At 71.1% G+C, this 104,264-nt stretch carries 111 protein-coding genes, 5 pseudogenes and 1 riboswitch; of the genes and pseudogenes, 65 read left to right on the top strand and 51 right to left on the bottom strand.

Annotated features, from left to right (window positions below; genetic code table 11):
- Positions 1–703 precede the first annotated feature (703 nt).
- From QLQ12_RS34860 to QLQ12_RS34840, 5 genes are all read left to right on the top strand, one after another.
- A complete protein-coding gene (locus QLQ12_RS34860; protein ID WP_282765047.1) occupies positions 704–3,070 on the top strand; it encodes a sensor histidine kinase in 2,367 nt (788 codons plus the stop codon).
- A gap of 72 nt (positions 3,071–3,142) precedes the next feature.
- Complete coding sequence (locus tag QLQ12_RS34855; protein ID WP_282765046.1) at positions 3,143–4,426, top strand: sensor histidine kinase; 1,284 nt, start codon at positions 3,143–3,145, stop codon at positions 4,424–4,426.
- A 212-nt stretch (positions 4,427–4,638) separates the two neighbouring features.
- Entirely contained in the window at positions 4,639–5,046 is a 408-nt protein-coding gene (locus QLQ12_RS34850) for a response regulator (RefSeq protein ID WP_282765045.1), read from the top strand.
- 143 nt (positions 5,047–5,189) lie between these two features.
- A complete protein-coding gene (locus QLQ12_RS34845; RefSeq protein ID WP_282765044.1) occupies positions 5,190–5,330 on the top strand; it encodes a hypothetical protein in 141 nt (46 codons plus the stop codon).
- Between the two features lie 19 nt (positions 5,331–5,349).
- Positions 5,350–5,904, top strand: a complete 555-nt coding sequence (locus QLQ12_RS34840; RefSeq protein ID WP_282765043.1) for an AAA family ATPase — start codon at positions 5,350–5,352, stop codon at positions 5,902–5,904.
- A 110-nt stretch (positions 5,905–6,014) separates the two neighbouring features.
- Here QLQ12_RS34840 and QLQ12_RS34835 read toward each other — a convergent pair whose 3' ends face one another.
- The 4 genes from QLQ12_RS34835 to QLQ12_RS34820 all read right to left on the bottom strand — a co-directional run bounded on the left by QLQ12_RS34835 (position 6,015) and on the right by QLQ12_RS34820 (position 9,911).
- Positions 6,015–7,196: an acyltransferase family protein gene (locus QLQ12_RS34835; RefSeq protein WP_282765042.1), complete on the bottom strand. Its 1,182-nt coding sequence runs from the start codon at positions 7,194–7,196 to the stop codon at positions 6,015–6,017.
- Positions 7,197–7,478: 282 nt separating this feature from the next.
- Positions 7,479–8,738: a hypothetical protein gene (locus QLQ12_RS34830; protein ID WP_282765041.1), complete on the bottom strand. Its 1,260-nt coding sequence runs from the start codon at positions 8,736–8,738 to the stop codon at positions 7,479–7,481.
- Positions 8,739–8,744: 6 nt separating this feature from the next.
- Positions 8,745–9,245, bottom strand: coding sequence for a SigE family RNA polymerase sigma factor (locus QLQ12_RS34825; RefSeq protein WP_282765040.1), 501 nt, complete (start codon positions 9,243–9,245; stop codon positions 8,745–8,747).
- Between the two features lie 165 nt (positions 9,246–9,410).
- The gene (locus QLQ12_RS34820; protein WP_282765039.1) at positions 9,411–9,911 is read right to left on the bottom strand and encodes a hypothetical protein; all 501 of its coding nucleotides are present in this window, start codon (positions 9,909–9,911) and stop codon (positions 9,411–9,413) included.
- Positions 9,912–10,033: 122 nt separating this feature from the next.
- Here QLQ12_RS34820 and QLQ12_RS34815 point away from each other — a divergent pair, with 122 nt between their 5' ends.
- Complete coding sequence (locus QLQ12_RS34815) at positions 10,034–11,611, top strand: hypothetical protein (protein WP_282765038.1); 1,578 nt, start codon at positions 10,034–10,036, stop codon at positions 11,609–11,611.
- Positions 11,612–11,778: 167 nt separating this feature from the next.
- Here the strand turns inward: QLQ12_RS34815 and QLQ12_RS34810 are convergent, their stop codons facing one another.
- Positions 11,779–12,402 (bottom strand): transglycosylase domain-containing protein, encoded by a 624-nt coding sequence (locus QLQ12_RS34810; protein WP_282765036.1) that lies wholly within the window; start codon positions 12,400–12,402, stop codon positions 11,779–11,781.
- A 218-nt stretch (positions 12,403–12,620) separates the two neighbouring features.
- Between QLQ12_RS34810 and mraY the strand changes: the two genes are divergently transcribed.
- Complete coding sequence (gene mraY / locus QLQ12_RS34805; RefSeq protein WP_282765035.1) at positions 12,621–13,724, top strand: phospho-N-acetylmuramoyl-pentapeptide-transferase; 1,104 nt, start codon at positions 12,621–12,623, stop codon at positions 13,722–13,724.
- A gap of 106 nt (positions 13,725–13,830) precedes the next feature.
- Positions 13,831–14,298 carry a GNAT family N-acetyltransferase gene (locus tag QLQ12_RS34800; RefSeq protein WP_282765034.1) on the top strand — a complete coding sequence of 156 codons (468 nt, stop codon included), beginning with the start codon at positions 13,831–13,833 and terminating at the stop codon, positions 14,296–14,298.
- Positions 14,299–14,423: 125 nt separating this feature from the next.
- On the opposite strand, the gene QLQ12_RS34795 is transcribed toward QLQ12_RS34800, so the two are convergent.
- The 3 genes from QLQ12_RS34795 to QLQ12_RS34785 all read right to left on the bottom strand — a co-directional run bounded on the left by QLQ12_RS34795 (position 14,424) and on the right by QLQ12_RS34785 (position 17,026).
- On the bottom strand, positions 14,424–15,806 hold the full coding sequence (locus tag QLQ12_RS34795; RefSeq protein WP_407651663.1) for an FAD-dependent monooxygenase: 1,383 nt from the start codon (positions 15,804–15,806) through the stop codon (positions 14,424–14,426).
- A gap of 263 nt (positions 15,807–16,069) precedes the next feature.
- Complete coding sequence (locus QLQ12_RS34790; protein WP_282765031.1) at positions 16,070–16,315, bottom strand: hypothetical protein; 246 nt, start codon at positions 16,313–16,315, stop codon at positions 16,070–16,072.
- A 165-nt stretch (positions 16,316–16,480) separates the two neighbouring features.
- Entirely contained in the window at positions 16,481–17,026 is a 546-nt protein-coding gene (locus QLQ12_RS34785) for a hypothetical protein (RefSeq protein ID WP_282765030.1), read from the bottom strand.
- A 79-nt stretch (positions 17,027–17,105) separates the two neighbouring features.
- Here QLQ12_RS34785 and QLQ12_RS34780 point away from each other — a divergent pair, with 79 nt between their 5' ends.
- Positions 17,106–17,237, top strand: coding sequence for a hypothetical protein (locus QLQ12_RS34780; RefSeq protein ID WP_282765029.1), 132 nt, complete (start codon positions 17,106–17,108; stop codon positions 17,235–17,237).
- A gap of 213 nt (positions 17,238–17,450) precedes the next feature.
- On the opposite strand, the gene QLQ12_RS34775 is transcribed toward QLQ12_RS34780, so the two are convergent.
- The 4 genes from QLQ12_RS34775 to QLQ12_RS34760 form a co-directional block, all read right to left on the bottom strand.
- The gene (locus QLQ12_RS34775; protein WP_282765027.1) at positions 17,451–18,614 is read right to left on the bottom strand and encodes a HEAT repeat domain-containing protein; all 1,164 of its coding nucleotides are present in this window, start codon (positions 18,612–18,614) and stop codon (positions 17,451–17,453) included.
- A gap of 16 nt (positions 18,615–18,630) precedes the next feature.
- Complete coding sequence (locus tag QLQ12_RS34770) at positions 18,631–20,661, bottom strand: galactose oxidase-like domain-containing protein (protein ID WP_282765026.1); 2,031 nt, start codon at positions 20,659–20,661, stop codon at positions 18,631–18,633.
- A 358-nt stretch (positions 20,662–21,019) separates the two neighbouring features.
- The gene (locus QLQ12_RS34765; protein ID WP_282765024.1) at positions 21,020–21,655 is read right to left on the bottom strand and encodes a maleylpyruvate isomerase family mycothiol-dependent enzyme; all 636 of its coding nucleotides are present in this window, start codon (positions 21,653–21,655) and stop codon (positions 21,020–21,022) included.
- A gap of 60 nt (positions 21,656–21,715) precedes the next feature.
- Positions 21,716–22,564, bottom strand: a complete 849-nt coding sequence (locus QLQ12_RS34760) for an AraC family transcriptional regulator (protein WP_282765022.1) — start codon at positions 22,562–22,564, stop codon at positions 21,716–21,718.
- 54 nt (positions 22,565–22,618) lie between these two features.
- Between QLQ12_RS34760 and QLQ12_RS34755 the strand changes: the two genes are divergently transcribed.
- A complete protein-coding gene (locus tag QLQ12_RS34755) occupies positions 22,619–23,221 on the top strand; it encodes a class I SAM-dependent methyltransferase (protein ID WP_282765020.1) in 603 nt (200 codons plus the stop codon).
- Between the two features lie 19 nt (positions 23,222–23,240).
- Here the strand turns inward: QLQ12_RS34755 and QLQ12_RS34750 are convergent, their stop codons facing one another.
- Positions 23,241–23,882, bottom strand: a complete 642-nt coding sequence (locus QLQ12_RS34750; RefSeq protein WP_282765018.1) for a response regulator transcription factor — start codon at positions 23,880–23,882, stop codon at positions 23,241–23,243.
- A complete protein-coding gene (locus QLQ12_RS34745) occupies positions 23,870–25,183 on the bottom strand; it encodes a sensor histidine kinase (RefSeq protein WP_282765017.1) in 1,314 nt (437 codons plus the stop codon). The genes QLQ12_RS34750 and QLQ12_RS34745 overlap by 13 nt, the downstream gene beginning before the upstream one ends.
- 164 nt (positions 25,184–25,347) lie before the next feature.
- On the opposite strand from QLQ12_RS34745, the pseudogene QLQ12_RS34740 reads away from it, so the two are divergent.
- The 4 genes and pseudogenes from QLQ12_RS34740 to QLQ12_RS34725 all read left to right on the top strand — a co-directional run.
- Positions 25,348–26,328: pseudogene (locus QLQ12_RS34740) on the top strand (MMPL family transporter); the annotation flags it as partial.
- A gap of 97 nt (positions 26,329–26,425) precedes the next feature.
- Positions 26,426–27,553: an MMPL family transporter gene (locus tag QLQ12_RS34735; RefSeq protein WP_282765016.1), complete on the top strand. Its 1,128-nt coding sequence runs from the start codon at positions 26,426–26,428 to the stop codon at positions 27,551–27,553.
- 35 nt (positions 27,554–27,588) lie between these two features.
- Positions 27,589–28,803 carry an alpha/beta hydrolase family protein gene (locus QLQ12_RS34730; protein WP_282765052.1) on the top strand — a complete coding sequence of 405 codons (1,215 nt, stop codon included), beginning with the start codon at positions 27,589–27,591 and terminating at the stop codon, positions 28,801–28,803.
- An 80-nt stretch (positions 28,804–28,883) separates the two neighbouring features.
- A complete protein-coding gene (locus QLQ12_RS34725; protein ID WP_282765015.1) occupies positions 28,884–29,258 on the top strand; it encodes a hypothetical protein in 375 nt (124 codons plus the stop codon).
- On the opposite strand, the gene QLQ12_RS34720 is transcribed toward QLQ12_RS34725, so the two are convergent.
- Together QLQ12_RS34720 and QLQ12_RS34715 are read right to left on the bottom strand one after the other, a co-directional pair.
- Positions 29,194–29,685, bottom strand: a complete 492-nt coding sequence (locus QLQ12_RS34720; protein WP_282765014.1) for a suppressor of fused domain protein — start codon at positions 29,683–29,685, stop codon at positions 29,194–29,196. The genes QLQ12_RS34725 and QLQ12_RS34720 overlap by 65 nt on opposite strands.
- The gene (locus tag QLQ12_RS34715) at positions 29,682–30,851 is read right to left on the bottom strand and encodes a S8 family serine peptidase (protein WP_282765011.1); all 1,170 of its coding nucleotides are present in this window, start codon (positions 30,849–30,851) and stop codon (positions 29,682–29,684) included. The genes QLQ12_RS34720 and QLQ12_RS34715 overlap by 4 nt, the downstream gene beginning before the upstream one ends.
- A gap of 110 nt (positions 30,852–30,961) precedes the next feature.
- Positions 30,962–31,037, top strand: a riboswitch (cobalamin riboswitch).
- Positions 31,038–31,096: 59 nt separating this feature from the next.
- Between QLQ12_RS34715 and QLQ12_RS34710 the strand changes: the two genes are divergently transcribed.
- The 5 genes and pseudogenes from QLQ12_RS34710 to QLQ12_RS34690 all read left to right on the top strand — a co-directional run.
- Complete coding sequence (locus QLQ12_RS34710; protein ID WP_282765009.1) at positions 31,097–31,291, top strand: CbtB domain-containing protein; 195 nt, start codon at positions 31,097–31,099, stop codon at positions 31,289–31,291.
- Complete coding sequence (locus QLQ12_RS34705; protein ID WP_282765007.1) at positions 31,282–32,034, top strand: CbtA family protein; 753 nt, start codon at positions 31,282–31,284, stop codon at positions 32,032–32,034. Before QLQ12_RS34710 ends, QLQ12_RS34705 begins: the two co-directional genes overlap by 10 nt.
- Positions 32,031–32,591 (top strand): histidine phosphatase family protein, encoded by a 561-nt coding sequence (locus QLQ12_RS34700; protein WP_282765005.1) that lies wholly within the window; start codon positions 32,031–32,033, stop codon positions 32,589–32,591. The genes QLQ12_RS34705 and QLQ12_RS34700 overlap by 4 nt, the downstream gene beginning before the upstream one ends.
- A gap of 412 nt (positions 32,592–33,003) precedes the next feature.
- On the top strand, positions 33,004–33,567 hold the full coding sequence (locus QLQ12_RS34695; protein ID WP_282765003.1) for an SMI1/KNR4 family protein: 564 nt from the start codon (positions 33,004–33,006) through the stop codon (positions 33,565–33,567).
- Positions 33,568–33,717: 150 nt separating this feature from the next.
- A pseudogene (locus QLQ12_RS34690) lies at positions 33,718–34,059 on the top strand (Tn3 family transposase); the annotation flags it as partial.
- Positions 34,060–34,386: 327 nt separating this feature from the next.
- On the opposite strand, the gene QLQ12_RS34685 reads toward QLQ12_RS34690, so the two are convergent.
- Together QLQ12_RS34685 and QLQ12_RS34680 are read right to left on the bottom strand one after the other, a co-directional pair.
- Positions 34,387–35,103, bottom strand: coding sequence for a VOC family protein (locus tag QLQ12_RS34685; protein WP_282764999.1), 717 nt, complete (start codon positions 35,101–35,103; stop codon positions 34,387–34,389).
- Positions 35,104–35,252: 149 nt separating this feature from the next.
- Positions 35,253–36,092 (bottom strand): nitroreductase/quinone reductase family protein, encoded by an 840-nt coding sequence (locus QLQ12_RS34680; protein ID WP_282764997.1) that lies wholly within the window; start codon positions 36,090–36,092, stop codon positions 35,253–35,255.
- Positions 36,093–36,899: 807 nt separating this feature from the next.
- Between QLQ12_RS34680 and QLQ12_RS34675 the strand changes: the two genes are divergently transcribed.
- On the top strand, positions 36,900–37,295 hold the full coding sequence (locus tag QLQ12_RS34675; protein WP_282764995.1) for a hypothetical protein: 396 nt from the start codon (positions 36,900–36,902) through the stop codon (positions 37,293–37,295).
- A gap of 122 nt (positions 37,296–37,417) precedes the next feature.
- On the opposite strand, the gene QLQ12_RS34670 is transcribed toward QLQ12_RS34675, so the two are convergent.
- Complete coding sequence (locus QLQ12_RS34670; protein ID WP_282764994.1) at positions 37,418–37,885, bottom strand: MarR family winged helix-turn-helix transcriptional regulator; 468 nt, start codon at positions 37,883–37,885, stop codon at positions 37,418–37,420.
- A 111-nt stretch (positions 37,886–37,996) separates the two neighbouring features.
- Here QLQ12_RS34670 and QLQ12_RS34665 point away from each other — a divergent pair, with 111 nt between their 5' ends.
- The 6 genes from QLQ12_RS34665 (at position 37,997) to QLQ12_RS34640 (ending at position 41,604) form a co-directional block, all read left to right on the top strand.
- The gene (locus tag QLQ12_RS34665) at positions 37,997–38,551 is read left to right on the top strand and encodes a YceI family protein (RefSeq protein WP_282764993.1); all 555 of its coding nucleotides are present in this window, start codon (positions 37,997–37,999) and stop codon (positions 38,549–38,551) included.
- 86 nt (positions 38,552–38,637) lie between these two features.
- The gene (locus QLQ12_RS34660; protein ID WP_282764992.1) at positions 38,638–39,402 is read left to right on the top strand and encodes a pirin family protein; all 765 of its coding nucleotides are present in this window, start codon (positions 38,638–38,640) and stop codon (positions 39,400–39,402) included.
- A gap of 47 nt (positions 39,403–39,449) precedes the next feature.
- Positions 39,450–40,049 carry a nitroreductase family protein gene (locus tag QLQ12_RS34655; protein WP_282764990.1) on the top strand — a complete coding sequence of 200 codons (600 nt, stop codon included), beginning with the start codon at positions 39,450–39,452 and terminating at the stop codon, positions 40,047–40,049.
- A gap of 92 nt (positions 40,050–40,141) precedes the next feature.
- Complete coding sequence (locus tag QLQ12_RS34650) at positions 40,142–40,333, top strand: DUF4396 domain-containing protein (protein ID WP_282764989.1); 192 nt, start codon at positions 40,142–40,144, stop codon at positions 40,331–40,333.
- A gap of 309 nt (positions 40,334–40,642) precedes the next feature.
- The gene (locus QLQ12_RS34645) at positions 40,643–40,876 is read left to right on the top strand and encodes a hypothetical protein (protein WP_282764988.1); all 234 of its coding nucleotides are present in this window, start codon (positions 40,643–40,645) and stop codon (positions 40,874–40,876) included.
- Positions 40,877–41,205: 329 nt separating this feature from the next.
- Positions 41,206–41,604: a hypothetical protein gene (locus QLQ12_RS34640; protein WP_282764987.1), complete on the top strand. Its 399-nt coding sequence runs from the start codon at positions 41,206–41,208 to the stop codon at positions 41,602–41,604.
- Positions 41,605–41,740: 136 nt separating this feature from the next.
- Here the strand turns inward: QLQ12_RS34640 and QLQ12_RS34635 are convergent, their stop codons facing one another.
- Both QLQ12_RS34635 and QLQ12_RS34630 read right to left on the bottom strand, forming a co-directional pair.
- On the bottom strand, positions 41,741–42,193 hold the full coding sequence (locus tag QLQ12_RS34635) for a GNAT family N-acetyltransferase (RefSeq protein WP_282764986.1): 453 nt from the start codon (positions 42,191–42,193) through the stop codon (positions 41,741–41,743).
- A gap of 43 nt (positions 42,194–42,236) precedes the next feature.
- Positions 42,237–43,427 (bottom strand): serine hydrolase domain-containing protein, encoded by a 1,191-nt coding sequence (locus QLQ12_RS34630; RefSeq protein ID WP_282764985.1) that lies wholly within the window; start codon positions 43,425–43,427, stop codon positions 42,237–42,239.
- A gap of 187 nt (positions 43,428–43,614) precedes the next feature.
- Here QLQ12_RS34630 and QLQ12_RS34625 point away from each other — a divergent pair, with 187 nt between their 5' ends.
- The 3 genes from QLQ12_RS34625 (at position 43,615) to QLQ12_RS34615 (ending at position 46,591) form a co-directional block, all read left to right on the top strand.
- Positions 43,615–44,403, top strand: a complete 789-nt coding sequence (locus QLQ12_RS34625) for a hypothetical protein (protein WP_282764984.1) — start codon at positions 43,615–43,617, stop codon at positions 44,401–44,403.
- 81 nt (positions 44,404–44,484) lie between these two features.
- The gene (locus tag QLQ12_RS34620; protein ID WP_282764983.1) at positions 44,485–45,996 is read left to right on the top strand and encodes an MFS transporter; all 1,512 of its coding nucleotides are present in this window, start codon (positions 44,485–44,487) and stop codon (positions 45,994–45,996) included.
- 13 nt (positions 45,997–46,009) lie between these two features.
- Positions 46,010–46,591 (top strand): TetR/AcrR family transcriptional regulator, encoded by a 582-nt coding sequence (locus QLQ12_RS34615; RefSeq protein WP_282764982.1) that lies wholly within the window; start codon positions 46,010–46,012, stop codon positions 46,589–46,591.
- Positions 46,592–46,608: 17 nt separating this feature from the next.
- Here the strand turns inward: QLQ12_RS34615 and QLQ12_RS34610 are convergent, their stop codons facing one another.
- Positions 46,609–46,848 (bottom strand): hypothetical protein, encoded by a 240-nt coding sequence (locus tag QLQ12_RS34610; RefSeq protein ID WP_282764981.1) that lies wholly within the window; start codon positions 46,846–46,848, stop codon positions 46,609–46,611.
- A 192-nt stretch (positions 46,849–47,040) separates the two neighbouring features.
- Here QLQ12_RS34610 and QLQ12_RS34605 point away from each other — a divergent pair, with 192 nt between their 5' ends.
- The gene (locus QLQ12_RS34605) at positions 47,041–47,640 is read left to right on the top strand and encodes a helix-turn-helix domain-containing protein (RefSeq protein ID WP_282764980.1); all 600 of its coding nucleotides are present in this window, start codon (positions 47,041–47,043) and stop codon (positions 47,638–47,640) included.
- A gap of 14 nt (positions 47,641–47,654) precedes the next feature.
- Here the strand turns inward: QLQ12_RS34605 and QLQ12_RS34600 are convergent, their stop codons facing one another.
- The 3 genes from QLQ12_RS34600 to QLQ12_RS34590 are packed head-to-tail and all read right to left on the bottom strand — an operon-like array spanning position 47,655 to position 52,324.
- Entirely contained in the window at positions 47,655–50,405 is a 2,751-nt protein-coding gene (locus QLQ12_RS34600) for a tetratricopeptide repeat protein (protein ID WP_282764978.1), read from the bottom strand.
- Positions 50,406–50,454: 49 nt separating this feature from the next.
- The gene (locus QLQ12_RS34595; protein WP_282764977.1) at positions 50,455–51,450 is read right to left on the bottom strand and encodes a phosphotransferase; all 996 of its coding nucleotides are present in this window, start codon (positions 51,448–51,450) and stop codon (positions 50,455–50,457) included.
- Entirely contained in the window at positions 51,443–52,324 is an 882-nt protein-coding gene (locus QLQ12_RS34590) for an EamA family transporter (protein ID WP_282764975.1), read from the bottom strand. The genes QLQ12_RS34595 and QLQ12_RS34590 overlap by 8 nt, the downstream gene beginning before the upstream one ends.
- A 69-nt stretch (positions 52,325–52,393) precedes the next feature.
- On the opposite strand from QLQ12_RS34590, the gene QLQ12_RS34585 reads away from it, so the two are divergent.
- The 3 genes and pseudogenes from QLQ12_RS34585 to QLQ12_RS46925 all read left to right on the top strand — a co-directional run.
- A complete protein-coding gene (locus QLQ12_RS34585) occupies positions 52,394–53,269 on the top strand; it encodes a LysR family transcriptional regulator (protein ID WP_282764973.1) in 876 nt (291 codons plus the stop codon).
- A gap of 236 nt (positions 53,270–53,505) precedes the next feature.
- Positions 53,506–53,550 (top strand): annotated as a pseudogene (locus QLQ12_RS47200) (hypothetical protein); the annotation flags it as partial.
- Between the two features lie 57 nt (positions 53,551–53,607).
- Positions 53,608–53,819 (top strand): annotated as a pseudogene (locus QLQ12_RS46925) (DUF4158 domain-containing protein); the annotation flags it as partial.
- On the opposite strand, the gene QLQ12_RS34575 reads toward QLQ12_RS46925, so the two are convergent.
- Both QLQ12_RS34575 and QLQ12_RS34570 read right to left on the bottom strand, forming a co-directional pair.
- On the bottom strand, positions 53,820–54,083 hold the full coding sequence (locus QLQ12_RS34575; protein WP_282764971.1) for a hypothetical protein: 264 nt from the start codon (positions 54,081–54,083) through the stop codon (positions 53,820–53,822).
- A complete protein-coding gene (locus tag QLQ12_RS34570; protein WP_282764969.1) occupies positions 54,080–54,205 on the bottom strand; it encodes a hypothetical protein in 126 nt (41 codons plus the stop codon). The genes QLQ12_RS34575 and QLQ12_RS34570 overlap by 4 nt, the downstream gene beginning before the upstream one ends.
- Positions 54,206–54,341: 136 nt before the next feature.
- Between QLQ12_RS34570 and QLQ12_RS34565 the strand changes: the two genes are divergently transcribed.
- The gene (locus QLQ12_RS34565; RefSeq protein WP_282764968.1) at positions 54,342–54,860 is read left to right on the top strand and encodes a GNAT family N-acetyltransferase; all 519 of its coding nucleotides are present in this window, start codon (positions 54,342–54,344) and stop codon (positions 54,858–54,860) included.
- 655 nt (positions 54,861–55,515) lie between these two features.
- Here QLQ12_RS34565 and QLQ12_RS34560 read toward each other — a convergent pair.
- From QLQ12_RS34560 to QLQ12_RS34550, 3 genes are all read right to left on the bottom strand, one after another.
- Entirely contained in the window at positions 55,516–56,250 is a 735-nt protein-coding gene (locus QLQ12_RS34560; protein ID WP_282764967.1) for a class I SAM-dependent methyltransferase, read from the bottom strand.
- 104 nt (positions 56,251–56,354) lie between these two features.
- Positions 56,355–56,834 (bottom strand): hypothetical protein, encoded by a 480-nt coding sequence (locus QLQ12_RS34555; protein WP_282764966.1) that lies wholly within the window; start codon positions 56,832–56,834, stop codon positions 56,355–56,357.
- Positions 56,835–56,998: 164 nt separating this feature from the next.
- The gene (locus QLQ12_RS34550) at positions 56,999–58,207 is read right to left on the bottom strand and encodes an MFS transporter (protein WP_282764965.1); all 1,209 of its coding nucleotides are present in this window, start codon (positions 58,205–58,207) and stop codon (positions 56,999–57,001) included.
- Positions 58,208–58,274: 67 nt separating this feature from the next.
- Here QLQ12_RS34550 and QLQ12_RS34545 point away from each other — a divergent pair, with 67 nt between their 5' ends.
- The 3 genes from QLQ12_RS34545 to QLQ12_RS34535 all read left to right on the top strand — a co-directional run bounded on the left by QLQ12_RS34545 (position 58,275) and on the right by QLQ12_RS34535 (position 60,459).
- Positions 58,275–59,234, top strand: coding sequence for an ArsR/SmtB family transcription factor (locus tag QLQ12_RS34545; RefSeq protein ID WP_282764964.1), 960 nt, complete (start codon positions 58,275–58,277; stop codon positions 59,232–59,234).
- A gap of 48 nt (positions 59,235–59,282) precedes the next feature.
- Positions 59,283–59,702, top strand: coding sequence for an alpha/beta hydrolase (locus QLQ12_RS34540; RefSeq protein WP_282764963.1), 420 nt, complete (start codon positions 59,283–59,285; stop codon positions 59,700–59,702).
- A 91-nt stretch (positions 59,703–59,793) separates the two neighbouring features.
- Complete coding sequence (locus QLQ12_RS34535) at positions 59,794–60,459, top strand: DUF6882 domain-containing protein (protein WP_282764962.1); 666 nt, start codon at positions 59,794–59,796, stop codon at positions 60,457–60,459.
- 86 nt (positions 60,460–60,545) lie between these two features.
- On the opposite strand, the gene QLQ12_RS34530 is transcribed toward QLQ12_RS34535, so the two are convergent.
- Positions 60,546–61,658: an epoxide hydrolase family protein gene (locus tag QLQ12_RS34530; RefSeq protein ID WP_282765051.1), complete on the bottom strand. Its 1,113-nt coding sequence runs from the start codon at positions 61,656–61,658 to the stop codon at positions 60,546–60,548.
- A gap of 95 nt (positions 61,659–61,753) precedes the next feature.
- Here QLQ12_RS34530 and QLQ12_RS34525 point away from each other — a divergent pair, with 95 nt between their 5' ends.
- The 3 genes and pseudogenes from QLQ12_RS34525 to QLQ12_RS34515 all read left to right on the top strand — a co-directional run.
- Positions 61,754–62,368, top strand: coding sequence for a TetR/AcrR family transcriptional regulator (locus QLQ12_RS34525; protein WP_282764961.1), 615 nt, complete (start codon positions 61,754–61,756; stop codon positions 62,366–62,368).
- A 466-nt stretch (positions 62,369–62,834) separates the two neighbouring features.
- Positions 62,835–65,876 (top strand): MXAN_6230/SCO0854 family RING domain-containing protein, encoded by a 3,042-nt coding sequence (locus QLQ12_RS34520; RefSeq protein ID WP_282764960.1) that lies wholly within the window; start codon positions 62,835–62,837, stop codon positions 65,874–65,876.
- Between the two features lie 156 nt (positions 65,877–66,032).
- Positions 66,033–66,343, top strand: a pseudogene (locus tag QLQ12_RS34515) (NF041680 family putative transposase); the annotation flags it as partial.
- Between the two features lie 72 nt (positions 66,344–66,415).
- Here the strand turns inward: QLQ12_RS34515 and QLQ12_RS34510 are convergent.
- A complete protein-coding gene (locus QLQ12_RS34510; RefSeq protein ID WP_282764959.1) occupies positions 66,416–67,042 on the bottom strand; it encodes an NAD(P)-dependent oxidoreductase in 627 nt (208 codons plus the stop codon).
- Positions 67,039–67,926 (bottom strand): EamA family transporter, encoded by an 888-nt coding sequence (locus tag QLQ12_RS34505; RefSeq protein WP_282764958.1) that lies wholly within the window; start codon positions 67,924–67,926, stop codon positions 67,039–67,041. The genes QLQ12_RS34510 and QLQ12_RS34505 overlap by 4 nt, the downstream gene beginning before the upstream one ends.
- A gap of 79 nt (positions 67,927–68,005) precedes the next feature.
- Here QLQ12_RS34505 and QLQ12_RS34500 point away from each other — a divergent pair, with 79 nt between their 5' ends.
- The 5 genes from QLQ12_RS34500 (at position 68,006) to QLQ12_RS34480 (ending at position 72,863) form a co-directional block, all read left to right on the top strand.
- Positions 68,006–68,938: a LysR family transcriptional regulator gene (locus tag QLQ12_RS34500; RefSeq protein ID WP_282764957.1), complete on the top strand. Its 933-nt coding sequence runs from the start codon at positions 68,006–68,008 to the stop codon at positions 68,936–68,938.
- Positions 68,939–69,144: 206 nt separating this feature from the next.
- Positions 69,145–69,459 carry a hypothetical protein gene (locus QLQ12_RS34495; RefSeq protein ID WP_282764956.1) on the top strand — a complete coding sequence of 105 codons (315 nt, stop codon included), beginning with the start codon at positions 69,145–69,147 and terminating at the stop codon, positions 69,457–69,459.
- An 861-nt stretch (positions 69,460–70,320) separates the two neighbouring features.
- Positions 70,321–71,049: a hypothetical protein gene (locus tag QLQ12_RS34490; protein WP_282764955.1), complete on the top strand. Its 729-nt coding sequence runs from the start codon at positions 70,321–70,323 to the stop codon at positions 71,047–71,049.
- A gap of 304 nt (positions 71,050–71,353) precedes the next feature.
- Entirely contained in the window at positions 71,354–72,145 is a 792-nt protein-coding gene (locus QLQ12_RS34485) for a hypothetical protein (protein WP_282764954.1), read from the top strand.
- Between the two features lie 148 nt (positions 72,146–72,293).
- Positions 72,294–72,863 carry a hypothetical protein gene (locus QLQ12_RS34480; protein WP_282764952.1) on the top strand — a complete coding sequence of 190 codons (570 nt, stop codon included), beginning with the start codon at positions 72,294–72,296 and terminating at the stop codon, positions 72,861–72,863.
- Positions 72,864–72,934: 71 nt separating this feature from the next.
- Here QLQ12_RS34480 and QLQ12_RS34475 read toward each other — a convergent pair whose 3' ends face one another.
- Positions 72,935–73,678, bottom strand: a complete 744-nt coding sequence (locus tag QLQ12_RS34475) for an SDR family NAD(P)-dependent oxidoreductase (protein ID WP_282764950.1) — start codon at positions 73,676–73,678, stop codon at positions 72,935–72,937.
- A gap of 131 nt (positions 73,679–73,809) precedes the next feature.
- Between QLQ12_RS34475 and QLQ12_RS34470 the strand changes: the two genes are divergently transcribed.
- The 7 genes from QLQ12_RS34470 (at position 73,810) to QLQ12_RS34440 (ending at position 79,519) form a co-directional block, all read left to right on the top strand.
- Positions 73,810–74,226, top strand: coding sequence for an ASCH domain-containing protein (locus QLQ12_RS34470; RefSeq protein WP_282764948.1), 417 nt, complete (start codon positions 73,810–73,812; stop codon positions 74,224–74,226).
- A 113-nt stretch (positions 74,227–74,339) separates the two neighbouring features.
- Entirely contained in the window at positions 74,340–74,879 is a 540-nt protein-coding gene (locus QLQ12_RS34465; RefSeq protein WP_282764947.1) for a sigma-70 family RNA polymerase sigma factor, read from the top strand.
- A complete protein-coding gene (locus tag QLQ12_RS34460) occupies positions 74,860–75,924 on the top strand; it encodes a hypothetical protein (RefSeq protein WP_282764946.1) in 1,065 nt (354 codons plus the stop codon). The genes QLQ12_RS34465 and QLQ12_RS34460 overlap by 20 nt, the downstream gene beginning before the upstream one ends.
- Positions 75,921–76,817 (top strand): ABC transporter ATP-binding protein, encoded by an 897-nt coding sequence (locus tag QLQ12_RS34455; RefSeq protein WP_282764945.1) that lies wholly within the window; start codon positions 75,921–75,923, stop codon positions 76,815–76,817. Before QLQ12_RS34460 ends, QLQ12_RS34455 begins: the two co-directional genes overlap by 4 nt.
- The gene (locus tag QLQ12_RS34450; RefSeq protein ID WP_282764944.1) at positions 76,817–77,659 is read left to right on the top strand and encodes an ABC transporter permease; all 843 of its coding nucleotides are present in this window, start codon (positions 76,817–76,819) and stop codon (positions 77,657–77,659) included. The genes QLQ12_RS34455 and QLQ12_RS34450 overlap by 1 nt, the downstream gene beginning before the upstream one ends.
- A 107-nt stretch (positions 77,660–77,766) precedes the next feature.
- Positions 77,767–78,408 (top strand): transcriptional repressor LexA, encoded by a 642-nt coding sequence (gene lexA, locus QLQ12_RS34445; protein ID WP_456049093.1) that lies wholly within the window; start codon positions 77,767–77,769, stop codon positions 78,406–78,408.
- Positions 78,409–78,478: 70 nt separating this feature from the next.
- Entirely contained in the window at positions 78,479–79,519 is a 1,041-nt protein-coding gene (locus QLQ12_RS34440) for a hypothetical protein (RefSeq protein WP_282764943.1), read from the top strand.
- A gap of 42 nt (positions 79,520–79,561) precedes the next feature.
- Here QLQ12_RS34440 and QLQ12_RS34435 read toward each other — a convergent pair whose 3' ends face one another.
- From QLQ12_RS34435 to map, 4 genes are all read right to left on the bottom strand, one after another.
- Positions 79,562–80,473: a nitroreductase/quinone reductase family protein gene (locus tag QLQ12_RS34435; protein WP_282764941.1), complete on the bottom strand. Its 912-nt coding sequence runs from the start codon at positions 80,471–80,473 to the stop codon at positions 79,562–79,564.
- A 224-nt stretch (positions 80,474–80,697) separates the two neighbouring features.
- Positions 80,698–80,892 (bottom strand): hypothetical protein, encoded by a 195-nt coding sequence (locus QLQ12_RS34430; RefSeq protein ID WP_282764940.1) that lies wholly within the window; start codon positions 80,890–80,892, stop codon positions 80,698–80,700.
- A 200-nt stretch (positions 80,893–81,092) separates the two neighbouring features.
- Complete coding sequence (locus tag QLQ12_RS34425; protein WP_282764939.1) at positions 81,093–81,377, bottom strand: putative quinol monooxygenase; 285 nt, start codon at positions 81,375–81,377, stop codon at positions 81,093–81,095.
- A gap of 53 nt (positions 81,378–81,430) precedes the next feature.
- The gene (map, locus tag QLQ12_RS34420) at positions 81,431–82,201 is read right to left on the bottom strand and encodes a type I methionyl aminopeptidase (RefSeq protein WP_282764938.1); all 771 of its coding nucleotides are present in this window, start codon (positions 82,199–82,201) and stop codon (positions 81,431–81,433) included.
- A gap of 64 nt (positions 82,202–82,265) precedes the next feature.
- Between map and QLQ12_RS34415 the strand changes: the two genes are divergently transcribed.
- Positions 82,266–82,565, top strand: coding sequence for a helix-turn-helix domain-containing protein (locus tag QLQ12_RS34415; RefSeq protein WP_282764937.1), 300 nt, complete (start codon positions 82,266–82,268; stop codon positions 82,563–82,565).
- A gap of 39 nt (positions 82,566–82,604) precedes the next feature.
- On the opposite strand, the gene QLQ12_RS34410 is transcribed toward QLQ12_RS34415, so the two are convergent.
- Complete coding sequence (locus QLQ12_RS34410) at positions 82,605–83,354, bottom strand: TetR/AcrR family transcriptional regulator (protein ID WP_282764936.1); 750 nt, start codon at positions 83,352–83,354, stop codon at positions 82,605–82,607.
- Between the two features lie 78 nt (positions 83,355–83,432).
- On the opposite strand from QLQ12_RS34410, the gene QLQ12_RS34405 reads away from it, so the two are divergent.
- Positions 83,433–84,341, top strand: coding sequence for an ATP-binding cassette domain-containing protein (locus QLQ12_RS34405; protein ID WP_282764935.1), 909 nt, complete (start codon positions 83,433–83,435; stop codon positions 84,339–84,341).
- Positions 84,338–85,117, top strand: a complete 780-nt coding sequence (locus QLQ12_RS34400) for an ABC transporter permease (RefSeq protein WP_282764934.1) — start codon at positions 84,338–84,340, stop codon at positions 85,115–85,117. Before QLQ12_RS34405 ends, QLQ12_RS34400 begins: the two co-directional genes overlap by 4 nt.
- 35 nt (positions 85,118–85,152) lie before the next feature.
- Here the strand turns inward: QLQ12_RS34400 and QLQ12_RS34395 are convergent, their stop codons facing one another.
- The 4 genes from QLQ12_RS34395 to QLQ12_RS34380 all read right to left on the bottom strand — a co-directional run bounded on the left by QLQ12_RS34395 (position 85,153) and on the right by QLQ12_RS34380 (position 88,519).
- The gene (locus tag QLQ12_RS34395; RefSeq protein WP_282764933.1) at positions 85,153–86,193 is read right to left on the bottom strand and encodes a hypothetical protein; all 1,041 of its coding nucleotides are present in this window, start codon (positions 86,191–86,193) and stop codon (positions 85,153–85,155) included.
- A gap of 234 nt (positions 86,194–86,427) precedes the next feature.
- Positions 86,428–86,946, bottom strand: a complete 519-nt coding sequence (locus QLQ12_RS34390) for a GNAT family N-acetyltransferase (protein ID WP_282764932.1) — start codon at positions 86,944–86,946, stop codon at positions 86,428–86,430.
- 256 nt (positions 86,947–87,202) lie between these two features.
- The gene (locus tag QLQ12_RS34385) at positions 87,203–88,015 is read right to left on the bottom strand and encodes a hypothetical protein (RefSeq protein WP_282764931.1); all 813 of its coding nucleotides are present in this window, start codon (positions 88,013–88,015) and stop codon (positions 87,203–87,205) included.
- 36 nt (positions 88,016–88,051) lie between these two features.
- Complete coding sequence (locus tag QLQ12_RS34380; protein ID WP_282764930.1) at positions 88,052–88,519, bottom strand: GNAT family N-acetyltransferase; 468 nt, start codon at positions 88,517–88,519, stop codon at positions 88,052–88,054.
- Positions 88,520–88,620: 101 nt separating this feature from the next.
- Between QLQ12_RS34380 and QLQ12_RS34375 the strand changes: the two genes are divergently transcribed.
- A complete protein-coding gene (locus QLQ12_RS34375; RefSeq protein WP_282764929.1) occupies positions 88,621–89,304 on the top strand; it encodes a class I SAM-dependent methyltransferase in 684 nt (227 codons plus the stop codon).
- 103 nt (positions 89,305–89,407) lie between these two features.
- Here QLQ12_RS34375 and QLQ12_RS34370 read toward each other — a convergent pair whose 3' ends face one another.
- The 3 genes from QLQ12_RS34370 to QLQ12_RS34360 are packed head-to-tail and all read right to left on the bottom strand — an operon-like array spanning position 89,408 to position 93,251.
- Positions 89,408–90,661 carry an MFS transporter gene (locus tag QLQ12_RS34370; protein WP_282764928.1) on the bottom strand — a complete coding sequence of 418 codons (1,254 nt, stop codon included), beginning with the start codon at positions 90,659–90,661 and terminating at the stop codon, positions 89,408–89,410.
- Positions 90,658–91,917: an MFS transporter gene (locus QLQ12_RS34365; RefSeq protein ID WP_282764927.1), complete on the bottom strand. Its 1,260-nt coding sequence runs from the start codon at positions 91,915–91,917 to the stop codon at positions 90,658–90,660. The genes QLQ12_RS34370 and QLQ12_RS34365 overlap by 4 nt, the downstream gene beginning before the upstream one ends.
- A complete protein-coding gene (locus QLQ12_RS34360; protein ID WP_282764926.1) occupies positions 91,914–93,251 on the bottom strand; it encodes an MBL fold metallo-hydrolase in 1,338 nt (445 codons plus the stop codon). Before QLQ12_RS34360 ends, QLQ12_RS34365 begins: the two co-directional genes overlap by 4 nt.
- A 76-nt stretch (positions 93,252–93,327) precedes the next feature.
- Here QLQ12_RS34360 and QLQ12_RS34355 point away from each other — a divergent pair, with 76 nt between their 5' ends.
- The 4 genes from QLQ12_RS34355 (at position 93,328) to QLQ12_RS34340 (ending at position 95,370) form a co-directional block, all read left to right on the top strand.
- On the top strand, positions 93,328–93,984 hold the full coding sequence (locus QLQ12_RS34355; RefSeq protein ID WP_282764925.1) for an ArsR/SmtB family transcription factor: 657 nt from the start codon (positions 93,328–93,330) through the stop codon (positions 93,982–93,984).
- Positions 93,985–94,092: 108 nt separating this feature from the next.
- On the top strand, positions 94,093–94,434 hold the full coding sequence (locus QLQ12_RS34350) for an ArsR/SmtB family transcription factor (protein ID WP_282764924.1): 342 nt from the start codon (positions 94,093–94,095) through the stop codon (positions 94,432–94,434).
- Entirely contained in the window at positions 94,431–94,913 is a 483-nt protein-coding gene (locus QLQ12_RS34345; protein ID WP_282764923.1) for an SRPBCC family protein, read from the top strand. Before QLQ12_RS34350 ends, QLQ12_RS34345 begins: the two co-directional genes overlap by 4 nt.
- Positions 94,914–95,019: 106 nt before the next feature.
- Positions 95,020–95,370 carry a DoxX family protein gene (locus QLQ12_RS34340; protein ID WP_282764922.1) on the top strand — a complete coding sequence of 117 codons (351 nt, stop codon included), beginning with the start codon at positions 95,020–95,022 and terminating at the stop codon, positions 95,368–95,370.
- Between the two features lie 7 nt (positions 95,371–95,377).
- Here the strand turns inward: QLQ12_RS34340 and QLQ12_RS34335 are convergent, their stop codons facing one another.
- The 3 genes from QLQ12_RS34335 to QLQ12_RS34325 form a co-directional block, all read right to left on the bottom strand.
- Positions 95,378–95,800 carry a hypothetical protein gene (locus tag QLQ12_RS34335; RefSeq protein ID WP_282764921.1) on the bottom strand — a complete coding sequence of 141 codons (423 nt, stop codon included), beginning with the start codon at positions 95,798–95,800 and terminating at the stop codon, positions 95,378–95,380.
- Positions 95,801–96,196: 396 nt separating this feature from the next.
- Positions 96,197–96,580, bottom strand: coding sequence for a VOC family protein (locus QLQ12_RS34330; RefSeq protein WP_282764920.1), 384 nt, complete (start codon positions 96,578–96,580; stop codon positions 96,197–96,199).
- 72 nt (positions 96,581–96,652) lie between these two features.
- Positions 96,653–96,979 (bottom strand): hypothetical protein, encoded by a 327-nt coding sequence (locus QLQ12_RS34325; protein ID WP_282764919.1) that lies wholly within the window; start codon positions 96,977–96,979, stop codon positions 96,653–96,655.
- A gap of 250 nt (positions 96,980–97,229) precedes the next feature.
- On the opposite strand from QLQ12_RS34325, the gene QLQ12_RS34320 reads away from it, so the two are divergent.
- Positions 97,230–98,039, top strand: coding sequence for an NAD(P)H-binding protein (locus QLQ12_RS34320; protein ID WP_282764918.1), 810 nt, complete (start codon positions 97,230–97,232; stop codon positions 98,037–98,039).
- An 18-nt stretch (positions 98,040–98,057) separates the two neighbouring features.
- Entirely contained in the window at positions 98,058–99,263 is a 1,206-nt protein-coding gene (locus QLQ12_RS34315; RefSeq protein ID WP_282764917.1) for a molybdopterin molybdotransferase MoeA, read from the top strand.
- A 215-nt stretch (positions 99,264–99,478) separates the two neighbouring features.
- Here QLQ12_RS34315 and QLQ12_RS34310 read toward each other — a convergent pair whose 3' ends face one another.
- A complete protein-coding gene (locus tag QLQ12_RS34310; protein WP_282764915.1) occupies positions 99,479–100,129 on the bottom strand; it encodes a sensor histidine kinase in 651 nt (216 codons plus the stop codon).
- Positions 100,130–100,177: 48 nt separating this feature from the next.
- Between QLQ12_RS34310 and QLQ12_RS34305 the strand changes: the two genes are divergently transcribed.
- A complete protein-coding gene (locus QLQ12_RS34305) occupies positions 100,178–100,804 on the top strand; it encodes a response regulator (protein ID WP_282764912.1) in 627 nt (208 codons plus the stop codon).
- Between the two features lie 37 nt (positions 100,805–100,841).
- On the opposite strand, the gene QLQ12_RS34300 is transcribed toward QLQ12_RS34305, so the two are convergent.
- Complete coding sequence (locus QLQ12_RS34300) at positions 100,842–102,083, bottom strand: Nramp family divalent metal transporter (protein WP_282764911.1); 1,242 nt, start codon at positions 102,081–102,083, stop codon at positions 100,842–100,844.
- Between the two features lie 110 nt (positions 102,084–102,193).
- On the opposite strand from QLQ12_RS34300, the gene QLQ12_RS34295 reads away from it, so the two are divergent.
- Both QLQ12_RS34295 and QLQ12_RS34290 read left to right on the top strand, forming a co-directional pair.
- Entirely contained in the window at positions 102,194–103,111 is a 918-nt protein-coding gene (locus QLQ12_RS34295; protein ID WP_282764910.1) for a manganese catalase family protein, read from the top strand.
- 210 nt (positions 103,112–103,321) lie between these two features.
- On the top strand, positions 103,322–104,245 hold the full coding sequence (locus QLQ12_RS34290) for a GNAT family N-acetyltransferase (RefSeq protein ID WP_282764909.1): 924 nt from the start codon (positions 103,322–103,324) through the stop codon (positions 104,243–104,245).
- Positions 104,246–104,264 lie beyond the last annotated feature (19 nt).

Below are 104,264 nucleotides of genomic sequence, written 5' to 3'. Positions count from 1 at the left end.
CCCCAAGCACGTCGAAGGTGCCCGGGCACGACTCAAACGCATGGTCAGCCGCGGAATCCTGATCGAGAACGAACCCGGAATATTCACTCTCGCCACGAAACGGACCTAATCTTTCCTACCGCCCTCTGACACCCGATGGCGCAATCATTGACGTTTGGTGGCGTACCTACCGACATCCGGTGGCCCAAACCATGACGACCTGGTGTCGCTTAACGGCAGTCGACAACTACAACGGCTCGGCCGCTACGACCTCCATTCGGTTACAACAGAACTGACATTATGGTGTAGCGGCGTTTTGTCCGTTTTGAGCTCTGGATTGATTATTGGATTGCCATTATCGGTAATACAGTAATTCGGCGGGCGGCCCTCCGCAGCACACCCGCTCCGCAGGGGCTGTCAGTTCTCGGCTGGCCTGGCGGATTCTCAGGGCATCTGTCGGTCGATCTGGCGGAGAGCTGATGTCCAAGTACGTCGAGGTAGCCCTCTCCTGGGCGTAGTCGATGCGGGGCGCTCGTAAGCTCCTGATTCGAGCCGTGGGCACAAACGCGGTACCAACTCGACGTCCTGCGCCGGACCCGCGCCTGGTTCGACCGCCGGCCTCGCCCGGAACCACCGGCGTGTTGACCTGGTCCTCACCTGTGCGGGAGGGGCGGCCCTGAAGGACGAGGCGTCTCGCAGAAACGACCGTTCATAAGACCCGTCAGTGCTTCCCGGAGGGAGGTTCGCGGGCGTCGCCGAGCAGTTTCGGCGTCGGCCAGGTGAGGTCCTCTTTTGGCGCTCAGGCTTATGGGGGACACGCGTGCCGGCGTGGGCTTGCCAGCGTGTCGGCTCTGTGGCCGTTAAGTGGTTTTGCCGGTTTCGGACGGTGGGGTGGGTTGTCATGGCGTGCATCGATGCTGCGGTGCTGGAATCCGCGGCGCGGGTGCAAGCGGCAGTGCGGGCGCGTGGGGTGTTGCCGGTGCTGCCGTTGTCGTTGGATGCGGTGGCGCGGATGGCGGCGCGGATGCTGCGCGCGCCGATGGCGGTGGTGGCGGTGGTCGGCGCGCACGAGGAGGAGTTCCTCGGAATGTTCGGTATGCCGGCCCCGTTGGCGGCGGCCCGGCGCACCGATCGAGAGAATTCCGTGTGCGCGTATGTGGTCAGCGCGGATGCGATGCTGGCGGTCGGTGACATGCCGGCCGATGCCGACTTCGCCACGCATCCGTGGGTGAGCCGGTTCGGGGTGCGTTCGTTTGCTGGGCTGCCGCTGCGTGACGTGGGTGACCGGCCGGTCGGCGCGCTGATCGTCGCCGACATCGTGCCGCGGGTCTGGACCGACGACGGCCTGTCCACGCTGGTGGAGATCACTGACCTGTGCGGTCCGGTGCCGGCTGGCGTCGACCCGGGCACGGCGATGACCGTTCTGCGCGAGGCCCACGATGACACCACTGTCGCGCTGGTGCAGGACGGCGGAGCACCGGCCACGCTGAGCGCGATCGCCCATGCCGAGGTGCGGCAGGCGTTCATCACCGCGCTGCTGGACAGCCTGCAGGTGGGTGTGTTCGCGGTCGACGCCGCGGCCCGACCGGTGATGTTCAACCGCACGCTGCGCCGCTTCTACCGGCTGTCCGAGGAACTCGGCCCCGCTGACGCGCTGACCGCCGCCCATCTGCAATTACGCCACTGCGACGGCCGCCCGTACACCACTGACGACCTCGCCGCTGTACGAGCGCTGCGCGGGCATGGCGTGCGTGACGTCGAAGCGCTGCTGCACTCCCCTGGTATCCCGGACCGCTACCTGCTGATCAACGCCGAGCCCATCCGCAACGCCGACGGCGACTTGCTCGGCGCCGTCTCCACCATCCAGGACGTCACCACACGTCGGCGTGGCCAACGTTTCCGTGACTGCGGCGTCGCGGTGGCCCAGATCCTCAGCCGATGCGACACCGTCACACAGGCCGCACCAGCAGTATTGGAGGCGGCCGGGCAAGCCTTGGAATGGCATTATCTGGCGTTGCTGCTGGTCGACGAGGTCGCTGACGTGCTGCGCATGGTCGCCTCCTGGAGCGCCCCGGGCGTCGACCTAGACGGCCTGGTACCGCAGGTCATCGCACGCGGCGACGCTGGCCTCGGCCATGTCAGACAGATCGGGCAGCCGCTGTGGCTACGTGATCTGGGCGACCCCGCGTTCTCCGTGGCGTCCGAGACCCGGACGTTCGGCCACGCTGCCTCCGCACGGGGTCTGCATGCCGGCCTGATCGTCGCGATTCACAACGGCGACACCGTCCTGGGCGTCTTGGCCGGGTTGTGCGCCACCGCCGAGTCCGACGAATTTCTCATCACCGGGCTGCTCGATGATGTCGCCGGCCAGCTCGCCCACTTCCTCGCCGACCGCCGCGCCACCGAGTCCGACCTGCAGCTGGCCTATGCCAAGGACGACTTCCTGAGCCTGATCGGCCACGAGATGCGTACCCCGCTGACCTCCATCCTCAGCTACAGCACCCTGCTCTCCGACGAGGTCGACGATCCCGAGTTGCGGCCCATGGTGGAAGCGATCGGCCGTAACACCGCCCAGCTGCAGGCCATCATCGACCGGCTGCTGGAGCTGGCCGGCCTGGAATCCGGGCACATCACCCTGCACCTGACCGCGGTAGATCTGGTCCCCATCGTCACCGCCGCGGTCGCCGCCGTACCGCAACCCGAGACGCTGCGGATCCACACCACCCTGCCTCCGACGCTGATCGTGCACGCCGACCCGCACCGGCTGCGCCAGATCATCGACGAACTGCTGTCGAATGCCGTCAAGTACAGCCCTGCCGGCGGCGACATCCACATCAGCGCCCACGCCGGCGACGGCGTTGTCGAAGTCGTCGTCACTGACCCCGGCATCGGCATTCCCAGAGCCGACCAAGACCGGTTGTTCGCCCGTTTCCACCGCGGCAGCAACGCCCGCCACAGCAGCATCGGCGGCACCGGACTTGGCCTGGCCCTCGTGCGCACCCTCGCACAGGCGCACGGCGGCGTGGTCCTCCACGACCCCGGCCATCACCCCGGTACCAGCATCACCGTACGGCTACCCCAACACCCCTAAGCCTTCTGGTCAGGCAGGTCCCGTCGCGGCGTGCCTGGGCCACGTCGTTGCCTTCACGAAGGAGCTTCAGCGGTGCGTGTATCCGACCCCGGCGATCGGCTTACCGCGTGGGAGAGGCCGGCGACCGCTGAGCACCTGCTTGTGCTCGTGTTCGCGGTCATGATCGTCACAGGCGTCACAGCGATACTGCTTCATCCGAACGTCGCCCGGTCCTACTACATCATCGAAACCGCGGCGCTGATCGCCCGGGTCCTGGCCATAATCTGGCTGGTCGCGACACGAGGCCGGGCGCGGCATCCGTGGACCATCGCGGCCCTGCTGCTGATGGACATCCTTCTGCTCAAGGCCGTGTTCGCTACGATCCCGATCCAATTCGCCCGAGAGTCCTTCATCCTGCACTCGGTGATGCGATTGCCCTTGGTCTGCGCCGTGCTACCAGTGCGGCAGACGATGGTGGTGCTACCCGTTCTGCTGGCCGGGCCGAGTGTCATCCTCGGCTGGCAGGCCGTCACTCTCGGCTGGGACGGCATCACCATGCCGCTGATGTGGCTGGTGACGGTCACGGTGACTGGCTACTGCATCCGGCGACTGACCCGGCAGCTGAGCGTCGCGCGCACTGAGGTACTGCACCTATCAGCCCGGCTGGCCCACATGAGCCACGAGCTGCGAACCCCGCTGAACGCGATCATCGGCTTCAACGCTCTGATGGCAGCCGAATCCGAGACCGACGGCCACGTCACCGTGCCGATCGACTGGACACGACGTATCGAATCCAACAGCAAGCACCTACTCGCCATGATCAACAACGTCCTCGACCTGGCGAAAATCGAAGCCGGAAAAATGCCACTACACCGCCAACCGGTGTCCCTGCGCGACGTGTCCGCCGAAGTGAGCAGCTCACTGGCGTCGCTGGCCCGCGAGAAGGACATCGAACTCGTCACGACCGTCGCGGACCTGCACGTCGACGCTGATCCGGTGCACGTGTATCAAATCCTGACCAACCTGCTGTCTAACGCCCTCAAGTTCACGCCCGCATCCGGCCGGGTCACCGTGAGCGCCCAGCGCGCCGGCCCCCACAACGCGCTGACCGTCACCGACACCGGACCCGGTATCGACCCCGCCGACCAACGACGGATTTTTGAGGACTTCGAGCAGAGCGGCAGCAGCCACAGCTCAACCCCCGGCACCGGGCTCGGCCTCGCACTGGCGCGACGCTTGACCCAGGCCCACGGCGGACACATAGAACTCGAGTCCACCCCCGGTCAGGGAGCCGCCTTCACCGTCTTCCTGCCCACGACCGACCCCGCGGCGACCAATCCCGAAACGGCAGCATCCCAGATACCACACCACCACTGAAACGCGCACCAACCACATGATTCGCAGCAGCTTCGGAGAGCCATTCGCACCACCGCAATGCCCGGGGTCGCAGTCTGATCACCGCTTAGTCTGGGCTTGAGGCCTACAGCAGCAGTTCGGTAAGCCCCTACGAGACCGGTACACCGACCCAGTGCCGGCTACCGGACTGCCCGGCCAAGGCATTACCACGGCGTATGAGAGGGACGACGCGGATGGACGTAGCACACCGCCACCGGATCCTGATCGTCGAGGACCACGACGCCGACATGGTTCGCATGATGATCACACGTTCCCGCAACCCGATAGCAGCAGCTGCCACCGTCGTCGCCGTGAGAGACCTGGCCTCCGCACGCGCCGAGTTGACCAGCGAACCGTACGACCTGATCCTGCTGGACCTAGAACTGCCCGACGGCACGGGCCTCGACCTGGCACAAGAAATCACCAGAAGCACCAACCCGCACCGACCGATCGTTATCGCGGTCACCGCATCAGCAATCCCGGCTGAGCGCGACAGGATACTGGCCCAGGGCTGCGACGACTTCGTCAGCAAGCCATACGACCCGCATCAACTCGTCAACCTCGCTGTCAAACACCTTACTAACCGCGCAGCAACGGCATAGATCGCCTGCTCATCAGGGACGGAATTCAACCGGCACAGGATCGCCTACCCGAGATCACCCTCAGCGCCACTCCCCGTTTCGATGCCGGTCCCAACGGCCGCTACAACCTGCTGGAGGGCGTCGTCGCGGTCACTGTCGGCGCGGTGCGCTCGCTGCTGGGCAGCGACCAGGCCGACACCTCGCTGGTCGGTATCGCCGCCGTCTCCGTCCTGCTGTACGAGTACGTCGACGGCGACAGCGCAACGTCGAGCATGCCCGCGACGCCACGCGTCGCCATGTCGTGAGCACCGCTATAACGACGTAGTGAGCAGAAAACCCGTCCTCGTCGTCGTCAGCGGCCCGCCCGGCGCAGGCAAGACCACCCTGGCCCATCGACTCGCCCGAAAGATCGGCTGTCCAGCGATCTGCCGGGATGAGATCAAGGAGGGAATGGTCCACACCATTGGCGACTTCGTCGCCGCTCCCAGCGACGAACTCACCATGCGTACGTTACCGACGTTCTTCCAGGTGCTCGAGCTACTCCTGAACGCGGGCGTCACCACGGTGGCCGAAGCAGCCTTCCAGGACCGGCTCTGGCGCCCGCATCTGCAACACCTGCACGAAATCGCCGACATCCGGGTCGTCCACTGTCAGGTCCCGGCGGAAATCGCGAGGACCCGCATGCAGCGCCGCCAGGGCGAGAACAGCACACGCCGCGCACACGCCGACACGCACATCCTCACCGAGCAAACGCATGCGGCAGAACACCACGGTTTTCACCGCGTCCAGCTCGACGTCCCCGAGATCGATGTCGACACCAGCGACGAATACCGCCCCAGCCTCGACGAAATCGCTAACTTCGTCCAGGCGGGCCGATAGTCACGTGTCACGGTCCGGCGAGCAGCCGCTCAGCAAGATTCATTCGGAATCTTCCAGGCCGATTGATGCCGACCGCCGGGATGGTTATCGTCGCCGCTTGCCTGAGCTGATCACTCCGCCCGCCCGCCTGCACGCCGCCTGGCTCGAGGCGCACGCGGAATGAGGTACCGCGCGCTCAGCTCTTGGTGTCGGAGGTGAATCTCTCGGCGACACCGTTCCCAGCGGATACACGTGGCTGCCTTCAACGAGGCCACGGTGCGGTGCTGCTGGAACGGTCCTTCGAAGATGGCCGCGAAGCACCAGGCTGTCACTACGGTCGCTGGCACCGCGAGTATCAGTGTGGTCCAGAAGGCCGGCATGCCGGATGGGACGTGTGGCGCCACAAGCCTGCGGCTGATTATCGAGACGATCGGAAGGTGGATCAGGTAGAGGCTGAAGGAGATTTTGCCGAGGCTTCGCATGAGACGGTTGTCCAGGAGCCGCATCAGCCCCGACGATCGCTGGCTGGCCACGGCGGCTAGCAGCATGGCTATCGCGGGGCCGATCGCGAGGTCGATCCAGTAGTAGTGGTTTACCGTCCAGACGGAGCCTTTGACGTTTATCAGCATTATCACCGGTGTGGCGGCGAGCGCGGCGAGCCAATGCCACGGCCAACGGCGGATGCGGTCGTTGGCGGTGAGGATCCCGGCGGTGATCAGGCCGAGGGTGAACAGCGGCGCGAGTTCCAGGGTGAAACCCGTCGATTTGTGCGCTGCGGACAGGCCGGGGTGTAGCAGGCCGGCCGCGATCACCGGAACGGTGACGGCGGCGAGCGTCGCCGTTGCTCCCGCTCGGCGGCGCATCAGCAGCAGGAGTGGGAATGCGAAGTACAGTCCTGCCTCTACCGCGATTGACCAGAAGGCGCCGTTGGGCACCGGAGCGACGACGAAGTCCTGCATCAGCAGGCCATAGACGACGACCGAGCGGGCGGTTGGCAGGTCGGAGAGCGGCAAGGGTGTCACCGTCGCGGCGATCGCGAGGCTGAAGACAAGGGCCGCCCAGTATGGGGGAAGAATTCGCCACGCGCGGCGCCGGGAGAACCGCAGCGCGCCGCGCAGGTGCCATCCGTCACGGGCCGGTGCGATGGCCAGGGAGAACCCTGACAGGGTGATGAATAGGACCACCGCGAGACGGCCGTGCAGCAGCCAGTTGTGCCATCCAGGTCCGGTGTTGGCCGGATAGCCAGGAAATGTCAGCAACCGACAATGGCTCACCACCACGTACAGGGCGGCAAGGCCGCGAAGCGCGTCCAACCCCGCTAACCTGCGGCGCAGGCTGTCACCGTCGGATGCGGAAACGGGCCGCGCCACCACTAATGAGATAGACGAGGGTCTATGAATTGGCATACATTCCTCGCCGGAGTCGAATTGCTGTTTGGATCTCGCCGCATACTAGGAATGCGACGATTAAATTTCTCAGAACTCGCGGGAATGCAGCACAAGATGCAGCACCCGGTGCATCGATGAGTCCATCCCAGGCGGGTGCCGTGGCGGCGTTGCGGGATCTATCCGGTACTCACGCTGTGCGTGCTGGGCTCAGCGGATCCGACCGAGAAGGAGTAGGTGCTGCTTGCCGCCGGGTTGACCCACGTCGATCACATCCCCGTCCCCGGAGGACCCGCTCTGCTGCGTACCGACGGTGTTGGTCTTCCGGTCCCACAGGTAGACGCCGGACTTGAGCTGGAGCTGGATGAATCGGCCGAAGCTGTCGTAGAACACGGTGATTCCTCGCGGGCACGAGTCGCACGTGTCCATGTCGGCTGGGTCCACTGCGTCGCCGGTCGTCCGCAGCGGTCGACTGCCGTCGATGCCATAGCTCACCAGGCTCCCTGCGGCCCGCCCGACGCAAACGCGCGGATTGCAGTCGATCATGGTGACCCCGTCCAGGGTGCGCGGTGTGCGGCGCTCACCGGTGGCCACGTTCCAGAACTGGAGAGCCTCCACCGGAGCCGCTGCCGCATCCGACGGCTTCACTTGCGCCGACCTCACCGGCCTGCGCACTGCCCACGGCCCGTCCCGCAGGACGTACCCGTCACTGCCGGCCACCTGTTGCGGTTCGCCGCCATCCGGGATCCGGTAGACCGCCCCGCCCCCCGTAGAGGGCTCGGTACTGGCGTAGAAGACCCCGCCGACCTCGGCGACCGACACCGTCATGGCGTCCGGGCCGAACCTCGCCCGGCGCACGGCCGCGCCGCCATCCCTGGGCGCGCTCCACACCTCCTGATACTTGGCATTGTCCTCTTCCTGCGCCGCCACCACCCACACGATGTAGTGCTCGGTCAGTTTGACCTGGTCGTACGCGGTATAGCCGGACGTCGGAACCGTTCCCAGCTCCCGCGCGGCACCGGTCCGGGCGTTGAGCACCACCGGCAGGAAATTCCTCCGCTCGTCCCATGGCACTACGAGGTACGCGTCGCCACCCAATGCCGCCTTGACCGAGTAACGCCGCCCGTCCGGCAACCGTAGTGGCAGCTCGACGTGCGCGTCCGGCCACAGGTCGCGGTACGGCTTGGTCGCGGACAAGTCGACGGTGGGCAATGATCCGGTCGGCAGCGGCGCCGGATCGAGTGGCTGCGCCAGGTCCGGCTGTCGGGTGACGGGTGGGCTGAAGACGGCCACTCCGGCCGCAACCGCGACCACCGCCGCGAACGCGCCGGCCATTCCGGCCATCCTGGTTCGGGCCCGTCGGCGCCGGCGGGCGGCCAGCGCCGCCGAAAAGCCCGGCCCGGAGTCCGGAGCGGCCATGCCGGCAGCCCGGAACGTACGGGCCAGATCGTCCTCCAAGTTCCTACGCATGCGCCGCTACCTCCCGTTGACTCGTACTTCAACCCGCGACTCGGCGACGTCGCGCAGCTTGTCCAGGCCGCGAGCGGCCTGACTGCGCACCGTCCCCCGGGAAACCCCCAGCAATCGGGCGATCTCCTCGTCGCTGAGCTGCTCGTGGTAGCGCAGCATGAGCACCGTCCGCTGCCGGGGCGGCAGGGCGGTCACCGCACGCCACAGACCAAGATCACCCTCGGCCTCGGCGATGCCAGCGTCGACGTAACTCTGCTCCGGCAAGACCTGCACCGGATGCTCCCGCCGACGCCGACGCCACCAACTGATGTGCAACCGCGCCATCGTCGTGCGAACGTAGCCCTCCGGATCGCCCTGCGCGCTGACCCTCGCCCACCGCTCGCCCAGCCGGACCAGCGCCTCCTGCGCCAGGTCAGCGGCATCATGGGGATTGCCCGACAAGACGAAGCCATAGCGCAGCAGCGCGGGCGTCCGGTCACGGACGAACGACCCGAAGTCCTCGACCACTCCCCACCTCCCGTCGTACCAACACGCCCGACGGGCACGAACTGTTGCACGAATTCGACAGGCAAAATTACATCGGTACGAACCCAGGCCAGGGCCACGCATTCAACGGCCGCCGCTGGCCGACACGGCAGCATCGTCGCGAGCGACGCACTCGAAAGATCAGAGCTATACGAAGCTGCCGCTCGCCCAGGCCGTAGGTCCAAGAATGTGGCCGGCAGAGGCCCTTGCCGCCCTACTGATCTTCGCCCATGACGTCAGGGCCGTGAACGCTACGCACAGCACCGCCAACCCGGCCACCAGCGGATTGACGAATGCGGGTACCAGCTCCGGCCCGCAGGTGGTGTCATGAAGCGGCCACAGGCTCTCCGATCCGCCGACGTGTGCAGGACCGTCGACGCCATGGAGGTCCGGCCGTACGATCGCGCATCGGGCCACGGCATCGGTCATCGACAACGACGTGGTCTGGGCCAACCCGTAGCCGTAGAAGGCGGCGTCCGCCGATGCCGTCCCCGCGCTCAGCAGCCATCCCCTCCGGCTCAACGGCCCCGAAGTTCCCTGCCCATCCTGCCCGCCGCCGACGCGGACCAGCCACCAGACGACGAACGCGGCGGCGACCACCGCGATCAATGGCCAAGCCCACGCCATCAGGACGAGCAGGATGTACATGGACCACCAACCTAGTCACCGCTCGCCACCGCTTGCGCAGAACTGCGTATGGCCGCCCACCTCTCCCGGATGGTGCCCTGTGGTCGTCAAAGACACCGGCACATTCGGGGGAGAACACCGAGATGGCGAACGACGAAATCCGGTATTCGGCGGTCTGGCGACCGTCGACCGAGGGCGAGATCCAGGTGTACGGGTGGACGTACGCCGACTATCGCAAGAAGTACGACGAGTTGTGGAAGCAGGGCTGGCGGCTCAAGGCGCTGCAGCCGTTCGTGCTGCCGGACGATCAGGTCCGCTACACCGCGGTGTGGCGGCCGTCGACCGACGGTGAGATCCAGATCTACGACGTGTCGTACGAGACGTACCGTGCCAAGTACGACGAGCTGTGGAAGCAGGGCTGGCGCCTGAAACTGCTCCAGCCGTACGTGGTGGGCGGCCAGGTTCGCTACACCGCCGCCTGGCAGCCGTCGACCGAGGGCGAGATCCAGGTGTACGGGTGGACGTACGCCGACTATCGCAAGAAGTACGACGAGTTGTGGAAGCAGGGCTGGCGGCTCAAGGCGCTGCAGCCGTTCGTGCTGCCGGGCGATCAGGTCCGCTACACCGCGGTGTGGCGGCCGTCGACCGACGGTGAGATCCAGATCTACGACGTGTCGTACGAGACGTACCGTGCCAAGTACGACGAGCTGTGGAAGCAGGGCTGGCGCTTGAAACTGCTCCAGCCGTACGTGGTGGGCGGGCGCACCCGCTACACCGCGGTCTGGCGTCCCGCCACCACCGGCGAGTTCCAGCTCTACGGGGCGACGTACGAGCAGTACCGCAAGCGCTACGACGAGCTGTGGGGCCAGGGCTGGCGTCTCCAGTCGCTGACTCCGATCGTGGACCGCAGCGACATCGTGGTCCGCAAGGCGCTCGAAGCGTACGACCGGACCGGCGGCGTGACCAGCCGGCTGGGCCTGCCGACCGGGGCGGTGAGCGTCGCCGCCGGGCAGGGCCGCTGGCGGATGACCGGCGGGCACATCACCACCACCGCGGCCGGTGAGCCGGAGATCATCGTCGACCAGCATCTGCGGATCTGGTTCGTCGGCTTCAAGTGCTGGGGTGAGTCCACCGAGATCTCCGGCAGCGACGAGCCGTACTTCATCGTCTCCTGGGGTGGGCTGGGCCGGTCCGCCACGTCGATGTTCAAGTTCAGCGACGTGGACAAGAACGACGTCCGGGTGACGCCCGCCGTGGTGGCCGACAACCAGCCGGTGGTCACCAGCGTGCTGCACGTGGCGGTGATGGAGAACGACGAAGGCTCACCGTCTGAGGCCCGCAAGAAGGTGGACGCGGCCATGCAGAAAGCCGCCGCGGCCGCCGCGCAGGGCGCCGCGATCTACGACCTGGCCAGCGCTGCCGCGCCGGGGAGCGGGCTCACCCCGGCGGCCACCATCGCCGGCATGCTGACCGGCGGTCCGATCGGCGCGCTGATCGCGGGCGGGCTGGTCGAAGGTCTGGGCCTGGCCGACGATTACGTGGGCGAACACGGCGAGACGCTGTTCGCCCGCGGCTATGCCCCGCCGCCGGTCCAGGGCACCGTGCCGGGCACCAGCGAGCCCTACACGCACAAGTTCTGGATCGACGGTAAGGGTGAGGGCAAGTACGACGTGTTCCTGCGCGCCGAGATCGTCAACCAGCCCCGTCCCTGGGTGGCGTAGCCAGATCCGCGGGTGGTAGGACCCCCCCACCGCGACCCGGGGACACCCCGCCCGGGGGGGGCCCGCGCCGGCGCCGGGCCCCCCCCCCGCGCCCCCCCCCCCCCCCCCCCCCCCCCCGCGCCGGGTCGGGCCCGCCGCTATCCCGAAGGGACATCGCGGAGGGCGCTTCAGCCGGGGAAGGTGAGCCCGCTCCGTTCGGCCGTGCTCAACCAGCCGTGCTCCACCATGGTGTCGAGCACGCGCTCCCAGCCGTCCTTCGGCGCGGGCCGGTCAGGGTGCAGCTGCGCCGCGAGCAACGCCGCCTCGGCGACGGTCAGTTGCGCGGCCGGCTTCTGGAAGTACGTGCGCGCGGCGGCGACCAGGCCCACCGCGCCGCGGCCGTAGTCGGCTCTGTTGAGGTAGCGATCCAGGATCTCCGTCTTGGTGTAGCTGGCCTCGGCCTTGTTCGCCATGATCCGAGTCCGCCAGCCGGACTCGTCCCCGCCGCCGGACGCGATCACCGTGTACCGCCGGGTGATCAGCGAGTCGCCGGACGCGTGGAAATCCGGGTCGACGGCGGCGATGAAGGCGTTGGCCACCGGAGGCGGCAGCTCCGTCACCGGGACGACAGGGTACGAGACGGTGCTCTCGACCAGGGGCACACTGTCGTAGTAGTAGGTGAACGCGGCGGTGCCGCCGGCCGCGAGCAGCAGGGTGATCGAGACGCCGACGGCGAGCCGTCGGCCGCGACGCCGTGACGGCAGGGTGGAAATGGGGTCGGAGGCAGGCCGTGCCATGTCGGCGAGAGTCATCGCCACACAATAAGTGCACTGCCACGTGCCGCAGCACGCTGGTCTGCTGCCCGTTCGGTGATCGTTTGCGGGTGGTCCTTTCGCCCGGTCCGCGGAAAAAGGCCACGATGGAGAGTCTCTCGGCGTGTGGCAAGCTCGTGTCCCGTGATCAATGATCTCGTGAAGGACTACCAGCATGGCCGGCGCAGGTCGACACGTCATCGCGTGGAGGCTCGCCGGTGAGGGCGGTCATCGTCGCGGCCGCGGTCGCGTTCATCATCTCCCTGTTCGGCACGCCGGTGGCGATCCGGGTCTTCACCGCGCTCAAGGCCGGCCAGCCGATCCGTTCCATCGGGCTGGCCTCGAACGAGGGCAAGAAGGGCACCCCCGCGATGGGTGGCGTGGTGTTCATCGTGGCGACCCTCGTCGCCTACGTCGCCGGGCACCTGGCGCTGACCACGCTGCCCGAGCGGCAGATCGCCCAGGAGAAGCCGACCATGACGGCCCTCGTCCTGCTCGGTCTTCTCGTCTTCTGCGGCGCGGTCGGCTTCGTCGACGACTTCCTCAAGGTCCGCAAGCGCAACTCCGACGGCCTGTCCGCCAAAGGGAAGCTGCTCGGCCAGGCGATCGTCGGCACCGGGTTCGGCATCGCCGCCCTCTACACGGTCAGCACCAACGGCCAGACCGTGGCCAGCGAGCACATCTCGTTCATCCGGGACATCAGCTGGCTGGACGTCGGCAAGGTCGGCTCGGTGATCGTGTTCGTCTTCGTGATCACGGCGATGTCGAACGGCGTGAACCTCACCGACGGACTCGACGGCCTGGCCACCGGCGCGTCGATCCTGGTGCTCGGCGCGTACGCGCTGATCGGATTCTGGCAGTACCGGCACTGGTGCGCCGACGACGCGTACGTCCGCGTGAACGACTACTGCTACCAGGTCCGGGACCCCCTGGAGATCGCCATGATCGCGGCGGCGGCGGCCGGCGCCTGCGTGGGCTTCCTGTGGTGGAACACCTCCCCGGCGCGGATCTTCATGGGTGACGTGGGCTCGCTCGGGCTCGGCGCCCTGATCGGCGGGCTCGCGGTGGCCACCCGCACCACGCTGCTCTCGATCCTGATCGGCGGCCTCTTCTTCATCATCACGGTCACCTGGGTGATCCAGATCGTCTCGTTCCAGACCACCGGCAGACGTGTCTTCCGGATGGTGCCGCTGCACCATCACTTCGAGTTGGCCGGATGGAGCGAGGTCAACATCGTGGTGCGGTTCTGGACCGTGGCCGGTGTCTGCGTGGCGATCGGCCTGGGCCTGTTCTACTCGGATTTCCTGGCGGCCGTGGGATAAAGGCCGCGCGACCGGTCCGGGTCGCGTCGCAGACGGTGATTCGCGGGGGCAGCGGGGTTCCCCGCCGGGGTGCCACCTCATCCGTCGCGAACGGGATGATCGTCGCATGGTCGATATCGATGTGACGGTGCGACGGGCCTCCGACGCGGATGCGCCCTCCCTTGCCGGGCTGCGCTGGCGGCGCGCCACCCAGGAGCGCGGCTACCACGGAGACAACCTGGCCGAGTTCGTCGCGACGCTGGGTGACTGGATGCGGGGCCACCCGGAGCACCGGGCGTTCGTGGCCGAGGCCGGCGGCGAGGTCGTCGGGATGGCTTGGCTGGCCGTCCTCTATCGGGTGCCCACCGCGAACAAGTACGCCCGGCGCGGCGGCGACGTGCAGTCCGTTTTCGTCGTCCCCGAGTTGCGTGACCGCGGGGTCGGCGCGCTGCTGATGGCGGCCGTGCTGGACGAGGCCCGCCGCCTGGAGTTGGAGCACGTGACGGTGCATTCCAGCCCCCGGGCGGTGCCGTTCTACGAGCGCAACGGCTGGGGCCACGACCCTGAGCGGCTCAGTTGGGCCCCCGAGGCATAGAAGAGGGTGCGTCACCGGCTGAGAAGCGCCGGTGACGATCACCGCGTCATCCTGCCGGGCGGCTGCCGGCAGGATGACGCGTCACCGTTGCGTCAACGAAGCCGGCTGACGTCGCCCGGGTGAGATCAGTGGGCGGGCTCGCCGAACCAGCGGGAGAGATGGTCGTCCAGGTCCCGCTGATCGTCGCCGATCCAGGCGACGTGGCCATCGGGGCGTAGCAGCACGCACGGAACATCCAGTGCCGCCGTGGGATCCGCGAGGTAGTCGACCCGGTCCGGCCGGCCACCGGCGCTCAGGCGTTCGGTGCGGTCCACCAGCAGGCCACGGCCGCGATGCAGCAGACCGTAGAGGCGGCCCCGCTTCACGTCGATGTCGGGCAGGCGGCGGCCGAGCAGATCAGGGCCCGCGCCGAAGTCGTACCGGATGCCGATCGCCGTGATCTTCTCGATCAGATAGCGGTTCACGTCGTCGAAGTCCATCAGCTCGGTGAGCAGCCTGCGCACCGCCCGCGGGCCCGGTCCGGTCGACAGCAGCTCCATCTGGGCGCGGGTGTTGTCCAGCACGTCCTCGGCGACCGGGTGACGTTCGGCCTGATAGGTGTCCAGCAGCGTCTCCGGTGCCCAGCCGCGGATCTGTGCGGCCAGTTTCCAGCCCAGGTTGACCGCGTCCTGCACACCCAGGTTGAGGCCCTGCCCGCCGATGGGCGGATGAATGTGTGCCGCATCGCCGGCCAGCAGGACCCGCCCGACCCGGTAACGGTCGGCCAGCCGCGTGGCATCACCGAAACGAGACAACCAGCGCGGGGATCGTACGCCGAAATCGGTCCCGGCGACGGCGCGCAACTGTTGCTGGAAATCCTCGATCGTGGGCGGTTGCGCACGATCGCTGACTCCCGCGGCGGGAACGATGACGCTGTAGCGTCCCCCGCCCGTGGGCCTGAGGTTCCATCGCTTGTCGGTCTCGCGGGATGCGGCCATCTTGGCGGCGATCTCCTCCGGCGGCACCCCCACTTCCATCTCGCCCATCAGTGTCTCGGTGCGCGAAGGCTCGCCGGGGAAACCGACGCCGAGCAGTTTGCGCACCGTGCTGCGCCCGCCGTCACAGCCGACGAGATAGCGCGTACGCAACTGGTGCCCGTCGGCGAGTTCGACGGTCACACCGTCGTCGTCCTGTTCGAGTTCGGCCACCGCGGCACCGCGCCGGACCTGCGCCCCCAGCGCGATCGCATGCTCTTCGAGCAGGTCGACGAGGACCGGCTGCGGGATGCCCAGCAGGTAGGCGTACGCGGAGTCCAGGCCCTGCGGCGCGGGTTTGTCGATGGCGGCGTAGAAGCCGGCGGCCGGACGCTGTCTCCCGTGTTCGAGGACGCGCTCGAGCAGCCCGCGCATCGCCATCAGCTCGATGCTGCGAATGTGCAGACCGACGATGCGGGCGAACGACACGGGCTCGGTCTCCTTCTCCAGGACGAGCACTCGCACCTCGTGCAGCCGCAGTTCGGCGGCCAGCATCGCGCCGGTCGGCCCGCACCCGGCGATGATCACGTCGAATTCCAGGGGCGCACGATCGGCGCCGGAGACCGGCGACGGGAGTCCGGGGACGCCGCGGTCGGCGGTGAAATGCGGAGAACGCATAGGTGTTGCCTTTCGGGAGTGCCTTGTTGGGCGAGGCGCTCCCGGCGACACCTACATCGATCGCCCGACCGTGACGCACAGGGGGAGCACCCACATCGATACAGCGTTCATGGGTCTCACCTCCTCGGGCGGTGTCGCGGTCAGCTGCAAGTTACAAGCCCGAGCGTCATCTCGTCCAGTTCCTTCCGCCGCGCTCGGTCGTCGTCGTAGTCGCTGTCCGGCCGCAATGCCTGAACGAGACTCACGACATCCGGCGCCGGCACGGTGATCCGGTAGTCGGCTTTCTGGTCGATGTGGACGACGCGGGGTTCGCCGTCCGGCCCGTAGTCGCGGTAGTCGAACGCGATCATGTCGTGGCCCGCCGACGGACAGTCGGCGAAATACACGCCGATCGCCGGACAGCCCCACTGCTCGATGAGGAAACGGTTGCCCGCTTCTCCGGCCAGCGAGCACTCCCCCGCGCGGCCGATCCCGATGATCGCGGTGAGGGCGACGTGGTCGTCCCGGGACGCTCTATGAAAATCGTCGAGATGGGAATCTGGGCGTTCCGCTCAATGGTGGTGGCTCACCGGAGTACCGAGTGCTGCGATGAAGGGCTCGCGAACGCTGGGATCGCAATGCATCTCCTCCAGAGCGCGTTTGTCCGTGTCAGGGTGGCGACCGGCCGCGTGATCGACTCCTGGCCCGCACGCGACCGGCATTGAACCGGCTCCGTCCCAGCGTGGGCCGGTGGGAAACGTCACGTCGATGACAGCCCGGCTCCCACCAACCTTGATGGACAGGTACCGATGCACGTCCCACAAGCCTCCTTCGGGCACCGCCCTGGCTGCGTGGGGGCCGAAGCTAAGGGCTGCGTCTTGCGGCATGCAACGGTAAACGCGATGGATCAACTGCGGGTCGGTGTCCGGCCACTGTTCCGCGAGAACGGCCGCTAACAGCGCATGCTTGGTTGAACATGTGCCCCGCCACTCGGCGAGCGCACCTTGCGCAGTGCGCTCGGCGGGGCGCCCATACGGCATCGACTGCACAGCGTTTACGACTTCGACCATGGACGCGTTCTCCGAAAGGGCAACCCGGGCCATCAGCAACTTCCACATGGAGCCCATTATCGCCATGTCACCCTTCATGACCGGAAGTCCAAGTGTTCTCAGCCGAACCTAATGCGGCTTCTCCCCCTTGGTCAGACGCACTCTCGTCGGCGGATCCGTGCACTCGTCGGACCCGCGGCTGCCGGCATCGGTGCTCGCGCGAACCGAACGCGGCATCGTCGAGATCAACACGGCGATCGAGGCGTCGTCCGCCGGGTGACCGGGGCGGGTGGCTGCCAGCGCGTCGCCGGGATCCGGACACCGTGGTGTCCGGCCGTGTCCCACTTCGGCGGCGTCGCTGACCGCATGTTCGGTGTGCGCCGGCGGTGGCCGTGCGGGTGCGCGGGGTCCAGCCGGCGGGCGTCGTTCGTACCGTGAATGTCGTTGGTCGTGGCCGGGCCGACAGCGGGGATCGGCCTCTGGTGCGGGCCGGTCAGTGCCGGACCCGGGTGCGTTCCAGTTCGGCGGCTTCCCGGACGAAGCCTTTCGGGTCGGCGGCGAGGCGGTCCAGCAGGTCGCAGGCGTCCGGCAGCAGGTGCCGGGCGGTGACGGCGACGCGGTGGCGCACGGTGACGTCGGGGTCGTCGGCGAATGCGATCACCAGGGGTGTCCACCGGCCCGACGGGTCGCCGATGTCGGCGAGACCGCTGAGCACCGCGGCCCGCACGGTGCCGTCGGGGTCCCGGCTGAGCTGCATGAACTGGGTTTCGGCGCGGGGGTCGTCGTCGACGAGTTTGGCGAGGGCTTTCGCGGCCGACGCCCGGCGCCGGGGTTCGGTGGCGGCGGCCTCGGTGAGCAGGGTGTCGACGGCGGTGCTGCCGCCGACCAGACCGACGGCGCCGCGGGCCTGGTCGCGGACCCGCTGGTCGGGGTCTTGCAGCAGCAGCCGCAGGGCGGGCAGCGCCTCGGGGGTGGCGATCCGGCCGAGGGCGTAGGCGGCTTTCGCGCGCACGACCGCGCTGGGGTCGGTGTGCAGCAGGGCGAGTGGCTCGACCGCGGCCGGGTGGGGGTTGGCGGCGATCCGGGTGAGCACCAGCAGGCGGACCTCCTCGTCGGGGTCCTGCAGGCCGGTGGCCAGGACGCGGAAGGCCCGCTCGTTGTCGGCGGGGTGCGGGATCACGTCGAGTGCCCGCTGGCGGACCTGCGCGTCGGGACGGGTGGCGACTTCGGCGAGCAGTTCGATGTCCTCGGGGCGGGCCACCTGCTGCATGCCGCGCAGCCCGGCGAGGCATTTCACGGTGCTGGTGCTGCGGACCAGGGCGAGCACCAGCGGGCGGGCCGCTTCCTGGTCGTCGTTGAGCAGGCCGTGCAGCGTGCTGTACAGGTCGAGTTCGCCGTCTTCGAGTTCGCGGTCGGCGGCCAGCAGCAGCGTCGGGAGCGCGGTGACGCCGGCGATCCCGGCGAGGACCTGGGCGGTCACTTCGCAGCCGTAGAGGTGCGAGGTGTCGAGGAAGTCGGCGAACGCCTTGTACAGCTTGGGCAGCAGCGTGCTGTCGCGGGAGGCGGCAAGGCCGTCGACGAGCGCGCCGACGGCCTTGTAGTCCTCCCGGTAGGCGTGCTGGATCAGTGCTTCCAGTGCTGCATGGGTGTCGATCACGGCTTAGACAATGCCACTACCACGTCCATTTCTGTAAAGCGGTCAGCGTGCAGGTGACAACCGAGACCTGCGCGTTGTTGGCGTTGGAGGCGGCGGCCAGGCACAGGCCGGTGTTGCGGGCCGGGCGGATCGTGCCGTCGGCGCGGAACTGCCAGGTCTGCGCGCCGGTGCCGTTGCAGGCGTACGACCAGATCCGTTGTCCGGTGACGTAGTTGCTGCTCGGCACATCGATGCAGTTGCCGAGGACCCGCAGCGTGTTGTCACTCAATCTGGTGACGGCCTGGGCCTTGGAGTTGTTGCAGTTGTACGTCTGCAGGTAGGTGCGGCTGGCCAGGGACGAGCTGGGGATGTCGATGCAGCGGCCGGTGCTGTTCTTGATCGCGCTCATCAGTGGAGTCGGGCCTTTGGCGACCTGGACCATCTTGGCGACCGAGGGGACTCCGGCGGCGTCGACGACGAACAGCATGTAGTAGCCGGGGGGCGCGGTGCCTCCGGCCGGGGGCCCGGTGACGGTCAGGGTCGTGCCGGAGGCCGTGTACTTCAGCGGCACATAGCGTTGGCCCTGGTCGACGCCGTGGGTGACGTCGCCGAGCCCGACCAGGGCGACCTTGCGGATGTCGGCCGCCTGCGGGGTGGTGATGGTGAAGACGGCGTCGATGCCGACACCGTCCGGGGCGGCGGAGATGACAGGCCGGTCGGCGAGCTGGCCGCTGCCGTCGTTCTTGTACAGGTACGGCGGGGTGAAATACTCGATGTTCTTCTCCAGGTAGCCGACGCTCATGCAGACGCCGCAGATGCCGCCGCCGCCGGTCAGCACCCGCCCGTCGGGCAGCAGCGCGGCCGTCGAGTGGTACTGCCGCACCCGGGCCGCGGCGGCGAGCACCGTCCACTGCCCGGTGGCGGGGTTCCACCGTTCCGCTGTGGTCACCGCGTTGGCCAGGTCGACCAGGCCGGACGTGGAGGTCCGGTTCAGGCCGCCGGTGGCCAGGACCGATCCGTCGGCCAGGACGGTGGCGTTGAGCTGGCGGCGGCCGGTGGACATCGAGCCGGTCGCGGTCACCGCCGGGTTGAGGCCGGTGTTGCTGTTCAGGACGACGGCGGTACGGGTGGGCACCCGGGTGACACCACCTTCGGTGATGTCGCCGCCCCCGACGACCAGCGATTTTCCGATGTCGTACGGGGTGAAGCTGCCGTACTGGCGGTTGACGGCGTCCCGGGTCGCGGTGCCGGTGATGACGCCGTTACCGGAGGTGGTGACGGTGTAGCCGGTCGTCTCGGGGCCGAAGACCCCGAGCTGGGCGTCCGGCCGGGACACCATGAACGGATAGATCCGCCCGCTGTACTTGGTGAAGTTCGGCAGGGCGCGGATGGCGCCGTTGGTCTGGTAGACCTCGGCGGTCGTCGGCCCGCCACCGATGATGACCTCTTCACCGTTGGCTGTCTCCGCGACCGACGGGTACCAGCGGGCGCCGGCCATGTCGTTGCCGCGGGTCCACGTCTCGGTCTGCCAGTGGAAGACGTAGGTGCGAACCGTGCCGGCGAGCTGCGCGTTGGCGTTGCCGCCGGCGACCAGGATGTTGCCGTTGGGCAGGTGCGCGAACCCGGCACAGAAGATGTTGGAGCCTTGCAGGTCGACGCGTTTGTACGTGTCGTCGGCCGGGTTGAAGACCATCGCCCGGGTGAAGTCGTGTTCCGGGTAGGTCTCGGTGGCCTTGTCGCCGACGGAGTCCCAGATCAGCACCTTGCCGTTGGGCAGCACCGCGGTGAACACCGGGACGACGGGCGTGTCGATGACCGGGCTCCACGATCCGGCGGCGCCGGGGTCGGCGACGGCCGCCCGGGTCCGTGCCGTCCCGGGGCGCTGCCCGGTGTCGCGCTGGATCCGGTCGGCGTTCTCCTTGGTCTTCTGCTCGATGACCCGCATCGGGGTGCCGACCAGGTCCTGGACGCGGTGCTGCTCGTCGTCGGTGGAAGAGTGTTCCGGAATGAGGGTGTGGCTCTCCGGGGCGCCGGCGGCGCCCGGGGATTCCACCGAAGTGCCGATCATGAATGATGCCGTGAAAAGGAAGGAAACTATCAGGCCGCGACGCAACCGCATGACGCCGGTCCTTTCGCCGAATCTTCAGCAGAAGTCGTATCCGCGACAGCGCGCCGAGGTTTCCGTCCCGTCCAAAATGCGGCCGGCCCGCCCGAGAAATGCGTGAACCGCCAGGTGAAGCGGCAGGTCTGCCTGGTACGGCTTATCCCCCGTGATCGTGTGACGCGCCGTCTTTCTTACATGTCCAGTCGGGTCACCCTAACCCCCAAATAAGGCGGGCATCAATGTCTGCTATTGGCACGCGAGGCCTTTTCCCGGCAGCCGTACGGCTCCGGGTGCTGACCGAACGGCGGACGCCGGGGCCGGGTCAGGCCGCTGCGCGGAGCCGGCCGCGCAGGATGGCGACGCCGTCGCCGTCCAGGTCCGCCAGGGCCGCGGGCCGGCCGGCGAGAGCGAGCATCACGGCTTCCGCGGCTCCCCGCACGAGCGGGCCCTCACCCCGCGCCCACGCCAGGTCGGTCGTCTCGAACCGCAGCCCGGCGGGCCGGCTCTTCGGGGTGAAGCCGATCGCCCGGCCGCCGGTCAAGAAGTCCAGCGACACCCGCAGCCGGTCGGGCCGCAGCTCGTGCGGCAGGCCCAGCGGCCGGCGGATGTCCTGGCCGTGCACCTGCAGGTCGGTCAACGCGCCCGGGTGCCCCACGATCGGCGGCCGGAACGGGTTGTCCGCGTGTTCCCGCAGCAGGGCGGCCAGCCGCGCGGCGGGCTGACGCGCGGTCAGGGTGGCCAGGCGGGCATTGGCCTTGTGGAGGCGGAAACCGCTGAGCACCAGCAGTTTCAGGGCCACCACATCGGAGCCGGCGACCACCGACACCAGGTGCCCGGCCACCTCCTTGACGGTCCAGGCGCCGCACAGGCTGGGCGTCGCCAACTGGTCGGCGGTCAGGGAGTCGACCAGGTCGGCGAAGCGGCGGCGTTCATCGGCGATCATCTTCAGGACGTCCATCCGGTGGACGGTATCGGCAGCTCGCGGGCCCGCCGTCACCAACCTCCGTGGTCAGTACAGCTAGGCGGCCCGCCACTGGGCGGGAGTGAGCGTGTGCTCGGCGCGGAACCGTTTGATGAAATAGGACGTGTCGGGGTATCCGCAGCGGCGGGCGATCACCGCGACGCCGAGATCGGTGTCGGTCAGCAGGCGGCGGGCCTCCTGCAGCCGCCGCTGGGTGATCCACTGCTGGACGGTGCGGCCGGTCTTGCGGCGTACCACGGTGGTGAGGTGGCCGGGGGTGAGCGCGAGCGCCGCGGCGACGTCGGCCAGCGCCAGCGTCGCGGTGAAACGGGCCTCGATGACGTCGAAGACGGCGGCGAGCAGCGGCTCGTCGGCCGACCGCAGCTGGTCGGCGACGTCGGTCGACAGCCGGGCCGCCGCCACCAGCAGCAACGTCAAGTGGGCGAGCGCGGCCTCGGGGTAGCCGTCGCGGCGGGCGGTCAACTCCGCGTCGAGGGCGGCGAACCGCGCCCGCCACGCCGGCCGGTCGGCGGCGGGGATCCGCAGCCGCTGGGCCCGGTCGGCGCCGCGGGCGAACGGGAACAGCAGCGGATGCGAGCGCCACGACGCCCAGGCGCCGGAGCGCACCACCTCGGCCGGAAACCACACCACCCAGCCGTCGACCTGCGGGGCGTCGAACGACACCACCTGCCCGGGCGCCAGCACGAACAGATCACCAGCGGACACCGCCCACGTCCGACCGTCGATGGCCGCGGCGCCGGCGGCGCGGTGCGCGTAGAACAGCACGAGGAAGTCGTGGGCGTGCGGACCCTCGTGCACCCGGTGGCCCGGCAGCCGGCCCACCCCCACCGACGGCACGCCGGGCCGGTGCGGGAACTCCACCAGAGCAACCGAGGATCGTCGCATCCCGCCCGAAGAATCGCCATTGGCCACGCGCGACCGCTGCACAATGCTGAGTGTATGCCCAAACTTCGTCACACCCCGGCCGGTGACTATCTGCCCGGCGCCGGCCGGCACTGGCTGCTGCCGCTCTACGACCCGCTGTCGCGGCTGGCCGGCGTCGGCCGCCTGCACCGGCTCCTGCTCGACTCCGCCGGCATCCGGGCCGGCCAGCGGGTCCTGGAGATCGGCTGCGGCACCGGGAACCTGATCACGGCGCTGGCCCGCCGCACCCCCGGCGTCGACGCCGTCGGCATCGACCCGGACCCGGCCGCTTTGCGCCGGGCCCGCCGCAAAGCGGCGAAAACCGGCGGCGGGATCCGATTCGAGGAGGCGTTCGCCGGCCGGCTGCCGCTGCCCGACGACCACGTCGATCACGTGCTGTCGTCGCTGATGATGCACCACCTCGACGAAACCGGCCGTGACCAGGCGTTACGGGAGGCGCTGCGGGTGCTGCGGCCGGGCGGGCGGCTGCACGTGCTCGACGTCGAGGGCCACCTCGGCCGTTCGCACGGCCTGTCGCCGCGGACGTTCACCACCGCCGGGTTCACCGCCGCCGACCGCACCGCCGGCGGGCGCCTGCGCCGTGTCGGCGGCTACGCCGTGCACCGCGCCGAGAAATAGCGGCCGGAACGGCCCTCGCTCAGGTGCGCAGGAATTTCAGGACCGCCAGGACCCGGCGATGGTCGGTGTCGGTGTGCGGCAGGTCGAGTTTGGCGAGGATGCTGCTCACGTATTTCTCGACCGCGCTGTGGCTGACGCGCAGCGCGTCGACGATGCCGGTGTTGGAGCGGCCCTCGGCCATCAGCCGCAGCACCTGCGTCTCGCGGGGAGTGAGACGGTCGATCGGATCGTCGCGGCGGCGGACCAGCAACTGCGCGACGACCTCCGGGTCCAGGGCGGTCCCGCCGGCGGCGACCCGGCGCAGGGCGTCGAGGAACTCCGACACGTGCGCGACCCGGTCCTTGAGCAGGTAGCCGACGCCGCTGGTCTGCACCGACAGCAGATCGGTGGCGTACCGCTCCTCGACATACTGCGACAGCACCAGGACGGCGACCTGCGGGTACTGGTGGCGGATCACGAGCGCGGCGCGGATGCCCTCGTCGGTGTGGGTGGGCGGCATCCGCACGTCGATGAGCGCCAGGTCGGGGCGGTGCTCGGCGACCGCGCGCAGCAGCTGCTCGGCGTCGGGCACCGCGGCGACGACGTCGAAACCGCCGTCGGCGAGCAGTTTGGCCAGGCCCGCGCGCAACAGCACCGAGTCTTCGCCGATCACGATGCGCACGGCAGCTCCACGGTGATCGTCGTCGGCCCGCCGGCCGGGCTGTGCAGGGTGAACGTGCCGTCGACGGAGGCGGCGCGCTGGGCCAGCCCGCGCAGCCCGCTGCCGTCACCGTCGGCCGTGGCGCCGCCGCGGCCGTCATCGGTGACGGCGATCCGCAGCCGGTCGCCGACCCGGTCGACAGTGACCTCGGCGTGCCCGGCGTGGGCGTGTTTGGCGACGTTGGTGAGCGCCTCGGACACCACGAAGTAGGCGATCGCCTCGACCACCGGCGAGCACCGGGCCGTCATGGTGACGCTCAGCCGCACCGGCAGCGGCGCGCGGGCGGCGATCCCGGACAGGGCCGCGTCCAGGCCCCGGTCGTTGAGGACGGCCGGGTGCAGGCCGCGGACGAACTCGCGTAACTCGGCGAGCGCCTGGGTGGCCTCGTCGTGGGCGGCCTCGATGGCCCGCCGGGCGGGTTCGGGCGTGTCGGTGAGGTTGGCGCGGGCCATGCCCAGGTTCATCGCCAGCGACACCAGCCGCTGCTGGGCGCCGTCGTGCAGGTCGCGTTCGATCCGGCGGCGCTCGGCGTCGGTGGCGGCGACGATGTCGGCCCGGCTCCGCGACAGCGACGCCACCTGCACCGACAGTTGCTCGCTGCGGCTCGGGCCGAGCAGCGCCCGGGCCGCGGCCGTGTCGGCGCGCGCCACACCCCGGGCCACCCACGGCGCCGCGAGCAGCACCGCCGGCCCGACCACGGCCAGCGCCAGGGTCGCCGGCAGCGACCACCCGGTGTCCCACCCGCCCGCCAACTCCAGCGGCAGGACCACCGCCATCGCGACCCCGACCAGCCAGCACGCCGCCGTCACCACAGCGCCGAGCACCCCGGTGAACAGCGCCAGCACGTGGTAGGCCAGCTGCCGCCACATGCCGGCCGCGGCCCACGCGCCGATCAGCCGCCCGCCGCCGCGCCGTGGCGGCGGGGGGATGTCGACGCCGAGCAGCGCCCGCGACCGCAGGCGCTGCATCGCGGTCAACGGCCGCACGATCAACGGCAGCAGCAGCACCACCGCCACGGTGAGCACCACGAACCCGGTGGTCGCCGGCCAGGCACTGCCGGGCGCGTAGAGCAGGCTCCAGCCCGCGCTGTAGCCGAGACCGACCGGCAGCCCACCGGCGAACGCGAAGGACACCACACCGGCCGGCAGCCCCGCCAGCGTGTGGAGGGTGGCGCGCCGGCCCGGCGCCGACCACAGGCCTTGCAGCACAGTGATGAGCGCGCCGCCGCGCAGCCGGGGTATCGCCGCTTCTGTCGAGGTCACGTGATCACCGTAGACACCCTCCGGCCGGCCGGCCATGCGGCTGCCCCGCCGCAGAGGGTGCGGAAAACCCCACCCCGAACCGGCTGCCGGCCCCACCGACAACGCCGCCGGCTCCCGGCAACGTGATCACCGTTCACGGCGGTCGCGATCGAAGGAAACCGAAAATGCCGAAAAGCCCTCTGACGGTACGGGTAGCGCGATGGAGCGCCCTGCACCCGTGGCGCGCGATGCTGCTGTGGGTGCTGTTCGTGGTGGTGTGCTTCACCGCCGGAGCGGTCACCGGCACCCGGGAAGCCGCCGACACCGCCCCGAACCTCGGCGAGTCCAGCCAGGCCGAGGCGATCACCCGGTCGGGCCGCTTCGCCGCCCCGGCCGTCACCGAGGACGTCCTCATCACCGCCCGGTCCGGCCCGCTGGACCAGGCGGCCGCCGCGCGGGCGGCCGACGCGGTGATGACCGCGATGACCGCGCTGCCGCAGGTCGGTGCCGCCGACGGCCCGGTCCCGGCGCCCGGCGGCGGCGCGCTGCTGGTCCGCGTCACCCTCGACGGCGACCCGCTGACCGCCTCGGAGCGCCTCGGGCCGCTGCTCGACGCGACCACGGCCGTGCAGCGCGACTACCCGTCGCTGCGGATCGAACAGGTCGGCGCCAACTCGATGGACAAGGCGGTCAACGAGATCCTGCGCGCCGACTTCGTGCGCGCCGAACTGTTCAGCATCCCGGTGACGCTCGCGATCCTGCTGGTCACCTTCGGCGCGCTGATCGCCGCCGGGGTGCCGGTGCTGCTGGCCCTGTCCGCGGTCGCCGCGGCGATCGGCCTGACCGGCGTGGTCTCCCACCTGGTGCCCGCCAACGGCCTGGTCAACAGCGTCATCCTGCTGCTGGGACTGGCCGTCGGCGTCGACTACTCCCTGTTCTACCTGCGCCGCGAACGGGAAGAACGAGCCCGCGGCCGCGGGCCCGTCGACGCCGTCGAGATCGCCGCGGCCACCTCCGGGCACGCCGTGGTCGTGTCCGGCATCGCGGTGACCGTGTCGATGGCCGGGCTGTTCCTCGCCGGCGACCCGCTGTTCTCCTCCCTGGCCGTCGGCGCGATCCTGGTCGTCGCCATCGCGGTCATCGGCTCGCTGACGGTCCTGCCCGCGATCCTCGCCACACTCGGCCCCTGGGTCGACCGGCCCCGCGTGCCGCTGCTGTGGCGGCTCGCCTCCCGCACCGGCGCCCCCCCGCTTCTGGCCGGCCGTGCTGCGCCCGGTCCTCAAACGCCCCGCGGTGGCCCTGCTCGTGTCGCTGGCCGCCCTGCTCGCCCTCGCCGCGCCCGCGCTCACCATGAGACTGAGCAGCCCCAACGACGCCGAACTGCCCCGCACCGCCCCGGTCATGCAGGCCTTCGACCGGCTCACCGCGGCCTACCCCAGCACCGGAACCAGCCACCTGGTCGCGGTCACCGCCCCCGCCGGCGCCGCGCCGGCGGTCGCCCGGGCCCTCGACGACCTCGTCTCCCGCACCCGCACCGACGCGCTGTTCTCCCAGGACGGCCTGACCGCCCCGCAGATCTCCGCCGACGCCACCGTCACCACCCTCACCGTCGCCACCCCGTACGCCCGCGACAGCGACGACGCCCGGCGTTCCCTCGACAGACTCCGCACCCAGCTGCTGCCGACGACCGTCGGCACCGTGCCCGGCGCGCGGTACGCCGTGGGCGGCGCCGTCGCCGCCGACATCGACTACACCCGCCACCTCGACCAGCGGCTGCCCCTGGTGATCGGGTTCGTGCTCCTGCTGACGTTCGCCGTGATGGTCGTGACATTCCGCGCGATCATCATCGCGGTCAAGGCGATCCTGCTGAACCTGCTGTCCGCCGGATCGGCGTACGGCCTGCTCGTCTGGGTCTTCCAGTACGACAACCCGTGGGCGCAGAACCTGCTCGGCTTCCGCTCCACCCACGCCGTCGTGGCCTGGCTGCCGCTGCTGCTGTTCGTCATCCTGTTCGGCCTGTCGATGGACTACCACGTGTTCGTCGTCAGCCGCATCCGCGAGTCCGTCCTGCGCGGCGTACCCACCCGGCAGGCCGTCGCCGACGGCATCACCGGCTCCGCCGGCGTCGTCACCAGCGCCGCCGCCGTCATGGTCGCCGTCTTCGCCATCTTCGCCACCCTCAGCACCGTCGACATGAAACAGCTCGGCGTCGGCCTCGCCGCCGCGATCCTCATCGACGCCACCCTCATCCGCGCCGTCGTCCTGCCCAGCCTGATGATCCTGCTCGGCGACGCGAACTGGTGGACCCCGGCGTTCCTGCGCCGCCGCGACACGTCACCAGCCACCCCCGCCCAGCCCCAACCTCAGCCCCAGCCGGCTTCGGCCGCCTGACCCGCACCGCCACCGCACCGGAAGGAACCCCCGCCATGCCCGCACACACCCCGATCGCCGTCCGCCGCCGGTCACTGCTGACAGCCGCCGTCCTGGCCTCCGGCCTCGGCCTGACCACCGCCTCCCCCGCCACCGCCCGCCACCGGCACCGCACCGCCGGCTACGTCCTGCCCGCACCGACCGGCCCCGCCCGCCTCGGCACCGTCGCGCTGCACCTGGTCGACACCACCCGCACCGACCCATGGGTGCCGGCCCACCCGGCCCGCGAAATCATGATCCAGATCTGGTACCCGGCCCGGCACACCCACGGCCACCCGGCGGCGCCATGGCTGTCACCCGGCGCCGTGCCCCACTTCACCGAAGTGTTCGGCCTGCCCGCCGACCGGGTACGCGCCACCCTCACCCACGCCCGGCAGAGCCCCCCGCTGGACCGGAAAGCCGGCGGCCACCCCGTCGTGCTCTACTCACCCGGCCTCGGCGGCGACCGCGGCACCAGCACCGCCCTCGTCGAGGAACTGGCCGGCCACGGCTACATCGTCGTCACCATCGACCACACCCACGACGCCAGCGAAGTCGAATTCCCCGACGGCCGCATCGCCGTCTCCACCATCCCGCCCGACCTCGACGACACCGTGATCGCCCAGGCCGCCGCGGTCCGCGAGGCCGACACCCGCTTCGTCCTCGACCAACTCGCCGCCCTCGACGCCGGCCGCAACCCCGACGCCGGCGGCCGGCGCCTGCCCCACGGGCTGCGCGGCGCCTTCGACCTGCACCGCATCGGCATGTTCGGCCACTCCCTCGGCGGCAGCACCGCCGCCGCCGCGATGCGCCACGACCGCCGCCTCAAAGCCGGCGTCAACCTCGACGGCACCCTCGTCGGCGCCGCCGCCGTCGCCGGCTGCGACCGGCCGTTCCTGCTGCTGAGCAGCGACCGCGGACCCGGCGCCGACGACCCGACCTGGAACACGTTCTGGACCGGCCACCGCGGCTGGAAACGCCAGCTCACCCTGGCCGGCTCGACCCACGCGTCGTTCAACGACGGCGAAGTGCTCTACCCGCAGGCCGCCGAAGCCCTCGGCCTCACCCCCGAGCAACTGGCCGAGATGCTCGGCACCCTCGACCCGTCCCGCGCCGTCACCCTCCAGCGCACCTACCTGCGCGCCTTCTTCGACCAGCACCTGCGCCACGGCGACAGCCGGCTGCTGCGCGGCCCCCACCCACGCCACCCCGAGATCCGCTTCGTCCGGTGACGCGCTGACCCCGCGGATTCTGCCGGTGGGTTCCGGCCGGCAGGCTCCGCCTTCCCCGCAACGGCGGCTAGGGTACGGCCATGCGCACGGACCTGGGTGACGGCTGGTCGATCGACCTGCCACCCGGCGACGGCACCCTGACCACCAGCCGGCTCACCTGGCGCTGCGCCACCGCCGACAGCATCCTCACCACCCTCGCCGGCGAGGTCCCACCCGGCGCCACCGGCCGGACATCCGAAAGCGGGCGCGGCGGCGTCGGCGTACGCGCCGCATGGTTCTACCCCGGCCGCCTGCTCGGCTACCACTTCATCGACGGCGACTGCCTGGAAACCGACCTGGCCGGCCCGGACCCGACGTGGACGGTCACCGCATGGCGGTCGGTCCGCTGGCTCAGGCCCGCCCCGGATCGGTCACCAACAGCGGATGATCATCGTCGATCTCCACCTCGCCGTTAGCCTCCGCCGCGGTCACCCCGACCAACTGCAGGAACCGGTCCCCCAACTGCGGGTCCGCGGCCAGGATCACCACCGTCAACCCGGTCGCCGGGCCGTCAGTGCCCGGAAACCCGGTCACCGGGCCACCCAGGTCCAGCCACTGACCCTCCTCGAACGGCTCGGCCGCCGCGTTCGCATAGCCCGCCACCCGGTTCAGCATCAGAAACGGCCACTGCGGCGGCTGCTCACCAGCACCGCGCACCACCCGGAACGTCAACTCGAAACCCCAGCGCTCGCCGAGCCCGTACGTCACGAAATGCCAATGCCCGTCCGCCGGATACGCCGACGCCGCCCGCAGATCGAACCCCTCCGCCGGATACGTCACATGCCACGGCTGCGCCCGCGGATACAGCCCGGCCATTGCCTCGGTGATGGCGTCCCACATCATCCCGGCATTTGATCATGGCCGGGATCCCGGCCGGCAGGGTGCCAACGCCGCCGCCGGCCCCGCCCCGCCACCACCGCGACCACCACACCCAACACCGCCACCCCGGCACCACCGGCCGCGAACACCCCGGCCCGCTCCCACTCCGCGCCCCCACGCACCGCGACCGGCACCGCCGACACCGGCCCGGCAACCGCGGCCACCACCGGACCCGACTCCTCCGACAACGCCCGGTACGGATTCAGCAACCCCACCCCGTACTGCGCGCTGCGCGCCCCACCCGGCGCCGGATCCACCGACCGCAGCAACCGCTCAGTGATCTCCGCCGCGCTCGCCCGCGGAAACCGCTCCCGCAACAGCGCCGCCGTCGCCGACACGAACGGCGCCGCGAAACTCGTACCCTGCACCGTCCGATGCCCACCGACCGGCGACAACACCGTCACCCCGTCACCGAACGCGACGATGTCCACATGCGCACCCGGCTGCGAATACTGCGCCAACCGCCCGTCCGCGGCCACCGCACCGACCCCGATCACCCCCGGATAACCGGCCGGGTACGCCACCCCCGCGTCCACCCCACCGTTACCGGCTGCCGCCACCACGACCACCCCGGCCCGCACCGCCTCAGCGACCGCGTCCCGCACCCCGTCATCCTGCTGCGGCATCACCAGCGAGATGTTGATCACGTCGGCGCGACCCGCCCCGGCCGCCCACCGGATCGCCTCCGCGAACTTGCTCGCACTCGACCCCTGATCACCACCATCGGTGTCCTCACTCACCCGCACCGGAACGATCGTCGCCGCCGGCGCCAGCCCCTGCACCCCCGTGCTCGCCTCCGGCACCCCCGCGATGATCCCGGCCACCGCCGTACCGTGCCCAACACAGTCACGCCGCCCGTCAGCCTCATTACGCAGCAGATCCCGGCCGTCGACCACCCGGCCCGCGAGCTGCCGATTCCGGCCGTCCACCCCGGAGTCCACCACCGCCACCCGCACCCCGGCACCGGTCGCCAGACCGGCCAGCCGCGCCGGCGCGTACGCCTTCAACTCCGCCGGCACCCCCGCCACCGGCGGCGCCGCACCCAGACACGGCGCCGCCCAGGCCCCCTCCGCCGCCGGAACCACCACCCCGGCCAGCACACCAGCCACGACGACCGCCACGAACCGCACCGAACCCCCACCCCCGCCCCACAGTGACCGGCGTGGATGCTACCGGTGGCCGGTTGTGCCGGAACCACCCCGGCCGATAGGTTGAGGCAAGCCAATCTGCGGTGTGCGAGGGAAACCGGTGAAATCCCGGTGCGGTCGCGCCACTGTAAACAGGCCCCCACCCAGGGGGCCCGTGAGTCAGGACGCTCACACGCCGCAGGCCCCATCGATCGGGACGCGCCATCCCGCAGGAGGTTGACCTCACCATGTCCAAGGCACAGACCCTCACCACGCCCGCGGTCTCACCCCGGCTGCTCGCCACCGCCGCCGGCTTCACCGGCCTGATGCTGCTGCTGGCCTACCTGGTCGCCTTCGACCAGGGCGCCCTGTCGCAGAGCGGCATGTACCTGCACGAGCTCATGCACGACGGCCGCCACCTCCTCGGTGTCCCGTGCCACTGAACACCACCCCGGACTACTCCCAGATCCTGCTCCGGGGCCTGCTGGCCGGCCTCACAGCCGGCCTGCTCGCCGGCGGCTTCGCCTTCTTCCTCGGCGAGCCGCACGTCGAGGCGGCCATCGCCATCGAAGAAGCCGCCGCCGGCGGCGCCGAGAAGCCCCTCGTCGAACGCTCCGTGCAAAGCGGCGTGGGCCTGTTCCTGGCCACCAGCCTCTACGGCGCCGCCCTCGGCGGCATCCTCGCCACCGCCTACACCGTGCTGCGCCGCCGCCTGCACACCGGCAGCGACACCCACGCGGCGCTCGGCCTCGCCGGCGCCGCGCTGCTCGGCCTGGTCCTCGTGCCGTTCCTCAAATACCCACCCAACCCGCCGGCGGTCGGCGACCCGGCGACCATCCGCGAACGCACCATCGCCTACCTCGCGAGCGTCGTCCTCGGACTCGTCGCCATCTGGGCCGCCGTGCTGGCCGCCCGCACCCAGACCCACCAATGGCGCCGCGCCACCGCCGGCACCGCCGGATTCCTCATCGTCGTCACCATCGCCTACACCCTGCTACCCACCTTCAACGAAGTCCCCGCCGACTTCCCCGCCACCCTGCTGTGGAACTTCCGGATCTCCTCACTCGGCACCCAGGCAGTCCTCTGGACCGCCCTCGGCCTCACCTTCGCCGGCCTGCTCTCCCGGCTGGCGACCCGCACCGGCCACCCGACCGAAACCGCCGCGGAGATCACCACCACACCGTGAACGGCCTGCGCCTGATCGCCTCCGGACACACCCCCGCCCTCCGAGCAACCGTGCTCGGAGGCGATCACGACCTCGACGAGGGCGGCCACCGAGCCGCCCTCGCCCTGCGCACCGCACCGCAGCTGCTCACCCGGCTCTTCCCCGACAGTCCCTGGCTCGTGGCGCCCTCCCGCGCCGCCCACCACACCGCCGCCACCCTCACCGACACCAGCCTCACCGAAGAACCAGCGCTCGCCGACCCCGACTACGGCACCTGGACCGGCCACCCCCTCGACCGGATCAACCCGGCCGACCTCCAGAGCTGGCTCACCGACCCCACCGCCGCCCCCCACGGCGGCGAATCCCTCACCGACATCACCGCCCGCGCCGGCGCCTGGCTCGACACCCACACCGCCGGCAAGTTCACCGTGGTCGCCCACCCGATCATCATCCGCACCCTCATCGCCGCGGCCCTCGAACTCCCCGCGACCGGCTCCCGGCGCCTCGCCGTCGCCCCGCTCTCCGTCACCCGCCTGACCCACCACGGCCACTGGTCAGTGCACTTCCCCACCCCCTGAGCCACCACCCCGGGGTACGACACAGCCCACCACCGTCGCCGCGCCCACCTCACCTCAGCGGCCTCATCAAGGACACCCGCTCTTCGGCAAGAAGATCATTGCGGTCGCCCGCTGCGGTCGCTGTGATGAAGTCTTGTTCCGAGTCGACGACGACTCCGCCGGTTTCGTCCAGGTGCATCTCACCTGGCGCCAGGGCCCCGAAACTCCGCCATGGCCCGCGACGCAAGAACTGTCGATCCCGCTGGCAGACAACCTCATCGAGCCCCACTGATCGGCGGGTAGCCGCACGACCCACTCCGGCATATCCGACAGGGCTAACGCGCAGTGCACGCGCGTTAGAGATCAGCCGGGGTGCTGGCCGCTACGGAGCCATCTTCCACTCAATCACGCCCGCCTGGCATGGTGATCGTCCATGGACCTCATTGGCACCCAGACGCCTCAGAGCCGGATCACAGAGCCAGCCGCGGCAGTACACGTACTTGAGCTGGCAGTGCCCTGCCTCGCCAAGTACCGCCGCCCTGAGCCTGCCGCCCTGAACGTGGCACTGCTGGAGGAAGGACTGGGCATCGCTCTGCCGGCCGACTACAAGCTGCTCGCCGCGCTCTACCCGCCTTTTGTCCTAGACGACTTCTTACACGTCCGCCTTCCCGAGCCAGGCATAGAGCACCGTTGGCTACGCGGCACTCACAGCGAGTTGGAGCTTGTCCAGAACTGGTGGGAGGGGGACATGTCCATCGGTTTGCGCCCCCACCCCGCCCCTGGCGGCCTGCTTCCCTGGGCCGAATCGAACCAAGGCGATGTCTTCTTGTGGACTACAACTGGCGCCGGACCCGATGAGTGGCCAGTCACCGTCGCGTCCCGCAACCTCGCCTGGTGGCACTACGCCGGCGGGGCAGTTCAGTTCCTCGCCGAACTGGTCACCGGCACCCTGGAACCATGGGCAATCCCACGGCTCCGCCCCGAGGTCATCATCTAGCCAGAGTGTTACACGCGTCCTCGGTCTCGGCTCGGCCCGCGCGCGTCGCGCTCAACAACGAGGACCCTGATGTCACCATCGGTGAACGCCACCAGCCCTGTCTTCGCTCCTGCAGGTCTTCAACCGCGCACAAGCGCCTCCGGCACCACCGCGTACGCCGACGAGGGCGCGCTCCGGTGCCGGCACCACGAGCAGCAGACCGAGCAGATGTGGTGCCTCACCCTGGCCACCAACGCGATCGTCTGCTGGTCCACTGAGTACCACGGCCTCGGCGTGGCCGCCCTGCGCCGGACCGGCCGCGACGTCGACGACGAGCTCCTGGCGCACATCTGGCCGACCCACCACGAGAATGTGCACTTCTACGGCACCCACTCCGTCGACATCGACGGCGAACTCGCCCGGCTCGACACCGACGGCTACCGGCCGCTGCGGCTGAACGAGCCCGCACCGACAAGTATTTTGATCGTCACCTGCACGAGGATCTCGCTGTGACCCCGGTAGACCCGGGCGACGAGGTCGCGCGGGAGCTCGGCCGGCATGCCGTCGGCCGCGGTGCTCAGCAGCACGGATTCCCCGTTCGGCCCGCTCTGGACGCTACATTTCCCCATCGTGCTGCGGCAGCAACCGTGGCCACTCCTCGTCGAAGCCCACTCCCGCACTTCCGACGGCAGCGGCTGGTCAGCCGCGATCACCCCAGGAGGGCCACCGCCACCTGGCCACCACCCGCACCCAGCTCGCCGTCGAGCGCGGCCGCGGCCGCCGGCGCCGACCGCGACGTCAAGTCTGCGCGTCAGCCCCGCCGGCACCATGACCGACCGGTCAGGACAGACCCGTCAGCAGACGAAACTCATTCCCGTCCGGGTCCAGCAGATCCACAAAACCGTCCCCATCGGTCACCCGCGCCGCCCCCAACCCCGCCAACCGTTCCACCTCGGCCCGCCAATCACCACCAGCCGGCGCCACCAACTCCAGGAACAACCGGTTCACACCCGTCTTCGGCGCCACCGGCGGCCCACCCCACGTGATCTTCGTACCGCCGGCCGGCGACTGGATCGCCGTCTCCTCACCCTGATCCCACACCAACGGCCACCCCAGCGCCGCAGCCCAGAAACAACCCACCGCCCGTGAACCGTCACTCGACACCGCACCGATGAAACCGCACCCCGCCAGGAACGCGTTACCCGCCTCGATGACACAGAACTCGTTGCCCTCAGGATCGGCCAGCACCACATGACCCTCCTCCGGCAACTGCCCGACATCGATATGCCGCGCACCCAACGCCAAAGCCCGCGCCACCGTCCGCTCCTGCTCCCGCGGCGACGCGCTCGTCAGATCGAAATGCATCTGGTTAGGACCCGCCTTCGGACCCCTGGCCGCCACGAACCGCAACCGCAACCCGCCCTCATCACCAGGCGCCACCACCAGATCGGCACCGACCTCCCGGCCCAGGAACTCGGCCCAGAACAGCGCCAGAGCCCGCGGATCATCGGCACCGAAACAGAGCGCGGACAGGTCGGAAGTCGCCGCAGAATCCATCCCGCGGACACTAGGGCAACCAGCCCTCACACACACCCGGATTTCCCCCGCCCCGGCCACGCAGCAGCCCGCAGCCCGCGCAGCCGGGCGCCAGTGGCGCCCACGCCGCGCGGACCGCCACGGCGCGGGGTTCCGTAGCCGTACGAAATCTAGATCTTGCCGTCGAGCGCCGGAATCAGCGCCGCCTCCTCGTAATCCAGATGCCTCTCCAGCTCAGCGGTGAGCGCATCAACCTCCGCAACCAACGCGTCCCTCGTCAAACCAGGATCAGCGATCGCCTCCCGCAACCGCCCCACCAGCATCGCCACCGTCTCGTGCTCGGCCCGCAACCGCGCGATCACCGGCGCCAGATCCGGATAAGCCTCCACCAACCCCGGAAACATCCCCTGATCCTCACGTACATGATGACCGTGCAACCCGGCACACAACGTCAAACAGTTCACCCGCAACTGCGCACCCAGAACCACACCAGAGCCCGCCACCTCGGTACGGATCAACGCCAGCTCCCGCCGGAACGCGTCATGCACGATCCGCAGCATCTCCCCCGGCGAACCCGCATCCGACCGCGGCGGACCCGGAACCGGAACAGCCGTCAACGCCACCACCGGCAGCTCCCGCCCCGACCGCCGCTCGTAATCGGCCCAGCCGGGACTCTGCTCGACCGCCCGCGCGAACGCCTCGTCCCGCTCCTTCCCGGACAGCACCGTCGCCTCCACCTTGTAGATGAACGCACCGTCCTCCACCGTGGCGACCGGATCGGCCAGCAGATTGTGAAACCAGGCGGGATGACGCTCCGACCCGCCGGCAGACCCGATCACCAGCATCCGCTCACCGTCGGGCAGATACGCCAGCGGCACCGTGTGCGGGCGGCCACTGCGAGCGCCGGTCGTGGTCAGCAACAGCAGGCGCGCACCCTCGAACATCCCACCGACCCGGCCGTGGTTGGCCCGGAACTCGTCGATGATGGAGGTGTTGAAATCGTTCGGCATTCTCAACTTTCGGTAGCTCGGTGACGGAGTCGGCCGGGCGCCCCTGATGCGGGAACCCGGACAGAAGGCCGCGAGGCGAACCACGGCCGGCCGCCGCGAATGACGGCATGAATCAGTGCGGCGTCGCGTACACGATCGCGATCAGGCAGCGGCGGGGCGCGGGCGGCAGGCGACCGTGGCGGTCGCCCGGCGGTCACGAACCGGCCGGGTGCCCCACTCGGTAATGGCCCAAGGCCGACCCGGCAGTCACGCGCCCACCCTACCGACTTCAACCGGCTGTGTGTGGTCGGCGAAGCCGTCCTTTGTGGTTTTCCGGGGTGCGGCTTGCCGCACTACCGCTAAGCCATCCTAGGATGATGCCTGTCAAGTGCTGACGGGATCCTGTCGGTCGGGCCGGCTGGTCGAGGCCCGGCAGTCTGCCAGGTCAATGTCAGCGTGCGGGCACTGCACCCGGGTATTTCTACTCGTGCGGAAGGTGCTCTCTACAGTTCCGCTCAGGTTGGCATCTCAAGACGTTCCGTACCGGGTCGTGTGGCTGCTGGTGGAACGCAACCACCTCGACGTGCTGCGCTCCGCAGCGGACGACGACGATGGGACCTGCGGCGACGCGCTGGGATAGGAACTACTTCGCCGAGGTGAGATGATGACGCGCCGACGATCTACCGCAGCTTCATACGGTCCGGCCGGGATGCCGGCAACGACCAGGTCGCCGCAATCCTGGAAACCGCGCATGGCACCGATGCGGCGATCGCGTTCGCGCAGCCTCACGCCGATGCCGGCGCTCGGAACGCGGTGCACGCTCTGGCGTTGCTCCTCGGCCGACAAGGCCGGCTGGATGAGGTGTTCACCCTGCTCCAGCCGTACCTGACGGAGTGGTTTCTCGTCTCGGCGCTAGTCGAAGCCACGGCTGATGGGGACCGCGACGAGCGGGTCATCAATCTCTTGGAGGACCTGGTCAAGGCGATGGAACGGCAACCGGAAGGCTGGCGGGGCGAACCCCAGAACGCTGCGCAGTCATTGGTGACGGTGCTCGAAAGACAAGGCCGGCGGGTACGGCGCGGCCCCGTCAACGAGATCAAGCAACTCGCTGACTTGCTCCCCAAGGACGGCCGGGAGAGCGAGCTGCGCGATCTGGTCGCCGGGGAGGGTCTCGACCTTGCGACCTCTGGCTCGGGTGTGGCGGCAGACGGGCGGGAATGCTGACGACGCTACTGCCGCGCTTCGTGGAGGGCCGGGACCAGGACTATAGCCTCGGCCCTCCTTCGATCACCGCTAACACCAGCCCCGGGCCTCGCGCAGGGGCTGACGAGGCTGTGCGGTCGGGGTCAGGAGGGGTCGGCGGGGTCTAGCCGGGTGAGGACCTTGGTGCTGACTTCGGCGATAGCGGTGACCTGCTCGGTACTGAGGTGGTCGAAGAACATGCGTCGTACCGCGTCGACGTGCCGCGGGGCTGCGGCGGTGATCGCCTGGCGGCCGGCATCGGTGATCAGCACGTAAGCCCCACGTCCGTCGTCGTGACACTCGTTGCGGGCGACGAGCCCTCGCTTCTGCATCCGGGCGAGATGGTGCGACAGGCGGCTCTGTTCCCAGCCGAGGACGCGCTGCAGTTCGTAGGGGCGCGACCGGCCGTCAGCGGCGTCGGTGAGGTGGACCAGGACCTCGTAGTCCGACAGGGACAGGCCCGAGTCGGTCTGCAGTTGGCGGTTCAGCGCGGCGGTGAGCCGGTTCTGTGCCTGCAGGTAGGCGCGCCAGGCGTGCTGCTGGTCGGCGGTGAGCCAGGGGGTGTCACTCATGGTCTGATCCTAGCGAACTTTGATGACACGTCATCCTTGTGGAATGAATGACGTGTCATGTACGTTGAGGTAGTACATGACACGTCATCTTTCGACGGAGGAGCACTGACCATGAACACCACGACCACCACCGACCTGACCGGCACCTACACCATCGACCCGACGCACACCGAGATCGGCTTCGTGGCCCGGCACGCGATGGTCACCAAGGTTCGCGGCGCGTTCGACGACTTCGACGGCACCGTGGTGTTCGACGCCGCGAACCCCGAGGCGACCGCGGTGCGGGTGACGATCCGGGCGGCCAGCATCAACACCCGCAACGAGCAGCGCGACGCGCACCTGCGCAGCAACGACTTCCTGGCCCTGGACGAGCACCCGCAGATCACCTTCGTCTCCACCGGCCTGCGGATGACCGGCGACGAGAGCCTCGACCTGATCGGTGACCTGACGATCAAGGGTGTCACCAACACGATCACGATCCCGTTCGCCTACGAGGGCGCGGCGACCGACCCGTACGGCAACCTGCGGCTGGGTTTCACCGGTTCGGTGGTGATCAACCGCCGCGACTACGGCGTGACCTGGAACGCCGCGCTGGAGACCGGCGGCCTGCTGGTCAGCGACAAGATCACTCTGCAGTTCGAGGTCTCCGCGATCAAGAACAGCTGACCGGCGCCGCGCTGCCGACACCAGCGGCAGGGTCCGTCTCAGCCACCCATCCAAGGTCTCGTTTCACCTTTTCGGAAGGCACCGCCATGAACAGCACCCTGCTGACCCCGAAGATCGACGTCCGGCCCGCGAACAAGCGCTACCCGACGAAGATCGACTGGCTGGACTCCAAGCACTCGTTCTCGTTCGGTGGCCACCAGTACCGCAGCAACACCCACCATGGGCTGCTGATGGTCAACAACGACGACATCGTGCATCCCGGGATGGGCTTCGACACCCACCCGCACCGGGACATGGAGATCGTCACCTGGGTGCTGCAGGGCTCGCTGGTGCACCAGGACTCCACCGGCCACAACGGGGTCATCTACCCCGGCCTGGCGCAGCGGATGAGCGCCGGCACCGGCATCCTGCACTCGGAGAAGAACGACTCCTGGACCTTGGGCGGCGAGAAGCACACCGACCCGGTGCACTTCGTGCAGATGTGGGTGGTGCCCGACGAGGCCGGCATCACGCCCGGCTACGAACAGCTGGAGATCGACAACGAGCTGCTGTCCGGCGGTCTGGTCCCGGTGGCCTCCGGCATGGCCAAGCACGACGGCAACGCCGCCATCCGGATCAAGAATAAGTACGCCGCCCTGTACGCCGCGCGCCTGCAGCCGGGCCAGGCCGTGCAGCTGCCAGACGCACCATTCCTGCACCTGTTCGTGCCGCGCGGCGCCGTGACACTGGAAGGCTCCGGCCCGCTGGGCACCGGCGACGCGGTGCGCTTCACCGCCACCGGCGGGCAGCGCGTGGTCGCGACCGAGCCCGCCGAGATCCTGGTCTGGGAGATGCACGCCACCCTCGGCTGAACCAGCACCCTGTCCGCCGACGACACCCGCAGCAAAGGACGACGACGATGATTGCCGCCAAGACCGCCGCCACGGCCGTGCCGCTGCACCCGCTGCTGGCCGAGCGGTGGAGCCCTCGCGGCTTCGACCGCACCCATGTTCTGTCCGACGACGCCCTCACCGCGCTGCTGGAGGCGGCGCGGTGGGCACCGTCGGCGAACAACAGCCAGCCCTGGCGGTTCCTGCCGGCCCGCCGCGGCGAGACCACCTTCGACCGGCTGCACGCCGCTCTCGTCGAGGGCAACCAGACGTGGGCCGTCACGGCCAGCGCCCTGCTGCTGGTCGCCGCGCAGACCGTCGACGACGCCGGCCGAGCCCGGCCGTGGGCGCTGTACGACGCCGGCCAGGCCGTCGCCTCCCTGGTCATGCAGGCCCAGCACCACGGCCTGGCCGCCCATCAGATGGGCGGCTTCGACCCCACCGCCATCACCGCCGCCTTCGGCCTCGACCCGAGCGTGCAACCGGTCGTCGTGCTCGCCCTCGGCCGCCTCGACCCCACCGCAGCGCTGCCCTCGCCGCTGGCCGCCCGCGAACACGCCCCCCGCACCCGCATGCCGCTCGACGACCTGCTCCTGCCCCCCACACCCGCCCTGACCACAGCCGCCTGAGCACCGGCCGGACCCGGGACCGCAACGAATACCGGCACGGCGACCGGCAGCCCCGGCGCGCTTTACACCCCGAGTTCGGCTACGCCTTCACGATGCGCGCCGGGCTCGATTGCGGCACCGCCCTGAAGGTCGCCCCGGCCGCGGACACCGTCTCCATCGCGGGGATGGAGATCCTGGACAACGCCGTGACGCTAGCGGTGCCCAGCGCCATGGGAAGCCGGCCTCGCCAGCCGGGTGTACTGGGCGTCGCTGGCATTCGCCCCGGCAATGGCCGTTCGGGCTGACCACCCCGGTCAACCGGTGGCTGATCTCGTGGCAAGGGCCACGCCGCCGCGCACCAGTACCACCACGCACACTGACCGCGCCGCGGCTCGGCAGCACCCGATCACCAGACCGACCGCCACGGCCGTGAGCGCGCGGCGGAGCGCGATCTCACTGGCCGCACGGCAAGGCAGGCGGCGGATGGGGGGCCACAAGACTCCCCGCAACCGAACTGCTACCAGCCAGGACGGCAAAAAGCTGGTAAAAAGCCGGGTCCGGGTCCAGACTTGTCCTGCACACCGACGACACTACGTACGAAGGAGATGGGCATCATGGCTACCACGGACTCCAAGACGGTCAAGCTCACTGTCACGTTGTCCAACGAGGTGGTCCAAGCGCTCAAGGACATGGCTAGCGCGAACGGCATCTCCGTCACCGAGCAGCTGCGCCGATCCATCTCGACCCAGAAGTGGCTACACGGCGTGCTGGAGCGCAACGAGCGCGTCGTCGTGGAGAACCCCGCCACCGGGAAGTCTCGGGAAGTCGAGTTCGCCGGCGGCCGGTAACGGGACGCCCCTTGCAGCATAGAGGAATTTTGTTCATGTTTTGATGCGCGGCCCCCGCTGCCGTCAGGCACATTAACTCTCATGGGCCACGCTCGGACACCGCCGCCGGTGGAGATCATGGACCTCTCCGGCGAGGATCCGCTCGCCTCGGCGCGGGGACTTGGCCCACCCTGCACCGACCCTGCGATAGAAGAGTTCCGGGCCAGCGTGCGCAGTCTGCTGGCTGGCATGGCTCACCACCGCGAGTGGGGACTCGATCGCCCCGAGAGTGCCGCACTCGAGGCTGTCGTCGACCTCTTGCGCCGGCTGGTGCACCACGGGCCCAAGACATGACAAACTCCGATGCGCCGAACGCAGAGCGCCCCGACCCCTGCCTCGAGGAGGCAGGGGCCAGTTCCGAGGACGAGCCAACCGCACTCGATCTCAGCCACGACGAGTACGGTTCGACAGAACTCAATCTCAGCGACGACCACCCCGATCCGCGAGCCAGCCGCCGAGGCCTGGACGAACCGAGTGAAGGGCCACCACCCGACCATGTCAGGGCCGTGGCGTTCCTCCTGCTGTGGATCTTCGGACTCTGCCTGGGCGGTGTCGTCATCCTCGCCACAGTCATCGCGATGAACAAACCCGACGTCCTCAAGGACATGGTCGCCTTCTTCAGCACCATCGTCGCGACGCTCGGCACGCTCATCGGCGGCGTTGTTGCCTTCTACTTCGCACGTCGCTAATTCTGCCGAAGAGGACGTAGACGGGCGGCCCGCCCAAGTACCCCGCGAACGGTCGAAACGTTCCTCACCCAGAACCTCGCCGCGTTCGCCCAGCTCCGCGACCCCCGCTAGCGGCTCGCCGCCATCGCCCTGCGACTCACTCACCGGGCGGGCTGAGAACCTTCAGGAAGCGGGCCGACGAGGCGCACCGGTCCTCGTATCCGAGACGCTGGTAGAAGTCGTGGGTCCGCACCCGATGGCGGCTGGACGTGATCTCCATCCGGACGCAGCCGGCGGCCCAGGCCCGCTCCTCGGCCGCCGCGACCAGCAGCCGCCCGGCGCCCCGGCCGCGGCATCTCTCGTCGACCACCAGCGCGAGCAGACGCCCCAGCTTTCCGGAGACCTCCAGCATCGGCATCGTGTGCAGAGCCGCGACGCCGATCAGGTCGCCGTCGTCGTCGGCGCCGATGAGGACGCTCGCCGGATCGTCGGACCAATGGCCAAGCCGGTCCCGCACGGTCACCTCGTCGGTGGGATACCCCAGATGCCCGAGCAGGTCGGCGAGACGTTTCGCATCCTGTCGAACGATGGGCCGAAGCTGAATCACCATGCCGGACATCCTGCCGGTCCGGACCGGCGCCCGGCGGCTCAGGTCAGCTGAACGCGGCGCCGATGATCTGCCGGGCGCGGACCGGCTGGTCACCGCCCATGTGCAGGGTGTTCACCGAGAAGACGAGCCGGCGGCTCAGATCACGGGTGGCGCCCATGCCGTTCGCGTACCCGGGCCGGTCGCCGGTCTTGCCCCACACGGTCAGCGAACCGATCTGGAAACTTCCCAGGCCCATCCCGTACGCCGCAGGGGGGTTGTTGGCCGGGTCCTTGTCGCCGTCGAACGTGGTGGTGCCCGGCGGCACGGTGAACATCAGGTCGAGCTGCGCCGGCGGCACCAGCTTGCCGTCGAACAGCGCGACCATGAACCGGTCCAGGTCCTCCGGCGTGGAGATGATCGCCGCGGCCGACCACTGCAGCGACGGGTTGGCTGACGACACGTCCACCCAGCCGTCCTTGGTCACCTCGTACCCGTGAGAGTACGGGCCGGGAATCCGCGAGCTGTCCACCGGCGTGCTCGTCCCGCGCAGGCGCAACGGTTCGATGATGCGGTCGTGGACCTCGCGCTCCCAGGCGTGCCCGGTGACCTTCTGGATCAGCAGGCCGGCCATCCAGTAGTCGGCGTTGCCGTACCGCTGATACTCCCCCGGTGCGAAGGCGAGCGGCTTGGTCACGTCGAGCTGGCTGCCGTCGGCCCAGTGGTCGTAGCGGTGCTCGAAGAACCAGGCGGGCGTCTTGTGCGGAACACCCACCCCGTTGAGCCCACTGGTGTAGTTCAGCACCTGCCGCACGGTGATCGGCAGATAGTCGGCCGGCAGGAACCCGGGCAGATACTCCTGGACGGTCTTGTCCAGGTCGAGACGGCCCTCGGCGACCAGCTGCAGCGCCACGACCGCGGTGAACACCTTGGTCATCGACCCGATCCGGAACTTGCCGTTCTGCGGCACGTCACCGCCGGTGCGGATGTCGCCGATCCCAGCGGTCCCCTGCCAGCAGCCCGCGGTGCCGCGGATCTGCGCCAGCGCGCCGCTCGCCTCGGCGTCGGGCAGGCCGCCGGGCACGTCGCCGATCGCGGCGGAGAGCTTGGTGGCCGACAGGGTGGGCAGGGTCGTCGGCACGGACGGTTCCAGCACGCACCGGGCCGGGTGGGCGGCGACGGCGGAGGGCACGCCGAGGGCGGCGGTCACCACGGCGGTGACGGCGAGAGCAGCGGTGGTACGGGTACGTTTACGCATTTCTGTACCCTGCCTGCCTCGTTCGGCCGCCGACTCCGGCGATGTCCCTTTGCCGACCCTGATCTTGTATCCGGACGATCCCCCAGTCCCGTCGGCGAAGCCGTCGTGTGTTCCGGGGTGCGGCGTGCCGCACTGGCCGTAGGCCATCCTAGGAAGATAGGTCACAGGGTCCGTCTACTGTCGAGGCATGAGCGAGCGGGATCGACGGCTGGTCTTCATTCGGCATCCGGGCCGGCATTGGGTGGGCTCGATGCTCGTCAACTTGGCGATCCCCCTGTTCGTGGGGTTGCCGGCCCTCCTCCTGGTCGTGACTCCCCTGGTGTGGGCGGTCCTCGACTTCTCCGCCGCCTGGCGGACCGCGGCGGGGCTCAGTGGACTGCTGCTGCTCCTCGGCGCGGCCGTCATGGTGCTGATGAGCCGGGACGAGCTTCGCGCGGTCCGCTGGATCGAGGTGCGGCCCGCGGAGGAGCCGGCCGGAGTGACGATCCAGCGGATCCGGGGCGCCGACCGGATCCCGGTGGCCGACCTGCGCCGGGTGGTCATCGTGGAAGGGTTCAAGCTCGGCCGCAGCGTGGGCGCCGAGGTCGTCTTCGAGACGGCCGCCGGCCCGGTCCTGCGATGCCCGCCGGGCCCGCAACCGCGGATGACCGCGCCGGCGTTGACGGACTGGTTCACCGGTCACCTCGCTCCGGCCGGGGTGGACGTGCGATATGAGACCGCGGTGGTGCGGGCGTACCCAACGATCGAGCGCTGGTACGAGACTTCCCAGGTGGCCGAGCTGTGGCAGGTGCCGGCGAGCGAGGTCGCCGGCCTCGCCCGCCGGCTGAACGTCCGCGAGCAGACGTTCACCCCCCGGGTCAACGTGATGTACGGCGGCGTCGGCAGTCACCTCGTCTACGAGCCCGACGCCGTCCACGAGGTCGTGGCGGCCGTGCCCGGCGCCCGCGCACCGGAGGCCGAACCCCTCGTCGAATAGGACGTGGGCGCCATCGCGGCATGACCGGGATCATGCCCTGAGCCATAGAGAACTTTACCGACTGGCCGGTACAGTTTCGGGATGCTCACCACTTCGACGCCGACGACGACGGTGCTGCCGGCCCGGCGGCGGTGGGCGGCGCTCGCCGTCCTCTCCACGGCCGTGCTGCTGCTCGCCATCGACGGGACCGTGCTCGCCCTGGCGGTGCCCGCGCTGACCGTCGACCTCGCCCCCACCGCGGAGCAGGTCCTCTGGATCGGCGACGTCTACTCCCTCACCCTGGCCGGCCTGCTGGTGCTGATGGGCAACCTGGCCGACCGGTTCGGCCGCAAGCGGGTCCTGCTGCTCGGCTCGGCCGCGTTCGGCGCCGTCTCGCTGGCGGCCGCGTTCGCCACCAGCGCGGAGACGCTGATCGCGGCCCGGCTGCTGCTCGGCGTCGCCGGGGCGACGCTCATGCCGTCGACGCTGTCGCTGATCCGCAACCTGTTCCCCGACGACACCGAGCGGGCCCGGGCCATCGCCATCTGGTCGACCGCGTTCGGCGCCGGGTCGGCGATCGGCCCGCTGACCGGCGGCGTGCTGCTGGAGCACTTCTGGTGGGGCTCGGTGTTCCTGATCAACGTGCCGGTGATGATCCTGCTCCTGATCTCCGGCCACCTGCTGCTGCCCGAGTCCCGCGACCCGGAGCCGGGCCGTTTCGACGTGCTGTCGGCCGGCCTGTCGATGGCCGCGATCGTCCCGCTGGTCTTCGCCGTCAAACACGTCGTCGGCCACGGCCTCGACGCCGTCACGGCCGGCTGCCTGCTCGCCGGGATGACCGCGGGCGTGCTGTTCGTGCGCCGGCAGCGCCGCCTGGACCAGCCGATGCTCGACGTCGAGCTGTTCCGCAGCCCCGCCTTCTCCGGCGCGGTCGCCGCCAATGTCATCGCCATCTTCGCCCTGACCGGCCTGCTGTTCTTCTTCTCGCAGTACCTGCAACTCGCCCGCGCCCACAGCCCGCTGCAGGCCGGCCTCGCGGAGCTGCCGGCGACGATCGCCTCGATCGCCGTCATCGCGCTCATCGGCGTCGCGGTGACCCGGCTCGGCCGCGGGCGGGCCATCGCGCTCGGCATGGCCACGGCGGCGGCCGGCCTGGCGCTGGTGGCGGCGGCCGCGCACGGCCCGTACCTCTGGCTGGGTCTGGCTCTGGCGCCGATCGGGCTGGGCATCGGCCTGGCGATGACCTTGACCGGCGACGCCATCGTCTCGGCCGCGCCACCCCGCAAGGCGGGGTCGGTGTCGGCGATCACCGAGACCGCCAACGAACTCGGCGTGGTCCTCGGCATCGCGGTGCTGGGATCGCTCGTCACCCTGGTCTACCGCTCCGAGGTGGACGTTCCCTCCGGCCTCACGGCCGAGGACGCCACGAGGGTACGGGACTCGCTGGGCCCCGCCCTGCAGGTCCTGGAGCCGGGCTCGGCGGCCGCCGCCGGCGCGCGGGACGCGTTCATCACCGGCATGCAGGTCACCTCCGTGGTCGCGGCGATCCTCACGGCCGTCGCCGCGATCGTGGCGTGGCGCCTGATCCCCTCGCCGCGCGCGACGCGGCCGTAGGTACGGTGTCGGCGTGGGACGCACTGCGGGCCGGTCACCGGAAGAGACGAGACGGGCGCTGCTGACAGCGGCGGGCGAGGCGATCCGGGTGCGGGGCATCCACGCGTCCCTCGACGAGATCGCCCGCTTCGCCGGGGTCTCCAAGGGCGGCCTGATCTACCACTTCGCCAGCAAGGACGAGCTGATCATGGGGCTGGTCCACGCGGAGCTGGCCGCCTTCCAGGCCAGCGTCGACGCCGCCCTGGACCCGGACGACACCGCCCCCGGCCGGCTGACCCGCGCCTACATCCGCGCCGTCCTGACCCCCGCCGGCGACGAGGCCCGCGAATCGCTGGCCCTGATCACGCAGCTCATGACGCTGCCCGCGGTGGCCGAGGTGGCCCGCGCCGACGCCGAGCGCATCGACGCGGCGCTGGCCGCCGACGGCCTGCCGGAAGACGTCCTCGCCCTGGTGGTGGCCGCCGCCGACGGCATGAGCAGCGCTCCCCTTTGGGGCGCGTCCGCGCAGACCCCGGCGCACCACCGTCTGGCCGAGCGCCTGCTGCACCTCACCCGCCACCCCGCGCTGTGGCAGGACCTGGACTGGCCCCGCTGACCGCGGCGGGCGTGACCTCACAGGTCGAGGTTGGGCAACCCGTACTTGCGCAGGACGTGGTCGACGTGTGCCTGGTCCAGCGTGAACCCACGGCGCCGTAGCGCCTCGAGGATCCACCGGCGGCCCCAGTCCGGCTCCTGCCGGGCCAGTTGTACGATCAGCGTCTCGATCTTGTCGTCCGCGGGGTCCCGGAATTCGTGGGGCCGCGGCGGGAACACGTTCGGGTCCCGCGGTTCGGTGTCGTCGTCAGAGACCATCGCTTCTCCTCCACTCGAGCCGACTGCCGTCTCGAACGTAGGAACGGGATCGCGCGCGGGTCCATGACCTCCTTGGCAGGGACGGGACACGCTGCCGGCGCGATACCGACCGATCGATGTCGCCGCCCCTGCAGTGATCGCCTTCATGTCTAGGCTGAGACCCTCCAGCGGCACGGCGGAAGGATCACCCGGGTGCCCGTCGAGGTTGCGGTCGTCGACCCGCTGCCGCTGTTTCGTCAGGGCGCCGTCACGGTTCTGACCGCGGCGGGCTATCCGGTGTGGACTCCCCCGGACGTGGTCGCCTGGGCCCGCCAGGCGAGCACGTCCGCGGTCGTCCTGCTCACCGTGCAGGACGAGGACGACTGGCGGTTGCTGGGCCGGCTGCACGAGAGTGAGCCGTCGCACCCGGTCGTGGTCCTGCTCGGGGCGGCGACCGCCGCCGCCGGAGTCCGCGCGGTGCGCGCCGGCGCCCGGTCGGTGATGCCGCGGCAGACGACGGCGATGATGCTGCAGCGCACGGTCGCCGCGACCATCGAGGGACAGGCCGTGCTGCCGGCCGCCGTCGCCGCCGCCCTGGCCTCGGGTGAGGACGCCGGTGACGCCGCGATCTCCGCGGAGAAGCTGTCCTGGTTACAGGCTCTGGCGGCCGGCGCGACCGTCGCCGAGCTGGCCCGGCACGTCGGCTACTCGGAGCGGGCGATGTTCCGCCTGCTCCGCACGCTGTACCGGGAGATGGGGGTGCACAGCCGGATCGAGGCGCTCATGCGAGCCCGGGAACGCGGCTGGATGTGAGCGCGGCGGCCGGGTCACGGCCGCCGGCTCTGCTCGGCCCGGCCGGTCGCGGCGTCGACGAGGATCTCCATCGACTCCGCCGGCATCCGGACCGCCAGCAGCCGCAGTTGGTACTCGAGGCGGTCACGAAGAACCACCGGCGCCGGGCACAGCGCCCGCGCCTTCTCGAAGGCGAACACCGCCGGTTTCAGCCGCCCGTGCCGCAGCGCGTGGTCGGCGGCACGGGCCAGGCCCTCGAACTCCCACGCCGCGTAGTCACGCTTCTCACGCCGCCGGGCGACGGCCGCGGCCAGGAGGTCCGCGAAGTACAGGTCGGCGGGGCCGTCCGGGTTCTGCCGGAAGGTGATCAGCGCACGCAGGGCGAGGACGGCCAGTGATCGGCTGTCACGCCGGTACGGCAGGGCCTCCTCGACGGCTTTGCGCGCCGCGACGAGTTCGGCCGCCGCGACGCGTTCGGTCACGGACTCACCGGCGAGGCGGAGGTGAGCCATGGCGAGCGTGGTGCGGGCCTGCAGGACGGTGTTCGGCGCGTGCACCCGCAGCGCCATGGCGACGGCGGCTGCCGCCAGCCGGGCCGCCCCCGCGTAGTCTCCGGTGTCCAGGGCCAGGTCGGCCCGCCCGTCCAGGCACTGCGCCCGCAACGCGGCGTCGTCGGCCGCATACCGCTGGAGCGCCGTGTCGGCCCGGCTCATGAACTCGGCCGCCTCGTCCGGATCGCCGCATTCGGAGTGCCAGCGCGCCAGCCGGACGGCTATCCGGACGCCCTGCCGGGTGCCTTCGGCGGCGGCCGCCTCCCAGGCCGAGGTGCCGAGGCGGATCGCCGCCTGGTGATCGCCCCAGTGCCGTGCGCAGTCGGCGAGTCCGGCGAGGGCGGCGATCCGGTCGCGCCGGTCCTCGACGTCCTGGTCCTCGCCGGTACGGACCATGTCGAGCGCCTGCTGGAAGCAGCCCTGCGCCCCGGCGAAGTCGCCGTCGCGCCACGCGAGGTCGGCCAGATTGAGCCGGATCTTCCGCTCATGATGCACCGGCTGGCCCGAGCCGGGCACCTCGTCCAGCGCTTCCTCGAACGCCGCCCGCGCCTTCTCCAGATCACCGCGGGCGAGATAGATCGTCCCGATGGTGTTGTGGTTCGCCGTCCGGTCCGCGGCCGACTCCAGGTGCGGCGCCACGGCCTCGCGGGGCTTGAGCAGCAACTCCGCGGCGCCGATCGGCCGCAGGACCCGGTCGAGCCGCTCGACCCGCTCGAAGGCCGTCAGCCAGCGGCCGGCACGGCACCACAGGTCGATCTCGGCGAACCGGAGATCGAGGTCGAACGCGGACCCGGCCCGCACCGTCGGGCCGTTGCGGCGCGACAGCACCTCCGCCGCCTGATGCAGCAGGCTGTCCGGACCGTCGGGCCGCGCGTCCAAGGCGGCGAGGACCTGCGCGTTCAGCACATGGTATTTGTCGTCGCTCCGGCCGACGAGGTGCGCGTCCACCAGCTCGTTCAGGCGCGGCCCCACCATGGCGGGCAGTTCCTCGTCGAGCAGCTCGTTCACCAGGTCCAGCGAGACCGGGGTGCGATAGGCGGCGAGCGCCGCGGCCACCCGCCGCTGCTCGTCGTGCAGCGACTGGACCACGATCGTCGCGAGAGCCCGCTCCCGGTCGCCAGAGAACTCCTCCACCAGCCGCCGGAGCAGCCCGTCGGCCGTGATGCGGTCGCGCGACAGGGCGAGCGCCGAGCAGAAGAGTTGACCCAGGCGTGGCACACCCTGGAGGACCTGGTGCAGACGTCCCCAGTCGACGGCCCCCAGATCCACGCTCTGGTCGGCGGCGATGCGCTCCAGACAGGTCCGGAAGTCGGTGGCGGAGAGACGGTGGACGAAGATCCGAACGGGATCGTCAGCCGGCTGGTTGCCGCGGCCCAGCTCGGGCGCCCGGTCGCCGATGAGGACGACCTTGACCGGCCGCGGCCGTCCGGAGGCGACCTTGCGCAGCGCCTCCTCCAGCCGCAGATCCTTCAGCGTGGCGGTGCCCGGCTCCAGGAGGTGGTGCGCCCCGTCCACCACCACCGTGACCGGGGGTCCGTCACCCTCGTCGAGCGCCGCCTGCAACCTGTCCAGCACGTCCTCGTGGTCGCGGAGGGCCGGCTGACCCGCCGGGCCGACGGCGCGGACCAGCGCCATGACGTCCAGCCGGTGGTCGCTGAAGAGCCGGATCCATTTAGGGACCGTCCCGATCTCCCGCGTCACCGATTCGACGAGCATGGACTTGCCCACGCCCGGCCGCCCGTGCACGGCGATCACGCACGACCGGCCGGCGGTCAGATGTTCCTTCAGGGACTTGCGTGCCACGTCCTGGTTGACCGGGCCCTGACCGCCGCCGTCGCGACGGCCACGATCCGGAGGATCGGCGTCGCCCGGAGGGGGCGAGTGCACCGACATCGTCACGAGGCCGTCACTGGACCGTGCCAGGGCGGTCGCCGCCGCGTACGGGCTCTGCAAAATCACGGTCAATTGCTGCGCCGGCATCACGGTGGGAGCAGGCGCCGGGGCCGTCCCCGCCGGAGCGTGCTGCCACCGCGCATAGTAGATCGTCACCAGCAGCGAGAGTGCCCCGGCGATCCAGCTCACCGGCTCCAGCCACGCAAAAGTGCCACCGGCGGCTTCCTCCGCCTTCTGCGGCGTATCCCACCAGCCGAGTCGCGTGCCACCGAGACCGATGGCGGTCAACACGAGCACGGTGAACGCGACGGCGGCGGCGCGCGCCGGTCGTTGTCCGCTCATCCGGTCATCATGGCGCCACCATCAGTTACAGGGAAGCCACCGAGAGTGCTCATTCATGACAGAGCGCGTCAGCCCAATCCACGACGAGTTGGAACATCGGGGTGCGGCCGGCGAACATGGACTCCCAGTCCCGGGTGTCGTAACCCCTGCCCGGCGGACTGCTCCACGCCATCGACAGCATCCGCGGGGCGAGCCAGAAGTACTTCGCCGCGCCGGTCACCATGATCGCCCGGCGCACCTCCGCGGGCCCGGCCACCGGCGCCAGTCCGCGCGCGTATCCGCTGATCACCGCGTCGATGACGGCCGGCAGCAGGGACACGTCCACCAGCCCGTCCCAGAACGTGTCCAGCGCCAGATTCGCCGCGTCTTCCCCGATCGCGCCCGGTCCGGCGTACGCCCAATCGAGAAGAACCACCCCGCGACCGGAAGCGATCAGATTCATCGGCCAGACGTCGTGGTGGCAGAGGGTGCGCGGCAGCGCGTCCGCCGCCGCCAGCAGGTCGTGCCGCCGCTCCCACAGCCGCCGCAGCCCGGCGCGCAGCGCGGGCGGCCAGGCCGCCTCGGCCGCCGGATGATCCCAGCGCAGGTCCTCACCAACAGGCTGGGCGAGGGTGTAGTCGCGCAGCCAATCCCGGGCCAGCCAGGCGGTCGCCGGCGGCTCCCCCGCCCATCCGGACTGCGCAACCCCGATCTGGTACGCGCATTCGCCCAGCTCAGCGGGGGTCCACCGCATTCCGGGCACACCCGGGACGTCTTCCAGCAGCATCTCGACGGAACCGTCGTCGAGTGTGGTCAGCTCGAGCAGGGCGGGCGCGCTCACCCCGCCGGCCGAGAACGCCGTCGACGCCAGCGTGGTCTCATAGGCCAGCGGCTCCCGCCGCCAGTAGTTGAAGTGCCCCGGCTCGTCGCTGGCGGCCAGATGGGCGGCGGCTCCCGCCCGGCGCGGCGTGACGATCTTGCGGATCGCCGTGCCGCCGCCTCGTCCGATCCGCCAGACGCCGCCGGTGACCTCGTTGGACGTACTGTGCACGAGTCGTTCAGCCACGACCGGCATTCTGCCGGACGGCGACCACATTGACCGCCACCACGATCACGATGCCGATCCACTCGTGCACAGCGAGGACCTGTCCGAGAAGGGCCAGCCCGGCGAGGGCCGCGAACACCGGGTGGACGCTCATCACCACGCCGAAGTAACGGGTCGGCACTCGCCGCAGCGCGATCAGGTCACCGGCGTAGGGGATCACCGACGCCATCACCCCGGCGGCGGCGGCGAACAGCAGCGCGGTCCCGGTCAGCCGCCCCTGCACGATCAGCATCACCACGATGGGCAGGGTCAGCACCGCCGCGACCGTGGTGGCGGCCGCCGTCGCCTGCAGACCGGGCAGCCGCTGCCCGAGCAGCCGGTTCAGCAGGATGTAGGACGCCCAGCAGCCGGCCGCCAGCACCCCGCAGCCGATACCCACCCAGTCGCTGCTGCCCGACGGCAGGACCAGCACGTACACCCCGGCGCCCGCGCCGGCCGCGCACAGCAGGTCGAAACGGCTGCGGGAACCCGCGAGCGCGACCGCGAGCGGGCCGAGGAACTCCAGCGTCACCGCCAGGCCGAGGCCGATCCGGTCGATCGCCGTGTACAGGCCCATGTTCATCGTCACGAACACCACGCCGAGCAGCAGCGTCGGCCACCACTGGGCCCACGTGAACCGCCGGAAGTCCGGCCGCACCACCGGCAGCAGCACCGCCGCCGCGACGAGCTGCCGGGCCGCCACCACACCCGGCGGGCCGATCGCCTCGAAGGCGTGCGCGCCGACCGCCGCACCGGTCTGGTTGCTGGCCGCGCTGCCCATCATCATCGCCAGCCCGGCGATCCGCGATCCGCGACCCCTCGCCGTGGCCGGCCGCTGTTCGACCTCCACCGTCATGACGACGAGTCTCACGGTTCCGCCCACCGGACAGAAATACGCCCGGCGCGGCATCTATACGCTGAACGTATGGATCTGCAGTTGCGTCACCTGCGCGCCCTCGTCGCCGTGGTAGACACGGGCACGTTCACCGACGCCGCCGGTGAGCTCGGCGTCTCCCAGGCCGCCGTCTCCCGCTCGGTCGCGGCCTTGGAGGAGGCGCTGGGCGTACGCGTCCTGCAGCGCACCACCCGGCACGTCACCCTCACCGGAACCGGCACGCAGGTCCTCGCCAGCGCCCGCCGCATCCTCGACGAGGTCACCCACCTGCGGCGACTCGCTGATCGCCAGCACAGCGAGCTGCGCGTCGGCTACGCCTGGGCGGCGCTGGGCAAACACACCCGCCGGCTGCAGCGAGCATGGGCCGCCCGCCACCCCGGCACCTCCCTGGTCTTCACCCACACCAACACCCCCAGCGCCGGCCTCAGCGACGGGACCGCCGACGTCGCCGTGGTCCGCAGCGCCCTCGACGACCCGCGTTTCGACACCGCGCTGATCGGCACCGAGGCCCGCTGCGCCGCCGTCGCCACCGACAACGCGCTCGCCCGCCGCCGCACCCTGCGCCTGAGCGACCTGGTCCGGTACCCGGTCGCGATCGACGTCCGCACCGGGACCACCACCCTCGGCCTGTGGCATCCCGGCCCGGCCCCGGCGACGATCCGCACCACCCACAGCGTCGACGAATGGCTCACCCTGATCGCCGCCGGCCAGGCCGTCGGCATCACCTCCGAGGCGACCGCCAACCAGAACCCACGGCCGGGCGTCGCCTATCGCATGCTGCGGCAGGCTCCGCGCATCGACGTGTGGCTGGCCTGGTGGCGCGACGATCCCCCGGCCCGCCTCGAGGACCTGGTCAGCCTCAGCCGCGCCGCTTACCTCGCCAGCGGCACGATCGACGAGCCGTGAGCCGCCCCGGGCGCGCGACCGGCGTCACCTCGCGCAGAGCATCCTAGGAGGATAGCCTGATAGCCGTACCCCACGGGCTTCCGGGGTCGAGGAAGGTCGGTATGTCGTGCCGAAGCTGGACCGGCTGGCCCGCTCCGTGCCGGACGCCCGGCAGATCGGTGACTCCCTGGTTGAGCGCCGCATCCGCCTGCAGCTCGGCACGATGATTTACGACCCCGACCGACCCGAGGGGCAAGATGTTCTTCACCATCCTGGCCATCTTTGCCGAGTTCGAGGTGGACCTGCTGCGGATGCGTACCCGCGAGGGCATGGCGACCGCCAGGGCCAAAGGCAAGCCGGCCGCGCTCGGCCGGTTGTCGCAGCGGCTGGGCGTGCCGATGGGCGAGTTGCGGGGTTACGGGCGAGCGGGAGCAGACGCGTACCGATCATCTGCGGGACGTGGTCGTGTACTGCGGGCGGCGTGCTCGGACCGGGGTGAGTGGACGAGTTTCTGTTCGACCGGGCGGTGGAGCATGACGGGCCGAAGCCGCTGTTCCGGCTGGCTAGTGAGTCACCTCGTCGCGGTCGACCACTCGGCCGCCGTCGCGCGGCTGTAGTAGCGGGTGAAACCGCACCCCCAGGCGATCGGGTCGGCGAGCGGCGCGCCGCCCCAGCGGGGAGTGCCGGACACGAGCAGCCGGGTGCCGATCTGATAGGCCGGGACGAACTCGGAGGTGGCGTCGTCCGTCCCGGCACCCGCGGTGGGCGGTGTCATGTCGACCGCCACGGTGTCCGCGGCGCCGCCCTCGAACCAGGTGTGCACCTGGAAGGTCACCGATCGCAGGTCCAGCGGGGGATCCGGCGGATCGCCGCGGCGGCCACGGCCTGATCGTCGGGGGCGTCGGCGGCCTCGGCGGCGAACAGTTCGCGCAGCTCGTGCTCGGTCGATCGGTTCATCAGGTCTCTCTCTGTGCGTCGATGGCCGCCGGGTAACCCTGGCCACGGAGCACCTTGACGGCCAGGACGCCGCCTCCCGTACCGGATCCGGGTTGCGGGAACCGTCGTGGAGCCGTGATCCTTGGCCGTGCTCAGAATGATCAACCCAACGACAGAGCTGCATGCGGCGTGGCTGGCGTCACGCGACGAATGGGGCGACGGCGTGCATCAGCCCGGCAGCGGACTACGCCCCGGTGATGACATCGATTCGCCGGCCGGCTTCGCCGAGTGGGTGGCACGGTTACGACGGGAGAGCGACGAGAGCCTGCCGCCCGCGACGGGGTTGGTGCACGCCGAGTACTGGTGGATCGTCGACCAGGAGGACATGGTCCTGGGCGCCATCTCGCTGCGGTACGCGCTCACCGATTTCCTGCTGCAGGCGGCCGGCCACATCGGTTACAGCGTCCGCCCGTCCGCGCGAGGTCGCGGCGCGGCGAGCTGGGCGCTCGGAGAGGTGCTGAGTGTGGCCCGGCGACGACACCTGAAGTCTGTGCTCATCACGTGCGACGACGACAACGCCGCGTCGGCCCGGGTGATCGAGAGGCATGGCGGGGTGCTGGAGGACATACGCGATACCCCCATCGGACTCAAGCGCCGCTATTGGATCGCGCTCTAGGGCTCCATGCGGTTCAGAATGGTCCGGGCCAGCGCGTCGAGCCGGGTCCGCAGGTCGGTGTCGGCGCGCCCGCCCAGGTCGCCGTCGGAAGCAGGTCGCCCAGCGGGCTCCCCTCGTGTCCCACAACGTATGGAGGGTGGGTTGCCACCTGCGCGGGGATGCTCCGGTCGAGGATCCCCGCGCAGGTGTCGGCCGCGGTCCGCTCCACCGCGGTCGGCAGGTCCGGGTCTGCATGTCGCACGCCAGCGCTCACCACCAAAGCCACTGCGCGCCGTGGCGATGCTGTTGAACGCTGGGGATGGTGTCGATGATCCCGTCACGACGATGCTCCTTGACGGCCTCTCTGCACGCCCCTCGCACCGCTTGACGTTCCCCGCTGGTCCAGACGTGGTGGACGAACCAGCGAGGCGGACCACCGCCACCGACGAGAAGCCGGATGCCGGTTCGCCGATGATGCGGACCGTCTTTGTCCGTACGAGACATGGTCGACCCCCTTCGGGGCCGCGAGATGCGGCCACCTAGAGGGGGTGGAACGCGGCGCTCATTCCCGCGTGGGAGGTGCCAACCATGACTCGCAGGTTAGACCAAGGCAGCCACGAAGCGGCTACATCGGTGCGCCCGTGAAGAGGCTTGACGATCACGGCCGGGGGGACTGTCAACGAAGCACCAGCAGATCGAGGACATCGATCGATGGGCCGGTCGCGGTCCGCGCGGCCGCGTGGAGTCGCTCGACACCTTGCGCGTACGCGTCATCGCTGATCAACTGCAGCAGAGTGTGCGCCTCGCGGCGCAGGCCGGTGGCGGCTTCCTGCAGCGATGACGCGGAGACCTGCGCGACCGGTTCGAGCCCGGCGGTGGTGAAGCCCGAGGCGGCGAACGCGGCCTCGACGGCGGCCACGGTCGGGTACCTGTCGTTCAGCGCGGTGATCACCTCGGGCCAGAAGCGGCACAGGGTGATGCCCTCGTGCCGGCCCGGGAACGCGGAACGGATCAGGACCGGGCCACCGGGTTTCAGGACGCGGCGGATCTCCCGGGCGGCGGCCGCCAGGTCGGGAACATGGTGGATGACCGTGGAGACCCAGACCGCGTCGATGCTCTCGTCTTCGGCCGGAATATCGGCGGCGTCACCACAGAGGACCGGCTCGAACAGGGCGCGCTCCCGCATCGCGGCGGACGGTTCGACGGCGAGCACGTCGGTGGCGGGCCACCACGTACGGAACGCCTGTGACCAGCTTCCGGTGCCGCAGCCGAGGTCGAGCAGGCACATACCGGGCTGCGGATCCAGGTATCGGGTGATCGCCTCGCGCCACGCGCCGAGCGCGTCGTCGCCCAGATGACGGGTCGCCTCGAACGCGGCGGCGTCGGCTTCGTCGTACGCGATGAGCGCCATGCCCCGAGCCAACCCGGCGGCGATGCCGCCCGCAAGAGCGAAGTGGATCTCTTCACATCACCAGCGTTCGCGGCACGGCGGAGGGGTGACGCCGGATCGGAAGCTCACTCCCAGGACAGCGCCCGAACGGCCGAGTCCACGGCCGGCGTGCGGAAGCCGCATTCGGTGGCCGGGATGGCCGGCAGCACGGTGCGGCCCGACGCGTCGGTCAAAGCCAGAAGCATCGGGGCCTGCAGCATCGCCGGGCACGCGAACTCCCCGCGCGGCGGCTCGGGCAGCGGCCCCCGCAGCGCTCGCACCAGATCGTCGAAGGGGCCGATGGAACGCCGGACGGCCGGTGGCCGAATCGTGCCTCCCGCGCGGGAGGCCAACGCCTCCGGCTGGAGGTCGCAGAGGACGACGGAGACCGGGCGGAAGTCCCCGGGCAACGGCTGATCCGCCAGACGCTCGGCGGAGGCGTCGACGCCGGGACATGAGCCGGCCGGGTTGAGATATCGCGGCTGCGGGCCGCCGGAGCCGGCCGCGCCGTCGCATCCGGCCAGTGCGAGCAGGACGGCGAGCACCATCAGACGCGTGGGATTCATGTCGTTTCGACTCCCCGGTGGCCGCTCTGGTTCCCCAGACCGGCGTTGCGGGGCGACCCGCGCCGGAGCCGGGCGCTCGACATCGGCGGAAGCCTGGGTGACCGCCGCGGCGGCGGTCCGGCCCCGGGCGGCGCACCGCGGCCGCGGTGGGCCCCCCGGGACGTCTAGGCCCGGCGGACCTCGCGGCTGGCCAGCGGCGCCAGCGCCGCCACGGCATAGACGAGGCCGCACAGCAGGGCGAGGCGGTGGGCGCCGATCGCCGCCGCGAGCGGTCCGGCGGCGAGCTGCGAGAGCGGGATCGCGGCGTACGAGAACAGGTCGTCGAAGGCCGACACCCGGGACAGCGCCTCGCGTGGCACGCGGGACTGCAGGGCGGTGTCCCAGGTGATCGCCGAGACGGTGAACCCGAGGCCGCCCACGAACGCCGCCACCGCGACGATCCACATGTCTCCGGACAGCCCGAGGGCCAGCAGCGGCAGCGCGGGGAGGACGCCGAGCAGCCGCCCGGTGCGCAGCGGGCGGCGCAGCACCAGCCGGACCGCGAGCACGCTCATCAGCAGCAGGCCGGCCGCCCGGATCGACAGCACCGCGCCCCAGCCGAGCGCGCCGTCGTGGTCGGTGACGAGCAGCGGGCCGAGGATGTTCCACGGGCCGACGTTGACGGCGTTGATCACGGCGAAGGACAGGCTGGTCAGTACGACCCAGCGCAGCGACCGGAACACCCGCCAGCCGGCCGCGAGCCCGTCCGGCAGCGCCCGCGTGGCGGCGGGCGTGCGGCTCCCCGCCGGGAGCCGCCGGAACAGGAGCGCCGCCACCAGATAGGTGCACGCGTCGACGGCGAGGGCCCAGCCGCCGCCGGCCGTGGCGGTGAGCAGCGCCGCGACGGTCGGCGCGATGATGCGGACGGCGTGACCGCTTCCGGACAGCAGGGCGTTGGCTCGCTGCAGGTCATCGTCGGCGACGAGCTCCGGGACGATGCCGCGCAGCGCCGGTGCGGCGAAGGCGCCGACGGCCCCGGTCAGCAGGGACAGCGCCGCGACGGTGCCGAGGTGGTAGCGGCCGGTCAGCAGGATGACCGCGACCGCCGCGATGGCCGCGCCGCTGACGAGGTTGGCGGCGATCAGCAGCAGGCGGCGGCTGAACCGGTCGGCGAGGACTCCTCCGGCGAGCAGCAGCACGAGCATGGGCAGCATGTTCGCCGCCAGCACGATGCCCAGGTCGGTGGCGTTCCCGGAGGTCTGGAGTACGGCCAGGGACAGCGCGACCGTGGTCATCGAGCTGCCGAACAGGTCGATCGTGCGTCCCGCGAAGAACCAGCCGAACCGTCCGCGGAGCAGGACGCGGACGGGAGTGGGGGACGAAGTGGTGGTCATGGTCGTCAGCTTCGGGCGTACACCGCACGGGTTTGAAATCTTGCGGCGGATGCCGCAAGGTCAGCGGATGACGCTGATCCGTCTCGGACCTGAGGCCCTGCGGGCCAGCCGGTTCGCGCTCTCGCCGTTGGCGGAGACGCTGAGCCGGCTGATCGTCCTGCGGCTGGAGATCGACGGCGGACGGCCGGGGGCGGACGCGGCGGCTCTGGCCCGGTGGCTGGACGGTGATCCGTTCGCGGCGGGCCTGCTGCGGCTGGTGTCGGCGACGAAGTACCTGCCGGACTTCGTGGCGATCCCGCCCGCGTCGATGTCGACGCGCCTCGCCGACGAGCTGGCCGTGATGCGGGGGTTCACCGACGCGCGGGCAAGGGCGACCGTGGCGGAGTCGGTGCGGTTCGCGTGGAAGACCGATCACACCGGCTGGGTGGAGACCGACGGTGTCGCCGGTCGTGTGGCCGACGTCTTCGCCCGGGGCTGGGAACGATTCGTCGAGCCGGACTGGGCCCGGCGGCGGGCGGTGATGGAACGCGACATCCGGCACCGGGCCGGGGTGCTCGCGCTCAGCGGGTGGCGGCACGCCATCGACGGGGTGGGCAAGGTCCGGTGGGCCGGGCCCGACGCGATCCGGTTCTCGGCGCAGGGCCACGAGGACCGGATCGTCGGCGCCGAAGGGCTGGTTTTGGTGCCGCACACCGGGACCGTCGGCCAGTGGACGTGCGAGGACGGGTCGCGGATAGCGCTCGTCTACCCGGCGCGGGGCGCCCTGGACCAGCCGCGGATCGTACCGGGCGGGGTCGGCCGGCTGATCGGCGCGGGACGGGCGCGGATCCTCGCACAGCTGCGGGCACCGGCCACGCCGTCGCAGCTCGCGGTGCTGCTCGGGGTGTCGCTCGGCACCGTGTCGGGGCATCTCGCCGCGCTCCGCGAGGCCGGTGTGGTCGTCGGCCGGCGCAGTGGGCGGACCGTCTACTACGAGCGCACCCCGCTCGGCGACGACCTGGCCGCCATGACGCAACGACGCATGTAGATATGTAAGAGCATGCACGGGTCCTGCTTCCCACCGGAAGGAGTGTCCATGCGCCGACTCGCCACACGTGCGGCCGCCGCTCTCGCCCTCACCGCCGCCGTCGTCGCCGTACCCTCGGCCTTCGAGAAGGCGCATCCGACCTTCGGCCGGTCCGAAGCCTTCAGCGAGGTCGGCTGCGCCGACTGGCCCAGGATCAGCGAGGCGTACGACGGCCCGTGGAACCGCCGCACCGCGCAGACGATCCTGGTCGTGAACCCCACCTACGACCCGGCGACCAGGTACGACCTCGCGGTCCGGATGACCCGGCAGCTCGGTAACGCACGGTTGCTGACGCTCGACGGGTTCGGGCACGTCAGCAACCACAGCGCGTGTGTCACCAGCTGGTATACGCGGTATCTGCTGAACGGCGACGTCCCGCCGGCGGGCACCCGCTGCGCTCAGGACCGCGCTCCCTTCCCCGCTGTCTGAGATCCGGCCGCGCCGGCGCCGACCCGCGGGGTCGGCGCCGGCACACAGGCGTGTCACACTGCACCGGCTCCCTTGATCGAAAGGCCGGTCCGTGTCCACGTTCGATGACCTGTTCGCTCAGCATGTCGCCACCGGCATGGCGCGCCAGATGGCGCTCGCCGACATGCTCGGCGACCGCGGCTGGCAGCTCGACCTGAACACCGGCCTGGTCACGTTCGGCGACGACCTGCGCTACCCCGTGCAATTGCTCGGCACGGAGAGTCACGCCGACCGCACGTGGCTGTGGGCCTGGGCCAACAGCGCCGCCAACATCGATCCGACCCTGCTGCAACTGGCCGGCTGGCTGCGCGAACACGGCCGCAGCGAGGGCCCGCGTGAACTGGCCGAGCCGTCGCTGCGGCTCGACCACGTCGACGGCCACCGGCTGGCGCTGGTCGCCTCCGGCCTGACCGGCCGCCCCTACTACCGGGGCACCTACAACGGCGGCGCGATCTTCTTCCACCTGGAGAACCTCCCGTCCCGGGTGCAGGGCGCCGTCACGCCGGAGAAGGCCTTCACCGTCCTCGGGCAGGTGCTGCAGGCCTTCACGGCCGACCACCGCACGGTCGTCGTGTCGTTCCTGCGCCAGCAGGGCTGGCGGGTCGACGACAGCCCTGCCGGCGTGGTCGGCCGGCACCCCGACGGCTCGCAGATGCAGGTCGCCTTCGACCACCTGGGCCGCGTCAGCAACCTCACCGGGTCGGTGCAGCCCCGCTGACCGGGCCCGCGCCCCACCTCGCCTTTGCCGCCTGACGGCGGCCGGCCGGCGCGTGCCGACCGGCCGGAAGCCGTCGCGCGGCGGGGTCAGCCGCGGTGGGACTCGAAGAAGGCCCGGATGTCGGCGGCGAACAGGTCGGGCCGCTCGGCGGGCAGGAAGTTGCCGCCACGGTCGAGTTCGGTCCAGTGGGTGACGGGGGCGTCGCGTTCGGCGTAGCGGCGGATGGTGATGTCGGTGACGCCGAGGGCGACGCCCAGGGGCACGGTGGACTTCTCCTTGGGAGTCCACGCGTTCATGTCGTGGGCGGACTCGTAGTAGAGGTGGGCCGAGGAGCCGGCGGTGCCGGTGAACCAGTAGAGGCTGACGTTGGTGAGCAGCAGGTCGCGGTCGACGGCGTCGTCGGGCAGCGCGGCGGCCGGGTCGGTCCACTCCTGGAACTTCTCGATGATCCAGGCGAGCTGGCCGACGGGGCTGTCGGTCAGGCCGTGGGCGAGGGTCTGCGGGCGGGTGGACTGGATGGCGACGAAGCCCATCTTGTCGTCGCGGAACTCCTGCAACCGCTGCAGGCGCTGCTGCTCGGCCGTAGTGAGGTCGGCGAAGTCGGCCGGGTCGTCGGAGGGAAACGTGATGTGGCCGTTGACGTGGGTGCCGATGACGCGGTCAGGGGCCTGGCGGCCCATCTCCACGGCGATGGCGGCGCCGCCGCCGGTGCCCTGCACCCCGTAACGGGGGTAGCCGAGCCGGTCCATGATCTCGGTGAAGGCGGCGGCGATCCTGCCGGTGTTCCAGCCGGCGCTGGTCAGCGGGCCGGAGAAGCCGACACCGGGGGTGCTGGCGAGCACGACGTGGAAGTCGGCGGCCAGGGCGTCGATCACGGGCAGGTAGAGCGCGAACGAGCCGGGCCAGTCGTGGGCGATCAGCAGCGGGACGGCGTCGGGGTTGGCCGAACGGACGTGGGCGAAATGCAGCGTCTGGCCGTCGACCTCGGTGAGGAACTGCGGCAGGGCGTTGAGGCGCTCCTCGGCGGCGCGCCAGTCGAACTCCTCCGCCCAGTAGGCGGTGAGCTGTCGCAGGTAGTCCACCGGGACGCCGCGGGCCCAGCCCTGACCGGGGATCTCCGCACCCCAGCGGGTGCGCCGCAGCCGCTGGGCCAGGTCGTCGAGGTCCGTCTGCGCGATGTCGATGCGGAAGGGGCGGATCTGGCTCACGGGCTGCTCCTCAACCGAGCGGAATGTTTCGTTCCGTTTCACCATAGCAGAACGGAACGTTCCGTTCTAGTGCTAGAGTCGAGGACATGACAAGCTCCTCAGCGGGCCGGCGGCGACAGGCCGCGCGTAACGACGAAACGATCCTGGCCGCCGCGCGGGAGGTGTTCCTGGCCGACCCGAAGGCGCCCATCGCGGCCGTCGCCGAACGCGCCGGTGTCGGGATCAGCGCCCTCTACCGCCGCTACCCCGGTAAGGAGGACCTGCTGCGCACCCTGTGCCATGACGGGCTGCGCCAGTTCATCGCCGAGGCCGAGGACGCCGCGCGCCACCCCGACGACTGGACCGCGTTCACGACGTTCCTCCGGGCCGTGGTCGACGCCGACGTGCACTCGCTGACCGTGCACCTGGCCGGGACCTTCACCCCCAGCGAGCAGATGCACGCCGACGCCGTCGCGGCCTCCGGGCGGGCCACCGCGCTGTTCGACCGGGTTCGGCCCCACCTGCGCCCGGGCGTCACCGCGGCCGACATCACGATGGTGCTGGAGATGTGCGCCGCGGTGCGCCTGCCCGATCCCGGCCGCACGCGACAACTACGTCGCCGCTACCTCGCCGTGCTGCTCGACGGCTTCCAGGCTCACGGCGAGCCCCTCGGCTCGCCGCCGGCCGAGGGCGAGCTCAACTGGCGCTGGCAGCAGCGCTGAGCTTGTCGTTCAACCTCCGCGACGGCCAGTCCGCCTCATGACGGATCCGTGTCGGACGTGCCTGCCGTGCGAGTGGTGGCGGCAGCGCGTTGTCTTCCGAAAAGACATCTCTCGCGAACGATGTTCCTCACGCTGACTGAGTGACATAGTCGCAGCAGCACGACCGGTTCGTCGTCGTGGGACGGTGCACTGGGCCGAAGCGAGGCTGTCTCACGACGACGGGCCCGTCGTCTGGGACTACTCCGGCAACGGAGATGTGGTGGTCTCGATCGGCACGCTGGAGTGAGGCCGCGGACACCTGCCCCGCTCCCGGCGGAAAATCGGATGAGGTAGCGGCGGCCGCTTCGTATGATCAACCGCAGCGGTGGGCGGCTCCCCGCGATGCTTCCTTCTCACCTTCCTCCGACGAATTTAGCGTCACGACTCTCCGCCCACCGCTTACGCATGTCACGGGGGAGGTCGCAGCATGGATGCGCTGGCGGTGCTGTTGCTGCGCCGTACCGGCAAGGTCGCGGTCGCGGCGCACGGAGCCGGACCGGCCGACGGTGCCGCCTGGGTGGCCGCGCTCGAGGCCGATCTGGCCGAGCGCGGCTGGCTGCTGAGTGCCGACCTTCGGGCCGCGGCCACCCGGCTGCATTCCTCGGTACGGGTCCGGTGGGCCGACTGGCTGCTGGCCACCGTCGACGAGCTGGTCGGCGCTGATCGCTCGATGCTGCCGCTCTACCGGGCCTTTCCCGACACCCCGCACGATGTCGACGCCGTCTACGTCCGGCGGCTGCTCACCTACCTCTTCGCGGTGCCGGACGCGCCGTGTGTCCTTTGCGGCCGCGAGCAGGGCGGCGCGCCCCTGGACCCGTGCGGCCATCTGGTCTGCCCGAGCTGTTTCCCGCCGGAGCGGTTCAGTGCCTGCCCGATCTGCGGTCGCCGGCTGACCGTGGACTGCACCTATCTCCCCGTCGTCGAACCCGGGCTGGTCCGGCGACCCCCGCGGCGGGCCGGCGGTGACGGCAGCGCGGCACCGGCGGCGGACGAGGGCACGTCGGTCGCCGTCGAGGCGCCACCGCTGCCGATGCGGGTGGCCGGCCTCGAGACCGACGCGACGGGCGCCGCCGTGGCGCTGCGGGACGAACTCGTCGCCCGGCCCGGCGCGCTCGGCGAGTCCGACCGGGCCGACCTCAAGGTGCTGGTCGCCGCCACGGCGCCGGCCGGCCTCGACTGGCTTCCGGAGGTCGTGCCCGCACGCGAGACGCTGGCGCTGATCATTGCCGGAGCGCTGCGCGCCACCGCGCTCACCGCCGATTATCCGGAACTGGTCTCCGCCGCCCGGTTGCGGTGGCAGACCGCGACGGACGTCGCCCGGACGCTCTGGGCGTACTCGGGCGGGGATCCGGGGTTGATCCTGCCGCAGGCCGTGGACGAATCCCGGGCACCGGGGATGGCGTGGCGGCCGGCCGGCGAACCGGCCGTCACCGTGCCGGTCACCCGCGTCCGGGCGCTGCCCCGGCCGCTGCGGCGGGCGGTTCTGGAGTACCTGGACTCGTGCGGCGCGGTGGCGGCGGCCGAGGACATGCGGCGGCATCCGGCGGTCTGGAAGCGGTTGGGCGAGCGACTGCACCCGTACGAGCGGGTCGCCGCGCACCCGGGCGCCGCGGTCGCGTTCGCCGCGCTGCGGGGCAGCCGCACCGCCCGGACCGGCGCGCTGGGCCGGGCCATCGTGGCGGCGTGCGCCCGCCACCCGCGGCACCTGATCCTGACCGAGTACCCCGACGACACCGTCGCCGTCCGCGTCCGGACCCACGCCTGCCTGGTGGAGCAGGCCCTGAGCGACGGAGACGTCACCGGCGCCGCGCAGCTGCTCGGCCAGCGCCCGGGTGACCTGTGGCGCAGGCTGGACCACCTGCTACGTGCGGCGGGTGACGAGCCGTCGGCGTACGCGGCGATCGACGCGGCCCTGCGCCGGACCGCGGACCGGGTGGCACCCGGGGTGCTCGCCGCCGCGGCGGCCGCACTGACCGGCCGCGACAGCACGGTACGGGCGAGCGCCGCCCAGCTGGCGGCCACGGCGCAGGCGCGGGCCGCGGCGCGGGCCGTGCGGGCCGGCCGGGCCGCCCGCGACCCGGCGCGGACCGCGTCGTTCACGGTGAGCACCGACGGCACCGCCGAGCCGGGCCTCCGCCAGGGACTGCGCGACGCGCTGCGCACCGCCGCCCAGCGCCTGGGTGCCGGCCGTCCGGTCGAGGCCGTCCGGGAGGTGCTGCGGCAAGGTAGCGACGGGGCGGCGCCGGAAGAGGCGGTCCCGGACACCGCCGCCGTCGAAGTGCCGGGGGTCGTCGGTGGGCGGCCCGGTCCTGGGATGCCGCGGCGGGTCTTCTTCCCGCGCGGCAGCGTCGTGACCACTTGGACGGAGCCTGAGCGGCGCGGCCCACTGCCGGTCGCGGCGATCGGCACCGTGCGCAGCCTGGTCGACGGCGAACTGACCCGCCGGGCGGCCCGGCTGGACCGGTTCGACGTCGCCGTTCTGGACGCCGCTCTGGCCGAGGTGCCGGCGCCGATGCGCGAGCGGGCCGCGTCCGCCCAGCTCGCCGGATGGCCGCGCGGCAGTGTCCGGCAGCTTCCCGACGTCGAGGTGCTGCGGCTCTTCCTGCACTGGACGGACGCCGGCAGCACGCGGGTCGACCTCGACCTGTCCTGTGTGTTCTTCGACCGCGACTGGCAGCGGGTCGGACACTGCGACTACACCCGGCTGCGGTTCGCCGGCGACGCCGCCGTGCACTCCGGGGACCTGACGTCCGCGCCGGCGCCGCTCGGGGCGACGGAATTCCTCGACCTCAACCTCGCCCGCCTCACCGGGCGCGAGGCCCGCTACGCGGTGCCGCTGGTGCTCAGCTACAACGCGGTGCCGTTCGAGGCGCTGGAGGACGCGTTCGCCGGGGTCATGCTGCCGCTGGCCGACGGCGCGCAGTTCGACGCGGCGCGGGTGGCCCAGCGCTTCGACCTGAGGGGCAATGCCCGCATGTCGATGCCGATGGTGGTGGACCTCCGCGCCGGCCGGCTGCTCTGGACCGACCTGACCCTGACCGGCCGGGGCTACGGCCACAGCGTGGCCCGGCACGGCGATCAGCTGGCCCGGGCGGCGGCGGACCAATGGGAGTACTTCATGGGCGGCTCCCGTACGACGGTCTTCGACCTGCTGGCGTGGCAGTCCGCCGGCCGCGCGGACCGGATCTTCGTCGCCCACGCGGACGGCGGGTACTCCCAGGTGCCGGCCGAGGTGGCCGCGATCCGGGCGGCGGCGTACACCGGCACCGGCGACCTGCGGGAGCTGCCGGACCTGGCGGGCCGCACGGTCCTGGCCGGGGCGGTCGACGCGGAACGGCTCGACCGGCTGGTGCCATTCGCCACCGATCCGGCCTGGGCCGGATCGGTGGCACTTACGGTCACCGGCACGCCTGTCGCGCCGTGGACGGCCGTGCGCGCCGGTGACATCCTCGGCTCCCTGGTGCCCTGACCCGCACGCCATGGTGCGCCGAGGCCAGGGCATGGAGAGAGATGACCAAGCGGTGCTACTGGCCAAAGCCGACTAGGTTGGGGGAGTTCCGTGAGCGGCTTTACCGATGCGTGACCCGGCGGGCGGACGCCTAGTTCGAGCTGACCGAGGCGCTGCCTGGCCGCGCATACTCAGCTGTGTCTCGTCCGGCCCTTGCTCAGGACCTACGCCGGGCCTGGGAACGCCCGATGGCGCTGGAACGGCTCACCCCCGCCCGAGTACGGCGGGGGTTTCGGAACCTGCGCGCGGCCAGCACCTCACCAGCGCGTGCGCCTAAACCGAGCCAGCCAGGCCCTGGACGGCCGCCCGGCTCCCGCAACCGGCACGCCGCGACCCGCTACGACGTGGGCCTCCTACTGGTCACCGGCCAGGCACACCAGCGGCCCGCCTATCACAAGAAGGGCACCAAGCCCCGCCGAACTGGTTAAACGGCAAGCTGAGCCGCGCGGCCGGGCCCCTCTCAGCGTGTCCCTCCGTTCAGGCGGCGACGTCCGTCGTCGTCAGTACCCGACGGAGAAGTGCCGTTCCCCGGACGGCTGCTCCAGCTCGTCGAGCACCGCGACGGCGAGGTCCTCCGCCGAGATGCGCGACGAGCCGTCCGGGCCCACGACCAGAGCCGTGGCCCCGCGCCGGTAGCCACCGGTCCGGACACCGGGCTCCAACAGAGCCGGCGGGCTGAGGTAGGCCCAGTCGGCGGCGTGCGGGCGGCAGGCGTCCAGTTGCGCGATGCTGGCGGCGGCGATGGCGCGCCAGGCCGGCGGCACGTAGGCGGGGGCGTCGTACACCAACCCGCCGCCGGGCGCCAGCAGCGGCGCCGATCCGCCGATGAACAGAATCCGCGTCCCCGCCGCGGCCGCGGCGTCGAGCAGGGCCGTGGTGACGGCGGTGACGGCGTGCTCCGCACCGGGCGCCGGCCGGGTGGCGCCCACGACCGCATCGGCGGAGGTGAAGAGCCTGGTCATGAGTTCGACATCGGTGGCTTCACCGCGGACGGCGGCCACCTCGGGGGGCAGGGTCTCCGGCCGGAGGCCGCGCAGGACGGCGGTGACCCGGTGTCCCCGGCCGCCGGCCTCGGCGACGATGCGTGATCCGGCCATTCCGGCGGCTCCGACAACAACGATCTTCAACGGTTGGTCCTTACTCGAAGGGGTTGGAGAGTCAGGGAACGCGGGGTGAGCTGACCGGCGACGATCGCCGCGAGGGCGAGGGCGAAGCCGAGCAGCTCGACCGGGCCGAGCAACTGGTCGAGCAGCACCGCACCCAGCAGCGCGGCCACCATCGGCGACAGCAGGCCCAGCACGGCGACCGAGGTGACCGGCAGCGTGGTGATGCCGCGGAACCACAGGATGTAGGCGATCAGCCCACCGGGCAGGGCGAGCCAGAGGTAGCCGAGCGCGGCCTGGGCGTCGATCGCCGGCGGTGCGCCCTCCGCCAGCCACGTGACCGGGACCAGGAACAAGCCACCGGCAGCGAGCTGCCAGCCCGCGTACGCCGTCGGGCCGACGCCGGCCGGGCGTCCCCACCGTTTGGTCAGCGTCACGCCGAGCGCCATCGCGCTCGTGCCGGCGAGACCGGCCACGATTCCCACCGGGTCGAAAGCCGCCTCCGGACCGAGCACCACCAGGCCGACGCCGGCCACGCCCGCGGCCCCCCAGCCGAGACTCCAGGCCGACGGACGCTGGCGCAGCACCGTCACGGCCAGGAGCGCCACGAGCAACGGCTGCGCGGCGCCCAGCGTGGCGGCCACCCCGCCGGGCAGCCGTTCGGCGCTGATGAACAGCAGCGGCAGGAACACGCCGATGTTGAGCATGCCGAGCGCCGCGGCTTTCAGCCACCAGGTTCCGCGCGGGAGCGTACGGGTGAGGGCGATCGCGATCAGGCCGGCCGGCAGTGCCCGTAGCAGCGCCGCGAACAGCGGATGACCCGGCGGCAGCATCTCAGTGGTGACGACGTACGTCGTCCCCCACACCATGGGAGCCAGAGCGGTCACCGAGGTAACCAAGATCTTCATGCGTTTCAGCCTGGTCGCCGCGCAGCGATGAGTCCAACACATCGTTGTCACCTCAGCCATCGTGATTCACGATGGATCAATGGAACTTCAGCAGATGCGGTACGTGGTCGCCATCGCGGAGACGAACAGCTTCACCCGAGCCGCCGAACGGTGCCTCGTCGTGCAGTCCGCTCTCAGCCACCAGGTCGCCCGTCTGGAACGGGAACTCGGCACCCGGCTGTTCGAGCGCACCAGCCGGCAGGTCCGGCTGACTCTCGCGGGACAGGCCTTCCTGCCGGTGGCACAGCAGTGCCTCGACGCCGCCGAGCGCGCCGCCGCCGAGGTCGCCGCCGCCATCGGGGAGGTCCGCGGGCGGCTCGCCGTCGGCCTGATCCCCACCGTCGCGGCGGTCGACATCCCGCAAGCCCTGCACGCCTTCCACAAGAAGTACCCGCAGGTCCGAATCGGCCTGCGCGTCGGCAGCAGCGAGCAGCTCATCGAACTGGTCAAGGCGGGAACGGTCGACCTCGCGTTCCTCGGCCTTCCCGTGACATCCCGGCCCGAAGGCGTCGACAGCAGACAGCTGGCCCACGATCGGCTGGTCGCGGTCGTGGCCCCGGATCACCCGCTCGCCACGGAGACCGAGATCGACCTCGCCCGGCTGGCGGCCGAGGCGTTCGTGGACCTCCCCACCGGAACGGCCGGGCGCACCCAGTCCGATCTCGCCTTCGCCGCCGCCGGCGTACACCGAGAGGTCGCCTTCGAGGTCACCACGGTCGACATCCTGATGCTCCGGCTCATCCGGGAGAACCTCGCCGTCGCCCTGCTCGCCTCGATGTACACGCCGCACCTGACCGGAGTGGTCACCATCGACGTCCGGGACGCTCCCACCCGGATCGAGCACCTGATCTGGAACCGCTCCTCGCTCAGCCCGGCAGCGAAGGCGTTCCTCACCGAGCTGAACCTCTCCGTCGACGAGACCCGGCCCGCTTCTGCCACGCGAATCACGCCGTCGGCCGCGGGTCGTGCGTGATGCTCGGGCGCCTCGCGTGGTGAGATGGATCAGCGACGATGGCAGACGTTGATCGAGCAGCGCCTCGGTCCTCCACACCGGAACGGCTTCCGGGCCCGGTCATCGCGGCTTCGATCGATGAGAAGGAAGGTTCGTCCATGTCACGGGGACAGACATCACAGCGGGGCCGGCGCTCCACTCTCCGTCAAGGCCGTCTGCTGAGCTTGGTGGTCGCTGGAACCGTTGCCGCCGTGGTGGCCGGTGTGGCGGTGGCGACATCGGCCGGAGCGACTCCCGCACCCGCCGACAGCAGCGATGCCGCTTATGAGTCCGCCCCGCCGGCGGGTCTGCTCACCGCTCCGTCGTCCGTCGCGCAGCCGACACCGACGGCGACGGGAGCGCCTGATCCCGGCACGGCCGAGCAGGTCGCTCGGGTCAGGGCCGCGACCATCGCCCGGGCCGCGTCCGAGCCGAGCGGGGTGCCGGATCCGGGCAGCCTGCTGGAACCGGGCAGCGTGCCGGTGCCGGGCACCACGGAGTGAACCTGGCCTCACGGCTCGCCCGGCCAGGCGTGCCGGAGGAACCAGCACCAGACGTACGGTCACCCGCGACGGACGGACGGTGGGCCGGTGCGGCTGTTCCATGACGATGACGTGGTGGTCACCCTCGGCCTCCGATGCACGGCGGTGAACTTACCGGCGGCGGTCGCGATGTGCGAACCCGTCATCGAACGGCTCAGTCCCGTCGCGGGTAGCGCCGTACAGCAACCCGCGGGCCCCGGCGCCTGGCGGTTCGACTTCGCCTTCAGCCGGTACGTGGTGGACAGCCCGGTCAGGCGATCAACCGGTGCATCGACGGTCCCGCCGACCCGGCGAGCGGTCCCCGCAGCACCGGCGAGCTCGGTTGCACCGACCAGGACGCGGTCGCGGCCCGGCTGCACGTCGGCCTCGCCGCGACCGGGTTCGCCGCCGCGTTGGCCCAGGCGGTCGACGTGGCACAGCGCGCCGACGCCGTGCGGGCCTCGCTGCGGGATCCGCCGGCGGACGGCCCTCCTCCGTTCGGACGTGCGGTCGGCTGACTCGGAGGACACCAAGGGATTCGATCACCGCCTACCGTCTGACCGATGCGCGGACGTCGGAGATGGCACGGAGGCAGTCGTGCCTGGTGATCGCGACCCTGGACCGATCGACGACCAGCACACGGCGGCCGGCGAGCCCGGGCGGGCGACCCAGCCACCGCTGCCCGAGTCGGACGTGAGGCGGAAGCGGCGGGGCCGGCTGATGCCGGCCAGTACCGCGGCGGCCGCGATCCTGGCCGCGGGGTCGCTGATGTTCGCTGTTCACCAGACACCATCAGCGGGAGGAGGAGGGCCGGTATCCGCACAGCTACCGGCACCAGTCCCGGTGCGGGTGATTGCTCCGGTCGAGCCGGCCGGGCTCATCGTCCGGGACGGCGATCTCGTCGAGGCGAGCGGCACGGTCGAGGGTTGGGAGCTGTGCGCGCCGGCTCCGATCTTCGGCGATACCTGCCCGTACGGCGTCCGGGTGCTGGGCGTCTGGCCGACGGATGCCGCGACACTGCGCGGCCGGTGGCATTCGGGCGGGCTGTCCGACATCCAGCGCCTGCCGTACGCGCCGACGTCGGCCGGCATGCACCCGGATTCCGATCTGCCGGACACCCCGCCGTGCCCGGCGCCGGCCGCCGGTTGGCGGGACGGCGAGGACTGGGTCGACGGCCAGGTCCGCGAATATGTGCGCGCACATGCCGACCAGTTCGCAGAGCCGTTCGCGACGCACGTCGGAAACGCCCGCATCCTGGTGGTCGAAGTGGTGAGCGGCGACGTGGACCAGGCCCGGGCGGCGTTGACCGCCATCTACACCGACAACCTCTGCGTGGTCGCCGCGCCCGGCGGGCACAGCATCGCGGCTGAGGACAAGCTGCTGGCCACCACCGGCGAAGCGGTCGGAACGCTGATGAACGAGCCCGATTCGGGCATCTACTCGGCCGGTTCGGAGGACGGCAAGATGCGGGTGAACATGATCCAACTGACGCAGCCGCTGTACGACAAGTTCGCCGCGATCGGCCTCGACCACCTGATCCTCGACCCGTGGATCCGCCCGGCCGGCCGGTAGCTCGTCAGATGCGGCGGAGCGACACCGATGCGAGTGCGTGGCCGCGTCCGCAACGCCGAACGGTGGAGCCTTCATGCGCACCTTCGCCTGGCGATCATGGTCCGAAGCGCTCCGGCTCCCGCCCGTTCAGAGCAGCGGGACTGCCGACTCACAGGATGACCGTAGGGGTCGCGCGATCCATACGCTGACCGCCCCACCAGCACACGGAGCGCGCCTGGGAACCGCCGATCCGGTCCCGGCCCGTGTCCACCGGCAGCCGCCGCGCCCGCGGAGTTACGACATGGTGGATAACGGTGGAGGAAGCGTGACCAGCGAAGCTTTACCCGAGGCGGCCAAGGCCCGCCCACGAGCACGTCGCGTGGAGCCCTCGGACAGTGCTCTGAACCACGCCGCGAGAGCCGACCGGGCACTGCGCACGGTCGCTGTGGCGCTCGGCGTGCTGATCGCCGCGTACGTGAGCTTCCTGATGCCGTCCATAGAACTGCCCCTGAAGTCGGCCCACGCCGGCGTCGAAGGGCAGAGCGTCCTGCGGCGGTACGGGCCCGCTCTGGCGATGCTCACCTTGCTGCCGGTACTCGTCGCAGCCATGCCGGCCGCGCTGCCCGCCAAGGTCCGCGGTCCGGCCACGGCCGCCGCCGCGACGGGGTTCACCGCGTTCGCCTTCCTCTCCGGCAACCTCGGCCTGTACTACTTCCCCGTCGCGCTTCTCCTCTGGGCGGCCACCATCGTGCCCTCGCTGCTACGTCGTGGCATCGGCCGCGTCGCCGCCCGCTCATGGCGCCTCGCCGCCGCGGCGTTCATCGCCCTGCCCGCGCTACCGGCCGCGGCCGGGCTTTTCACCGGCGACTCCGGCATCGTCTGGGCCGCTGTGGCGCTGTGGGTGGTCGGGCCGATCGTTCTCGCGGCCCTGTGCGCGTCCGGCCTCCGGGCCGGCTACGCGGTGACCGCGCTGGCCGGCGCGTTGGTCATGATCGCCGCGTTGCTCGATCACGGCTTCTTGTTCGCCGCCTTCTGGCTGTTCGCGGCGGTGTTCCTCACGATCGGAGCCAGCGGCCTCACCGCGGCGTGGGCTCAGACCCGCGACGGAGCCGAATAGCCGCGGGCGGGCGAACGGTCCGCCGGGGGTCGCGCGCCATGAGTCCGCAGGCCGGCGGGCTGAGCCGGGAGCGCCTGTCCTGTTACGATCCCGCGCTGGCAAGATCACTTATTCTCAGCCCTTCGGCTGCGGTTCTTTCGAGGCGCCCATGAGCATCACCATCCCGTCCGGCCTGGTCCACAACGGCACCGGCATACCCGACCTCTGCTCGCGGCACGGCGAGCCGGCGTCGCTACGCAAGCCGGTCAAGTTCTGGTCCAAGCCGCCGACCTGGGCGTACTTCCTGATCCTCCTCGGCGCCCTGCCCTTCCTGATCGTGACTCTGGTGATGCGCAAGGAGGTGCAGGCACAGGCCTGGCCGTTCTGCCCGCAGTGCGAGAAGCTCCACCGGAACCGGCTGATCATCGGCATCTCCCTGATCGCCCTGCTGCCGCTCAGTTTCGTGCTCGCGAACGCTTTCAACGAGGTCGGCCCGCTGCTCATCCTGCTGGCGTTCGTGGCCGCCTTCGCCGGCATCATCCTCCAGAGCCGCGGCACCTATCGCGTGCTGCCGTGGGGCTTCGTGTCACAGGACGGCTCCGCTGTCGACTTCCCGAAGGCGCACCCGAATTTCGTCGCCGCCGCTCAGGCCGCCTACGCGCACGCCGCACAGCAGTACGCCGCATGGCAGGCGAGCCAGCACGCCGGATACGACGCCGGGCACCGGCCGGCCGGATAGCCCGCCGTGGAGGCCCCCTCGGTTGACGGGGGCCTCCACGGGCAGTGCCTACCGGCCGGTCGGCGTCGTGGTCAGCAGGAGAAACCACCGTCCACGTCGACCGTCGCGCCGGTGAGGTAGCGTCCGTCCGGCCCGGCCAGGAACGCGACGGCGGCCGCGATGTCGGCTGGTTGCGCGTAGTGGCCGAGCGCGGTCAGCCCGTTGATCGTGGCGGCGAGCGGCCCGTCCGACGGATTCATGTCGGTGTCGGTCGGGCCCGGGTTCACCAGGTTCACCGTGATGGCGCGCGGGCCGAGCTCACGGCCGAGCGCCTTCGTCAGGCCGATCAGGGCCGACTTGCTCATCGAGTACAGCGAGAAGCCGGGGAACGGCGACCGCTCGGCCACGTTGCTGCCGATGTTGATGATCCGCCCGCCGGCCGGCATGTGCCGCACGGCCGCCTGCGAGGCCACGAACGGCGCGCGGACGTTGACCGCCACGGTCTGCTCGAAGTCGTCCATCGTCAACTGTTCGACCGGGCCCGCCCGGAACGTGCCGGCGTTGTTGACCAGGATGTCCAATCGTCCCCACCGGCTCGCGACACCGTCGACCGCGGCGACGAGGGCCGCCGGGTCGCCGCTGTCCACCCGCACCGCCTCCGCCCGGCGGCCCTGCCGTCGAATCTGTTCGGCCACGGTCTCGGCCCGGTCCTTGTTCTCCTGGTACGTCAGAACCACGTCGGCGCCCTGTTCGGCCAGCCGCAGCGCGATCGCCGCCCCGATCCCCCGGCTACCGCCGGTGACCAGTGCCACCTTGTCCATCATCGTGTCGCTCATGTCCCCGAGCCTGCCGGGAACCGGCGCACCGGTCTGGCGGTCATCGGACGTCACGTTCGCGCGTCACGGCCGCGGGAGCGCGCCCGGATCGATGCGGGCCGTGGATCGATCACCGGCGTACGGTTTCCGGAATGAGTGATGAGGATCTACCGCGCATGGAGTTCGCGTTTCCAGGACCGTTGCGCGACCAGCTGGTCGCCGCGGTCCTGTCCGGCGCCAAGACGACGACGTCGGGGCTCCTTCTGGAGTACGAGCGTGACGACGAGAAGTTGCCCGAGGCCGGCGAGCGGCTCGTGGTGGTGGACTCCGGTGACCGGCCCGTCGGGGTGATCGAGTTGACCGAGGTGCGGGTGGTGCGGCTCGCCGACGTCGATCTGCGGCACGCGATCGACGAGGGCGAGGGCGACGAGACCGTGGCGCAGTGGCGGGCCGGACACGAGGAGTTCTGGCACGGCGCGGAGGTGCGGGCCGAACTCGGCGACCCTCATTTCACCGTCGACGACGACACCATGATCGTGACCAAGCGGTTCCGGCTCGTGAGCCGATGACCGGGGCGCCGCCGCAAGCGTAGGGTGCGGCGGCCGGGTACCGGGCGGGACCGGCCGGCGGAGTTCTCGCCCGCGGGGTGTCACATTCCTGGTGGCAGCGGTGCTTTCCTGGTGTGAAGCAACTGTTGACCGAGCGGGAGGACGCCGTGCCGGCCTCCGTGCGAGCCGACCTGGAACACATATTCCGGGCGGCCTACCCGAAAGTCGTGGGGGTGGCCGCCCGGGTCCTGGGATCACGGGACGAGGCCGAGGATGTGGCGCAGGAGACGTTCCTGGCGTTCGGCCGGACGAACGTGCCCGCCGGCGAGGCGATCGGCTGGCTCTGTGTGGCCGCCGCGCACACCGCCCTCAACCATCTGCGGTCCGGGCGGCGGCGGGCCGTCCGGGAGGAGGCCGCCGGCGGCGCCGGCGACGCGGTCGCGCCGGACGTGGCCGACGCGGTGGTCACCCGGGAAGAACATCGCCGGGTACGGGCAGCGCTGTCCCGTCTCCCCCGCAAACAGGCCGTGGCCCTGGTGCTGCGGCACAGCGGCCTGAGCTACGCCGAGGTCGCCGCCGCTCTCGACCTCTCCCCCGGCAGCGTCGGCACGACCGTGCGGCGCGCCGAATCCGCTCTACGCGAGGAGTTGAACCGTGGCCAGTCATCCGAGTGAGGGCCTGCTGCGCCGCCTGCTCGACGAGCCGGACGGCGTCGCCGACGTCGACCGTGACCATGTCGGCGCGTGCCCCGAGTGCCGGTCACGGATGGACGCGGCGTCGGCCGACGCGCTGCTGGTGGCGTCGGCGCTGCGGTGCGACGCCGACGTGGACGTCGACGCCGGGTGGCAGCGGCTGCGCGGTGCCCTGACCGAGCCGGCGCCGAAGGTCGCGACCAGGAAAAAGTTCACGCTGCGCAGCCCGGTGATCGCGGTGGTGGGGGTGATGGCGCTGCTCGGTGGGGCGTCGGCGGCCGCGGCCGGCGACTGGTTCCAGATCTTCCGGGCCGAGAAGATCGCGCCGGTCACCGTGGATCAGGCCGATCTGGTGCGCCTGCCCGACCTGTCGGCGTTCGGAACCCTGACGGTGGTGGAGAAGCCGAACCTCCGCCGGGTGGAGGACGCCCGGGAGGCCCGGGAGGTGACCGGACTGCCCAGTCCGCTGGTCGACGACCTGCCGCAGGGGGTGACCGGGGCGCCGCAGTTCACCGTCGGCGACCGCATCCGGGGCGTCTTCCGGTTCGACGCGGAAAAGGCCCGGCAGGCCACCGGCCAGGCGCTTCCGGCGCCGCCGGCCGGGATGGAGAACAGCGAGTTCAGTCTGACCGCCGGGCCCGGGATGGCCGCGGTCTGGCCGGAGGCACGGGGGGTGCCGGCCTTGATCGTCGGCCGGGTGGCGGCGCCGAAGGGCTTCTCCACGGGCATCCCGTTCGAGACGGCCCGCGACTATCTGCTGTCGCTGCCGGGCCTGCCGGCGGGCGTGGCCGATCAACTGCGGTCGTTCACGAAGGAACCGACCACGCTGCCGCTGATCGTGAAGTCGGGCACCGAGACCAGCTTCACCACCGACGTCAACGGGCTGCCGGCGACCGTGCTGGCCACCCGGGACGGCACTCTCGCCGCGGTGGTGTGGGTCGACAAGGGGTACGTGACCGGCGTCGGCGGCTCGCTCAGCACCGACGAGGTTCTCGAGGTCGCCCGGGCACTGCGGTGGAAGAAGTGACCGACTCCCCCGCCGTGTGGGCTTCCCACCTGCGTAAGCGCTACAAGAAGCGGGTGGCGGTCGACGGTGTCTCGTTCACCGTCGGCCGTGGGGAGGTGCTCGGGCTGCTCGGCCCCAACGGCGCCGGGAAGACCAGCGTCATCAAGATGATGCTCGGCCTGGTCCGCCCGGACGCCGGGGAGGTGATGCTGCTCGGGCGCCCGAACACCGACCCGAGATCGCGGGAACGTGTCGGGTACCTGCCGGAGCTGTTCCGCTATCAGCCCTGGCTGTCCGCGGATGAGGTGCTGGCGCTGCACGTACGCCTCGCGGGGGTGAAGATCTCCGGCTCGGACCGGCGGGAGAGCCTCGGCCTGGTGGGCCTCGCCGACCGGGCGAAGGACCGCGTCGGCGGGTTCTCCAAGGGCATGCAGCAGCGGCTGGGCCTGGCCGTGGCGCTGGTCGCCCGTCCCGAACTGGTGGTTCTCGACGAGCCGACCAGCGCACTGGACCCGCTCGGCCGCGCCGACGTGCGTGACCTGCTGCTGTCGCTCAAGGAGCGCGACGTCGCGGTGCTGCTGAACTCGCACCTGATCGGTGAGGTGGAGCGGGTCTGCGACCGGGTGGTGATCCTCGACCGGGGCCGGGTGGCCGCCGCCGGGACGTTGCCCGAGTTGCTGGGGCGCCGAGAGCTGCGGCTGGTGCTGACGAACGTCACCGCCGAGGCCGCGGCCCTGCTGGAGCCGTTCGCCCGTGAGGGCGACCACTACACGGTGACGCTGCCGGACGATGTGCCGGCTCTGATCGCCGATCTGGTGAAGCTGGGTGTGCGGGTGCACGCGGTGGAACCGGCCCGGGTCAGCCTCGAGGAGCGGCTGCTCGACATCCTGCGTACCCAGCCCGAGGAGCTTTGATGACCACGGTCGTGACCGTCGCCGCGCTGACCCTGCAGGAGGCGTCGCGCCGCCGGGTGCTGCGTTCGCTCGCCGTGCTGACCGCCGTCCTGCTGGCGCTCAGCGCCTGGGGATTCTCCGAGATCGACTCCGATTACGGTGGTCTGACCAGTGGCGAGGCCCGGATGGCCGGGTCGACCGTGCTGAACCTGGTGATGTTCGGATTCAGCCTGATCGCCGCGCTGGGCACCGCGTTCCTGGCCGGGCCGACGCTGTCCGGCGAGGTGGAGTCGGGCATCGCGCTGGCCATGATGACCCGTCCGGTCCGCCGGGCCGAGGTGCTGGTCGGCAAGTGGCTGGGGCTGGTCGGGTTCGGCGCCGGGTTCGTCACCGTCGCCGGGGTCGCCGAATTCCTGATCGTGCACCTCACCGTCGGCTACTGGCCGCCGCATCCGGTGACCGGGCTGATGCTGCTGGCCGCGCAGACGGCCGCGCTGATGACGCTGAGCCTGCTGTTCTCCACCGTGATCTCCCCGATGGCGTCCGGGATCATGGCGGTCGGCCTGTTCGGGGCGACCTGGATCGCCGGGGTCGTCGGGTCGGTCGGCGAGGCCCTCGACAATCCGAGCGTCGCCCTGGTCGGCACGGTCTCCCGGATGCTGCTGCCGACCGACGGGCTGTGGCGCGGGGCGATGAACTCGTTCCAGGACCCGGCGCTGCTCGCCCAGATCGGCTCCGGCATCGAGGAGTCGCCGTTCCTCAGCATGAACCCGCTGACCGGCGCCTACCTGCTGTGGGCGGCCGTGTGGACCGCCCTGGTGCTCGGGCTCGCGGCGCTGTCGTTCCAGCGCCGCGACCTGTGACGGCAGGTTCCGATCAGGAGCACACCCGGGAAAGCCGCTCGGGTACGGATGGGCAGGGCACGGCGCGGCGGTTTGGGTTCCGGTTCGTCACGGGGCAAGATCTGCAGGTGCTACCCGAGGAATTCGACACGTCCGTCCTGCCCGAGCGTCTCCGGCGCATTCTCATGGTGATCCGGGACGCGGCGGTGAAATACGGTTACGCGCCCTCCACCCGTGAGATCGCCGACGCCCTGGGCATGTCCTCCTCCACGGTCGGCCGTCACCTGCGCACCCTGGAGGACGCGGGCTTCCTGCGCCGCGGCCGCACGGTGGGCCGCCCGGTCGACATCCGCATGTTCCTGGAACCGTCCGGCGGCGCGGCCGAGCGCTCCGGCGAGACCGTGGGTGTGCCGCTGGTCGGCACGATCGCCGCCGGCGCCCCGATCCTCGCCGACGAGTCCGCTGAGGAGCTGCTGAACCTGCCTCGTGACCTGGTCGGGCGCGGCACCCTGTTCAGCCTGCGTGTGCGGGGCGACTCGATGGTGGACGCCGCGATCTGTGACGGTGACATCGTGGTGGTGCGCCAGCAGTCGGAGGCGTGGAACGGTGACATCGTCGCCGCGATGATCGACGAGGAGGCCACCGTGAAGGTGTTCCAGCGCCGCCACGGCCACGTGTTCCTGGAGCCGCGCAACCCCGCCTACGAGCCGATCCCCGGCGACGACGCGGTCATCCTGGGCAAGGTGGTCTCGGTCCTGCGCCGCGTGTGATCACACCGCTGTGATCACAGCGAGCCGCCGCGGGTCGTCCCGGCGATCGAAGATCCACTAATCTGCGGCGATGTTCCTCTTCACCCCCCGCTTCGCCATCCGGTACGCCTTCGGCGGAGAGATGCCGGAGATGCCGGAATTCGATCCGGAGCTGGCCCTCACCGACCCGATCCTGCGGGCGGTGCGGGAACAGGTCCGGGTCGGCAACTGGCGGGCCGGCAAGAAGGCGATCGAGGACGCCGACGCCGACTGGCCGGTGCGGCGAGTGCGCCTCAGCGTGCTCGCCGACGTGGCCGAGCAGGACGACATGTGGCTGCGTGCGTGGCTGGAGGCCGAACCCTCGGACCCGGACGCCGCGCTGATCGAGGCGATGGCGGTGCACGGGCGGGCCGGAACGGCACGGGGCGGCGCATCGGCCGCCGACACCTCCGAGGAACAGTTCGCCGAGTTCCACCGCCTCTCCGCCTCGGCCGCGCAACTCGCTCAGCGGGCGATCGACCTCGCCGGCCCGGCCGACCCGGTGCCGTTCGAGGTGATGCTGAGCACGATGTTCGGCTCCACCCGCGGCTCGTTCGAGCGGGTCTTCGCCGAGGGGCGGCGACGCGACCCGCACAACCTGCACCTGCACTTGCAGGCCCTCACTCTCCGCTGCGAGAAGTGGTACGGCTCGCACGAGGAGATGTTCACGATCGCTCGCGACGTGGCGATGGCGGCGCCGCCGGGACACCGCTCGGTGCTGCTGCCACTGACCGCGCACTTCGAGTACGCGTTGCGGGAGTTCGCCTGGGGCGCGTTCCACCGCAAGCAGCTGACACAGACCCGCAAGTACTTCCTCCGGCCGGAGGTGCGCCAGGAACTCGAGCAGTGCATCGTGAAGTTTCGGGCCGGCCCGCACGGCGCCGCGCCGCTCGGCATCGTGCTGGACTGGATGGCGACCTACTACTGCCTGACCCAGCAGCGCGCCCAGGCGAAAGCCGTCTTCGACGAGCTCGGCCAGCACGTCACGGCGGGCGTGCAGTGGGGTTGGTTCTGGGGCAGCGGCGAGGAGCACGCCTACTTCAAGAACTGGCTCTGGGCGAACGGGCGGCCGCCGGGGCCGGGCGTGCGCTGACCCGGGCCGCCGGCGTCCCGCGGGGGGACGCCGGCGGTCGCCTCATGAGAAGTCCGGGGCCGGTCCCAGGGTGTTGAGGGCGCTCACCACGGTCCGTTCCTCGTACTGGAAATGCTCCTCCAACCTGGTGGCCAGGTCCTCCAGATCGGACCGCAGCCGGGCGAGGTCGGTGCGGCCCGGCTCGTACGAGTCGACGAGGGCCCGCAACCGCTCCTGCAGCCGGGCGACCACCACGTGCTCCTCGGCGAGCCGTTCGAGAACCGGCGCCAGCCCGGGGAACCGGTGCGCCAGCATCGGGAAGCCGCCACGGTCCTCGCCGGTGTGGTGCAGCTTCAGCGCGGCACAGAACTCCAGGCAGTGGGTGCGCATCTCGTGGCCGAGGCCGGGCCGGCCGGCGTGCAGCGGCTCGTCGCCGCCGGCGATCAGGTCGTCGACCTGCCGGCGCAGCCCGGCCAGTTCGGCGCGCAGCCAGTCGTGCGCCTCCACCAGGAAGTCGCCGAGGCCACGCGCCCACGCCGCCCGGCCGTCGTCGATGCGGGTCAGCGTGACGACCGGGATCCGGCGGGTGGTCTTGTCCTGGTAGTCGCCGAACCCCGGTTCGAGGGCCACCACCCGCGCGAACAGGGCGTCACGGTCGGCGCCGTCCGGCGCCGCGGCGACCGCCTGGTACGTCTCGGTGCCCGTCTCGACGGTGACCACCGGGTTGCGGCGGATGTTGTGGAACCAGTCCGGGTGCTTGTCGGCGCCCATCGCGGACGCCACCACCACCGGCGTCCCGTCGATCACCAGCACACCCAGCGGGCTGGTGCGTTCCTTGCCGGTACGAGCGCCGATGGTCGTCAGCAGCACCAGGTCGGCGCCGGAGAACGGGCCGCCCACCCGGCCCTCGTTGGCGCGGAACTCTTCGATCACGTGGCGCTGGAAGGCGTTGAAGTCGAATCCTGCGTCGGTCATGCGTACCTTTCGTCCGGTCGAGAGGACCGGAGGCGGGACCACACCGAGAAGGAGACAGGCAGAGCGAACCGTATCCGGAGGACGCCACCATGCACCGCCGGGCGGGCGGTGAGAAAGAACAGGCATGGGGCGGGGCAAGAGACGGAAACTGCGCCGGTCTCTCAATGGCGAAGCCACTACCTCCGGTGTAGGCCCATACGGGGCACGCCGTACACCGTACTCACTCAATGCCGCGAAGGCAACGCCCGGATCGTCCGCAGCAACAACGCCGGGAGGACGAGCTCGCCCTCAGCGGTCCGGGCGTGGATGGTGGTCTCGGTGACGCCGGTGCTCGTCCAGTCGGGTCCGGCGAAACTGGCCCGCAGGTAATCCGCGGTCAGGCCCCAGCCGTGCCCGGCCGCCGCCGAGAACGCCAGCACGACGAGGGTCGCGCCGGGGGCGGCAGCGCCAGATATCTCTCCGCGCCGCCGTGACGGTGCAGGTTGTGCAGCAGACCCGAGTCGAACAGCGCGTCGAACGGCTCCAGCGACAGCTCGGTGGCGTCACGGGCCTGGAAGTCGACGGACAGGCCGGCGGCCGCGGCCTTGGTGCGCGCCCGCTCGATCGCGACCTCTCATCGTCACGGCTCTTCGATGCCGCTGATCCGGTATTTGCGCACGTCGGCCTCGCGGATCGGCGGGGTCTCCAGGTCCGGCCCGGCCGAGGCACGGAAGCGATGCAGGTCGTCGTCGGACTCCCAGCGCTCGTACACGTTGATCCGCGAGGGGTCGATCGGGTCCGCGGCCTGCACGAAGTCGTGGCAGCCGCCGGCCTGGCGGGCGGTCCGCGCCACGCCGGCGACCGCGTCGAGATAGCGGTCGCGGTCGGCGGGTTCCACATGGAGTGATCCGGCGACGATGATCAAGAGCCCTCTCCCCGTTCGATTTCCGCTTTGGACCGAGCATGCCCGAGCGGAGCCTACTGCGGCTGCGTGAGGATTTCGGCCCCGTCGTGGGTGATGGCGATCGTGTGCTCACTGTGGGCCGTCCGGCAGCCCGTCGCACTGCGCAGAGTCCAGCCGTCGGCGTCGGTGACGAGGGTGGCGGTGTCGGCCATGACCCAGGGCTCCAGCGCCAGCAGCAAACCGGGGCGCAGCTTGTAACCGCGGCCGGGCCGGCCGGTGTTGGCGATGTGCGGGTCCTGGTGCATCGTCGATCCGACGCCATGGCCGCCGAACTCGGTGTTGATCGAATATCCCGCCGCGCTGAGGACCGAGCCGATGGCGTGCGAGATGTCACCGATGCGGGCGCCGGGGCCGGCCGCGGCTATCCCGGCGCTCAAGGCACGCTCGGTGACGTCGATCAGCGCGACGCTCTCCGGGGGCCGCGCGTCGCCCACGAGGAAGCTGACGGCGGAGTCGGCGACGACTCCGCCGAGGGAGACGGCGAGGTCGAGAGTCAGCAGGTCACCGTCGGCGAGCGCGTAGTCGTACGGCCGCCCGTGCAGCACGGCGTCGTTGACCGACGTGCAGATGTAGTGGCCGAACGGCCCGCGCCCGAAGGAGGGCTCGTAGTCGACGTAGCAGGATTTCGCCCCGGCATCGACGATCATGGCCTGGGCCCACCGGTCGATCTCGCGCAGGTCGGTGCCCACCGCGCAGCGGCTCTTCACCGTCTGCAGGATGTCGGCGACCAGGGCGCCCGCCTGTCTCGCCCGGGGCAGTTGGGTGGGGTCCAGGATCTCGATCATGCGGCGCCTCCCTCGATAACCAATAACTATCCCGGCCATATTATCCCGGTACTAGAATCGGGCCATGGTCAGGTTGCCGCTCAGCCCCGAAGAGGTCGAACGCGGACAGCGTCTCGGCGCCCTGCTGCGACGCGCCCGGGGGGACCGATCGATGCTCATGACCGCACTGGAGGCCGGCGTCTCGCCGGAGACGCTGCGCAAGATCGAGTCCGGTCGCGTCGCCACCCCCGCCTTCCCGACCATCGCCGCGATCGCCGACGTCCTCGGCCTCTCCCTCGACGCGGTGTGGTCGGAGATCAATGCGGCCGGCGGAGCCGCGCCGGCGCGGGCAGGTCGCTACGCGAACGAGCGGCTCGCCTCGTAGGCGGCCGGCGCCCACCAGGATCACGTACTTCCGACCGGCTCAGGGCCTGCGCAGCAGCGCCTCAACGCCGTCGAGAAGGCGGTCCAGGCCGAAGCGGAACGTGCGGTCCGGGTCGCCGACGGCGTTGTACTCCTTGCCGGCGGCGGTGCCGACCCGCCCGGCCAGCGGGTATGCGCCGGGCGGCATGACCTTCTCCAGGATCGGGGCGTTCGCGGCCCACCACTGCTCATCGGAGATGCCGGACTCCTCCGCGGTGCGCCTGGCCAGCACGGAGGTGCGCGCCGCCCCGGCGGTGAAGTCGCCGATCGTGGTGACGATCTGGTCCATCTCCAGGTCGGTGAGCCCCACGCCCTCGACGGCGGCCAGCTGCCACTCGTACCGTTCGGTGCCGTGGGGGCCGATCCACGGGCGGCTGCTCTCGACCTGCAGCAGCCACGGGTGGCGGTGGAACTCGTCCCACAGGTGCCGGGCCACATCGGCGAGCCGTTGCCGCAGCGGGCCCTCGTGCGGCGGGTGCGGGACCTCGCCGGTCACCTCGTCGACCATCAGGCCGATCAGTTCGGAGCGGCCCGGCACGTACGTGTAGATCGACATCAGCTTGAGGCCGAGCCGATCGGCGACCTTGCGCATCGAGAACGCCGGCAGCCCGTCGGCGTCGGCCACCGCGATCCCTGCCTGGATCACCTCGTCGACGCTGACCCGCTGTTTCGGCCCGCGCGTGCCCTGCGGGGTGCCGAGCTTGCGACGCCACAGCAGGGTCAGCGTGCGATCGAGGTCATCGTTTTCCATGTGCCAAATCTACCCCGTGGGGTGTACGGTGTTCCGGCCCAATGAATTCCGTAAGGCATACGGAGTTAAGGAGTGCCCGTGCACACGCTCATCGCCGAAGGACTGCGCAAGAGGTACGGCGACCTGTTCGCCCTGGACGGGTTCGACCTGCACGTCCCGGCCGGGGTCATCCACGGCCTGCTCGGCCCCAACGGCGCCGGCAAGACCACCGCGGTCAAAGCGCTGGCCACCCTGATCGACCTCGACTCCGGCACCGCCAGCGTCGCCGGTTTCGACGTTCGGACCCAGGCCGCCCGGGTCCGCCGCAGCATCGGGCTGATCGGGCAGAACCCGGCGGTCGACGAGATCCTCAGCGGCCGGGAGAACCTGGTGATGTTCGGCCGCCTCTACGGCCTCGGCACGGCCGGCGCGCGCGCCCGCGCCGGTGACCTGCTCGGCACGTTCGGGCTGACCGAGGCCGCGGACCGGCCGGTGAAGACCTACTCCGGGGGCATGCGCCGCCGCCTCGACATCGCGGCCGGGCTGATCCTGACACCGGCCGTGCTCTTCCTCGACGAGCCGACCACCGGCCTCGACCCGCGCGCCCGCAACGAGGTCTGGACCAGCATCCGCGAGACCGCCGCCCGCGGCACCACGGTGCTGCTCACCACGCAGTACCTCGACGAGGCCGACCAACTGGCGTCACAGATCACCGTGGTCGACCACGGGAAGGTCATCGCCGAGGGCTCCCCCGAACAACTCAAACGTCAGGTCGGCGGGGACCGGGTGACCGTGACCGTGCGCGGCCCGCTGGATGAACTGGCCCGCCGGCTGGACGGTGCGGTCGACGAGGACGGCCAGTCGATCACGATCGAGGTGCGGACGAGCCTGGCCGACATCGTGCGCACTCTCGACGACCTCAGCGTCACCGTCGAGGACCTGCAACTGCGCCGCCCCACCCTCGACGAAGTGTTCCTGCAGCTCACCGGGAAGGAGAGTGTGCGATGACGACCGTGCGCGCCGGCTGGATCCTCACCCAGCGGAGCCTGGCCCACTGGGTCCGCGAACCCTGGGGACCGATCTTCGGCCTGATGTTCTCGATCATGCTGCTGCTGGTGTTCGGCTTCCTCTTCGGCGGGGCGATCACCGTCCCCGGCGGCGGGGACTACATCACCTTCCTGCTGCCCGGCATGCTGGCGCTGGGCATGATGTTCGGCGTCGAGGCGACGGCGACCGCGATGGCGGCCGACGCCCGCAAGGGCATCACCGACCGGTTCCGGTCCATGCCGATCGGCAGCGCGTCGGTGGCGCTCGGCCGGGTCGGTGCGGACATGACGAACTCGGCTGCCGAACTGCTGGTGCTGATCCTGGGCGGCCTGGCCATCGGCTGGCGGATCACCTCGGATCCGCAGGCGGCCGCTCTGGCCGTACTCCTGCTGCTGCTGTTGAGGTTCTCGGTGTTGTGGATCGGGATCTTCGTGGGCCTGACCTTCCGCGGCGACGGCGCGACCGCGGCCGTGCAGGTGCTGGTCTGGCCGATCGGATTCCTGTCCACGGCGATCGTGTCGGCGGAGACGATGCCGGGCTGGCTCGGCGCGATCGCCGCGTGGAACCCGCTGTCGGCGACCGCGACGGCGTCGCGGGAGCTGTTCGGCAACCCGACCGGCACGACCGGCGGCGTCCTGGCCGACCACGCGGTGTGGCTGGCGATCGGCTGGCCGCTTCTGATCATCGCGGTCTTCATGCCGCTGTCGGCCCGCGCCTACCGGCGGCTGCGCAACTGACAGCCGCGAGCCTCCGCCAGACCGGCGGTGCCGGCTCACCCGAGGGCGCGGCGGACGATGCCGCGTCTGACCCGGCCGGCCTGATTCTGGAGCCGGGTCATCACGCCGACGGGGATCTCGGCCAGCTGCCGGCTGAGGTCCCCGGAGTGCCCGATCAGGCCGATGATGGTCTCGATGGCCGCGTCCAGAACCTCCCGGTCGTCGAGCTCGTCCGGGCTCATCGTGTCGGTCATCGGGCCGGGCCGCAGCTCCGCCAGGTCGCCGGCGATGTGGCAGGGATAGTCCTGGAGCTCCTTGATCTGCTGCTCGGCGAGTTCGGCCACCCAGCCGGCGCGCTCCAGACCGACCCCGAACCGCACGTCGTTGGCCTGCTCCTGCAGCACCGGCCGGATCAGGTGCTGCTGCACCACCCGCTGGTAGGGCATCCGGTGCGGGTAGCGATCGCCGAGGGCCGCGTTGACCCGGCGCAGGACCTCGATCTGCGGGGCGCCCAGCGACGGGTTCGAGCCCGGATCGGTCACCTCGCAGACGCCGCCGGGGATCCCCATGATCCCGGCGAAACGCTGCCACAGCAGGTCGCGCGGGGCCCCGGGCTGCGGCACCGTCACGATGTGCCGCTGCGCCGGCGGCACCAGGTCGCCCCAGCGGAAGAACATCCGGTTGGCGGTGTGGTGGTCCCAGAACCCCTTGAACGTCCCCTCCTGCACCGACGCGAGGAAGTCCTCGAACCGCCAGGTGCCGCGCGCCCGGATGCTCTGCTGCCACATCGACGGCAGCGTCCGCCACAGGTCCCGTGCGGCCACGATGACGTGCACCTCGGCCGGCTGAAGGCTCCGCACCGCCCGTCTCGCCTGCTCCGCGGTGGCGGCGCCGAAGCCCTCGCTGGTCAGCACCACATCGCCGGACCAGCGGGCGAACTGCTCCAGCAGACGGTCCCATGTCCAGTACAGATCAGGGTCGCGCCACGGAACCTGGCGCAGGTCGGTCATCGCCTGATCGTGGGAGTAGAAACCGGCCGGCACCCGCAGCCCGGCGCGTTCCAGCCGCGCGGCGTTGCTGAACAGCACGTTCTGCACAAAGGTGCTCCCCGTCTTGGGTGCGCCGATGTGAACGAAAACGCGCCGCGGCATACCTGCTCCTGCTTGCTGAACCTGCTGTTCCCCGCATGATCAACAAGCCAGATGACGAGCTGATGACACATGCTCGTATCAGGTCTTTACGTCAGAGAGCCATTTCGGCGTACGGCCACCCCGCCCCCAGAGGCACCGGACCCGTCACCGGCTACCACGCCGCGGCCGAAGGGTCGCTCCTCACCCGGCGTCGGACGGCTCACGCCGCGCCGGCGCCTTCGCGGGCCCGTCAAGGCGCAGGATCGTCTCCTCGATCCGCGCGTCGCGCCCGTTGGCGAACGAGATCTCCGTGCCGGTGATGACGAATCCCGCCTTCCGCAGCACCCTGAGTGATCCGGCGTTGTCACTCGCGACACGGGCGAACATCGGCCGCACCGGCACCGACTCCACGAGCAGAGCGAGCGCACGGCTGGCGATGCCCCGCCCCCAGAAGGACCTGTCGATCCAGTACGTCACCTCGGTGTCGCCCTCGATGACGAAGCTGGCGATGCTCCCGACGAGCCGTCCGTCCACCGTGACAGCCCGGTGGACGATGTCAGCCGACGCCCTGATCTTGGCCATCTGGGCATCGAACGCGGCGCGGTCGTCAGGGTCCTTGACGGTGAAGGCCGCCATCCGGACCGACTCCGGGTCGCGCATCTGCTCGAACAGGGCATCGAGGTCGGAGTCGTCCACCAGGCGCAGCGCCACCTCAGCCACGAAGATCCCCCCACCTGGTCCGGCACCGTCCAGCGAGAGCCGAACATACCAGTGACGTCGACCGATGGGTCACCGTCCTCTGTCGTACCCCGGGCGCATGATGTCCGCGCGCCGCCGACGTCGATGAGAAGTGGCCCGGCGAGTTGACCCTGCTCCGCGCGTGCATCGGCCCCGACGGCGATCTCGCGGCGGCCCTCGACCGGATGAACCGGTGGGGGGCCTGGGACCAGGGCGCCCAGTGCCTCGACCGGCGAACCTACAGGCGTACCCGCAGGTAAGCGCGATCGTCGTAACTGGCCTGACCGGCGAGGACGCCCTTGGTTCCGCAGAGCTCGTTCACACACCACGGATCCAGATCGAGCAGCCGGGCCAGCGCTGCCTCGCTCTGCGCGAGCGTCTCGCCGATAACCGGGTACCCGTCACTGGCTATCACCAACTCTGCGGCGTCCGCGGGGAGGGGGTGGACGGCCACCAACGCGAGGGGCACGGGGCGGCCGTCTATGCCGGCGTAACCGTACAGGCCGGTCGTGTTCCGTAAGGAGCCCTGCCGCGCCACCAACGCCCGGACCGCGGGCCGCGCGGGATCCGCCGTGCCCATACCGGTCAGGGAGATGGTCCCGGCGGCGGCTTCGGCGGCGATGATAGCGGCTCGGAACGACGCCGCGATCTCGTCGACCCGCTTACGTGGCCGCCCGGCGCCGGGCGGCAGTCCCGCGTACGAGAAGCCAACATCTCCGATCTGCCACACCTCACGGCGGGTGGCCGAGTAGATCGTCACCGAGGCGCTCGGACGGTCGGCGGGAGGCGTCTGCGGACCGACACGGCCCGCCATCACCCGGGTCAGCGCGGCCACGGCCGTGGCCGCGTCCATGCCCGCGGGGAAGGCGTGGACGGCATCCAGGCATGCGGTCATCGCCCATCGCCCGCCGGCCACACCGCCGTATGTCCTGCCGCTGACATCCGTCGCCCCGTCGATCACCACGGCGTATTCCCCGGTCACGGCCACCGCGTCTTCGCACAGGCTCGGATCGGCGGCCTTGCCTTGCACGAACCGCTCCACGACCTCCACGAACACAACGTACCGAGGCTCTCCGCCGGGGGACCTTCAGGAGCCCGCCGGGGTTCTCGGGGCCGGTTCGGGCAGCTCGGCCAACCGGTAGACCTTCGAGTCGCGGACCTGAAATCCCAGCCGCTCGTAGAGCCGGTTCGCCGCCGCACGGGACGGGCGCGACGTCAGATCCACCGTCCGCGCTCCGGCCTCGCGCGCGAGCCGCACCGCTTCGTGTGTCAGTGCCGCCCCGACGCCACGGCCCCGGGCGGCCTCGTCCACCACGACGTCTTCGATCCATGCGCGCAAGCCGGTGGGGATGGGAAAGGTGACCAGTGTCAGCGTCCCCAGGATCTCGCCGTCCACCCATGCGATCAGCAGGTGGTTGCCCGGCCAGTTCACCAGGGCCCGCAGTGTCCCGGCGTCGGGGGCCTCGGCCGATCCCGAAAGCTGGGGCAGCAACCGCCCGAACGCCTCCACCAGCTCGTCGCTGACTGATCTCACGACCTCGACGTCGACACTCACGGCGAAACCCTAACAGCGGCCGGAGGCGGCATCCGGCGGCCGTCGCGCGCCGGTTCACCGGCCGGCACGCCGTGGCGCGGACCGTGGCGATGGTTGATGCGATGATGCGGCTCGTGATGGATTCCCCGGACTTCAGCGGCGTGCGGCTCGCCTACGACACGGTGGCGGAGGAATACGCCTCCCGGTTCCCCGACGCCCGCGCCGAGGCCCCACTCGATCGCGCGATGGTCGACGCCTTCGCGGCCGCGGTCGTCGACGGCGGCGGCCACCCCCGGGTCCTCGACGCCGGATGCGGCGCGGGCCGCATGAGCCGGTACCTGACCGAGCGGGGCTGCCGGGTCGACGGCGTCGACCTCTCCCCCGGCATGATCGCCATGGCTCGCCGCGACCACCCCGATCTGCCGTTCGCGGTGGCCTCGCTGACCGACCTGCCGTTCCCCGACGACACGTTCGCCGGCGTGATGCTGTGGTACTCGATCATCCACACCCCACCGGCCGGGCAGGCCCGGATCTTCGCCGAGGCCGCGCGCGTCCTCCAGCCGGGCGGTCACCTGCTCGTCGGTTTCCAGTCCGGCCATGGCCCCCGCGACGTCGGCGAGCTGTACAAGGCCCTCGGCTTCGACGTCGAACTCGAGCGCCACAACTACACCGCGGACGAGGTCGCGGCCCGGGCCGGGGCGGTGGGTCTGCACGAGGTCTGCCGGATGGTCCGGCAGAAACGCGCCGGCGAGCGTGACGGCCAGGCCTCCCTGCTGGCACGGGCCCTCGACGCCGCGCCGGGGTGAGGTCATCCTCTCCGGAGCAGGGTCTCGACGTCGCGAGCCGGGAGCCTCACGACGCCGGCGCAACCCTCGGCGGGCAAGCGCGGCGTCCTACCGGGAGGGTTCGTCAGGCGGGCGTTCCGGCGTTTCGCCGTGCGCCGAATGCCACGAAGGGGACTACTGCGAGAGCCAGCAGACCGCCGATCATGGACAGGGTGGCGTAGCTGGTGGCGGCCATGACCATGCCGCTGGTGATGCCGCCGCCGGCGCCGGCGAGGGCGACGCACACGTCGACGGTTCCTTGGGTCTTGGCGCGGGTGTGGGCGGGTGCGGCATCGGTGATCATGGCGGTGCCGGCGACGAGGCCGAGGTTCCAGCCGAGGCCGAGCAGGGCGAGGGCGACGGTGAGCCATGCGACCGAGTCGACGGGCGCGGCCGCGGAGACGACGCCCGCGGCGAGCAGGGTGACCCCGGCGGCGACGGCGACGGGGATGCGGCCGATGTGGTCGACGAGGATGCCGGTGATCGGTGAGGGCAGGTACATGGCGCCGATGTGCACGGCGATGACCAGGCCGGTGGCGTGCAGGTCGTGGCCGTGGGCGTGCATGTGGACCGGGGTCATGGTCATGACGGCGACCATGACGAGCTGGGTGAGGACCATGGTGACCGCGCCGGCGGTGACGGTGCCGGGGAACCGCCGGTCTGGCTGCCGGCCCGTGCTGGTGGCTGCGGGGGACGGCGTGGGTGCCGTGCGGGAAGCCAGGAGAGGGTCGGGCCGCAGCAGCAGGAACAGGATGACGCCGGCGATGCTGTAGGCGACGGTGGCGAGGGCGAAGGGTCCGGCGAGGGCGGGGATGCCCCAGTGTTCGGCGAGGGTGCCGGTGGTGGCGACGAGGTTGGGACCGGCGACCGCGCCGACGGTGGTGGCGACCAGGACGGTGCTGACGGCGCGGCCGCGCCGATCCGGGCTGGCGAGGTCGGTGCCGGCGTAGCGGGCCTGCAGGTTGGTGGCGGTGCCGGCGCCGTAGACGAGCAGTGAGGCGAGCAGCAGCAGGACGTTGTCCAGGGTGGCGGCGAAGACTACTCCCGCGCCGCCCAGCGCCCCGGCGGCGTATCCGGCCGCTAGGCCGACCCGGCGGCCGAGCCGCTGGGACAGGCGCCCGACGAGCAGCGCCGTGGCGGCGGACCCGGCGGTGAACAGCGCGGACGGCAGTCCGGCCAGACTGGTGGCGTCGAGCATGTCCTGGGCCAGCAGCGCGCCGACGGTGATGCCGGCGGCCAGGCCCGCGCCGCTGAACAGCTGAGACGCCATCACGACGGCCAAGGTGCGCCGCTGGAGAGCCTGTCGGGCTTCGAGGGTGGAGATGGTGCTGGATGTCATGTGGGGATGGCTTCCTTGCTATGGGGGTGGGTCTCGTACATGCGGGCTGCGACGAGCAGCCCCGATGCGGCGGTGAGGGCGGCGACGGTCCACACGGCGGCGCGGATGCCGGCGAGGTCGGCGACGATTCCGGCGAGCAGGGCGCCTACGGCGAAGCCGCCGTCGCGCCAGAGCCGGTAGACGCCCACGGCGCGGGCCCGCCAGCCGGGGTGGGCGACGTCGGAGATCGACGCGAGCAGGGTGGGGTAGACCGCGGCCGTGCCGGCACCGAGCAGTACCGCGGCCAGCGCCCACACCGCGAACGTGTCGGCGATCGCGAACAGGGCCAGGGCGGCGGCTTGGGCGAGCATGCCGGTGACAATGAACGGTTTGCGGCCGTACCGGTCGGAGGCGGGGCCGGTGACGAGTTGGCCGAGGCCCCACACGGCGGGGTAGAGGGCGGCCAGCCCGCCGATCTGGGTCAGGGACAGTCCGGAGGCGGCGAACAGCAGGGGAAACAGTCCCCAGGCCAGGCCGTCGTTGAGGTTGTTGACCATGCCGGCCTGGCTGGCCGAGGACAGCGCCGGTTCGCGCCAGCTGGTCAGCGCGAACACCTTTCCCGTGGCCAGGTCGCCGCCGCCGGTGGCGTGGGTGGCGGCCTCATGGCGGGCGTGGCCGCGGGTCTCGCCGACGAAGAACAGCGACAGGCCGAGACCGAGGGTGACGTAGGCGGCGGTGAGCAGGAACGGCGCCGGCCGCAGTCCGTGCTGCGCGGCGAGGGCGCCGGTGGCCATCGCGGTGGCGGCGACGGCGAGGTAGCCGGCGGCTTCGTTGAAGCCCATGGCGAGGCCGCGGCGGTCCGGGCCTGCGAGGTCGATCTTCATGATGACGGTGGTGGACCAGGCCAGGCCCTGGTTGATGCCGAGTAGCACGTTCGCGGCGACGATCCATCCCCAGTTCGGCGCCCAGATCAGCATGGCGGGGATCGGGATGGCGACCAGCCAGCCGGCGAGCAGCACGGGTTTGCGGCCGTACCGGTCCGACAGGGTGCCGGCGAAGAAGTTGGTGGCGGCCTTGGTGATGCCGAACGCCAGGATGTAGGTGAGTGCCGCGGTGTAGCCGTCGAGGTGGAACTCGTGTTCGGCGAGGGGGGTGAGCACCGTGCGTTCGGAACCGAGGACGCCACCGACCAGGGCGTTGACCACGACCAGCAGGGTGAACTGGGCGGCGTTGACGGCCAGGCCGAGCCGGGGGCCGCTCGCGGCCGGGGCGGTCACCGGCCCTCCCGCAGGGTGTCGCCGGTGGCGGCGGCCCAGTCGGCGGGGCCGCCGACGAGCACGCCGAGGTCGTGGTGGCCGGCGCGTTCGAGCAGGGTGGCGGCGGTCATGGCGCGTTCGCCGTGCCCGCACATCACGATCGACGTCCCGGCCGCGACGGTGGGGTCGGCGGGCAGCTCACCGAGCTCGATGTGGGTCGCGGCGGGCAGGTGCCCGGCCGTGTACTCGGTTTCCTGGCGGATGTCGAGGACCGGGCCGTCAACGCGGTCGGGGCTGACGAGGCGGGTGGTGGTGACCGTGCCGGTCCAGGCGGCCATGCCGCCGGTGAGTTCCCCGGCGATGTGCTCGACGCCGATGTTCAGGGCCGGCCACAGGATGTCGGCGGGGTCCTGGTCGGTGTTGCGGACGATGACGATCGGGGTGTCACGGTCGACGAGCCAGCCGAGCCACGTCGCGAACTGGGCGCGCAGCGGGATCGCGATCGCACCGGTGATGTGGCCGGCAGCGACATCGGTGACAGGGCGGACGTCGACGACGGTCGCACCGTCGGCCAACATCCGTGTCACCTGGTCGGCGGTCAGCGCGGGCAGGCTCGGCGGGGTGCCGAGCACGGCGGGACCTTGCCGGTTGGTCTCGGCCAGCCACCGGAAGTAGGCCGGGTAGGAGCCCAGCGAGGCGAGCAGCAGCTTGGCGAAAGTGCCGGCGTCGGGTGCGCTCAGCAGCGGGTTGCCGGCCTTCTCGACGCCGATGGTGGAGGTCCGCGCCGCGCCGGGCGGTGCCGAACAGAACGACCCGGCACCGTGCGTGGGCCACACCTGGGTGCGGTCGGGCAACTCGGTGAGCCGGCGCAGGGAGGCGTACTGGGCGTGGGCGAGTTCCACGGCACGGTCGTCACCGAGCAGGTCGGTACGCGCGGCTGACCCGACGATCAGCGAGCCACCGGTGAACACCCCCACCGGCGCTTCCCCGTCCAGGAGCAGGAACGATAGGTGTTCGTCAGTGTGCCCGGGAGTGCTGAGCGCGCGGAGCGTGAGGCCGCCGAGGTCGACGTCGTCACCGTCGGCCAGCCCGCGGTGGTCGAAGGCGCGCATCCCGGCTGCCGAGGCGAGGACCTGCGCGCCGTCGGTGGCGGCCAGCTGCACCGCGCCGGACAGGAAGTCGGCGTGCAGATGGGTGTCGGCCGCCCACGCGATCGTCAGCCCACGCCGGTCGGCCGCGGCGCGCAGCGCGCGCAGGTCCCGGGGGGCATCCACGGCCAGGGCGCGGCCGTCGCCGACGTCGAGCAGGTAGGCGCTGTTGCCCAAGCCTTCGTCGATCAGTGGCACCAGGTGCATGACACCCTCCCTCGTGTGTGGCGACCGCCCTCGCGATCTCCTACACTATTCCATGAAACATTGGAGGATGCGCTAGATGGGTGACCCCACCAACAAGGCGGCACTGTTCGACGCTCTGGCCCGCGTCGGCAAGGCCCTCGGCAGCGGCAAGCGTCTGGAACTGCTGGACCTGCTGGCACAGGGCGAACGCAGCGTCGAGCATCTCGCCACTGCCGCCGGCCTCGGCCTGACCACCTGCTCGGCGCACCTGCAGACGCTGCGCCAAGCCGGTCTCGTCGCCACCCGCCGCGACGGCACAAAGATCCACTACCGGCTGGCCGGACCCGACGTCGCCGCCCTCTACGCACTGCTCCGCGATGTTGCCGGCGCCCGCAACGCCGAGGCCGCCGCCGCCCGCGACACCTACCTCGGCCCGGCCGACACCGAGGCCGTCGACCGCGACGAACTACGCCGCCGCCTCACCGCCGGAGACGTGATCGCCGTGGACGTACGCCCGGCCGAGGAGTACGCCGCCGGGCACATCCCCGGCGCGATCTCCATCCCCCTGGACCAGCTCGCCGAGCGGATCACCGAACTACCCGCCGACGTCGAGGTCGTCGCCTATTGCCGCGGCGCCTACTGCGTGCTCTCCCACGAGGCGGTCCGGCTCCTCACCGGCCATGGCCGCCCTGCGGTCCGGCTCGCCGACGGCATGCTCGAATGGCGCCGCGACCAGCTGCCGATCGCCGCCTGACCCCCGGTGATCCTCGACGGCGACCGTAGCCGGCCCGACGGTCGCCGCGCCGCCCGTCCCGCTCCGTCGCGCTTGATGCCAACCTTGGTAAGCGGTAACTTACCGTTCGTGGCGACTTACCAATCAGGCGACGGCTGGGACGTTCTCGCCGACCCGTCCCGGCGCTCCATCGTCACGCGCCTGGCTGAGGGGCCGCGAGCTGTCGGTGAGCTCGCCGGCGAACTGCCGATCAGCCGGCCCGCGGTGTCGCAGCATCTGAAGGTGCTCAAAGACGCCGGCCTGGTCACCGACGAAGCGGCCGGCACGCGTCGGGTCTACCGGCTCAACCCGGCCGGCGTCGCCGCGTTGCGAGACCAGCTCGACACCTTCTGGAAGCGCGCGCTCAGCGGATACCAGGACGTCGCCGAACAGCCCGTGGAGGACGGCAACCCGAGCAAGGAGAAGTCATGACAGAGGCAACAGCCGTCGTGGTCCGGCAGCAGATCGTCATCGAGGCGCCGGTCGCCCACGCGTTCACCGTGTTCACCGAACGGTTCGGCGCCTTCAAGCCGCCGGAACACAATCTGCTCGGTGCGCCGATCACCGAGACCGTGTTCGAGCCGAGAGCCGGTGGGCACATCTACGACCGCGCCGCGGACGGCAGCGAATGCCGCTGGGCCAGGGTGCTCGCCTACGAACCCCCGGACCGGGTCGTGTTCAGCTGGGACATCAGCCCGCAATGGCAGGTCGAGACCGACCCTGGCAACACCAGTGAGGTCGAGGTCCGGTTCATCGCCGAAACCCCGCACCGCACCCGCGTCGAACTCGAGCACCGCAACCTCGACCGGCACGGCCCCGGCTGGGAATCCGTGCGCGACGGCGTCGCCCACGACGAAGGATGGCCGCTCTACCTCGCCCGCTACGCGGCCCTGTTCACTCAGGACGGCTGAAGCCCGCCCCAGCACAGGCGGACCCTGGCGAGCAGAGCGGTGGACCACTGTCACGTTCCGGTGGGTCACTTCGTCCATGGTGGTGATCAACCACTGAGGAGGGTTCATGTTCGCCGCCTACGTCACCGTCACCATCGTCGCCGCGTTCTTCACCGCCAGCGCGGCCGTCTTCTACCTGATCGGCCACGAGTACCCCAAGTCGCAGGCGGACATGAAGCGGATCCCACGCTCCTGGGTGCCGGTCCTGGGACTGCTGCTGGCGGCCGGCTCGGCGGGGCTGCTGATCGGCTTCGCCGTACCGCTGATCGGCACCCTGGCCGCCGCCGGCCTGGTCCTCTATTTCACCGGCGCGCTCATCGCCCACCTGCGGGTCGGCTCCCGCAACCTGGTCGGCTGGGCCGTCTTCTTCGTGACCGTGGTCGCCGCCCTGGCGGTAAATCTGTCGTACCACTACTGATCGGCCTCTACGCTGCCCGGTGATGACGAACCTCGTGCACATCACCCGGCAGCGCGACGCCGCGCGGCTGCGACGCGGCGGCATCGGCGCGCGCGGTCATGGCTGGGGCGGTGAACGCGGCGTCTACGCGATGGCGGTCCTCCCGGACTTCACGCTCACCCACCAGTGGGTGCGGGAGATCCGGCTCTGGAAACCGGGCGTGCTCGTCGCCGCCGACCTGCGGATCCCCGACGACGAGCCGGTCACCGTCGGCCACTACGGCCGCGAGCCGGCCCGCGTCACGGCGGCCCGGGCCGCCGCCGTCATCCGCGAGACGGCCGATCCGCGTGGCTTCCAGATCTTCGTGCCAAGATCGATCACCCCCGGCGAGGTACGGCGGATTCGCGCGGTCCCGCAGGGCATCGGCTGGCGGTACCGGCCGGGCGCGCACGGCCGGCGACCCTGCGGGTGCCCCGGATGCCTGGTGCCCGGCATCGCGGGGTCGGCCCGCGTGCGCCGCCGGTTCTCCTCGGACGCCCCGCCGATCCCCCAACCGCAGGTGATGGCGGCCCTTCGCGCGGCCGAGACCTCCGACGACATCATCGCGCAGCTCTGGGAACTGGGGTCGCGCCGCCGCGGTGGCGCCGAGGAACTCGCCTATCTGGCCGAGCACCCGGATCCCGATGTCCGCGACGTTCTCGCCGACACCCTGGCGTCGTACCGCGGCGGTTACGCCCGTCTGCTGCGGGCCCGGATCCGGCTCAGCCTTCCCGAGGACCCCGACGACGATCAGCGACGCGGTCCCCGGTGGTCCGCGGCGCCGCGTCCGGCCGGGCCGCTCGTGGCCTCATTCGCTGACGCAGAATCGGTTGCCCTCGGGATCGGCGAGCACCACGAACGGCGGCTCGTCGGGATGCCGGTCGCCCGGCTGCGGGTAGTGCGGCCAGTCGACCCGCTGGGCGCCGAGCGCGAGCAGCCGCTCCACCTCCGCGTCGAGGCCACGCTCACCCGCCTGAAGGTCCAGATGGATCCGGGGATGGTCCTCGGCGGGGCTCTCGCTGGTGTCCATCGCGATGGCGGCGCCGGTGACTCCGGGCGGAGGCTCGATCACGATCCAGTCGTCACCGTCCCAGCGTGGTGGGCGCCGCACATAACCGAGAGCCTGCAGCCAGAAGGCGCCCGCCCGCTCGCAGTCGGCCACACCGAGAGAGATCTGCGCGATCACCGCCATCCGCCGATCCTATGCGGACGTGCCACGGTGTGGCGGTCACCCGCGGCCCGGGCCCGGTCGCCGCTGCCGTGGTCAGCGGCTGCCGGCGCCGGTGAGTGTGCTGGTGACGCGCCCGATCAGGACCATGGCGACGGTGACGGCCAGGACGACGGCGCCGGCCACCAGCAGGGAGCCGGTCGCCAGCACCGACCCGAACGTCCCGACAGCCAGGAACGACCCGAAGGAGCCGACCGACAGGACGGATCCGAAGGATCCGGCGGAGACGACGGACAGGACCGAGCCGTACGACCCGACCGACAGGATCGAGCCGAGCGAGCCCACCGACAGGATCGAGTCCTTCGAGCAGATGCTCAGGATCGAGCCGCTCGACCGGTAGGACAGGATGTTGTGACGAGGCATCCTCACATCATCGCGTAACCGGATCCCGGCCTCCAGACTCACTCCACAAGAGACCGGCCCGGGCGGCGACCCGACGAACAGCAGCGCGGGCGGGCGGTCCTCTTGCCTGGGCCGGGGGCGCGTGGCCCGTACCGCGACCAAGTGGGAGAAGGGTGACCGGACCGCCGACCGCGACCACCGGCGGCAGGTGCGCGGCTGAGGGAGGCGGCCTCGGCGGGAACATTCCGCGCGGCCGGGTTAGCGTGGCGGCATGGGACTGATTCTTGTTCTGGGTGGGACCGGCACGGTCGGCAGCCGGGTCGCGGCGCGGTTGCGCGATGCCGGGCAGGAGATCCGGGTGGCCTCACGGCACGCCCCGCAACGGTTCGACTGGGCGGACCCCGGCACGTGGGAGGCCGCGCTCGCCGGGGTGACCACCATGTTCGTGCTGCTGCCGGACCAGACCGGCATGCCCGAGGCATTTCTTCCCGAGGCGCTGCGCGCCGGGGTGCGGCGGGTCGTCCTGCACTCCGACCGCGGTCTGGAGGTGATGGGCCTCACCGCCCTTCAAGACACCGAGCGATGGGTACGGGAGAGCGAACTCGACTGGACGATCGTGCGCCCCGACTGGTTCGACCAGGATTTCGAGACCTTCTTCCGGCAGCCGGTCCTGGACGGGCGGCTGTGTGTGCCGGTCGGTGACGTCCGGCAGGGGTTCATCGACGCCGACGACATCGCCGCCGTCGAGGTGGCGGCGCTCACCGGCGACGGGCTGTCGGGGCAGATGCTGGAGCTGACCGGCCCGCGGGCGTTGTCGTTCGGCGAGGCGGTCGCGGAGATCTCCCGGGCGACCGGCCGGGAAGTGCGTTTCGACGGCACGGCCGGCGCGTTCCGCGAGACGATGGCCTCCGACGGCCTGCCCGGCGAGGTGATCGACATGCTGGCCGCGAACTATGCGACGCTGGCGGCTCGCGGTGACACCGAGCCGACCGGCGTGGTGGAGAAGGTCCTCGGACGGCCGGGCCGCGACTTCACCGACTATGTGGCGGCGGCCGCGGCGCGGGGGGTCTGGACGGCTTGATCACAACGGGTGCGGGCGGTGGGTGAGGATTTGGACGTCGTCCCGCAGCGGGCCGGGCACGGCGGCGACACACCGGGCAGGTCTACTCGCCGGGTGCAGATGCCGTGGTCCGAGGCCTACGCCGCCGCCCGTGACACCGGGCCGCTGCCCGGCGAGGCGGTTGCCGCCGCCGAGGCGACGGGCCGGGTGCTGGCCGCGCCGGTGTGCTGTGCCCGGCCGGTGCCGGCGTTCGACAACGCGGCGATGGACGGGTTCGCGGTCGCCGGGGACGGCCCGTGGACGATCCGTGGGCGGGTCCTGGCCGGGGCCGTGCCGGACGGGCTGACCGTGCTGCCGGGCACGGCCGTGGAGATCGCGACCGGGGCGCTGGTGCCGGGCGGCGCGTCGGCGGTGCTGCCGTACGAGGACTGCCGGGTCTCCGACGGCCGGGTCGAGGGAGTGCGCGGCCCGCGTGACCACATCCGGCGGGCCGGTGACGATCTGGCCGTCGGCGCGGTGGTCGTGCCCGCGGGCCGGACGGTGACGGCGACCGTGGCCGCGGCCGCGGTGCAGGCGGGCGCCTTCACCGTCGTCGTGCACCGGCAGCCGGCCGTGACACTGCTGGTCACCGGCGACGAGGTGATCACCTCGGGCGTTCCCGGGCCGGGTCAGGTACGCGACACGTTCACCGGGCTGGTCACCGCGGTCACCGCCCGCGCCGGTGGTGTCGTCGAGTCCGGGCGGCGGCTGCCCGACGATCCGGCGGCGTTGCGGGCCGCGCTGGAGGCGGCCGCGGGTGACGTGATCGTGGTCAGCGGGTCGTCGTCGGCGGGGGCGGCCGATCACCTGCACGGGCTGCTCGGTGATGCGGGCGCGACATGGCTGGTGCGGGGCGTGGCATGCCGGCCGGGTCATCCGCAGGCGCTGGCGGTGCTGCCGGACGGCCGGTTCGTGGTCAGCCTGCCGGGCAACCCGTACGCCGGTCTGGTCGCGGCGCTGACCCTGCTCGAACCGCTGCTGGCCGGCCTCGCCGGGCGTCCGCCGCGGCCGCTGCCGTCAGCGGTGGTGACCGGCGGGGTCAAGCTGATGCCGGGTGGGGTCCGGATCGTGCCGGTGGATCAGGACGGTGTGCTCGCCGGGGCGGGCTCGGTGGGTCTGCACGCGGCGGCGGCCGCCGGTGCGCTGGCCGTCCTGCCGCCGGATTGGGTGAGCGGCGCGCCGGCACCGGTTCTCGCGGTCCCGTGACGGGCCGCCACGAGCCGGGCGCGGACCAGCGGCGCCGCCCACAGCGACACGATGGCGGCGGCCAGCAGACCGGTGCGCGGGTCCCGTTCGGCGTGCGCGAGCAGCACGGCCAGCCAGACGGCGAGGATGAGGGTCCGCGGAGTCGATTCGGGCTTCATGGTGCGGCGCTTGCCCTCCGGCGGCGGCCCGCCCGGGCCGATCCGGGCCCGCCCGGGTCACGGCCGGTGCCGGGGCAGGACGGCCTCCATCGCCAGGCCGGCCGGCGCGAGTGGCCGCGCCCGGATCGTTCCGCCGAGCGAGGCGAGCCGCTGGCGCACCACCCACAGGCCGAGGCCGTTGTCGTCGTGCGGCGGGGTGCGGCGCCGCAGGGCGGTGTCCAGGGCCGGGGTGGGACCGCCCTGGTCGCAGACGGCCAGCCGGAGACGCCGTGACCGCACCGCGGCGCACAGCCGCACCGGGCCGGGCGCGTGGCGGACCGCGTTGGTCACCAGGTTGACCAGGATCTGCTGGGTGTCGCGGGGATGCACCGGCCAGCTCAGCGCGGCCCGGCTGGCCGAGACGGCCAGGGTTCCGCGTGGCGCCGTGCTCGCGACCGCCGGCAGGATCTCCCCCAGCGGTACGGGCGGGACCGTCTCGCCGGCGAGTCCCCGCGCCGTGGCCGCGGCCTCGCTGAGGAGCGCCTGGGCGTACGCCGCGTGCTCGGCCGCGAGGCGCGCGAGCTGGGCCCGCCGGGGTTCGGCGGGGGCGTCCTCCAGTGCCCGCAGCAGGGCGACGAGCGTCGACATCGACGGGCGCAGTTCGTGGCAGACGCTGCGTGCCAGCAGCAGACCCGGTTCGGGCGCGACGGCCCGGCGGGTCAGACGCATTTTCCGCTCCGGACCGGGCACACGCACCCCATGCGTAGCGGGATCCGGGTGGCTGTCGTCGATGACCATGATCTTTTCGTACGGGGACTGGAACTGCTGCTGCCGGAGGTGAGCGGTGGCCGGGCCACCGTGGTGGCGACGACGAAGGACGCGGCGTACGCGGCGAGCGTGGTCCGCCACGCCGTGCCGGACGTGGTTCTGGTGGATCTGCACATGCCGCCGCCCGGTGGGATCCGCGCCATCCGGTCGGTGCGGCAGGCGGCGCCGCGGTCGCGGGTGCTGGCCATGTCCGGTGACGACGATCCCGGCATCGCGATCGAGGCGCTGCGCGGCGGCGCCACCGGCTTCCTGCCCAAGAGCAGCGACCCGGCGTCGCTGCTGCAGCCGCTGCTCGCCGCGCTCGACGGGTGGGCGGTCATGCCAGACAGTCTGCTCGCGGTGGTGTTCGAACAGGACCGGCGCCAGGCGTCGCACCCGGCCACCGAGGCGCTCAGCGAGCGGGAGCGGGAACTGCTGCGGTGGATCTCCGCCGGTGCGTCGACGGTGGAGATGGCCGGACGGATGCACGTGTCCGAGCGGACCGTCAAACGGATGACCGCGACCCTGCTGCGCAAACTGCGGGTCTCCTCCCGTGCTGAGGCCGCGGCGCTGGCGGGCAGCGCCGGGTTGCTGTAGGTCGGCATGCGGGCCCGGTTTCCCCGTTCCGGGCCCCTCAACCCAGTGTTCTGACCAGCAGGAACACGTTCAGCCCGATGATCAGTAGGGCGGCGGCCGAGGCGGCGGCCGTCGTGCTCGGACGGTTGACCTGGTCACCGAGGACGTCCCGGCGCCGGGTCAGCCAGATCAGCGGGACCAGGGCGAACGGCACACCGAACGACAGGACCACCTGGGACCAGACCAGGGCGCTGGTCGGGTCGATGCCGAGCAGCAGGACGGCCATCGCCGGGGCCATCGTGACCAGCCGTCGCACCAGCAGGGGGATGCTGCGGTTGATGAATCCCTGCATGACCACCTGGCCGGCGTAGGTGCCCACCCCCGACGACGCCAGGCCGGAGGCGAGCAGCGCGACGGCGAACGCCAGCGCGGCCTTGTCGTCGAGCACCGCGCCGAGCCCGGCGTGGATGCCCTCCAGCGTGTCCGTCCCGGGAATCGCGGAGCCGGAGAACAGTTGCGCCGCGATCACCAGCATCGCCAGGTTGACCAGGCCGGCGGCACCGAGCGCGATCAGGGTGTCGGCCCGCTGGCAGCGCAGCGCCTCCCGGCGGGGCCCGGGCGCGGCGGCGGCGACGGCACGCGACTTGGTCAGCGCCGAGTGCAGGTAGATGACGTGCGGCATCACGGTGGCGCCGAGGATGCCGGTGGCCAGCAGCACCGTGTCCGCGCCGGCGAAGGACGGCACGAGACCGGCGGCGAACGCGGTCGCGTCGGCGCCGGCGCGCAGGGCGGTGTAGAGGAACCCGAGCAGGATGACGCCGAGCAGCGCGCCGATCACCGCCTCGAACCGGCGGACCCCGCGCCGGTGCAGTTCCAGCAGCGCGAACGCCACCACGCAGGTGATCAGCCCGCCGAGCGGCAGCGGCATCCCGAACAGCAGGTAGAGCGCGAGCGCGCCGCCGACGATCTCGGCGAGGTCGGTCGCCATCGCCACCAGCTCGGCCTGCACCCACAGGCCGCGGGCCACCGGGCGGGGCAGGTGCTCCCGGCACAGCTCGGGCAGGTCGCGGCCGGTGACCAGGCCCACCTTCGCCGACAGCGACTGGATCAGCATCGCCATCAGGTTCGCCGCGACGATCACCCACACCAGCAGGTATCCGGAGGTCGCTCCGGCGGTGAAGTTGGTGGCGAAGTTCCCCGGGTCGGCGTAGGCGATCGCGGCCACGAAGGCGGGGCCGAACCAGGGCGCCACCCGGACGGCCCGTTGTGTCAGGGGTTTCGCGAGGTCGAGTACCACCATGGGCGACCGCTTGCCCGGACCGGTCGGCCCGTCCGGGCCCCGAAGGACCCGGCGAGGCCATCATGGCGGGTAGCCGGGTCCGCGTACGCAGACACCGGAAGGAGCACCTGATGTTCAAGCACGTCGACTACCTGCAGTTCCAGGCGAAGCCGGAGAAGCCGGACGCGGTGCTCGCGGCCAAGATGCAGGAACTCGTGGGCGGTCAGTTCGGTGAGATGACCGTGATGATGCAGTACCTGTGGCAGGGCTGGTCGTGCCGCGTGCCCGGCAAGTACAAGGACATGATCATGGATATCGCGACCGAGGAGATCGGTCACGTCGAAATGCTCACCACCATGCTCGCCCGGCTGCTCGAAGCCGCCCCCAACGAGGCGACCAACAAGGCCGTGGCGGCGAACCCCCTGCTCGGCGCGGTGATGGGCGGCATGAACTTCCAGCACGCCATCGTCACCGGGGGCGGCGCGCTGCCCCGCGACGCCGCCGGCGTGCCGTGGAACGCCGGATACATCGTGGCCAGCGGCAACCTGCTGTCCGACTTCCGGTCCAACGTGGCCGCCGAGGCGCAGAGCCGGCTGATGACCAGCCGGATCTACAACATGACCGACGACCGCGGGGTCAAGGAAATGCTGCAGTTCAACCTGGCCCGCGACACGTACCACCAGCAGCAGTGGCTGCTCGGCATCGAGCAGTTGATCGAGGACGGGTTCACCGAGAACGGCATCGAGGACTCTAACGCGGAGTTCGAGCACCAGGAGGCCAACCACACCTTCTACAGCTTCGACCCGGCCAGCCGGGCCGGCGAGGGCCGGTGGGCGCGCGGGCCGGCGCTCAACGGCAAGGACGAGATCGTGTACGTGCCGGACGCGCAGCCGCTCACCGACGACAAACCGCTGGGGCCGGCCCCGGACCCGAAGCTGTTCGTCACGTACAACGGCGCGATGGGCAAGGGCAAGCCCGGAACCGGGGCGGCCGCCACCGGGCAGGGCGTCGCCAACGTGGTCAACAAGATCAAGGGCGCGCTGGACTAGCGCTCCGGGCGGTACGCGCGGAGGGGGTGTCCCCTTCCGCGCGTACCCGCGTAGGTGATGATCCGGCTCCGGAAGATCAGATTCGAATCGAGCACCTCCAGCGGACCGGGATCAATCCCCGGTTATCCGTTTGCCGCCGACGCCTGGCCTTCGGACAATGGCCGTCGTGACGAGTCGAGAGCACCACACGAACGGCCTCCGGGGCCCGGCATGAGGTTCCGGAGTCTGCGGGACGACGACGTCGACCGGGCCGCGGCGATCGACGGAACCGTCCACGCGCAGCGGTTCCGCACAGAACTAGACAATGGCATGTTCCGCCGCGAGTGGACGTGGATCGCCGAGGACGCCGGCCGGATGGTGGCTCGGGCGGTGTGGTGGGGCCGGGCGGACGGCGTCCGGCCGCTCGTCCTGGAGTGCCTGTGGGTGGACGACTCCGTCCACGATCGATCCGCCGTGGCCGGCGACCTGCTCAGCGCCGCGCACCGCGGCTTTCGGCAGCGGTGCGGCGCCGTGCCCGAAGCCTTCGTGATGACCGTGCCGAACGACTGGCACTCCGACCCGGCCGCACGTGCCGCGGTGGCCTGGCGTCGCGACGCCCTCGCGGCGGTCGGTTTCACCCACGAGGTGCGGCGCCTGCGGTTCGAGTGGACGCCGGACATCGGGGTGGCCGACCCGGACGGGCGGCTGGTCTTCTCCCCCGAACCCGACGACGCGACGATGCTGGACGTCTTCCGCCGCATCGGTGACGGCAGCCTCGACGACGAGACCCGGAAGAACAGAGCCCGGATGAGCCCGGACGAGACGGCCCGGAGGGAGATGGGGTTCTATCTGCGCGCTCCGGGCCGGCGCGAGTGGTGGCGAACCGCTCACACCTCTGACGGCGCCCTGGCGGGTCTGGCCGTTCCCTCCGCGACGTCCTACCACCCGAACGTGGGGTACCTCGGCGTGGTGCCTGAACAACGCGGCCGTGGCCTGGTCCGGCAGATCCTCGACGAGATCACGCGCGGCCACGCCGGCCGGGGCGCCGAGCGCATCACCGCCACGACGGACGTCACCAACGTCCCGATGGCCACAGCCTTCCGGGCGGCCGGTTACCGCAACACGGAGACCCGCGTGCAGCTCACCGCACCCTAGCGGCGGCCGCTGTCCCGTC

The sequence above is a fragment of the Actinoplanes sandaracinus genome (assembly GCF_030009775.1).
In the GTDB taxonomy this organism is placed as follows: Bacteria; Actinomycetota; Actinomycetes; order Mycobacteriales; family Micromonosporaceae; genus Actinoplanes; species Actinoplanes sandaracinus.
This window is presented reverse-complemented; position numbering and strand designations above follow the sequence as displayed.

Bases quoted from the DNA above. Each gene is read 5' to 3' on its own strand.
- QLQ12_RS34850 (WP_282765045.1), top strand. From the start codon at position 4,639: ATGGACGTAGCACACCGCCACCGGATCCTGATCGTCGAGGACCACGAC.
- QLQ12_RS34830 (WP_282765041.1), bottom strand. From the start codon at position 8,738: ATGCGTAGGAACTTGGAGGACGATCTGGCCCGTACGTTCCGGGCTGCC.
- QLQ12_RS34820 (WP_282765039.1), bottom strand. From the start codon at position 9,911: ATGTACATCCTGCTCGTCCTGATGGCGTGGGCTTGGCCATTGATCGCG.
- QLQ12_RS34815 (WP_282765038.1), top strand. From the start codon at position 10,034: ATGGCGAACGACGAAATCCGGTATTCGGCGGTCTGGCGACCGTCGACC.
- QLQ12_RS34810 (WP_282765036.1), bottom strand. From the start codon at position 12,402: ATGACTCTCGCCGACATGGCACGGCCTGCCTCCGACCCCATTTCCACC.
- QLQ12_RS34800 (WP_282765034.1), top strand. From the start codon at position 13,831: ATGGTCGATATCGATGTGACGGTGCGACGGGCCTCCGACGCGGATGCG.
- QLQ12_RS34795 (WP_407651663.1), bottom strand. From the start codon at position 15,806: ATGCTGGCCGCCGAACTGCGGCTGCACGAGGTGCGAGTGCTCGTCCTG.
- QLQ12_RS34785 (WP_282765030.1), bottom strand. From the start codon at position 17,026: ATGTGGAAGTTGCTGATGGCCCGGGTTGCCCTTTCGGAGAACGCGTCC.
- QLQ12_RS34770 (WP_282765026.1), bottom strand. From the start codon at position 20,661: ATGATCGGCACTTCGGTGGAATCCCCGGGCGCCGCCGGCGCCCCGGAG.
- QLQ12_RS34765 (WP_282765024.1), bottom strand. From the start codon at position 21,655: ATGGACGTCCTGAAGATGATCGCCGATGAACGCCGCCGCTTCGCCGAC.
- QLQ12_RS34760 (WP_282765022.1), bottom strand. From the start codon at position 22,564: ATGCGACGATCCTCGGTTGCTCTGGTGGAGTTCCCGCACCGGCCCGGC.
- QLQ12_RS34755 (WP_282765020.1), top strand. From the start codon at position 22,619: ATGCCCAAACTTCGTCACACCCCGGCCGGTGACTATCTGCCCGGCGCC.
- QLQ12_RS34730 (WP_282765052.1), top strand. From the start codon at position 27,589: ATGCCCGCACACACCCCGATCGCCGTCCGCCGCCGGTCACTGCTGACA.
- QLQ12_RS34725 (WP_282765015.1), top strand. From the start codon at position 28,884: ATGCGCACGGACCTGGGTGACGGCTGGTCGATCGACCTGCCACCCGGC.
- QLQ12_RS34720 (WP_282765014.1), bottom strand. From the start codon at position 29,685: ATGATGTGGGACGCCATCACCGAGGCAATGGCCGGGCTGTATCCGCGG.
- QLQ12_RS34710 (WP_282765009.1), top strand. From the start codon at position 31,097: ATGTCCAAGGCACAGACCCTCACCACGCCCGCGGTCTCACCCCGGCTG.
- QLQ12_RS34695 (WP_282765003.1), top strand. From the start codon at position 33,004: ATGGACCTCATTGGCACCCAGACGCCTCAGAGCCGGATCACAGAGCCA.
- QLQ12_RS34685 (WP_282764999.1), bottom strand. From the start codon at position 35,103: ATGGATTCTGCGGCGACTTCCGACCTGTCCGCGCTCTGTTTCGGTGCC.
- QLQ12_RS34680 (WP_282764997.1), bottom strand. From the start codon at position 36,092: ATGCCGAACGATTTCAACACCTCCATCATCGACGAGTTCCGGGCCAAC.
- QLQ12_RS34670 (WP_282764994.1), bottom strand. From the start codon at position 37,885: ATGAGTGACACCCCCTGGCTCACCGCCGACCAGCAGCACGCCTGGCGC.
- QLQ12_RS34665 (WP_282764993.1), top strand. From the start codon at position 37,997: ATGAACACCACGACCACCACCGACCTGACCGGCACCTACACCATCGAC.
- QLQ12_RS34660 (WP_282764992.1), top strand. From the start codon at position 38,638: ATGAACAGCACCCTGCTGACCCCGAAGATCGACGTCCGGCCCGCGAAC.
- QLQ12_RS34655 (WP_282764990.1), top strand. From the start codon at position 39,450: ATGATTGCCGCCAAGACCGCCGCCACGGCCGTGCCGCTGCACCCGCTG.
- QLQ12_RS34650 (WP_282764989.1), top strand. From the start codon at position 40,142: ATGCGCGCCGGGCTCGATTGCGGCACCGCCCTGAAGGTCGCCCCGGCC.
- QLQ12_RS34645 (WP_282764988.1), top strand. From the start codon at position 40,643: ATGGCTACCACGGACTCCAAGACGGTCAAGCTCACTGTCACGTTGTCC.
- QLQ12_RS34640 (WP_282764987.1), top strand. From the start codon at position 41,206: ATGACAAACTCCGATGCGCCGAACGCAGAGCGCCCCGACCCCTGCCTC.
- QLQ12_RS34635 (WP_282764986.1), bottom strand. From the start codon at position 42,193: ATGGTGATTCAGCTTCGGCCCATCGTTCGACAGGATGCGAAACGTCTC.
- QLQ12_RS34630 (WP_282764985.1), bottom strand. From the start codon at position 43,427: ATGCGTAAACGTACCCGTACCACCGCTGCTCTCGCCGTCACCGCCGTG.
- QLQ12_RS34625 (WP_282764984.1), top strand. From the start codon at position 43,615: ATGAGCGAGCGGGATCGACGGCTGGTCTTCATTCGGCATCCGGGCCGG.
- QLQ12_RS34620 (WP_282764983.1), top strand. From the start codon at position 44,485: ATGCTCACCACTTCGACGCCGACGACGACGGTGCTGCCGGCCCGGCGG.
- QLQ12_RS34610 (WP_282764981.1), bottom strand. From the start codon at position 46,848: ATGGTCTCTGACGACGACACCGAACCGCGGGACCCGAACGTGTTCCCG.
- QLQ12_RS34600 (WP_282764978.1), bottom strand. From the start codon at position 50,405: ATGAGCGGACAACGACCGGCGCGCGCCGCCGCCGTCGCGTTCACCGTG.
- QLQ12_RS34590 (WP_282764975.1), bottom strand. From the start codon at position 52,324: ATGACGGTGGAGGTCGAACAGCGGCCGGCCACGGCGAGGGGTCGCGGA.
- QLQ12_RS34585 (WP_282764973.1), top strand. From the start codon at position 52,394: ATGGATCTGCAGTTGCGTCACCTGCGCGCCCTCGTCGCCGTGGTAGAC.
- QLQ12_RS34570 (WP_282764969.1), bottom strand. From the start codon at position 54,205: ATGAACCGATCGACCGAGCACGAGCTGCGCGAACTGTTCGCCGCCGAG.
- QLQ12_RS34565 (WP_282764968.1), top strand. From the start codon at position 54,342: ATGATCAACCCAACGACAGAGCTGCATGCGGCGTGGCTGGCGTCACGC.
- QLQ12_RS34560 (WP_282764967.1), bottom strand. From the start codon at position 56,250: ATGGCGCTCATCGCGTACGACGAAGCCGACGCCGCCGCGTTCGAGGCG.
- QLQ12_RS34555 (WP_282764966.1), bottom strand. From the start codon at position 56,834: ATGAATCCCACGCGTCTGATGGTGCTCGCCGTCCTGCTCGCACTGGCC.
- QLQ12_RS34550 (WP_282764965.1), bottom strand. From the start codon at position 58,207: ATGACCACCACTTCGTCCCCCACTCCCGTCCGCGTCCTGCTCCGCGGA.
- QLQ12_RS34545 (WP_282764964.1), top strand. From the start codon at position 58,275: ATGACGCTGATCCGTCTCGGACCTGAGGCCCTGCGGGCCAGCCGGTTC.
- QLQ12_RS34540 (WP_282764963.1), top strand. From the start codon at position 59,283: ATGCGCCGACTCGCCACACGTGCGGCCGCCGCTCTCGCCCTCACCGCC.
- QLQ12_RS34525 (WP_282764961.1), top strand. From the start codon at position 61,754: ATGACAAGCTCCTCAGCGGGCCGGCGGCGACAGGCCGCGCGTAACGAC.
- QLQ12_RS34520 (WP_282764960.1), top strand. From the start codon at position 62,835: ATGGATGCGCTGGCGGTGCTGTTGCTGCGCCGTACCGGCAAGGTCGCG.
- QLQ12_RS34505 (WP_282764958.1), bottom strand. From the start codon at position 67,926: ATGAAGATCTTGGTTACCTCGGTGACCGCTCTGGCTCCCATGGTGTGG.
- QLQ12_RS34500 (WP_282764957.1), top strand. From the start codon at position 68,006: ATGGAACTTCAGCAGATGCGGTACGTGGTCGCCATCGCGGAGACGAAC.
- QLQ12_RS34480 (WP_282764952.1), top strand. From the start codon at position 72,294: ATGAGCATCACCATCCCGTCCGGCCTGGTCCACAACGGCACCGGCATA.
- QLQ12_RS34475 (WP_282764950.1), bottom strand. From the start codon at position 73,678: ATGAGCGACACGATGATGGACAAGGTGGCACTGGTCACCGGCGGTAGC.
- QLQ12_RS34470 (WP_282764948.1), top strand. From the start codon at position 73,810: ATGAGTGATGAGGATCTACCGCGCATGGAGTTCGCGTTTCCAGGACCG.
- QLQ12_RS34450 (WP_282764944.1), top strand. From the start codon at position 76,817: ATGACCACGGTCGTGACCGTCGCCGCGCTGACCCTGCAGGAGGCGTCG.
- QLQ12_RS34440 (WP_282764943.1), top strand. From the start codon at position 78,479: ATGTTCCTCTTCACCCCCCGCTTCGCCATCCGGTACGCCTTCGGCGGA.
- QLQ12_RS34435 (WP_282764941.1), bottom strand. From the start codon at position 80,473: ATGACCGACGCAGGATTCGACTTCAACGCCTTCCAGCGCCACGTGATC.
- map (WP_282764938.1), bottom strand. From the start codon at position 82,201: ATGATCGAGATCCTGGACCCCACCCAACTGCCCCGGGCGAGACAGGCG.
- QLQ12_RS34415 (WP_282764937.1), top strand. From the start codon at position 82,266: ATGGTCAGGTTGCCGCTCAGCCCCGAAGAGGTCGAACGCGGACAGCGT.
- QLQ12_RS34410 (WP_282764936.1), bottom strand. From the start codon at position 83,354: ATGGAAAACGATGACCTCGATCGCACGCTGACCCTGCTGTGGCGTCGC.
- QLQ12_RS34400 (WP_282764934.1), top strand. From the start codon at position 84,338: ATGACGACCGTGCGCGCCGGCTGGATCCTCACCCAGCGGAGCCTGGCC.
- QLQ12_RS34375 (WP_282764929.1), top strand. From the start codon at position 88,621: ATGATGCGGCTCGTGATGGATTCCCCGGACTTCAGCGGCGTGCGGCTC.
- QLQ12_RS34370 (WP_282764928.1), bottom strand. From the start codon at position 90,661: ATGACATCCAGCACCATCTCCACCCTCGAAGCCCGACAGGCTCTCCAG.
- QLQ12_RS34360 (WP_282764926.1), bottom strand. From the start codon at position 93,251: ATGCACCTGGTGCCACTGATCGACGAAGGCTTGGGCAACAGCGCCTAC.
- QLQ12_RS34355 (WP_282764925.1), top strand. From the start codon at position 93,328: ATGGGTGACCCCACCAACAAGGCGGCACTGTTCGACGCTCTGGCCCGC.
- QLQ12_RS34345 (WP_282764923.1), top strand. From the start codon at position 94,431: ATGACAGAGGCAACAGCCGTCGTGGTCCGGCAGCAGATCGTCATCGAG.
- QLQ12_RS34340 (WP_282764922.1), top strand. From the start codon at position 95,020: ATGTTCGCCGCCTACGTCACCGTCACCATCGTCGCCGCGTTCTTCACC.
- QLQ12_RS34330 (WP_282764920.1), bottom strand. From the start codon at position 96,580: ATGGCGGTGATCGCGCAGATCTCTCTCGGTGTGGCCGACTGCGAGCGG.
- QLQ12_RS34325 (WP_282764919.1), bottom strand. From the start codon at position 96,979: ATGCCTCGTCACAACATCCTGTCCTACCGGTCGAGCGGCTCGATCCTG.
- QLQ12_RS34320 (WP_282764918.1), top strand. From the start codon at position 97,230: ATGGGACTGATTCTTGTTCTGGGTGGGACCGGCACGGTCGGCAGCCGG.
- QLQ12_RS34310 (WP_282764915.1), bottom strand. From the start codon at position 100,129: ATGCGTCTGACCCGCCGGGCCGTCGCGCCCGAACCGGGTCTGCTGCTG.
- QLQ12_RS34300 (WP_282764911.1), bottom strand. From the start codon at position 102,083: ATGGTGGTACTCGACCTCGCGAAACCCCTGACACAACGGGCCGTCCGG.
- QLQ12_RS34295 (WP_282764910.1), top strand. From the start codon at position 102,194: ATGTTCAAGCACGTCGACTACCTGCAGTTCCAGGCGAAGCCGGAGAAG.
- QLQ12_RS34290 (WP_282764909.1), top strand. From the start codon at position 103,322: ATGAGGTTCCGGAGTCTGCGGGACGACGACGTCGACCGGGCCGCGGCG.